The 115343-nt window shown below is 39.6% G+C and carries 100 protein-coding genes and 2 tRNA genes (2 of these 102 cut by a window edge); 46 read left to right on the plus strand and 56 right to left on the minus strand.

The window, feature by feature from the left end:
• The 3 genes from MWU56_RS09805 to MWU56_RS09815 form a co-directional block, all read left to right on the plus strand.
• A protein-coding gene (locus MWU56_RS09805) for a M28 family peptidase (RefSeq protein ID WP_247044073.1) crosses the window boundary here: on the plus strand, positions 1–2267 show its 3' portion. It extends 4 nt beyond the left edge of the window; 2267 of the gene's 2271 nt are visible here — the last part of the coding sequence; its start codon lies off the left edge, out of view; it ends in the stop codon at positions 2265–2267.
• Complete coding sequence (locus tag MWU56_RS09810; RefSeq protein WP_247044077.1) at positions 2260–3069, plus strand: SDR family NAD(P)-dependent oxidoreductase; 810 nt, start codon at positions 2260–2262, stop codon at positions 3067–3069. The genes MWU56_RS09805 and MWU56_RS09810 overlap by 8 nt, the downstream gene beginning before the upstream one ends.
• A gap of 81 nt (positions 3070–3150) precedes the next feature.
• Positions 3151–3852: a hypothetical protein gene (locus MWU56_RS09815; protein WP_247044079.1), complete on the plus strand. Its 702-nt coding sequence runs from the start codon at positions 3151–3153 to the stop codon at positions 3850–3852.
• 1 nt (position 3853) lies between these two features.
• Here MWU56_RS09815 and MWU56_RS09820 read toward each other — a convergent pair whose 3' ends face one another.
• Together MWU56_RS09820 and MWU56_RS09825 are read right to left on the minus strand one after the other, a co-directional pair.
• Positions 3854–4354 (minus strand): nuclear transport factor 2 family protein, encoded by a 501-nt coding sequence (locus tag MWU56_RS09820; RefSeq protein WP_247044081.1) that lies wholly within the window; start codon positions 4352–4354, stop codon positions 3854–3856.
• Positions 4344–4841, minus strand: a complete 498-nt coding sequence (locus MWU56_RS09825; protein ID WP_247044082.1) for a hypothetical protein — start codon at positions 4839–4841, stop codon at positions 4344–4346. Before MWU56_RS09825 ends, MWU56_RS09820 begins: the two co-directional genes overlap by 11 nt.
• Positions 4842–4905: 64 nt before the next feature.
• Here MWU56_RS09825 and MWU56_RS09830 point away from each other — a divergent pair, with 64 nt between their 5' ends.
• On the plus strand, positions 4906–5856 hold the full coding sequence (locus tag MWU56_RS09830; protein WP_247044083.1) for an NAD-dependent epimerase/dehydratase family protein: 951 nt from the start codon (positions 4906–4908) through the stop codon (positions 5854–5856).
• A gap of 4 nt (positions 5857–5860) precedes the next feature.
• On the opposite strand, the gene MWU56_RS09835 is transcribed toward MWU56_RS09830, so the two are convergent.
• The 6 genes from MWU56_RS09835 to MWU56_RS09860 form a co-directional block, all read right to left on the minus strand.
• Positions 5861–6178: a hypothetical protein gene (locus tag MWU56_RS09835; RefSeq protein ID WP_247044085.1), complete on the minus strand. Its 318-nt coding sequence runs from the start codon at positions 6176–6178 to the stop codon at positions 5861–5863.
• A 180-nt stretch (positions 6179–6358) separates the two neighbouring features.
• On the minus strand, positions 6359–7609 hold the full coding sequence (locus MWU56_RS09840) for a hypothetical protein (protein ID WP_247044087.1): 1251 nt from the start codon (positions 7607–7609) through the stop codon (positions 6359–6361).
• A gap of 3 nt (positions 7610–7612) precedes the next feature.
• The gene (locus MWU56_RS09845) at positions 7613–8776 is read right to left on the minus strand and encodes a hypothetical protein (RefSeq protein ID WP_247044089.1); all 1164 of its coding nucleotides are present in this window, start codon (positions 8774–8776) and stop codon (positions 7613–7615) included.
• Positions 8777–8782: 6 nt separating this feature from the next.
• Positions 8783–9814 (minus strand): hypothetical protein, encoded by a 1032-nt coding sequence (locus MWU56_RS09850; protein ID WP_247044091.1) that lies wholly within the window; start codon positions 9812–9814, stop codon positions 8783–8785.
• A 3-nt stretch (positions 9815–9817) separates the two neighbouring features.
• The gene (locus MWU56_RS09855) at positions 9818–10825 is read right to left on the minus strand and encodes a hypothetical protein (protein ID WP_247044092.1); all 1008 of its coding nucleotides are present in this window, start codon (positions 10823–10825) and stop codon (positions 9818–9820) included.
• Between the two features lie 20 nt (positions 10826–10845).
• Positions 10846–11382 (minus strand): hypothetical protein, encoded by a 537-nt coding sequence (locus MWU56_RS09860; RefSeq protein ID WP_247044094.1) that lies wholly within the window; start codon positions 11380–11382, stop codon positions 10846–10848.
• A 235-nt stretch (positions 11383–11617) separates the two neighbouring features.
• Here MWU56_RS09860 and MWU56_RS09865 point away from each other — a divergent pair, with 235 nt between their 5' ends.
• A complete protein-coding gene (locus MWU56_RS09865) occupies positions 11618–13372 on the plus strand; it encodes a tetratricopeptide repeat protein (RefSeq protein ID WP_247044096.1) in 1755 nt (584 codons plus the stop codon).
• A gap of 8 nt (positions 13373–13380) precedes the next feature.
• On the plus strand, positions 13381–14127 hold the full coding sequence (locus tag MWU56_RS09870) for a LytR/AlgR family response regulator transcription factor (RefSeq protein WP_247044098.1): 747 nt from the start codon (positions 13381–13383) through the stop codon (positions 14125–14127).
• 39 nt (positions 14128–14166) lie between these two features.
• Here MWU56_RS09870 and MWU56_RS09875 read toward each other — a convergent pair whose 3' ends face one another.
• Entirely contained in the window at positions 14167–15153 is a 987-nt protein-coding gene (locus tag MWU56_RS09875) for a helix-turn-helix domain-containing protein (protein ID WP_247044105.1), read from the minus strand.
• Positions 15154–15274: 121 nt separating this feature from the next.
• On the opposite strand from MWU56_RS09875, the gene MWU56_RS09880 reads away from it, so the two are divergent.
• The 15 genes from MWU56_RS09880 (at position 15275) to MWU56_RS09950 (ending at position 36360) form a co-directional block, all read left to right on the plus strand.
• Complete coding sequence (locus tag MWU56_RS09880) at positions 15275–17689, plus strand: TonB-dependent receptor (RefSeq protein WP_247044107.1); 2415 nt, start codon at positions 15275–15277, stop codon at positions 17687–17689.
• Positions 17690–17709: 20 nt separating this feature from the next.
• Positions 17710–19053, plus strand: a complete 1344-nt coding sequence (locus tag MWU56_RS09885) for a hypothetical protein (RefSeq protein WP_247044109.1) — start codon at positions 17710–17712, stop codon at positions 19051–19053.
• A gap of 182 nt (positions 19054–19235) precedes the next feature.
• Positions 19236–20747, plus strand: a complete 1512-nt coding sequence (locus MWU56_RS09890) for an ankyrin repeat domain-containing protein (RefSeq protein ID WP_247044111.1) — start codon at positions 19236–19238, stop codon at positions 20745–20747.
• An 8-nt stretch (positions 20748–20755) separates the two neighbouring features.
• Positions 20756–21253: a DUF2271 domain-containing protein gene (locus MWU56_RS09895; protein ID WP_247044113.1), complete on the plus strand. Its 498-nt coding sequence runs from the start codon at positions 20756–20758 to the stop codon at positions 21251–21253.
• Between the two features lie 6 nt (positions 21254–21259).
• A complete protein-coding gene (locus tag MWU56_RS09900) occupies positions 21260–23455 on the plus strand; it encodes a PepSY domain-containing protein (protein ID WP_247044116.1) in 2196 nt (731 codons plus the stop codon).
• A 110-nt stretch (positions 23456–23565) separates the two neighbouring features.
• Positions 23566–23967 (plus strand): hypothetical protein, encoded by a 402-nt coding sequence (locus tag MWU56_RS09905; protein WP_247044117.1) that lies wholly within the window; start codon positions 23566–23568, stop codon positions 23965–23967.
• 153 nt (positions 23968–24120) lie between these two features.
• On the plus strand, positions 24121–25203 hold the full coding sequence (locus MWU56_RS09910; RefSeq protein WP_247044122.1) for an efflux RND transporter periplasmic adaptor subunit: 1083 nt from the start codon (positions 24121–24123) through the stop codon (positions 25201–25203).
• Between the two features lie 26 nt (positions 25204–25229).
• Positions 25230–28496 carry an efflux RND transporter permease subunit gene (locus MWU56_RS09915; RefSeq protein ID WP_247044123.1) on the plus strand — a complete coding sequence of 1089 codons (3267 nt, stop codon included), beginning with the start codon at positions 25230–25232 and terminating at the stop codon, positions 28494–28496.
• Complete coding sequence (locus MWU56_RS09920; protein WP_247044124.1) at positions 28486–29913, plus strand: TolC family protein; 1428 nt, start codon at positions 28486–28488, stop codon at positions 29911–29913. The genes MWU56_RS09915 and MWU56_RS09920 overlap by 11 nt, the downstream gene beginning before the upstream one ends.
• 464 nt (positions 29914–30377) lie before the next feature.
• Positions 30378–30707, plus strand: coding sequence for a hypothetical protein (locus tag MWU56_RS09925; protein ID WP_247044126.1), 330 nt, complete (start codon positions 30378–30380; stop codon positions 30705–30707).
• A gap of 248 nt (positions 30708–30955) precedes the next feature.
• On the plus strand, positions 30956–31330 hold the full coding sequence (locus MWU56_RS09930; RefSeq protein WP_247044127.1) for a hypothetical protein: 375 nt from the start codon (positions 30956–30958) through the stop codon (positions 31328–31330).
• A gap of 141 nt (positions 31331–31471) precedes the next feature.
• Positions 31472–32398, plus strand: a complete 927-nt coding sequence (locus MWU56_RS09935; RefSeq protein WP_247044128.1) for a FixH family protein — start codon at positions 31472–31474, stop codon at positions 32396–32398.
• Position 32399: 1 nt separating this feature from the next.
• The gene (locus MWU56_RS09940; protein ID WP_247044130.1) at positions 32400–34385 is read left to right on the plus strand and encodes a TonB-dependent receptor plug domain-containing protein; all 1986 of its coding nucleotides are present in this window, start codon (positions 32400–32402) and stop codon (positions 34383–34385) included.
• Between the two features lie 31 nt (positions 34386–34416).
• A complete protein-coding gene (locus MWU56_RS09945) occupies positions 34417–35277 on the plus strand; it encodes an MbnP family protein (protein WP_247044132.1) in 861 nt (286 codons plus the stop codon).
• 57 nt (positions 35278–35334) lie between these two features.
• On the plus strand, positions 35335–36360 hold the full coding sequence (locus tag MWU56_RS09950; RefSeq protein WP_247045227.1) for a cytochrome-c peroxidase: 1026 nt from the start codon (positions 35335–35337) through the stop codon (positions 36358–36360).
• A 422-nt stretch (positions 36361–36782) separates the two neighbouring features.
• Here MWU56_RS09950 and MWU56_RS09955 read toward each other — a convergent pair whose 3' ends face one another.
• From MWU56_RS09955 to MWU56_RS10025, 17 genes are all read right to left on the minus strand, one after another.
• Entirely contained in the window at positions 36783–37076 is a 294-nt protein-coding gene (locus MWU56_RS09955; RefSeq protein WP_247044134.1) for a type II toxin-antitoxin system RelE/ParE family toxin, read from the minus strand.
• Entirely contained in the window at positions 37063–37305 is a 243-nt protein-coding gene (locus tag MWU56_RS09960; protein ID WP_247044135.1) for a type II toxin-antitoxin system ParD family antitoxin, read from the minus strand. The genes MWU56_RS09955 and MWU56_RS09960 overlap by 14 nt, the downstream gene beginning before the upstream one ends.
• A gap of 326 nt (positions 37306–37631) precedes the next feature.
• On the minus strand, positions 37632–40262 hold the full coding sequence (locus MWU56_RS09965; protein ID WP_247044136.1) for a carboxypeptidase-like regulatory domain-containing protein: 2631 nt from the start codon (positions 40260–40262) through the stop codon (positions 37632–37634).
• 438 nt (positions 40263–40700) lie between these two features.
• Positions 40701–40772: transfer RNA gene (locus tag MWU56_RS09970), tRNA-Arg, on the minus strand.
• A 96-nt stretch (positions 40773–40868) separates the two neighbouring features.
• Positions 40869–41279 (minus strand): response regulator, encoded by a 411-nt coding sequence (locus MWU56_RS09975; RefSeq protein ID WP_247044143.1) that lies wholly within the window; start codon positions 41277–41279, stop codon positions 40869–40871.
• Positions 41280–41382: 103 nt separating this feature from the next.
• Positions 41383–41796, minus strand: coding sequence for a YeeE/YedE family protein (locus MWU56_RS09980; RefSeq protein ID WP_247044144.1), 414 nt, complete (start codon positions 41794–41796; stop codon positions 41383–41385).
• Positions 41793–42350: a YeeE/YedE family protein gene (locus MWU56_RS09985; protein ID WP_247044145.1), complete on the minus strand. Its 558-nt coding sequence runs from the start codon at positions 42348–42350 to the stop codon at positions 41793–41795. Before MWU56_RS09985 ends, MWU56_RS09980 begins: the two co-directional genes overlap by 4 nt.
• A gap of 60 nt (positions 42351–42410) precedes the next feature.
• Positions 42411–42614, minus strand: coding sequence for a DUF2892 domain-containing protein (locus MWU56_RS09990; protein ID WP_247044147.1), 204 nt, complete (start codon positions 42612–42614; stop codon positions 42411–42413).
• A 10-nt stretch (positions 42615–42624) separates the two neighbouring features.
• Positions 42625–42930 carry a hypothetical protein gene (locus tag MWU56_RS09995; RefSeq protein WP_247044148.1) on the minus strand — a complete coding sequence of 102 codons (306 nt, stop codon included), beginning with the start codon at positions 42928–42930 and terminating at the stop codon, positions 42625–42627.
• A gap of 1 nt (position 42931) precedes the next feature.
• Positions 42932–46126 carry an efflux RND transporter permease subunit gene (locus tag MWU56_RS10000; protein ID WP_247044152.1) on the minus strand — a complete coding sequence of 1065 codons (3195 nt, stop codon included), beginning with the start codon at positions 46124–46126 and terminating at the stop codon, positions 42932–42934.
• A 15-nt stretch (positions 46127–46141) separates the two neighbouring features.
• Positions 46142–47230 carry an efflux RND transporter periplasmic adaptor subunit gene (locus MWU56_RS10005; RefSeq protein WP_247044157.1) on the minus strand — a complete coding sequence of 363 codons (1089 nt, stop codon included), beginning with the start codon at positions 47228–47230 and terminating at the stop codon, positions 46142–46144.
• 7 nt (positions 47231–47237) lie between these two features.
• The gene (locus tag MWU56_RS10010; protein WP_247044161.1) at positions 47238–48542 is read right to left on the minus strand and encodes a TolC family protein; all 1305 of its coding nucleotides are present in this window, start codon (positions 48540–48542) and stop codon (positions 47238–47240) included.
• A gap of 155 nt (positions 48543–48697) precedes the next feature.
• Complete coding sequence (locus tag MWU56_RS16560; RefSeq protein ID WP_262917815.1) at positions 48698–48832, minus strand: hypothetical protein; 135 nt, start codon at positions 48830–48832, stop codon at positions 48698–48700.
• A 6-nt stretch (positions 48833–48838) separates the two neighbouring features.
• Complete coding sequence (locus MWU56_RS10015; protein ID WP_247044162.1) at positions 48839–50296, minus strand: NAD(P)/FAD-dependent oxidoreductase; 1458 nt, start codon at positions 50294–50296, stop codon at positions 48839–48841.
• Positions 50297–50421: 125 nt separating this feature from the next.
• Positions 50422–51042, minus strand: a complete 621-nt coding sequence (locus MWU56_RS10020; RefSeq protein WP_410548936.1) for a cytochrome d ubiquinol oxidase subunit II — start codon at positions 51040–51042, stop codon at positions 50422–50424.
• Positions 51043–51231: 189 nt separating this feature from the next.
• Entirely contained in the window at positions 51232–51360 is a 129-nt protein-coding gene (locus tag MWU56_RS16565; RefSeq protein ID WP_262917816.1) for a hypothetical protein, read from the minus strand.
• 154 nt (positions 51361–51514) lie between these two features.
• Positions 51515–51721 carry a DUF2892 domain-containing protein gene (locus MWU56_RS10025; protein WP_247044164.1) on the minus strand — a complete coding sequence of 69 codons (207 nt, stop codon included), beginning with the start codon at positions 51719–51721 and terminating at the stop codon, positions 51515–51517.
• 211 nt (positions 51722–51932) lie between these two features.
• On the opposite strand from MWU56_RS10025, the gene MWU56_RS10030 reads away from it, so the two are divergent.
• On the plus strand, positions 51933–52808 hold the full coding sequence (locus tag MWU56_RS10030; RefSeq protein WP_247044166.1) for a sterol desaturase family protein: 876 nt from the start codon (positions 51933–51935) through the stop codon (positions 52806–52808).
• 4 nt (positions 52809–52812) lie between these two features.
• Here MWU56_RS10030 and MWU56_RS10035 read toward each other — a convergent pair whose 3' ends face one another.
• The 14 genes from MWU56_RS10035 to MWU56_RS10100 all read right to left on the minus strand — a co-directional run bounded on the left by MWU56_RS10035 (position 52813) and on the right by MWU56_RS10100 (position 70277).
• The gene (locus MWU56_RS10035; protein ID WP_247044168.1) at positions 52813–53409 is read right to left on the minus strand and encodes a DUF3365 domain-containing protein; all 597 of its coding nucleotides are present in this window, start codon (positions 53407–53409) and stop codon (positions 52813–52815) included.
• Complete coding sequence (locus MWU56_RS10040) at positions 53409–53678, minus strand: heavy-metal-associated domain-containing protein (RefSeq protein WP_247044169.1); 270 nt, start codon at positions 53676–53678, stop codon at positions 53409–53411. The genes MWU56_RS10035 and MWU56_RS10040 overlap by 1 nt, the downstream gene beginning before the upstream one ends.
• A gap of 16 nt (positions 53679–53694) precedes the next feature.
• Positions 53695–54039 (minus strand): rhodanese-like domain-containing protein, encoded by a 345-nt coding sequence (locus MWU56_RS10045; protein ID WP_247044174.1) that lies wholly within the window; start codon positions 54037–54039, stop codon positions 53695–53697.
• Between the two features lie 91 nt (positions 54040–54130).
• Positions 54131–54508, minus strand: coding sequence for a rhodanese-like domain-containing protein (locus MWU56_RS10050; protein WP_247044176.1), 378 nt, complete (start codon positions 54506–54508; stop codon positions 54131–54133).
• Between the two features lie 15 nt (positions 54509–54523).
• Entirely contained in the window at positions 54524–55933 is a 1410-nt protein-coding gene (locus tag MWU56_RS10055) for an MBL fold metallo-hydrolase (protein ID WP_247044180.1), read from the minus strand.
• Positions 55934–55990: 57 nt separating this feature from the next.
• The gene (locus MWU56_RS10060) at positions 55991–57724 is read right to left on the minus strand and encodes a SulP family inorganic anion transporter (RefSeq protein ID WP_247044181.1); all 1734 of its coding nucleotides are present in this window, start codon (positions 57722–57724) and stop codon (positions 55991–55993) included.
• Positions 57725–57787: 63 nt separating this feature from the next.
• Positions 57788–58420: a Crp/Fnr family transcriptional regulator gene (locus MWU56_RS10065; protein WP_247044183.1), complete on the minus strand. Its 633-nt coding sequence runs from the start codon at positions 58418–58420 to the stop codon at positions 57788–57790.
• 146 nt (positions 58421–58566) lie between these two features.
• On the minus strand, positions 58567–59643 hold the full coding sequence (locus tag MWU56_RS10070) for a sulfatase-like hydrolase/transferase (RefSeq protein WP_247044185.1): 1077 nt from the start codon (positions 59641–59643) through the stop codon (positions 58567–58569).
• A complete protein-coding gene (locus tag MWU56_RS10075) occupies positions 59633–61237 on the minus strand; it encodes a fibronectin type III domain-containing protein (RefSeq protein ID WP_247044187.1) in 1605 nt (534 codons plus the stop codon). Before MWU56_RS10075 ends, MWU56_RS10070 begins: the two co-directional genes overlap by 11 nt.
• Entirely contained in the window at positions 61237–62607 is a 1371-nt protein-coding gene (locus MWU56_RS10080; protein WP_247044189.1) for an aspartate aminotransferase family protein, read from the minus strand. The genes MWU56_RS10075 and MWU56_RS10080 overlap by 1 nt, the downstream gene beginning before the upstream one ends.
• Positions 62585–63808, minus strand: a complete 1224-nt coding sequence (locus MWU56_RS10085) for a ComEC/Rec2 family competence protein (protein ID WP_247044190.1) — start codon at positions 63806–63808, stop codon at positions 62585–62587. Before MWU56_RS10085 ends, MWU56_RS10080 begins: the two co-directional genes overlap by 23 nt.
• Positions 63809–63861: 53 nt before the next feature.
• Entirely contained in the window at positions 63862–65517 is a 1656-nt protein-coding gene (locus MWU56_RS10090; RefSeq protein ID WP_247044192.1) for an alkaline phosphatase family protein, read from the minus strand.
• A 75-nt stretch (positions 65518–65592) separates the two neighbouring features.
• A complete protein-coding gene (locus tag MWU56_RS10095) occupies positions 65593–67044 on the minus strand; it encodes a SusD/RagB family nutrient-binding outer membrane lipoprotein (protein WP_247044193.1) in 1452 nt (483 codons plus the stop codon).
• 23 nt (positions 67045–67067) lie between these two features.
• On the minus strand, positions 67068–70277 hold the full coding sequence (locus tag MWU56_RS10100; RefSeq protein WP_247044194.1) for a SusC/RagA family TonB-linked outer membrane protein: 3210 nt from the start codon (positions 70275–70277) through the stop codon (positions 67068–67070).
• A gap of 281 nt (positions 70278–70558) precedes the next feature.
• Here MWU56_RS10100 and MWU56_RS10105 point away from each other — a divergent pair, with 281 nt between their 5' ends.
• The gene (locus tag MWU56_RS10105; RefSeq protein ID WP_247044195.1) at positions 70559–71125 is read left to right on the plus strand and encodes a helix-turn-helix domain-containing protein; all 567 of its coding nucleotides are present in this window, start codon (positions 70559–70561) and stop codon (positions 71123–71125) included.
• Here the strand turns inward: MWU56_RS10105 and MWU56_RS10110 are convergent, their stop codons facing one another.
• Genes MWU56_RS10110 through MWU56_RS10120 form a run of 3 tightly spaced genes read right to left on the minus strand, consistent with a single transcriptional unit; the run spans position 71126 to position 74240 of the window.
• Positions 71126–71800 carry a phosphonatase-like hydrolase gene (locus MWU56_RS10110; protein ID WP_247044198.1) on the minus strand — a complete coding sequence of 225 codons (675 nt, stop codon included), beginning with the start codon at positions 71798–71800 and terminating at the stop codon, positions 71126–71128.
• 18 nt (positions 71801–71818) lie between these two features.
• A complete protein-coding gene (locus MWU56_RS10115) occupies positions 71819–72970 on the minus strand; it encodes a TIGR03364 family FAD-dependent oxidoreductase (RefSeq protein WP_247044200.1) in 1152 nt (383 codons plus the stop codon).
• Complete coding sequence (locus MWU56_RS10120) at positions 72954–74240, minus strand: DUF5690 family protein (protein ID WP_247044202.1); 1287 nt, start codon at positions 74238–74240, stop codon at positions 72954–72956. Before MWU56_RS10120 ends, MWU56_RS10115 begins: the two co-directional genes overlap by 17 nt.
• A gap of 422 nt (positions 74241–74662) precedes the next feature.
• On the opposite strand from MWU56_RS10120, the gene MWU56_RS10125 reads away from it, so the two are divergent.
• Positions 74663–76312 (plus strand): solute:sodium symporter family transporter, encoded by a 1650-nt coding sequence (locus MWU56_RS10125; RefSeq protein ID WP_247044209.1) that lies wholly within the window; start codon positions 74663–74665, stop codon positions 76310–76312.
• 142 nt (positions 76313–76454) lie between these two features.
• On the opposite strand, the gene MWU56_RS10130 is transcribed toward MWU56_RS10125, so the two are convergent.
• The 6 genes from MWU56_RS10130 to rseP form a co-directional block, all read right to left on the minus strand.
• Entirely contained in the window at positions 76455–77147 is a 693-nt protein-coding gene (locus tag MWU56_RS10130; protein ID WP_247044211.1) for a LytR/AlgR family response regulator transcription factor, read from the minus strand.
• Positions 77148–77151: 4 nt separating this feature from the next.
• Positions 77152–78060: a sensor histidine kinase gene (locus MWU56_RS10135; RefSeq protein ID WP_247044213.1), complete on the minus strand. Its 909-nt coding sequence runs from the start codon at positions 78058–78060 to the stop codon at positions 77152–77154.
• A 378-nt stretch (positions 78061–78438) separates the two neighbouring features.
• The gene (locus MWU56_RS10140; RefSeq protein WP_247044214.1) at positions 78439–79035 is read right to left on the minus strand and encodes a collagen-like protein; all 597 of its coding nucleotides are present in this window, start codon (positions 79033–79035) and stop codon (positions 78439–78441) included.
• Positions 79036–79145: 110 nt separating this feature from the next.
• Complete coding sequence (locus MWU56_RS10145; protein ID WP_247044216.1) at positions 79146–79355, minus strand: hypothetical protein; 210 nt, start codon at positions 79353–79355, stop codon at positions 79146–79148.
• Between the two features lie 450 nt (positions 79356–79805).
• Positions 79806–79879 (minus strand) — tRNA-Asn (locus MWU56_RS10150).
• A gap of 69 nt (positions 79880–79948) precedes the next feature.
• Positions 79949–81304: an RIP metalloprotease RseP gene (rseP, locus tag MWU56_RS10155; protein ID WP_247044218.1), complete on the minus strand. Its 1356-nt coding sequence runs from the start codon at positions 81302–81304 to the stop codon at positions 79949–79951.
• Positions 81305–81454: 150 nt separating this feature from the next.
• On the opposite strand from rseP, the gene MWU56_RS10160 reads away from it, so the two are divergent.
• The 3 genes from MWU56_RS10160 to feoB all read left to right on the plus strand — a co-directional run bounded on the left by MWU56_RS10160 (position 81455) and on the right by feoB (position 84675).
• Positions 81455–82129 (plus strand): SCO family protein, encoded by a 675-nt coding sequence (locus tag MWU56_RS10160; RefSeq protein ID WP_247044220.1) that lies wholly within the window; start codon positions 81455–81457, stop codon positions 82127–82129.
• A 90-nt stretch (positions 82130–82219) separates the two neighbouring features.
• The gene (locus MWU56_RS10165; RefSeq protein WP_247044222.1) at positions 82220–82462 is read left to right on the plus strand and encodes a ferrous iron transport protein A; all 243 of its coding nucleotides are present in this window, start codon (positions 82220–82222) and stop codon (positions 82460–82462) included.
• Positions 82459–84675, plus strand: a complete 2217-nt coding sequence (gene feoB / locus MWU56_RS10170) for a ferrous iron transport protein B (RefSeq protein WP_247044225.1) — start codon at positions 82459–82461, stop codon at positions 84673–84675. The genes MWU56_RS10165 and feoB overlap by 4 nt, the downstream gene beginning before the upstream one ends.
• A gap of 153 nt (positions 84676–84828) precedes the next feature.
• On the opposite strand, the gene MWU56_RS10175 is transcribed toward feoB, so the two are convergent.
• From MWU56_RS10175 to MWU56_RS10190, 4 genes are read right to left on the minus strand one after another with little or no spacing between them, the layout of a single operon-like run.
• The gene (locus tag MWU56_RS10175; protein ID WP_247044226.1) at positions 84829–85221 is read right to left on the minus strand and encodes a DUF423 domain-containing protein; all 393 of its coding nucleotides are present in this window, start codon (positions 85219–85221) and stop codon (positions 84829–84831) included.
• 9 nt (positions 85222–85230) lie between these two features.
• Positions 85231–85596 (minus strand): DUF2141 domain-containing protein, encoded by a 366-nt coding sequence (locus MWU56_RS10180; protein ID WP_247044228.1) that lies wholly within the window; start codon positions 85594–85596, stop codon positions 85231–85233.
• 54 nt (positions 85597–85650) lie between these two features.
• The gene (locus tag MWU56_RS10185; protein ID WP_247044229.1) at positions 85651–86097 is read right to left on the minus strand and encodes a hypothetical protein; all 447 of its coding nucleotides are present in this window, start codon (positions 86095–86097) and stop codon (positions 85651–85653) included.
• A 1-nt stretch (position 86098) separates the two neighbouring features.
• Positions 86099–88129 carry a S9 family peptidase gene (locus tag MWU56_RS10190; protein WP_247044231.1) on the minus strand — a complete coding sequence of 677 codons (2031 nt, stop codon included), beginning with the start codon at positions 88127–88129 and terminating at the stop codon, positions 86099–86101.
• 98 nt (positions 88130–88227) lie between these two features.
• Between MWU56_RS10190 and MWU56_RS10195 the strand changes: the two genes are divergently transcribed.
• The 8 genes from MWU56_RS10195 (at position 88228) to MWU56_RS10230 (ending at position 100770) form a co-directional block, all read left to right on the plus strand.
• Positions 88228–88983 (plus strand): SDR family NAD(P)-dependent oxidoreductase, encoded by a 756-nt coding sequence (locus MWU56_RS10195; protein WP_247044232.1) that lies wholly within the window; start codon positions 88228–88230, stop codon positions 88981–88983.
• Positions 88984–88989: 6 nt separating this feature from the next.
• Complete coding sequence (locus MWU56_RS10200; protein WP_247044233.1) at positions 88990–89466, plus strand: hypothetical protein; 477 nt, start codon at positions 88990–88992, stop codon at positions 89464–89466.
• A 137-nt stretch (positions 89467–89603) separates the two neighbouring features.
• Entirely contained in the window at positions 89604–92720 is a 3117-nt protein-coding gene (locus MWU56_RS10205; protein WP_247044234.1) for a VPS10 domain-containing protein, read from the plus strand.
• Between the two features lie 95 nt (positions 92721–92815).
• Complete coding sequence (locus MWU56_RS10210) at positions 92816–93217, plus strand: hypothetical protein (protein WP_247044235.1); 402 nt, start codon at positions 92816–92818, stop codon at positions 93215–93217.
• Positions 93218–93294: 77 nt separating this feature from the next.
• Positions 93295–97632, plus strand: a complete 4338-nt coding sequence (locus MWU56_RS10215) for a CusA/CzcA family heavy metal efflux RND transporter (RefSeq protein WP_247044236.1) — start codon at positions 93295–93297, stop codon at positions 97630–97632.
• A gap of 2 nt (positions 97633–97634) precedes the next feature.
• Entirely contained in the window at positions 97635–98762 is a 1128-nt protein-coding gene (locus tag MWU56_RS10220) for an efflux RND transporter periplasmic adaptor subunit (RefSeq protein WP_247044237.1), read from the plus strand.
• Positions 98763–99066: 304 nt separating this feature from the next.
• Positions 99067–99543 carry a hemerythrin domain-containing protein gene (locus MWU56_RS10225; protein ID WP_247044239.1) on the plus strand — a complete coding sequence of 159 codons (477 nt, stop codon included), beginning with the start codon at positions 99067–99069 and terminating at the stop codon, positions 99541–99543.
• Between the two features lie 84 nt (positions 99544–99627).
• The gene (locus tag MWU56_RS10230) at positions 99628–100770 is read left to right on the plus strand and encodes a lycopene cyclase family protein (RefSeq protein ID WP_247044241.1); all 1143 of its coding nucleotides are present in this window, start codon (positions 99628–99630) and stop codon (positions 100768–100770) included.
• Here the strand turns inward: MWU56_RS10230 and MWU56_RS10235 are convergent.
• On the minus strand, positions 100767–101750 hold the full coding sequence (locus MWU56_RS10235) for a polyprenyl synthetase family protein (RefSeq protein ID WP_247044243.1): 984 nt from the start codon (positions 101748–101750) through the stop codon (positions 100767–100769). The two genes, MWU56_RS10230 and MWU56_RS10235, sit on opposite strands and share 4 nt — an antisense overlap.
• A 174-nt stretch (positions 101751–101924) precedes the next feature.
• Between MWU56_RS10235 and MWU56_RS10240 the strand changes: the two genes are divergently transcribed.
• From MWU56_RS10240 to MWU56_RS10265, 6 genes are all read left to right on the plus strand, one after another.
• The gene (locus tag MWU56_RS10240) at positions 101925–102473 is read left to right on the plus strand and encodes an RNA polymerase sigma factor (protein WP_247044245.1); all 549 of its coding nucleotides are present in this window, start codon (positions 101925–101927) and stop codon (positions 102471–102473) included.
• Positions 102463–102897, plus strand: a complete 435-nt coding sequence (locus tag MWU56_RS10245) for a hypothetical protein (protein ID WP_247044246.1) — start codon at positions 102463–102465, stop codon at positions 102895–102897. The genes MWU56_RS10240 and MWU56_RS10245 overlap by 11 nt, the downstream gene beginning before the upstream one ends.
• Positions 102898–103114: 217 nt before the next feature.
• Complete coding sequence (locus tag MWU56_RS10250; RefSeq protein WP_247044247.1) at positions 103115–103720, plus strand: TetR/AcrR family transcriptional regulator; 606 nt, start codon at positions 103115–103117, stop codon at positions 103718–103720.
• The gene (locus MWU56_RS10255; RefSeq protein ID WP_247044248.1) at positions 103721–105052 is read left to right on the plus strand and encodes a TolC family protein; all 1332 of its coding nucleotides are present in this window, start codon (positions 103721–103723) and stop codon (positions 105050–105052) included.
• Positions 105053–105070: 18 nt separating this feature from the next.
• The gene (locus tag MWU56_RS10260; RefSeq protein ID WP_247044249.1) at positions 105071–106243 is read left to right on the plus strand and encodes an efflux RND transporter periplasmic adaptor subunit; all 1173 of its coding nucleotides are present in this window, start codon (positions 105071–105073) and stop codon (positions 106241–106243) included.
• A gap of 22 nt (positions 106244–106265) precedes the next feature.
• A complete protein-coding gene (locus tag MWU56_RS10265) occupies positions 106266–109778 on the plus strand; it encodes an efflux RND transporter permease subunit (RefSeq protein WP_247044250.1) in 3513 nt (1170 codons plus the stop codon).
• A gap of 79 nt (positions 109779–109857) precedes the next feature.
• Here MWU56_RS10265 and MWU56_RS10270 read toward each other — a convergent pair whose 3' ends face one another.
• Complete coding sequence (locus tag MWU56_RS10270; protein ID WP_247044252.1) at positions 109858–110205, minus strand: toxin-antitoxin system YwqK family antitoxin; 348 nt, start codon at positions 110203–110205, stop codon at positions 109858–109860.
• A gap of 356 nt (positions 110206–110561) precedes the next feature.
• On the opposite strand from MWU56_RS10270, the gene aspS reads away from it, so the two are divergent.
• From aspS to MWU56_RS10290, 4 genes are all read left to right on the plus strand, one after another.
• Positions 110562–112310, plus strand: a complete 1749-nt coding sequence (aspS, locus tag MWU56_RS10275; RefSeq protein WP_247044253.1) for an aspartate--tRNA ligase — start codon at positions 110562–110564, stop codon at positions 112308–112310.
• Between the two features lie 62 nt (positions 112311–112372).
• Positions 112373–114157, plus strand: coding sequence for a chloride channel protein (locus MWU56_RS10280; RefSeq protein ID WP_247044255.1), 1785 nt, complete (start codon positions 112373–112375; stop codon positions 114155–114157).
• A complete protein-coding gene (locus MWU56_RS10285; protein ID WP_247044257.1) occupies positions 114154–114414 on the plus strand; it encodes a hypothetical protein in 261 nt (86 codons plus the stop codon). The genes MWU56_RS10280 and MWU56_RS10285 overlap by 4 nt, the downstream gene beginning before the upstream one ends.
• An 85-nt stretch (positions 114415–114499) precedes the next feature.
• Positions 114500–114694: a cold-shock protein gene (locus tag MWU56_RS10290; protein ID WP_247044259.1), complete on the plus strand. Its 195-nt coding sequence runs from the start codon at positions 114500–114502 to the stop codon at positions 114692–114694.
• Positions 114695–114743: 49 nt separating this feature from the next.
• Here the strand turns inward: MWU56_RS10290 and MWU56_RS10295 are convergent, their stop codons facing one another.
• Entirely contained in the window at positions 114744–115193 is a 450-nt protein-coding gene (locus MWU56_RS10295) for a nucleoside deaminase (RefSeq protein WP_247044260.1), read from the minus strand.
• Positions 115194–115276: 83 nt separating this feature from the next.
• Between MWU56_RS10295 and dxs the strand changes: the two genes are divergently transcribed.
• Positions 115277–115343 carry the 5' end (the start) of a 1-deoxy-D-xylulose-5-phosphate synthase gene (dxs, locus tag MWU56_RS10300; RefSeq protein ID WP_247044262.1) on the plus strand. Its footprint extends 1712 nt past the window's final position, so only the first 67 of its 1779 coding nucleotides appear in the window; it begins with the start codon at positions 115277–115279; its stop codon lies off the right edge, out of view.

Below are 115343 nucleotides of genomic sequence, written 5' to 3' on the forward strand. Positions count from 1 at the left end.
AATTTTCTCGGACGCTTGCTTTACTACTTCTTTCTTTAGCTGTGTATTGGAGTTTTAAATCGCTTATGCCGTCCTACAAACCCAATGAAGAGGTTTCCATGGAATCCTTTTCTACCGACAGGGCTTTATCCCATGTAAAACAATTATCCATAGAACCCCATGGTGTTGGTTTTCCGGGGCATCAACGCGCTAGACGCTATATTATTTCCGAACTTAAAAAAATGGGTTTGGAAACCATTACACAAGAAGGATACACTGCGGGAGACTGGGGCAACCTGAGCAAAGCCACAAATATTTTAGCAAGAATCAAAGGCAGTGATAGTAGAAAATCACTTCTTTTGATTTCTCATTACGACAGCAGCCCACATTCTTCATTCGGTGCAAGTGATGCGGCCAGTGGTGTGGCCACGATATTAGAGGGCATTCGAGCATTTTTATGTAAGAACAAGATCCCAAAAAATGATATTATTATTCTAATTACAGATGCGGAAGAGCTTGGGCTAAATGGAGCTGACCTTTTTGTGAACAAACATCCTTGGGCCAAAGAGGTGGGACTTGCATTAAATTTTGAAGCTCGTGGTAGCGGAGGACCTAGCTATATGCTCATAGAGACAAATAGAGGCAACGCAAAATTAATCGAAGCTTTTAAAGAAGCTAATCCAAAATATCCCGTGGCCAACTCATTGGCCTATAGTATTTATAAAATGCTGCCCAACGACACCGATCTTACTGTTTTTAGAGAAGATGGCGACATAGAGGGATTCAATTTTGCTTTTATAGACGACCATTTTGATTATCATACCGCTTTGGATACCTACGAGCGACTTGACCGAAATACCCTTGAACACCAAGGCAGTTATTTAATGCCTTTACTTAGCTATTTCAGCAATACTGATTTGGACAACCTTAAAAGTTTGAACGACGAAGTATATTTTAACCTTCCGATTTATAAACTGGTGTCCTACCCTTTTGAATGGATCTGGCCCATGTTTACCATTGCCACTCTATGCTTTATTCTGTTGTTGTTTTACGGCTTTAAAAAGAAAAAACTCAATGTACAGGACACATTAAAAAGTTTTTTACCCATGCTCATTACTTTGGTCATAAATGGAATTGCCGGATATTTTTGTTGGAACATTCTTACTTGGTGGTATCCTAGCTTTAAAGATATACTGCACGGTTTCACCTATAATGGCCACATCTATATCACGGTATATGTTATGTTTTCCCTATTTGTGTGTTTTTATACTTACAATAAGTTCAAAAAAACCAGCACACCAAATCTATTGGTGGCTCCAATTCTTATTTGGCTAGTTATTTGCGGATTGGTTGCGGCCTATTTAAAAGGAGCTGCATTTTTTATTGTTCCATTATTTGGTTTGTTGGCTGCTTTTATGGTCACCACAAACCAAGAAAAACCCAACCCTTTCCTGTTGGTGTTTTTAGCTTTACCAGCGGTTTTGATCTATGCTCCATTCATAAAAATGTTTCCCGTTGGCCTCGGATTAAAAATGATGGTGGCCGCTACACTTTTTACCACATTGTTATTTTTATTGGTCCTACCATTTTTTGCTCAGCTCAAAAGTAAAGGTAGATTGGCTTATCTCTTTTTGTTTCTTTTCTTGGTTTTTGGTATTACCGCACATATACAATCCGATTTTAACGAAACCCGCCCAAAACCAAGTAGTCTTTTGTATGTTTATAATGCAGATACGGATTCCACGCTTTGGGCCTCTTATGATAATGTATTGATAGGTTGGAACAGTCAGTTCTTGGGAGATAATAAAAGAGTACCCAATGCAGAGACCATTTCCAGTAAATACCGTACAAACCTCAGCTATGTGGCAGATGCCCCAAAGAAGAACATTGAAATTCCCTATATTGATACAGTACTGGATACCATTATCGGAAACAACAGACGTATTGAACTATGTATTACCCCCAAAAGAAATGTAAATCGACTGGAGGTATTCACCAACCCAATTGCCTTGAACAAAGCCACAGTAAATCAAATTGAACTATCCTCCTACTTTTTGGAAAATCGATCAAGTAGGTTGGTAACACACTATATCACAAATAATGATTTTACCGAATTACAATTGGAGTTCCCTAAAGATTCGGTTCTTGAACTGACCTTGTACGAAGCCTCCAACGATCTTCTGACGCATTCTGATTTTAGTGTTCCCAAACGGCCAAAAAACAGCATTCCCATGCCTTTTGTCCTAAATGATGCTATTCTGACCATTAAAACTTTGCGATTTGAATAAAAACATCGGTATTATGGGTTGTGGATGGTTAGGGTTGCCCTTGGCCAAAACGATGATTGAAAAAAGCTACATCGTAAAAGGCACTACCACATCTGCCCGTAAAATGGAACTATTGCAAGATGCAGAAATAGACCCTTTTCAAATTAACTTGTCGGAGACCGGGATTTCTGGTGATATTGTTGGGTTTCTTTCCAATATTGGAACATTGATTATAAATGTTCCACCAAAACTTCGGGGTACACACACCGAAAGTTACATGGAAAAGATGAAATACCTAAGTGCCGAAATCCAAAAAAGTGATGTTTCCTATGTTTTATTTGTGAGCAGTACGGCAGTTTATGGAAACGCGGAGGGAGAAGTGACCGAAGCCACATTGCCCCAACCTGTGACCGAATCGGGCAAACAGCTTCTGGAGAGCGAAAAACTATTCCAAAATCAAGAAGGGTACAAAACCACCATTATTAGGTTTGGAGGTTTAATTGGTACTGACAGGCATCCGGTGAACATGCTATCGGGCAGGCATAACCTAAACAACGGAGATTACCCTATTAATTTAATACACCTTAATGATTGCATCCATATGATTGTTACTATTTTGGAGCATGCTTATTGGGGCGAACTGTTCAATGGAGTATACCCATATCATCCTAAAAAGCAGATTTATTATTTTGAAGAAGCACAAAAAAGAGGACTGCCCACCCCATCCTATAAAACAGAAACTTTTAAAAAGGAAGGCAAATGTATTTTGAGCACTACTTTTTTAGAAAAAGGACACACTTTCAATACTTCTATAATTTCTTAAAACCCCAATCATCACTTATCGAATTCTTAACAGCTTGGTTAGGATTATTTTGTTAGATTTGGCGCACTAAATTGAAGATCAATGAAAAAGACCTTACTCTTGTTGCTCCTACTCGTAGGCTATACTGGTATATCGCAAACCAACAACGACCTTTTAAAGCATTACGAAGATTACTACCAAGAAATGCGCTTACAAGGTGATGTAAATGGAATTATCGGTGCTTTAACGCATTTGAATGTTCTATCACCCTCCAAACAAAGAAGAGATACATTGGCTTTTATTTATATGAACAATGGCCAACACATGCAGGCTTTGAACACTATTGGTATCGAAAATGACTCCAATGATTCTGACCTTGCTATGCAAATCAAGGCTTTTTCATTAAAAGCACTGAACCAGCCCAAAAGAGCTTTGGAACATTTTGAGGCGCTATATTCCAGGAATTCTTCTCCGTACTTGGCTTATGAAATGGCCGATTTAAAAATCCAAACAGGAGATACCGATAGTGCCCTTCCCAATATTGAGTACGGTATTGCAAATGCAACCGACGAAATGAAATATGCATTTTATGAGCGCCAACAACCATATGAAGTTCCTCTCAAAGCTGCTTTTTATCATTTAAAAGGGTTGGCTGATTTTAATATGGACAAAGAAAATATTGATGCTGCTATCGCTTCCATTGATGAGGCACTTAAAATTGCTCCAAATTTCAACTTGGCAAGTTTAAGCAAACAGGCGTTGGAATCCAGAAAAAAAGAGGCAGCTGAAGAAGAAGAAAACTAAATTATTGCTTCTTTTTTAATTCAAGGAGCAGTTGATTGTCCTTTTTCTCCTTAATCTGAACAAGTTCGTCCACATTTTCGTTCGGTACGGCAATTGAAAGTACATAATGGGCAATTTTCCATTGCCCGTTTACTTTTTTCAATACCCCGGAACCACGACAAATCTTCATTTGGGTATCGAGCAGTTCATCAAACCAGGCAAATGTACCCGATTCATCCAAATAGATGTTGCGCTGCACCGCAGTAAAACTCCAGGCCTTTCCCTTATCAAAATAAGGTTTCGAAAAAGTTCTAAATTCATCGTTCTGCCAGTTTTCCATTGCATCTGTACCCAAAAACACCCCATCTTTTGTCATATTTCCAAAATAGGCTTCGAAATCTGCATTGGAAGCAGCTACATGCCAAGCATCCAACACCTCATTTACCTTCTGTTTTTCCGTGTTCTGGGCAACGATGGTGATGGACACCAACAAAAATGTAAGTATTAATAATTTACGTTTCATCTAATATCAATTCTTTATCCAATTGGCTGTTCACGATTACATTGAGTTGTTTTCGAATATCGTTGTATGCCTTTAACACCTCCATGATCGATTCGGTAGTAGGTTGGTTTTCCAAAATGCTCGCTTTTGCTTTGTACAAGAATGTACGCAGTACCCGTTGCCTACTTTTTATCTGAAAACTATCGAACAGTTCCGGGTATTTTCCGGCGCTCATTTTCTTCTCTTTTTCAATAAGGTCGTCAATGGCCAATGCCAAATCTTCGTTATTGGTTGCTTTGTACAGTACATCTATACTTGCATTCAAATCTTTGAATTGGCCCCAATCCTCAACAATATCTGTCGCTTCCGTATTGATTTCTATTTTATCGGGCATCTTCTGATAATCAAACTCCAACTGTTGCGATTCGATTTGAGCAGTGGGTTCTTCAACCTGTTTGCAAGCCACCAAAACGGAAAATAAAATAAGTATGCCTAACAATTTTTGCATAAGCGAATGTACAAATTTTAATAAAGGGTATCTTTGTCTTTAAACCGAATTAATTCTGATTGTAATGCACAAACCAATTTTAATAATCGGCGCATGCGGTCAAATAGGGACCGAATTGACCATTGAACTTCGGAGCAAATACGGAGCCGAAAATGTAATTGCCAGTGATATTCGTGAAGGTGGAGAAGCCTTAATGCAGTCCGGCCCATTTGAACTTTTGGACGCTACCGACTATGAAGCTGTAGAAGATGTGGTGATGCACTACGAAATTGATGAGGTTTATTTAATGGCGGCTATGCTAAGTGCAACAGCAGAGAAATTTCCAATGCGTGCATGGAACCTCAACATGAACTCACTCTTTAATGTGCTCAATTTGGCCAAGGAAAAGAAAATAACCAAAGTATTTTGGCCTTCCAGCATTGCAGTTTTTGGACCAAATACCCCAAAAGAAAATACACCACAGAGCACCATTATGGAACCAAGTACTGTTTACGGTATAAGTAAACAGTCCGGCGAAAGATGGTGCGAATACTATCATAAAAAATACGGGGTTGATGTTAGAAGTGTTCGTTACCCCGGATTGATAAGCTGGAAAACCATGCCTGGTGGAGGCACTACGGATTATGCTGTGGAAATTTATCATGAAGCATTAAAAAAAGGAGGTTACGAATGTTTTTTAGACGGTAACACCCAACTTCCCATGATGTACATGGATGACGCCATTAGAGCCACCATCAACCTTATGGATTGTCCGACCGAGAATATAAAGGTTCGGTCTTCCTATAACTTGGGGGGGATGAGTTTTACACCAAAACAAATGGCCGATAGCATCACGCAACATATTCCCGATTTTGAAATAACCTATGCACCAGATTTTAGACAAGAAATTGCCGATTCCTGGCCAAGCAGCATAGATGATTCAGCTGCCAGAGAAGAATGGGACTGGGAACCAAGGTTTAATTTGGAGCAAACGACCATTGAAATGCTCGACAATCTAAAGACAATACAGAAATAAAGGGTTAGTCTTCGTCGTCTTCCGAATCTGAAAAACTCTTGTTATCATCTTCTGGAAGTTTTTCATAATCTTCCGGGTTAAAATCCTCGTTGTCATCTTCATCAAAATCTGCCATGGTACGTTCGAGTTTGGAACTGATCTTAACAAGGTATTTGGTATTTTCGGTGGATACCTCAACGGCTTCTATGGACTCTCCTTTTAGGTTCTTAAAATTGATTACATCATCGTCTCCATACCCATCCGGGTATTTTTCCACCAACAGCTTAAGTACCTCCGAAGTCAGTTTTTTATAGTCAACTATTACGCGTTTGAGGTTATTCAAAATCTTAAGATTAACTCCTTATTCAAATTTGGAACAAATGGGATTGCATGGAAAAATTATAAAAAAATCTTCCAGTGGCAAAATTGAAGTGATTTAATCGACAAAAAATGATGTAACCGTGAAGATAATATTAAACAAGTGCAAAAAATGAAGGTATACTCATTAATGAAACCCAGCTTATCAGTTAGGTTCCTTATATGTCAGGTTTTCTAGATTTATTTCCCCAATTTTTGAAGTTAACCCAGCATCCGAGTACAGTTCCATCATAGGATCCAGTAAATGATAGGTATATTTTGGAGCATATATCGTGGGATTCTCGGGTCGGAACCCTTCATAGAGTACTCTTACTTTTACCACCATCTGCGGGTTCTTTGTTTTATCGTTTATCAAAGCCTCGGCCGCGGTCGGATCTACTTTAAAAAGCACCTCGGCATTAATATGTTCCACTTGTTGTGTTTTATTCAAGATTTGCTGCCCATATGGAGTCTTGGGGAAAAACTCAAAAAAATAATTATCTCTCGTACTGCCATAATCCATACTATAACTAGACCTCCTTTTGGTGGGAAGTTGCACCCAAAATCCGTTGTTGTCGAAATCATAGGACCCTTTGAACTCCAGCGGAACAACAAATTGAAAATCTTCCGTATCGTCCTCAAAAAATGTTTGGTTCCATTGCAGTATTTTATCTAAATACTTTTCTACAAATGCCACATATTTTTCATTCTCGGTAAAATCATCGGAATATTGCCCTCCCCATTTGGATACAATGGGGTTATTACCGGTACCGTTCGGATCATTCATAAAATATTCCTTTTTCAAGGCGTCAGTGCCCATTAAAAGTGCAAAATTCATTAGATATCCTTGGGCCATATTCGATTTCACCTCTTCCTCTACCAAAGGTTTACTAATCGGGGTAAGTGCTGTTCTGTCCATTACCTTAAAATGACCCTTTAGCGTATGCATTCGTGCCAATAGTAAAAAAGCATTATAACCTATTTTCATTTTACTTCTTATCTCATTGACCTCGGGAGTCATCACGGGCATTTTAGGATTGTCGGGCCTGGTATAAAAATCACAGGAACCGAATCTTGGGAGCCCCTTAAATTTTTGAATGTAAATATCATGAAACGCCGGATCTGGCGATTTATACACCAAATAATCTGATTCGTTAAAAGTGGTTGTAGTTTGTTGTACAGAAGTATGTTGTTCGGATTTATTTTGGTCTTTACTTATTTCTGAATCTTGTGTTCCACCCTCTATCTGCGGATTTTTGTTTGCTTTGAATATATCATCTACTTCTCTATTGGCTTTGTTCAGTATTTTTTCTTCAGCTTGTTGTTTTAGCTTTTTAAAAAACTGGGCATTGGCCCGGGGTGCCATTGTAAAGAACAACACTCCCATTACCACCATAATTGTACGACTACTTCCCATCGGTCAGTTTTTAAGATTTGTACTATTAATATCTACCTCTCCCATTTTGTCCGTAAGTGTCACATCCTTATAAATTTCAAGGATCGGACTCTCCAGTTCATATTCCCATTTTACAGAGGTTGTATTGTTGGGCTTGGGGTTTACAAGCACCTTGAACACTACATATACCGGTGACCTAGCAATTAACTTGTAGGTCTTTGCCTTATCATCATCCATGGGCAGGAATATTTTTTTGCCCTGGTGCCTTATTGCTTTTTCGTTCTCGGTGTAGGGTAAAAAATTGGACTGATGTAGTATGAAGTCCCCTCCAATGGAAAATAGATTACCTATCCAATACCCCTTTTCTTTAAAATCATATTTTTCGGCCACCATTCCCTTTGCCACATAATAGGCGACCTCGCTACCATTGGTATAAAACGTTTGGCTCCATTTTTTAAGGGTATCGAAGTATTCCTTTACAAAGGTGGTATAGCTACGGTTCTGGGCAAATTCATTTTTAGAGGTACCTCCCCAATACGAAACAAACATCCTCTCCCCTGCCCGATTGTGAAAATCACAAGATGATGATGCTTCGGATTCACAAAAATATTCTTTCAATTTGTCTTCAGATAGGGTTTCACCTGCAAGAATCCTTAAGTGATTCTGGGCAAATTCTGAATTCTTTTTGCCTAGGTCTTCTGATGTGTTTTTATGTTTGGTCAGTTTAGAACGGTCCATATCCTTAAAAGTATCTTCTAAAAATTTCAACTCTAAAAGGGCTTTATAGGCCTTATTGGTGATCAAGGCATTTGTACCATTTTGAAAATTGAGTTCACCATATCTTGGCAGGCCGTTATAGGTCTGAATTACAATATCCCTAAAATCTTTGGAAGGTGCCTTAAACCTTAAAACCTCTTGGTCTTGAATACTTGGAACTACCTTTTTGTCCAGTGTTTCCGTTGGTGTTGTTTTGGTATCGGTCCCTGTTTTTACATTATCGTTTACGGTAGTTTCCGTTTCCCCGTTTAAAAATTGGTCCGATTTTTCACCGGCAACCTCCACCACCCTATCCTCTACATTCTTTTTTAATTTTTTAAAAAACTGGGCATGCACGGCGCTTGGTGCCAAGAAACCAATTATGGCAAAAAGTAGTACAAAACGTGCTTTTATATTTTTAATTTTCATCATTGTCTATTATCTGGTTTTGGATACCATGGTGTTTATATCAATTTCCCCCACCCTATTGGTAAGCGCATCATCGGTATAAATTTCAATTACAGGACTGTTGAGGGTAAATGTGGTCTTTAGCTGGTCGGCCCTATAGTTTTCTAGTCCGTTCAGCTGCCCCGTGACGTCAAAAACTAAAAACAGGTACTGATTGTTTTCCGAAAAGGTCTCCGCTTTTTCAGGGGACATTTTTAAGAGGATGGACGAACCGTTGGGATGCACCAATTTTCTTTCTGACGAATTACTGGGCTGAAGGCCGAACCACCTCAACAAAAAGCCGTTGTTACTAAACTCACCGGTACGTAACCAGTAGCCGCCCTCTTTAAAATCGTAGATTCCCAAATTCGTTTTGGCCACGTAATAACCGTTAATTTTATTTTCTGGATATAAGGTTTTTGCCCATTCTTGCACCAACGGAAACTTTTCTTTTACAAACGAGGTGTATGCCCTCAACCTTTGAAACTCCGAAGCTCCTCTTCCGCCCCAATACCTTATATTTCTAGGCTCATTGTAATAACCATCTTCTGGAAATACCCTGGTACAATCCTCTTCTTTTGTATTGCAGAAAAATTGGATCGCCTGTTCGGTGGTGCAAAGGGCATTCGCCAGGGCAAGTATATGTTGCTGTGCGGTATAGGATTTCTGTTCCTTATCGTACATGTTTGGTGTACGCTCGGTGAAATAATCTTTATCCATTGCAGCGAACATATCTTCTTTAAACCGCATCTTTAAAAGTTCGGTAAAGGCATGTCTGCTGGCATTATTATGGCTGGATCTTTTATCCATTTCAAAATAGGACGCTTCGTTGTTCTTTACATAGCTACCGTCCGATTTTATGTAATACCCATCTTGGAGGCCAAACCTCAGTTTGCCATTATGTGTCTGCAGCGACAGGTCTATAAAACTTGAGGCAGGAGCATCAAAAATTTTTTCTTCCCCTTGCCCCCAAACCGAAAAATGTACGACTAGCGGTATTAGAATAATGAGGAAATGTTTCATAATTTAATTGGTTAGGTCGGCCAGGGACACGGTCTTAAAGTGTTGTGTTAGCGCCTCGTCGGTATACATTTCCAAATCGGCACTTTCGTGCGAATAAGTAAACTCTATGGCATCAGAGGGTGACTTCATGGGTTTGTTAGACCGTTTTACCTTTATTTTTTTCACGGCATACAAACGTCTTATCCCCTCTTTTTGAAATCGTTCTGCCGTTTGTTCATCTATGTGAAGTAAAAATTTTATGTTCTTGTTCCTATCTATCGAGTTTTGAAGTGCCTCCTCGAACGGTTTTACAGGATTGAACACCACTTGATTTAAGATACCCTGCTTTCTAGTAAAAATATTGTTGAGTATTATAGAATGGTATACTGTATATCCTTTTTTATCAAAATCATAATTATTGCCTATGTTCAGCATAGAAACGTGGTAGCCGACCAGTTCATCGCCCTCCATTATATTTTTGCTCCAATCTAAAAGTGGATCTAAACAGTTATCTACAAAGGATGTATAATTACGAAGTCTTTCAAATTCATTTTTTCCCTGGCCGGCATTTTTACATTCATCTGTCAAGCACAGATTAGGTGCCACCTGGCTCCGTAAAAATCGCTGTAAAAAAGCGGAATTAGATTCCTTTTCGGACATATTGGAGGTTATTGTAGTTAACCCCTTCCTATCCAGATCCTCCATAAACGGCCGTAAATATTTTAAGCCGACCAAAAGGGAGAAATTGTTTTTGCCCATGGTAACAATCTTGTTCTTATCATTACTCACAGGATTTTTGCCCCCACGAACTGGTCTAACGGTCCGCATTCCCTGTCTTTGCCCACCAGTTTGCTCCCGATACATATTCAGAACCCCAAAACGTGGCAAGCCCTTATGTGCCTGTAATGACATGGAAACAAACTTATCGGAAGGTGATTGGTAGACCACCATTTCTTTATCATCTATAGACTGTGCATTACCAGAAAGCAGTCCCAAAAAACACAAAACAATCAACAAACATGACCTTACCATAACTTTTCCCTTTATAATTTTTAATCCCAAGTGATGGTTCCGTCCATGGTCAAAATAGTATCATCTTCGGTGTTGATTACCGTAGTACCATCAAAAGTGACGCTCTTGGCATCAAAATCAATTCCGAATCCATCGCCACAGGCTGTAAAAAAGTTTAGATAGGGAGAGGAACAAGCATGCCTGTACTCTATACCATCTTTTACGATGGTCATAGAAATACTTTTATCGATATCAGCCGAACCTCCGGTAGAAAAATCAGCCGCTACGATAACGAATCCGTTCTGGTCATCGTTATAAACAAATTCATTATCGGCCACAGAAATATTCTCCGACAAGAGTATCACGGACTTATCCGTACCGGTAAGAGAGGCATTAGCAACCTCAATATTTACAACGGTTAACGAGGTTCCCAATTCCGATGTCTCAGATCCCGACAATGTAATATTGCCCTGTACCTCGTTGGAAACAACTTCCCCTTCGGTATTATCGTCCGACCCACAACCAAAAACAAGAAAGAAGGCTGAGCAGTACAGTAAATTTTTAATATTGTTTTTCATTCAATTAGATAAATCAGGTGGTTTGGTTACACCTAAACTATCCATTACAACCGGACTGCACCATACAGAATTATTCTACGTATCCATTTGCCATTTTACCGTTGCAATTATTCAAATATTCGTAAACACTTGTGCAACCGTTGATTAATTGAACAAAAAGTTTAAATTTGAATATAACCAACCATATAGCATGCCCCGACCAACTAAAAGCAAGTATTGTATAATACTTATCTGTTTGGTACATTTTTTTGGTACTTCTCAGCAAAATAAATTAGACTCCTTAAAGAACGAGTTACAAACCCACACCTTAAAAGATACCATAAGAGCAGGCCTGCTTATTGAGCTAGCGAGTGAAATGACCTATTCTGAACCAAATGAGGGATTTTCATTCATAGAAGAGGCCCTAACTATTTCTAAAAAAGAAGGGTGGATCAAAGGTGAGGCCTTGGCCCAACGGCAAAAAGGAAATTTTTATTATGTTTTAGCGGATAATCTAAATGCCTTGGACGCCTACCAACAAGCTTTGGTGCTCAGTAAAAAAATAACGGACAAACAACTAGAATCCAGCATTTTAAGCAACTTAGGGAATATTCATGCGGATTTAAAGGAATACGACCGTGCCCTAGAAAATTACCGCGCCTATTTAGAAACGTCACAGGCAATGGGCAACCGGGCGGAAGAAATCAAGGCGCTTTCCAATATCGCCATTATCTACAATGACACTGAAAATTTTAAAGAGGGTGTATCTTACTTGAACAAAGCTCTAACATTGGCCAAGGAAGAGGGAAACGATTTGTTCATCGCGGCCATTACCAACAATTTAGCCTTGGCGTATAAAAATTTGGGGGAGCACCAAAAGGCACTTGACCACTATAAAGAAGCTGTGGCAATAGCACAAAAAATAGGTAATAAATACATTGAGGCCTCTGCGCTGAACAGTATCGGAAAAATAAACGTATTGTTAAAAAACTATACCGTTGCCGAAACAAATGCAAACAAAGCGCTTGCCCTTTCCAAAGCAATCGGGGCCGTGGAGTGGGAAGCTGATTCTTGGGAGGTATTGAGTGAGGTTTATGAGCAAAATGAAAAAATGTCAGAGGCACTGAATGCCTACAAAATGCATATTCAATTAAGGGACAGTGTTATAAATGAAGAAAAGAAATCGGAATTGACACGTAAGGAAATGCAGTTTGAGATGGAACGGCAGCAAGCAGTGGCCAATGAAGAAATCAAACGACAGCAACTGGTTAAAAATATTTATCTGTTCGGATCTATAGTTTTGGTACTGATTGCATTGATCAGTTATTATATATACAAAAGGAGACGGGATGAGCTGGAAAAAAAGAAGATTGCCGAATTCAACGCCAAGGTCGCCGAAACCGAACTTAGGGCCCTACGCTCTCAAATGAACCCCCATTTTATTTTTAACTCGCTCAACTCCATCAGTGATTTTATTTCAAAAAATGATATTCAGCAGGCAGATGACTACTTGGTTAAATTTTCCAAACTTACACGGGCTATTTTGGAAAATTCTGAAAAGAAATGGATTACCTTGGAAGAAGACCTTGAGCTGATGGAACTCTATATGCAATTAGAGTCCCTTCGCCTAGAAAATAAACTGCACCATCGAATCATAATTGATCAAAACATTGAACCGGATAACACTTTGGTGCCTCCGTTGATTTTACAACCATTTATCGAAAATAGTATTTGGCACGGTATCTCCCCAAAAAAAGGGGATGGACAAATAGACATCACAATAGAAAAAAATGATGACATGCTAAAATTTATAGTGGATGACAATGGCGTTGGACAATCCAAAATGAATAACCCCGATAAAAAATCCAACGAATCATATGGTATTAAAATCACCAAAAACCGAATTGATATCGTAAGCCATATAAAAAACAAACAAGGATCTGTTAATTTGATAGATAAAACGGAAGGAGTCCGAGTTGAAATCGCACTCCCTTTGGAACTTCAATTTTAAAAAAGAGCATGTTAAAAGCATTAATTGTCGATGATGAGCAACACTGCATCAATCGTTTGGAAGGATTGCTACTATCCGAGGCACAGGATATAGAAATCAAGGCCTGTTGCAAAACCATTGATGCAGCAAAAAAGGAAATCGATAGAATTAATCCAGATATTTTGTTTTTGGATGTACAACTTGGAAACGAGACCGGTTTTGAGCTTCTTTCCCAATTGAAATCCATAGATTTCGAAGTTATTTTCACCACATCGTATGACAATTATGCATTAAAGGCCTTTAAATTCTCTGCGCTGGATTATCTTTTAAAACCCATAGACAAAGATGATCTTGCCGATGCCCTACAAAAACTAAGGCAACAAAAAAGCCTGAAAGAGACCTCACAAAAACTGGATGTATTATTTCATAATTTCAAGGAAAACAAACAGACATCGAAAAGAATCGCTGTGCCAACCGTTGATGGGTTTACAATGTTGGACACAAAGGAAATCATGAGGTTTCAATCCGACGTAAACTATACCCATATCCATACCATTGCGAATAAAAAGCTAACTGCATCAAAAACCATAAAGTATTTTGAGGATGTTTTGGATGAATGCTCTTTTTTTAGAGTCCATAAATCGCATCTGGTGAACTTAGACTATATAGAAACCTACACTAAAGGTAAAGGAGGTTACATTACTTTATCTGATGGCACCAAGATTGAAGTTGCGATAAGAAGAAAAGAAGAGCTATTACAAAAGTTAAGAGCTTAAAGTTCATATTTCGGTAGATTCATAAAAATCCATCAGAAATTACTTTTTAAGAGTACTCGGCAAATACCCTAAAGTGCGTTTAAATGCTTTAGTAAAATGTTGGGGATTTAAATAGCCTACCTCATATGCCGCCTGTGCAATCGTAAATCCATCATTACTAATAAGGGAATGGGCCTTTTCCATGCGCAATTGTGTGATATATTTGAAAACAGTAGTGCCATGTAACCGTTTAAAATCCCTTTTTAATTTTGAGGTATTAAAACTTGCTTTTGTAGCCAGTTCCTCTATAGTCAATGTTCTGTTTAAATTGGATTTTATATATTTTTCCACTAAATGCAAGCTGGTCAGATCGGATTTAGACAAGACGGATTTGTGGGAGCTTACAGATTTTTTATTGGCCTCTATTAGTAGTTCTACCAACAGGCCTGTAATTTTGGACTGCAAATAATTCTGCCTTAACACACCATCATAGGAACAGTCTGTTATTTCTTCTAAAATGTGAAATATATCCTGTGAAATTGGGCACGGCTGATTCCAGAAAACATATGGTTTCTTAGAATTAATTGCACTATTTACCCTCTCTAGAACCGAATCGTAATTGTCGCCTGCGATTTTTTTAACAAATTCCAGAGTGAAGAACAGTTCGAGTGTGCGTGTTGGGGCTCCCATATAATCGCAACGACACTTGGCCCTAGGCAGGTAAAACATGTTGTAGTGATATTCGGGAATCACTACTATTGGGTCCGGTTCCTTTTCATAAAAGCAACTATAATTCCCGGAAATTTCGAAATGTAGTTTAAAGGTTTCAAAATCATTTTCAATCTTATATGAATAACCTTTAGCCGCATTTATATCCTTGTACACAACAAACAGACCGTTAAGCTGTAGCTCTTTAATGGTCCCTTTTACATGTGGAGTTTTAATGTTGATGCTATTTTCTACCAACTCTTTGCTTAAAAAGTCTTTGGTGAATCTTTTACGATAAACCCTATCCTGAAAAATATCACTTTCCAATATTGACTCCATTATTTCTTTTTGCGTACTTAAAACTTCCTTTTGCGGTATTCCACAATCAACCTTTGATTTAGATTTGCAAATCTAATTATTTAGATTAAATCTTAATAAGAATAGCGAAGTTTTATTTTCAATGTACAAACGACTATTATTAGCGATATTAATTCCCTTGGCCACATTTGGGCAATCAGACCAAGGCAGTTTACATGGAATTGTAAATAATCAAGATGGAGACCCTTTGCCTTGGACCACCGTACTTATTGAAAATACACGACTTGGCGTACAAACGGATGAAAATGGCAAGTACCATATTTCAAATATTCCAAATGGAGACTATGTAGTTACCATTTCTTATATAGGTTTTAAGACGTTATCCAAAAGAATCACCATCTCTGAAAAGCGAAAGGATATACGAATGAACTTTACGCTTATTGAAAATGCTGAAAATTTGGATGAGGTAACTGTCAATGGAAAATCAAAAGAAACCATACTGGAAACTAAAGGGTTTGCAGTCAGCGCTTTAAGCACAAAGGAGATTAGCCTAAGAAATGTTCAGGCCAACGAACTATTGAACACAACGGTAGGTGTAAAAATAAGACAGAACGGTGGGTTGGGATCCAATGTAGAATATTCGCTTAATGGATTATCCGGAAGTGCTGTTCGTATTTTTATTAATGGTATTCCAATCTCCACTTATGGCTCTTCATTTAACCTGAACAGTATTCCTCCATCAATGATCGAACAAATTGAGGTATATAAAGGTGTGGTTCCAGGGCATTTGGCAGATGATGCACTTGGTGGCGCAATCAATATTGTTTTGAACCAAGCTGCAAAAACTAATTTAAACGCCTCTATTTCTTACGGATCTTTTAATACCCTACAGACCAACGTTAATGGAACTTATCGTTTTGACAAGTCGGGCTTTACCGTAAAAGGGTCGCTATTCCATAATTATTCGGACAACGATTATAAAGTCTCAGGCAGAAGCGTTGTGGTGACTGGATTGGGTGGCGTACAGACCCCCATTACTGCCAGAAGATTCAACGATGCCTATAAATCGACTGGAGGAATGGCTCAAATTGGCTATACCGATGTAAAATGGGCTGATCAGTTTTTAGTTGGTATTACTGGTTCTGATTCCTATAAGGAAGTACAACATGGAGCTTTTATGACCATCACACCCTATAAGGACCGATTTCTTGAATCAGATGCACTTTTGGCCAACTTAACCTATCAAAAGAAAAATCTTTTCACTAAAGGTTTAGACGTGAGTGTGAACGGTTTATACGGCAAACGCAACAGAATAGTAAACGATACCGTTCCATGGGCTTACAGTTGGGCAGGTGAACGGGCGATTGATTATAAAGGGGACGAATACCAATATTCTTGGGGGTCTCAGCAAGAAGGAGGCCCTACGCTAGCAAAAATCCAAAGAAACGTTGCCTCTATTAGAACAGGAGTCTCTTATTCCATCAACAACAACCATAAAGTGATGCTTAACCATGTATATAGTGGAGTGGATAGAGAAGATAGTGATGCTTTGAGATCTATACTGGAAAACACCTTTACCGGAACCAGAGATCTTGATAAAAACATTTATTCTTTAACTTATGAGTTATCGGCATTCCAAAACAAACTAAAGGCCAGTTTGTTCGGTAAACATTACCAACAAAAATCAACAAGTGTGGATGCTGCCATTGAGACCGATATCAACGGAAATGAACAAATCGTAGATGAAGTTGTCAGCAGCAATAAAGAATATGATGGATACGGATTTGCTTTCTCCTATGCAATTATTCCCAATATCACCCTTTTAACATCAGCTGAAAAAGCGATACGCTTACCCAACGAAACCGAAATATTTGGGGATGACGGGGACAATGTTGTAGCAAACTCCAGTATTGATCCAGAACAAAGCAATAATTACAACCTAGGGTTTAGGTTGGGGACCTTTTCTTTAAAAAAGCACGATTTTACTGTTTCGACCAATCTATTCATGCGAAACATTAAGGATCGAATTGGTTTGCCCATTGAAACATCGCTCAATGTGGATGATGAATTGATTCTATATGTGAACCAAGGAAGTGGAACATCAAAAGGAATAGACGCTCAATTTAATTATATGTACAACAATAATTTTGGGTTCAACTTTAATGTTTCAAAATTTGATTTAAAAATTGAAAATAATGGTGTGGAAATAGATGTTCCCAACACACCATTTTTTACCATGAACGGGAGCCTACGGTATTCCTTTAAAGATTTAATTCAAAAAAACTCCAGATTAAATCTTTTCTACACCATGTACTTTACCGATGATTTTTCATACTTGGTTTCCCAAGGGTCAAATACTATTGGAGACGATTTTTTTAAAGTTCCTGAGCAGTTGTCACAAGATTTTGGCCTCAGTTATGCTTTTCCAGGCAACAAGTTTGTAATGAGTTTGGATGTGAAAAATATATTCGACAAACCAGTTTACGATAACCTATCGGTACAGAAACCGGGAAGAGCTTTTTATGTAAAACTTAATTATACAATCAATAAATTCTAACTACCTAAATTTCATTTACAATGAAACATAAATATTTAAATTTTAGAAACTTATCTATCGCAACATTGCTAATGGGCCTATTGGTTTCATGTAGTAGCGATGACACGGAAACCGTACCAAATCCAGGTCCAGATCCAAGCGAAGGGTCAAGATGGATAACTGTAGCTGCTGCAAGAATGGGAGACGAACCAGGAGATGGTAATGGAGGAACATTAATCTATTCCATTAGCAGCGAAGAAGCCAAAGATCCAACGGTATCTATTGAACCTTTTGAGAATGGATTTATAGCACCTTCCAATAGGACTGCCAGATTGCAATCATCAGAAGATGGCAATACGATATTCAATATCAGCTATGCTGGAGATACTGGTGGCAACTATACCAAATATACTGTAGAAGGTGGTCAAACTTTTACCCCAACAGGCACGGAGATCAGTATTGCACCCTATGTAGGTTCTGCCCCTAGATGGATTAAATTGTTTGATGGAGATCAAACTGGAGCCGCTGTCTATGTTTCAACGGAACATCAGTTTGACGAAGAAGACAATTATACACGTACAGAAGCTACGATGGGCATTGTTACTTTAGATCTAGTAAATTCACAAATAATAAATTATGAAGAACACATTGTGGCCTTAAGCGAAGAGGAAGAGTCAAATGGGTACTATATTTCCAGAATTGACATGCCCACGCTAAATGCCGCAGGAGATAAACTATATATTGGTGCACGTTTGAGCAAGGTTGACCCTGCAACTGCCGAAAGTGATAGTGATTTCGAAATTTTAGGTTCTAAAACCATCGTTTTGGATTACCCTTCATTGTTGAACCCAACCGTAATCACTTCCACCGTTGGACACGGAAACACCAACGGTTACCGTAGTATTAATGCTTTCCTTTATGAAGGAAGTGTTTACCAAGCCAATCAAAGTGATCCAGAAGGTTCCCATATCCTAAAAATTGACGCAGACAACCAATACGACGAGTCGTATGTGTTCAATTTGGATGACGCCCTTGGTGTGGAGGGAGCTTACATACTTGCATGGAGACCCGCAGCTAACGGAAAAGCTGTAATTGCATACCGTCACAATGGCTCTGCCGAGGGTGTAGCAGGTCTACAAGGGTTTTTTGCTCTTGCTGATTTAAATGCTAAAACTGCGGAAAAAATAGAGGCAATTCCTTACGATCCAGATTTCTATTTGTTCCAATACCAAGGTTTTGTGGTAGATGGATCAGAAATATATGTAACCGAAGCCCCAGTGGGTCAAAACGGAAACATATATGTTATTGATACCGAAACCGGTGTAGTCACCAAAGGTGCTGAATTGGTAAATGTAGAAGGAAGTCACTTTATAGGTGCGTTCTAAAACCTATTAAGATAATTATATCAAAAAAATCCGTGGGGAGTCTACTCCCCACGGATTACCTTATATAAAATCATTGTATTGAAAAGGAGCAAAATAAATACGTTCGCCAAACATTGGGTAAATTTGTCCTTTGGCAGCAAATTTATAAAACAATACGTTTCACAAGTTAAAACCTTAACATAATGAGAACACAAACAATAAAATCCTTCATGCTTGGTTTAGTCGTTGCACTTACAACGTATACTACACTGGCCCAACAAAGTGGTTCCAAAAACCCGTTTATGGACAGGGAATATTGGGCCTCTCAACCCAGCCTTGCCGATATTGATGCCAAAATTGCAGAAGGACACGCAATCACCCAGGCAAATAGAGGCGGATTTGATCCTACAACGTTCGCCATCTTTAGCGAGAACCCTGTTTCCACCATCGCCCACCTAATTGAAAATGGCAATGATGTCAATAAACGTACGCATGACTCAAGAACCTATATTTTTTGGGCAGCCTCCCGAGGTAACGTAGAGGTAATGGAATATTTAGTTGAAAAAGGCGCTAAATTGGATTTAAAAGACTCCCATGGCTATTCCTTAACCCAGTTTACCGCAGCTGGAGGTCAAAGTGATACAAAAATCTATGATTTTCTCATTGAAAATGGAGCCGATATACAGAACGAAAAAGACCATGACGGTCGAAATGTACTATTGGTCGCGGCCCCTAGGTCAAAAAACCTGGACCTAATCGATTACTTTATTGAAAAAGGTCTTAGTATAAACGCTACGGACAACAATGGAAACGGAATATTTAATTATACTGCACAAGGTGGCAACATAGATGTACTAAAAGCTTTGGTGGCACGCGGTGTATCAACAGAAAAAAATCCAAAAACCAACGAAAACGCAATTCTTTTTGCCAGTCGTGGTGGAAGAGGAACCAGTAATGGCATAGCGGTTTTTAAATATTTAGAAGGTCTAGGACTGGAAGTAGACATTACATCAAAAGATGGCATTACACCATTGCACAACATTTCCCGATCTTCAGAGGTACTTGCACTTTACGATTATTTTATCGAAAAAGGTGTTGATCCAAACGCTGTTGATAATGAAGGAAATACAGCTCTTCTAAATGCATCGGGGCGCAATAAATTAGCCGTGGTCCAATATCTGGCAGAAAAAACATATGATCTAGACCATACCAACAAAGAAGGACAATCGGCATTAACGCTTGCTGTTCAAGACAATAGCGCACAAATTGTGGATTATTTAATATCACAAGGAGCCAAAACAGATGTTTTGGATAAAGATGGGAACAATCTCGCTTATTATCTGTTTTCTTCACGTGGTAACCCCCGAGATTTTGATGCCAAGGTTAAGGCTTTGAGCAAAGCAGGCCTAGATCTCAAAACTCCGCAATCGGACCAAAGAACTGTTTGGCACATGGCTATGGATAAAAACGATTTGGCACTACTTAAAAAAATACAACCATTGGGAGCCGATATCAATGCCAAGGATAAGCAAGGAAATACTGTGTTGCACTATGCTGCAATGAAATCCAATAACACAGATATACTTAAATTCCTTGTTGCCAATGGAGCCAATCCGGCATCAACTACAGAGTTCGGCGAAACCGCGCACGACTTGGCTCAAGAAAACGAGCTTTTAGCCAAAAACAATGTGAGTTTAGATTTCCTTAATCAATAAAATTACGCATGAAAAAAATAATATACCGTTCAGCGGCAACCATTTCCCTTATCATGGTCTTGGTAACACTTTCTTCCTATGTTGAAGCACCTGCTCAAGTATCTTACAAATGTATGATCCAAATGGCAAACTATACTGGAGAGAGAGCCTACGTGGTTGTTTCTCTTATAAATCCAGATGGCAAATACGTCAAAACCATTTACGTTCAGGGAGATGACCCAGAATGGTTCCCGGACCTTAAAGATTGGTGGGCATTTAGCCACGGATCTAATGAGAATATTGATGGTGTTACCGGCGCTACCATAGGTAATGGTGAAAGAAACATTATATCCTTGACCTTTGATTCCACTCAAATTGACAGTGGCCACAAGGTCCGATTTGAGTCAGCAGTTGAAAATCAAGAGTACTATACCGTCGATGCGGAAATAGAACTTAATTCTGCCACTATTCGAGAAAAAATTGACGGAAAAGGATACATCCGTTATATCCGCATGGTGCCAAATTAATATAAGATGACCCATTCGATATGGCGTTATAGCCATTTAATCCTGGCATTAGTATCATCCCTGTTTTTGTTGATTGCATCGATTACGGGGGTGATTCTTGCTGTGGAACCCATATCCAACAAGGTTCAGCCCTTCAGCGTGGCCAATGCGGACGAGCTAACGCTGGCCGAAACCTTGGAAAACTTGAATGCCAAATACGATGAAGTCCTTTCCATTTCTCGTGACCGCAATGGGTTTATTAGTATCTCCGCAATTAAAGATGGGCAAAGCAACCTATTTTATGTAGATCCGTTCACTGGAGAAGAGTTGGGCTCACTTATTGAAAAAGCACCTATTTTTCAGTTCAGTACCAGTTTACACCGTTCACTTTTCTTAAAATCAACTGGCCGGTTTTTGATAGGTCTGGTATCATTCCTGCTTTTTTTAATTGCCATATCAGGCATTGTTCTCATCGTCAAGCGCCAAGGAGGTTTCAAATATTTTTTTGCTCCTGTAGTGCGAGAAAATTTTTCACAATTCAACCATGTAGTATACTCCCGCCTTACACTCTTACCCATTCTGATCCTGGCACTGTCAGGGGTGTACCTATCATTATTACGATTCAACCTGATTCCTGAAGAACAGCTTGTTCACGAAGTAGATTATGATTCGCTACAAGAAACACCTGCAAAACCCTTTCAAGAATTCGAAATTTTTAAGAGTACTCCTTTGGGACAACTCCGAGAACTGGAATACCCCTTTTCCGAATTTGTTGAGGATTATTATACAATTACCCTTAAGGACAGAGAAGTATTGCTTAATCAGTATACCGGTGAGGTCATTTCCGAAAAGAAAAACCCTTCTATCTCCGTAATATCTTCTTGGGCCACCGTACTGCATACCGGCGAGGGAAGCATTATTTGGAGTATCATTTTAGGTCTTGGTAGTCTTTCCATTCCCTTTCTGATGATTACAGGTTTTATCATCTATTTTAAACGACCCAAGATCCGTATCAAAAATAAGTTTTCCAAAAGTGAAAGCGACCATATTATATTGGTCGGAACCGAAGGGGGCACTACACTATTGTTCGCCAAGGTGCTGCACGAGCAACTTTTAAAAACGGGGCAAAAAAGTTATTTGGGGATGATGAATGATTATGGTTCGTTCGCAAAGATGAAGCAACTTATCATAATCACGGCCACTTATGGGCAAGGCGAAGCACCTGCCAGTGCTTCTAAGTTTAAACAATTGGCCACAAAATATCAGCAAAAACAACCCTTTAGCTTTTCAGTTATCGGTTTCGGGTCTACCTCCTATCCAAATTTTTGTCAATTCGCTTATGAGACATACGAGTTGCTGAATGCACAGGAGTACGCTCAAACCTTGGATAAGGTATTCACTGTAAACAATCAATCCTTTGAGGCATTTTCCAATTGGACCAATAGCTGGGCAAAATCTCAAGAAATGACCTTACATCTTGAAAAGCCCAAAACTACATTGGCCAAGAACCATGTGTCCGATTTTGTTGTTGTTGATAGGACTGATCTTGAAAAAGAAGACACTTTTCTACTCATTTTAAAAAATATGAATGGCGCAAGGGTTGCCTCGGGCGATCTATTATCAGTAACTCCGGAAGAAGACGGACATGAGCGTCTCTATTCCGTGGGAAGCCTTGGAAAAAAGACATTGGCCATAAGTGTAAAAAAACACCCCAATGGTATTTGCTCGAACAGATTGGGACAATTGGATAAAGGAGAAATTCTAACCGCAGGGGTCGTCAACAATAGACATTTCCACCTTCCTAAAAGTTCCAAGGAAACGATAATGATCGCTACAGGAACTGGCATAGGTCCCTTTTTGGGGATGATAGCCTCGAACTCTACGAAACGGAAACTACATTTATACTGGGGCGGTAGAGCTCCGGAGTCTCTAGACCTATACAAACCCTATATAGATGAGGCACTAGCACAAAAAAAGCTGTACCGCTTCATTCCTGCCTATTCACGATTGGAAAACGAGAAGATTTACGTTCAACATCTGGTAAAAAAAGACGGCGAACATATTGCAAGAATATTAAAAAAAGGCGGGTGCATAATGATCTGTGGTTCCATCGCCATGCAACGTGAGGTTATGAGCGAGCTAAAAACCATTTGCAACACTTTTCTGAACAAAGACTTGAGCAATTATCAAAACCGTGGACAAATTAAAATGGACTGTTATTAAGTAAGCCATGATAAAAATATCAGAAAATCAATTTTTTTAAACTTGTTCCAGTTTTATTTAAAGTAAAATATTTGTGTGTATTAACTAGGTAACATAGCTTTGTCTCCCAAATGAAAAAGGCATTTGTAAAATATTTGTTTCCTCTGTGCGTCCTTTTATTGGGAGGATTCATCAATTTATACGCAGATTCACAACACACTTCGGTTGATGTAAATGCCTGTTATCATCAAAATTTAGAAAATCAACATTCCTCGGCGACATTCAACTCACTCCAATTGGGGCTGGAGAAAAGGCACTGTACAGAAATCGATGTCGAAGAACAAGAAGAACAAGAGGAAGAGTCAGTATCACATAATTTTTCTTTAGAACCCGGTAGTGCTTTTACCGTCACTTTATTTACCGCCTCATGGGGGCAATTGTTTTTGGAATCCAACACCAACTTTGGGCTATCACATCCCAAAATTGCTTCTTCAACAAAGCAACATGTTAGGTTTCAGATTTTTAGAATATAAGGAAACACTCCAAAAGTAGCTCCACAATTCCTGTGGATACTTACCATCAAATCCATTGATTACTTTCAATAATCTGGGCAGGCCCATGCGATTATTAATTTGGGCCTTTCCATCAATTTTCTCAAACATCAATTATTCTAAATGCATAAAATTATGAGGAGAATTCCCATGTTCATTGGTTTGCTTGTTCTGCTTTGTCATACAAGCTGCGAGTCCAAAAAACACGAAAAAAACGACGAAACCAAATATTTAATAAGTAGCCCAATTAAAAAAGACACTTCCATCACCAAAGATTATGTGTGCCAAATCCATTCTATAAGGCATATTGAACTAAGAGTTTTGGAAAAAGGGTATTTACAGCACATATCTGTGGATGAAGGGCAACATGTAAAAAAAGGACAGCAAATGTTCCACATTATGCCCAACGTTTACGAAGCCGACCTCCAAAAGGCAAAAGCTGAAGCAGAAGTCGCCAAAATTGAATATAAAAACACCAAGTTGCTGGCAGATAGCAATGTGGTCTCTGAAAATGAACTAGCTATGGCAAAAGCGGAATACGATAAAGCCAAAGCAGAAGTTTATTTAGCTGAAACGCATTTGGGATTCACAGACATTAGGGCGCCTTTTGATGGTATAATGGATCATCTGCACGTACGCGAAGGAAGCCTATTGGATGAAGGGGAATTGCTAACTACACTTTCAGACAATACCAAAATGTGGATTTATTTTAATGTTCCCGAAGCTGAGTATTTGGACTATATCACCGGTGGAAATAGGGACAGTAAACCATCAGTGGACCTTCTAATGGCCAATAACAAAAAATTCGATCAATCTGGAATTGTAGAAACTATCGAAGGGGAGTTCAACAATGAGACAGGTAATATTGCTTTCCGGGCTACTTTTGATAACCCTGATGGTATTCTCCGACATGGTGAAACAGGAAGTATTTTAATGAGGGTCCCTCTCGAAAATGCGATACTTATCCCCCAAAAAGCCACTTTTGAGGTTTTAGACAAAAAATATGTCTTTGTGCTGGATAAAGATGATAAGGTTCAACAACGTGAAATTACAATAGGAGCTGAACTACCCCATCTATTTGTGGTGGAAGAGGGACTATCGGAAGATGATAAAGTCTTGTTGGAAGGTATTCGAATGGTGCGAAATGGTGAGAAGATTCATTACGATTTCGAAAAGCCGGAAGAGATTTTGGCCCACTTAGATTTATACACAGAATAATACAAATCCCATAATCTTCTAATAAGATGTTTAAAAAATTTATTCATAGGCCCGTATTGGCAATTGTGATTTCAGTGATCATTGTCTTTACCGGTCTACTCGCTATAAAACAACTGCCCATATCACAGTTTCCACAGATAGCGCCAACCACGGTCAATATATTTATCGCGTACCCTGGTTCAAGCGCAGATGTATTGGTGAAATCGACCCTTATTCCATTGGAAACTTCTATAAACGGTGTTCAGGGAATGCGATATATTGCCTCGGATGCGACCAGTGCAGGAGAAGGTACCCTACGTGTAATCTTTGAACCGGGAACGGATCCCAACCAAGCTGTGGTTCGGGTGAAGACCCGAGTGGACCAGGTAATGCCCTTGCTGCCAGAACTAGTGCAACGTGAAGGGGTCATCATTACCCCCGTACAACCCAGTATGTTGATGTATGTGAACCTGTACAGCGATTCAAAAAACAATGATGAAAAGTTTCTCTACAACTACGCTTACACCAAAATGATTCCCGAAATACAGCGCATAAACGGTATTGCCAGTGCACAAATACTAGGTAGTCGAAAATATGCGATGCGGGTGTGGTTGAAACCAGACCGAATGCGGGCATACAATATTTCAGCTGAAGAAATTTTGGAGGCCATGGAAGACCAAAGTATTTTGGCACGACCCGGACGATTGGGAAGAAGTTCAGGTAAAACGGCGCAATCCTTGGAGTACGTCTTGGTATATCAAGATCGATACGGTGAACCGGAACAATACAAGGATATCATCATAAAAGCCAATGAGAAAGGAGAAATCTTAAAATTGGGCGATTTGGCGGATGTGGAACTGGGGAGCGAGTTCTTTGATATTTACTCCAATTTGGACGGAAAACCTTCCGCATCCATAGTTTTGAAACAGACCTTTGGCAGTAATGGTAGTGACGTTATAGCGGAGGTAAAAGATAAGCTCGATGAACTGGAAGCAGAAATGCCCCCAGGTATCGATTACAAGATCAGTTATGATGTTTCCAATTTTTTGGATGCTTCCATAGAGCAAGTGATTCATACGCTTAGGGATGCCTTTATACTTGTGGCCATTGTGGTCTTTCTATTTTTGGGGGATTGGCGATCTACTTTAATTCCAATTATTGCAGTTCCCGTTTCTTTGATAGGTGCCTTCTTTGTAATGCAGCTCTTTGGATTATCCATCAACCTGATAACCTTGTTCGCTTTGGTTTTGGCCATTGGTATCGTGGTGGACAATGCCATTGTAGTGGTAGAAGCCGTACACGTGAAGATGCATGAAGAAAATCTCACTCCTTACAAAGCCTCGTATGAAGTCTTGGGAGAAATTGGTGGAGCCATTATAGCTATCACTTTGGTAATGACCTCCGTGTTTATTCCCATCTCATTCATGACCGGTCCTATTGGTGTATTTTACCGACAGTTCTCCATCACCATGGCAGGATCCATTATTATATCCGCCATAGTGGCCTTGACCTTAACTCCTGTACTCTGTGCCATGATGTTGAAAAACACCCATGGTAAAGCACGAAGAAAATCACCTATAAATCGATTTATAGATTGGTTCAACAACAAATTTGAAAAGCTCACAGGCAGATATGTAGGTATACTGAACAAGATTGTAAATCGTAGAGCCATCACTTTTGGTATTTTGTTGGCGTTTTGTGCTGGGATTTTCTTTACCAATAAAGTATTGCCCGCCGGATTTATCCCCAATGAGGATCAAGGGATGATTTACGCAATAATCCAAACACCACCCGGTGCTACTTTGGAGCGAACCAATGAGGTCGCCAGAAAACTTCAAAAAATATGTGAAGAAACCGAAGGGGTCGAATCCGTTTCTTCATTGGCGGGATATGAAATTATGACCGAAGGTCGTGGTTCCAATGCAGGTACCTGTCTTATCAATTTAAAACCATGGTCGGAGCGGGAACATTCCGTACACGAGATCATGGAAGAGTTAGAAGAAGAAACCAAGGACCTCGGTGCAGTAATTGAATACTTTGAGCCTCCAGCGGTACCAGGATTTGGTTCTTCCGGTGGTTTCTCCATGCGCTTGTTGGACAAGACCAACGGTACCGATTATCATGAGTTTGAGCGCATCAACAATGAATTCATGGATGCTCTCCGTGAGCGCAAGGAGTTAGCAGGTCTGTTCACCTTTTTCTCCGCGAATTATCCCCAATACGAGTTAAAAATCAACAATAAGGCTGCCATGCAAAAAGGTGTGACCATTGGTAAAGCTATGGAAAACCTGAATATTCTTATCGGTAGCACCTATGAACAAGGTTTTATTCGTTTTGGACGCTTCTTCAAAGTGTATACGCAAGCGGCACCAGAATACAGAGGTATGCCTTCGGACCTTGAGAAGCTGTTTGTTAAGAATGAAGAAGGTGAAATGGTCCCATATTCTGCCTTTATGACGATGGAGAAAAAACTGGGACCTAATGAGATTACCCGGTATAATCTTTATAATTCCGCAGCTATTCGCGGGCTTCCTGCTGCAGGTTTTACCAGTGGAGATGCAATAAAGGCAATTCAAGAAGTGGCCGAACAAAACTTGCCAAGAGGATATGACATTGCATGGGAAGGACTCTCCTATGATGAGGCGCAACGCGGAAATGAATCCATCTACATCTTTATCGTGGTGTTGATTTTCGTTTATTTGGTGCTGGCCGCTCAATATGAAAGTTTCTTATTGCCCCTTGCCGTAATCCTATCCCTCCCAGTTGGAGTATTTGGTTCATTCTTCTTGCTAAAAGTTATGGGGCTGTCCAATGACGTTTACGCCCAAATTGGTATGATCATGTTGGTGGGACTGCTGGGTAAAAACGCAGTATTGATTGTTGAATTTGCAGTGCAGAAACACCGCCAAGGAGCTACTATTTTAGCCGCAGCCATAGAAGGGTCAAAACAACGGTTTAGGCCTATTTTGATGACTTCATTTGCCTTTATTGCTGGGTTGATTCCATTGGTGGTTGCCTCTGGAGCCGGAGCCATCGGGAACAGAACCATTGGTGGTTCTGCTCTTGGCGGGATGCTTATTGGCACCCTGTTCGGGGTATTGGTGATTCCTGGACTCTATTACATTTTTGCCAAAATGGCCGATGGCAAAAGTCTTATTAAGGATGAGCACGATGAACCGATTTCCGAAGAGTTGTTTAAACCTAATGACTCGAGTAAGCTTCGGATGCGTTTGCGTGAAGTAAATCGGCTTTTGAAAAAAATGACCAGTAGAAATGGAAACAATAAGAAAAAAGAGAACAAAGATGAGGAATAGCAAAATATATATTATAGGCGTTCTCGCTGTAGTAGCACTATATTCTTGCGTGCCCTCGCGTGAAATTCGCAGCGAAAACATAAGTGTTCCACAACAATATCAAAATCAGTCCGCTGATACGTCCAATACCGGTATGGTGCAATGGAAGGAGTTTTTTAAGGACCCCAACCTTATTGCTTTAATAGATACCGCCTTGGTGAACAACCAAGAGTTGAACATTATGCTACAACAAGTGGATATGGCAAAAAACATTATCCAAGCTAAAAAAGGGGAATATTTGCCCTTTGTAAATTTTCTGGCAGGTGCCGAAGTAGAAAAAGTGGGAGAATATACTCGCAACGGTGCCGTGGAAAGCAATCTTGAGGTAAAAGAAGGAGAAGAGTTCCCCGAACCCCTGACCAATTATACGGTCGGGGTTTTTGCTACATGGGAAGTAGATGTTTGGAAAAAATTGCGAAATGAGAAAAAAGCAGCTGTTTTTAATTACCTATCCAGTGTTGAGGGCAAGAACTTCATGGTCACGAATTTAGTGGCGGAAATTGCTGATTCTTATTATGAACTATTGGCATTGGACAATCAATTATCCATCATAGATCAGAATTTGAAGATTCAACAAAATGCGCTAAAAATGGTAAAGCTACAGAAACAAGCAGCGCGAGCTACAGAATTGGCCGTTAAACGATTCCAGGCTGAGGTGATGAAAAACCAAAGTCATAAGTACGAGATTCATCAAGAAATCGTGGAAACTGAGAATCGACTTAATTTCTTGATCGGTAGATCACCCAAGCATATTGAGCGGGAGTCTGATAATTTTATTGACACATCCATTGATATCATATACGCAGGGATACCATCGCAGCTGTTGCAAAACCGTCCAGATATTCGCCAAGCAGAATTCGAATTGGCTGCGGCTAAATTGGATACCAAGGCGGCCAAAGCCAGTTTTTATCCACAATTTACCATCAAAGCTGGAGTAGGCTTGGAGGCATTTGACACAAAGTACTTGACCACCACCCCAGAATCCGTGTTGTATTCGGTCATAGGGGATATGGTAGCGCCTTTGATTAACCGGAATGCCATCAAAGCGCAATACAAAAATGCTACGGACCAACAATTACAGGCAGTGTACGAATATGAAAAGGCCATTTTGAACGCCTACATCGAAGTTGTCAATCAGTTGTCCAACATCGACAATCTAAAAAAGAGCTACGATTTAAAAGATGGACAAGTAAAGGCGCTAACGGAATCCATAGACCTGTCAACACGCCTTTTCCAATCCGCAAGGGTTGAATACATAGAGGTGTTATTGGCACAGCGCGAAGCTTTGGAATCCAAGATGGAACTTGTGGAGACCAAAAAAGACCAAATGTTGGCCCAAGTCACCATGTACCGAACCCTGGGAGGTGGCTGGAACTAAAACCTCCTATTTAATTACAATTGGAAACGTATTTAATTTTTGGTTTCCAATAAAGTGAAAGCCATTCTGGAATTTAAAAGAATGGCTTTCTACTTTAAAAATTTAGTATGTTAATAATGTAGGGGAAATTCGTTTTCCATAACAATTATAGCTAACACACTGTCTATACATATGGCAAAGACACCTGGCCGCTAGGAAAAAAGATAATATCTAAGGTATGTGAAGATTATTTACATATAGCTATGTGGAAATCCCAATGATGGATTACTATTATCCTTTTTACGTGATGTATGCCCAATACAGTGAAAAAAATAGAAAGGTTAAACTAGGTTTTATCACAATCAATTTTTAGGTCTCAATTGATTTATGTAGTATTTTTGCATAGAACTTTTAGGCAAGCTTTGAAGCACACGATATTAGCCATATTATTTATAATCCATTCTTTTAAACCAATTGTTCCTTATATGGAATATGCGTTTAACTTTGATTATATATCAACGGTTTTATGTGTTAACAAGGAAAAACCGAAACTGAATTGCAATGGCCAATGTTATCTGGCAAAAATGCTTGCTGAGAACGAAGACAATAATCCGGATAAAGGTATTCCCATAGCTCAATTGGATGTGATGTTTACGCCGCTTTATTTTCAAGAAAGTTTACATGTTGTATTTGCCAATATTCAAAGAAATTGGGAGAAAACCAATATTGCTTTTCTAAAAAGTGAGTATTCCTTTACTTTCACTGAACATCCTTTTAAACCACCTATTTCTAAGCTTTCTACATCTTTTGTATAGCTGATCTTTACGCTTTTAATTACATGACGTGTTCTCGACTCATTGATTAATGGGAAATTCACGAACACGAAATTGTACCGCTTACAGTTCTTCTATACACTAAAACGAACGGCACCATATGTAATGTGATGACATTACACAGCCGTAATACTCACTATTTATCCCAAACCGTTCAAGAAAAGAATGGCCAATAAGCTTGGTATATGCACCATAGACCAAAATCAAATGCTTAAGCCTAAGAAACTTGTATGAAAAATTGTATAATCATATTTGCATTGTTTATGCTCCTTAAACCAATGGTTCCGATCATGGAGTACATTGTGTTTTATGATTATATCAAAAATGAACTATGTGAAAACAAGGATAAAATAGAATTAAAATGTAATGGTAAATGTTATTTGGCTAAACAGTTGGCCAAAGCTTCCGAAAAGGAAAAAAACAATAAAGACAAAAAAACCTTAACCATAGAGACCACAATCGTGTTCTTTCAAGAAATTATAAAGAGTTTGGAGTTAAGCATTGACCATTTAAATCGAAATTCAAAAATAACCGAATACTACAACGCTTTATACGACCTCTTAAGCGTTGCAAATTTATTACGCCCGCCTATCCGAGTAATTTAAAACAAACTGTGAATAGCGCTGCTCCTACTGCTATTCACTTTCACACACCATTTTGCTGATACGACCTCACTTTCAAATCAAAAACAAGTGAATTCCGATCGGTATAGGTGGTGATTTCTAACAGTTTTAAATTAATCAATAATGAAGGTTTTCAATCTTGTCATAACTGTAATTTTTATTACTGGTATGATGTCTTGTACTCTGGATAAAACGGATTATGAAGCGGAATTAAGTGCCGTCGTCACCGATGAACATGAGTTTGAAGAAGCTGCTTCATTCAATAGCAATGGTTATCAAATTAACCTAGAAGCTTTGAACGGCACACTTTTCAAAGGTTACAATGAATTGCGTTTCAACATCACCGAAACCGCATCAAATCAAGCTGTACAAAATGCTGAAATAACATTTTTACCTATTCGACGAGATGCCGATGAAGAGGCCTATTCTTGTCCACATGGGTATGAGGTAACGTATGATTCAACCAACGACTATTATTCCAGCTACGCCGTTTTTGACTATGAAACAGCTACTGATGCCAGTTGGGAATATTATTTCTCCATAACAATTGATGACGAAACCTTTACAGTTCTACAAGAAATTACGGTGGAGCCTCAGCCCAATATGAATTTGAACATGACTGCTTTTACGGGCAATGATGGCGAGCAATACTACATTGCCTTGATTGCTCCAAAAAGCCCCAGTGTTGCTGAAAATGAGCTGATAGCAGGCATTTACAAGTACGACAGACCTGAAGCCGAGATTGGGAGTTTCCCAGATCCGTCCCAGTTTTCGTACAGCGAAGTTCAAAATGCGACCTTGTTCTTGGATCCAAGAATGCCAGAACCTTCCATGGGAAACCATTCCTCACCAAACAATCAAGATTTAACACAAGGTGATGATGGATTGTACTACGGAGTGGTCAATTATACCATGACAGGAAATTGGACTTTGAATTTTATTCTACAAAGTTCCAATGGAGATGTAATCAAAGGTACGGAGGTGCCAACGGATTTTACTCCTGGAGTAGAAGGCGAGAGAGGTGAACTTCATATTGATATACTGTTTTAAGATGATGCGATTTTTAACAATAACATTACTTCTGCTTACCATTAAAATGATGGGACAGGAAGAAGATGTACCCTTGGATAGCATTCAGGAATTGGAGGAAGTTGAGGTTACGGCCACAATAAAAAAGAAAATTGAAACAGCCATGAAAATGAATGTTTCGGTGGATGAATTTTTGGCCTCTTCCGATGATATTAGCTTTATCAAAAGAGGTGCCTATGCATGGGAGCCTTTATTGAACAACATGGGAATGGAGCGCTCTACAATCACGATCGATGGCATGCACATCTTTGGCGCATGTACCGATAAAATGGACCCTGTGACTTCGTATGTGGAAAGTAACAATCTGGCTTCGGTAAACATTACTTCGGGACAAGAAGGAAGTTCCCATGGAGCCACCATTGCGGGCAATGTGGATTTAAAGAGTAAGAGCACTCCCTTTAGCATGCAATCCAATTGGACGGGATCTTATCAAACTGGTTTCGAACTGAACAATAAACAGTTCTATAATCAGGGAGATATAGCCTATTCCAGCCGAAATTTTGTGGCCGAGGGAAGTATATCTTACCGTAGCGCGGAAAATTATTCCGATGGAAACGACCAAGAAGTGGACCATTCCCAATATAAAAAGTTCAATACCTCTATTGGGTTGGCCTATAAAACAAGTGATTTATCATCCTTGAGGGTCGATGCGATATTCGATGTTGCAAAAGATGTCGGGTATCCAGCGTTACCAATGGATTTATGGCTTTCACGAGCTATCATAACATCGGCAACCTATAAGCAATTCTTTCAGGAAGGAATGGTGAAAGCATGGGATACCAAGGTGTATTACAATGCTATCGAACATTATATGGACGATACCACGCGACCAGAGAATTTGGTTCATATGGACATGCCGGGTTGGAGCACAACTTACGGGTTGTTAACCAAGTTGCACCTTAGCAAGAATAGATTTAATTCGGAAATTCAATTGAATGCTTATGATAATCTATCTATTGCTGAAATGCGCATGTATCCACAGGACCGAAGTGAACGAACCATGTTTGCATATAGTTGGCCATGGGTCACCACACAGTATGCCGGATTTTCCATGAACAATTCTCTAGAGGTTTCGGAAGAGGGAGAGCTTAACTTTGGCGGCTCACTAGGGGTGAATTACAACCATTCTAAATATGTGGATTTCAATTGGATTTTTTATCCAGGGGCACCACAGGAAAAAACGCGTTGGTTACCAAGTTTATACACGGGTTATAAACAACAAGTAAACCAATTTGATTTTTCCATTGGTATTGGATATGGTCACAGAGCGCCCTCTGTTTCGGAAGGATATGGGTATTATATCTACAATAGTTTTGATAGGTATGATTATATTGGAAATCCCGATTTAAAGAATGAGGTCTCTTACGAGTTAAATGCTAGTGCAGGCTACTCAAATGAAAAATTTAGCTTGGGTGTCAACGTTAATTATTTTTATATCCAAGACTATATTATAGGTAGGATTTTGAGTTTGGGGAGCCCAATGAACTACCAATCGGTAGGTGTTAAGGGATACACATCACTGGACTACGCCACCCTGTTCAATTTTTCTTTGAACTCTTCCTATGCGATCACTCACGATCTGCACTGGAACGGCACTTTGGCCTACGCCAGAGGACTGGATGATGACAAAGGAAATTTACCGTTTATAAGACCTTTGAGCTATCAAACCTCGCTTCATTATCAAAGTGGGGCTTTTGGATTTCAAACCACCCTGAACGGAGACCTTGAACAAGAACATTACAGTCCGGAATATGGAGAGGACTTAACACCGGCATACACCATCTTAAACCTATCCGCAGATTATACTTTTAAGTTAAACAATTATAAAACTGTACTTCAAGTAGGAGCAGAAAATGTATTGAACCAATATTACAGCACCTATGCAGATTGGGGAAATATACCGAGAATGGGGAGAAATTTTTTCGCCTCTTTACAAATCAATTTTTAAAATAAACCTTTAATAAATCAATAATCATAACATGAAAAATTTTAAAAACATCCTTTTAGTCTTTACGCTTTCAATAGCAATTCTATCGTGTAGCAACGATGATGAAGATCCTGTTGCCAACGACGTTACTTTGACCTTCAACAACACCTTTGGAGATGAGACCATTGTTTTGGGTGGTGCTGCATCGGCATCGGCAACTGAAAATACATCAACAGAAGGGCAAGCACATCATTTTTCAGAGGTCAAGTATGTAATTAGTAATATTCGTTTAGTTCAAATTGATGGTACGGAAATACCTTATAACATTAACGATTTGGACAATGGAGCCACGGTAATCAATTTATCAAACCCATCTTCGTTGGACTATGTTTTGAGTGAAATCCCTACCGGTGAGTACAACCAGATAAAATTTGGTCTGGGTGTAAAAAGCAGCTTAAACACATTGGATCAAGTTAGTTTTCCAGACTTTTATGCTTTGGCCGGAGCAAATGACACCGAAATGCACTGGGAATGGGGAACTGGTTATCGTTTCACTAAAATCGAAGGTTTCTATGACACCGACGACAAAACACTTTCAGTACATACGGGAAGTACTGTAGAGGGTACTATTGACGACGAATCCACGTACACACAAGGTGTGGATGCATATAGAGAAATTACGCTTGATTTACCTACCAATGCCATGGTTGGCAATAGCGCACCAATAATTTCCATTAAGGCTGATTTTGATATGCTTTTAAGTGGAGCTACCAACACCATTATCTTGGGTGAAGGCAATGCCACACCTAGCATACATACGGCAGCAAATATGGTATTGTTTGTGGACAACCTGGGAGGCAACGGATCTACCGATACCACCGGAATGTTTTCTATTGAAAGTGTAACTAACTAAAATAGTTAAAAGGGCTGCTTGAAAAACAAGCAGCCCTTTATAACCATTGAACAGAGTATGAAAGCCATAAAATTTTTAATAGGGTACATCGGGTTAACAATGATAGTGTCGTGCAGTACGGATGATCTAGAAACGGTCCCTTTCGAAAATCCTGAGGTTGAATTGTCAATACCTGCGAACTTTCCAGCTCTGAATGATGCTTTTTTTTCAAATGTACCAACACAGTATGGCGTGGCGCTTGGGGAACAAATATTTTTTGACAAACGTCTCAGCACGGATAATACCATTTCGTGTGCGAGCTGCCATATTCAGGAAAATGCTTTTGCCGATAATAACATTCAGGCTATTGGTGTGGAAGGCAGGGTGGGAATACGTAATGTTCCACCTATACAAAATCTCGCATTTATGCAATTCTATAACTGGGATGGAAGTAAGTTGAAATTGGAGAATCAACCCTTAGTGCCTATTATTACCCACGAAGAAATGGATTCATCAATCCTGGAAGTTATGGGAAAACTGGAGGCTGATTCCGAGTATCCAGAAATGTTCAGAAAAGCATTTGGTGATAGTGAGATTACCCCTGACAGAATTTATAATAGTATTGCACAATACGAATACACCTTAATTTCTTCAAATAGCATTTATGATCAAGTAATGAAGAATGAAGGGGTCGATTTTACCGAAAGTGAAGCGCATGGCTATCAAATATTTCAACAAAAATGTGCCAGTTGTCATAGCACCGAATTGTTTACCGACCAAAGTTTTAGAAATATAGGTTTTCCGATCAATACAGATTCCAATGAAGCAGGTAGAGCTAGGGTAACAGGTGACCTTGAAGATTCTATGAGCTTTAGAGTACCTTCATTGCGCAACGTTGAATATACTGCACCATATGGTAGTTTTGGCCAGTTTGCCACATTAAAAGACGTACTGGATTATTTTGACAATGGTGTGCTGTATTCCGACAACTTGGATGAAATTTTTAAAAACAACGGCAATCGTATTCCATTGACCGAATTGGAAAAGGAAAATTTAATTCTCTTTATGAAAACCTTGAGCGACCTAACATTTATTTCAAAATAATAAGTATCTCAAACCCAATACTTCATATATACTACTGAGCGAAGTAATTTTAGCAATCAAAGTAAACATTTCCAATCCTACCAAGTAGTTTTCACATTGCTTATGTTGGTTTAATTGTCCTAATAAAACTTTAAGTTACTTATAGATTTTTAAAAAATGTTATTGGCAACCTAGACACATTTTAGGTGCAGTTTTAAATGTAAAGCAGGAGATTTTTGATTTTTCAAGAGTTAAAAAGTAGCCCTGGCAAGAATCGAACTTTTCTCTCGGACCCCTAGTTTTATTGGGGATTCCACTTTTTGATTTCAAAATGTTGACGATTTGTGAACTTTTATGACCGATTTGTCCTTCGTCATATCAAAGATAAACAAACAGCTGTAAATGATTGAATTATAAATTAAAGTCCATAGCTTTTATAAACTTTAAAGATGCTCAACAAAATTCATGCGTTTGCCCAACACCCTGACAATAAAAATTTCGTCATCACTATCAAATTGGTAGAAAATGACCTGAGCTTTATAGCTGTAGTATTTTAAAGAGCCGGAAATGGCCGATGCGTCTTTGGCCAATTCTGGGCGTTCGGCGAGTTCCTCTAAAAAACTTTCCAAATCCAATAAATACTTAGAGGCCTGATCAGGACCAAAAAACTTTATACCGTATTTATAAATCCCAACTAAGTCATATTGGGCCCTGGTAGATAAATTATAATTGCCCATTATCAACCTTTGTGATAATGTCACTTATTTTGAGATTACTTCTGCCACTTTGCAATCCATCATCAATTGCGGCCTTAAGCTCCGCGAGTTTCATGTTCTCTTCCTGGTCCTTTCTTACCAAATCCCTTATATATTCACTATCATTGGTAAAGTCACCTGATTGAACCCTAAGCTTTATCCAACCATCTTGTTGATTTGTAAAAGTAATTGACTTTCTAACTGTTTCCATAAACCTATGTTTGTGATGCAATATAATACTTTTTTGCACCACTTATGATGTGTACGGTACTTTTCAAAATTTATAGTGAGAATTTACTCCTCGCTAATAGGTTAGTCAGCTATTGTTTATTTGAACTTTAAGATTCTATCATTTGTTAAATACTGCCTTACTTTCTCAAAAGTGTCTTTTTCTTGAACTTTGAAAATTATCCACAACCAAATATTCCCAACCGCAAAATCCAAAAGAATTGCTTTGTGAAGTACGTTTACATAAACATTCCGAAGGTCAATACAAAAGATCGGGGTGTCTATATCTGACCAAATGAACAAACATCTCTATATATTTATATTTAACAAATTTTGATTCACATTCTTAAGACTTAATCTAAACAATTTCACATCTTTTGTTTCAGAAGGCGAGCCGTAATTCTTATAAATAGATATTTTTAGATAGCTTGGTGTTAAATGAGTATTCCCCCCATAGTTATTATTAATCAACCACTTTCCTGCCAAAGATGCGTTGTCAATAATGTATTCCTTACATGTACATCTCAAATTTTCTCCCAACTCATAATTTGACAAATTTTTCCATTTGAAATATCGGTTTTTAGGATCCACGAATTGTAATTCTAAACTAGCATTTTCATCGTTCCACTCAAAAATCACCCTGGTACCCTCTTCAATTGGAAGTTTGTCATGATCATTAAATTCCTCAATATTTTCCGTTAATATATTCTCACCGCTATTGGAGATTAAAACATTAAAATTTCGGACTATTATAGGGTGGGAACCATCAACATCAGCAACCAGGAATTCTTGATTCAACAAATAATTATATCTGCCATAAATATTTGCTGACTTTATATAATACCCATTTTCTGAATATGACCGAGCAAGGTTTAGAAATGACTGAGGTGAGTTGGGTTTTAGTTTGTAAATCCTTTCATAGATTTCCATGGATTTTTCGTACAATCCATGCGCATCATAAATATATGCTAAAGCCTTAAGATATTTGGTTTCCTTTGAGAAAAGAGAGCCTTTTTTCTCAATTATCTTCTCATGAAGGTTCTCTTCTTCCCAATAATCTAGAAAATAATTAATCATGTCCAAAAAGAAATAAGGAGATGTACTATAGGAGTTCTTATACTTAACATAAACTTTGGACGCCGATTCAAAAGAAGGCGAGGACTTAATGTCCTTAAGGTATTCGGGCAGATTAGCCAGATACTCCCGTTCACTAAGAGCATCACCTTTATATAGATTGGTTTCTTTTCTATTATTGGGGATAGCAGTGATTAACTCCGAATTAGGCGAGAAATTGGCTCCATTTGTATTGATAATAAAAAGTCCTCCCGATGCAATACTTCCATACTTTCTTGTAGCATTGACCCCTGCTAATTTTGAGATTCTTTTGATGTTGTCCGTATTAAGAAAATTAGGGATTTCACTGTATAATATCCCATCTACTTCATAAACGGCAGGTCTTGGGTTTAAGATCGATGTCCTGCCTCTTAAAAAAATAGCTACATTATCCCCGCCATTTGAAAGCTCAACGGTACCTAACTTAACTCCTGAAAAATTTTGCTCAATTAAACGTATTAGATCCGTAGGCCGTGAAGTTAAGCTACCAACATCAACAACTTCCATTGCAATAGAAGCCGTCTTTTTTTCAATAATACCAAAACCTGTCTTAATTATATGTTCATCATTATTGTATTCTTCAAACAATTCTTTTTGAGACCTCTTTTTCTTTTCTCTTCCAGTTACCGTAACGTTGGATAATTCATTAACTTCTCGTTTTAAGTTAATGTTAAGGTTGTACGTGTTTTCCGTAACTTTTCTATGCGCATTTTCCATCCCCAAATATGAGAAAAACAATTCATCATCAACTTTTGCCATAATATTATAACGTCCATAGGAGTCTGTAAGTGTTCCTGTTGCAGAAAACTCTCCCAATTTTACTGTGACATTTGGTAACGGATCCCCATCATTAAAGACCATTCCAGAAATATTTCGATACACTGTATTTTTTACATTGAATTTTTCAATTAATGGATTGTCCTCAAATTGCTCATGTAATACCAATTTGGCACGCTCTTTTTTAATATTTTCAACTTTTGTGTCGTCAACTAAGGCTAATGTATTTAAAGAGAAACTCATCGCATCACCTCTAAATTTCGTCCATTTGTCCTGACTTGCATACCTTCTATATGAATAACCAGGTTCATCGCTTGCAGATAGGACTAGGTCGATATTATTTCCATATACTTTTAACAGTTCCAAACCTATCATAAAATCATCATCGATAAAGATTCCAAATTTTCTTAAATCGACCTCTTCAGGCCCATAGTTTTTTGTAATTGTGTGTAGTATATTTACTTTATTAATTTTTTCTTTAGGCTCAATTGTATTTCCTTTATATATATTCACCCTCATTAACAAACTGTCAGATACATTTTCTAAGACCCTAAAAATAAACGAGTTTAGTTTCCTCGTTTTTTTATCAACATATATTTTCGTAACCAATTCGGCACCTAAGGACCCATCACCTCTCCAATAGCCTAACTTCTTTTTGCTCTGAAAACTAAATCCGATTGTTTCATCTCTATATTTTTCCTTTCTTTTAACAGAGACTACGACTTCATTTAATTGATAAATATCTTCCTCTAGCGAAATTTTATTATTTGGAATTTCTTTTAACTCTTTAACCTTAATTCTTTTGGTAACGAAGCCAATCGATGATATTTGAACTATTGACTCATTTGAAATTTCAGAGTTTAGCATTAATATAAATTGACCATACTCATCACTAACAGTTCCAATCCCTTTGTTAACAATGCCAATATTTACATAAGGTAATCCTAGACCGGTTTTTGAATCAACAATAATACCTTTGATATCATTGTTTTGTGAGAACAGGGTAAAGGGTAAAAAAACAATTAAGTATATAAGTTGTTGCATCTTCATAAAACGAATCTTGATAACTACAATTTAAAGAAACTACACAAAATCTGAAGATTTTATTAGGTTTAATATAAAAACAATATTAATCTATCTGTAAATCGTGTTTCTGTGATTTTGTACTCACCCTTGTATAATCGAACTTCAACCTAGGGGTAATTAAGGGTATAAAAGGTAACCTAAGAGTACGGAAAAAGTGGAATTTGACCTCATAATTGCCTTCTTTTTGTTAAACGTTGACGAAGACGAAAGTCAAATCAAATCGAGTGTTCCAACTAAATTACTGAATTTTAATTACTTAGTTTAAAACAGTAACCTAAAAAATGTTGACGATTTGTGAACTTTTAAAGCACATATCAAAGAAATTCAATTGAAATCAAAAAATATTAAATATCTGGTTTTCAATTATTTAATGATTTGTCGAATCATTCGGAAGTCAAAAAGTGACCCCGGCAAGAATCGAACTTGCATCTAAAGTTTAGGAAACTTCTATTCTATCCATTGAACTACGGGGCCATTTATAAAATGGAATGCAAAAATATGGTTTTTCAAAAAACTTTACGAAGGTCAAGAATCAATTTAAGATGATTTTTTCAATGTAAATGCAGCAAGCTATCCCATATTTCGTTTTTTTCCTTCCTCACTCAGGATTTTCTCCAAATATGCGCGGGATAAGGGCTTATCCACATAGCCAGCAATGAGTTCATGTCTTTTGGCGATTGTCCTATCCGAAGCATTTGTAAAGGCTGAAAGTACATACACGCTTGGAAGCTTATGATCCTTGAACAAATTTCGTAGGTTTTCTAGGAAGTCCCATCCATTCATCCCATCCATTACAAGGTCCAGGAAGATTATATCCGGTAATCTGTTATGTTGATCAAGTGAAGTAAAACAGGCTTGCACCCCTTCTTCGCCACTGGAACAGGTTACAATCTCAAAATCGCCTTGGGATTGTTGTATGCAGTACCTTGTTGCAAATTGCGACACTAAATCATCGTCAATGATAAATGTGGTTAGCTTCATTATCTGGGATAATTAAGTAGGTTTGGAACCGTCAAAGCTATAGGCTAGTTGCCAACGAACCATCCATTATCGTTGTTTAACCCTTTTATCCCGTCAAATCTACTTAATGAGGCAATCTACCCCTCAAAACACCATAAACAAAGGCTCCGAGCAGTGCACCAATCAACACAATTAGAATGGACCAATAACCTGCTCCAACCAAAATATATATGGGTCCCGGACAAGCTCCTGCCAGTGCCCAACCCAACCCAAACAGTGTTCCGCCAATAATATATCGAGCAAAAGATTTTTCTTTATCAGGGATACTTATGGATTCTCCAGAGAAAGACTTCTTTTTAGATTTTTTTATCCACTGAACCAAAACAATTCCCAACCCTAAAGCAGAACCAATTATGCCATACATGTGAAAGGAATCGAACTGGAACATTTCATAGATCCGAAACCATGATGCTGCTTCCGATTTGTACAAAACTATTCCTAAAAAGGAACCAATAAGGATATATGCCAAATTCTTCATGATGCAAAAATTAAGGGAAACAATAGGTGTACCATAACAAGTCCACCAATAAAAAATCCAATGACGGCAATCAAAGAGGGTCGCTGTAAATTACTCAGACCAGAAATTGCATGCCCAGACGTACATCCTCCGGCATATCTAGTTCCAAAGCCCACCAAAAAACCGGCCACCAAAAGGATGATCCAAACTTTGGGGTCCGAAAGGGATTCCATGCCAAAAAGTTCTGTGGGCAAATAGGAGGTCCCGGCACTATCAAAACCAAGCTCCTGCAGTTTTGAAACGGTTTTATCTGAAATATCCACAGCTTGATTCGGTGAAAGCAGGTTTGCCCCGATAAATCCGCCAATAGCAGAGCCAAGGACTACCAAAAGGTTCCATCGTTTGGATTTTACATCAATCTTGAAGTAATCCGTGAATTTTCCCGCTCCACCGATGGAACAAAAGGTTTCAAGGTTGGAGGACATTCCAAATCTTTTGCCCATTAGGATCAATAGAGCCATGATCAGGGCGATAAGTGGCCCGGCTACGTACCAAGGCCAAGGTTGATAAAGCATTTTCGTGAGGTTTAGTGCAAAGGTCATTAAAATGCCTTAAATAACAAACAAGCTAAAATACTAGCAGCAATTTTTATCTGAATCGGATATTCCGAACTTTTTAAGGATGTCTTCAAGCAAGCACCATTTGGTCAATGATGATTGCAACAAATTTGCCCCAACAAAAGCCGTAAACCAAAGCCATTTCATGTTCACATAAATAGCCAATATTAAACTTATCAGTATAAATGTTCCTGCTATTCCTCTTACGATTCTATTTTTCATAATTCTCTTATTAAACGGTTCTTTCAATAGGAACTTCCACTGCCCTGATTGGGTTCGTTGTTTCACTTTCTGTATTGAATTGTTTTATCAATTTGAACAATTCGGTCACCTTTTCTTCTTCGGTAAAAGAGAAGTACATGTTAGAGGCGGCCCCTCCCCTTTCACTCGGAAACCAACTGCTGGTGTACATCAAGGGTGCCGCTTTTTTGTAGCCATCAATATCTGACCCACTAAAGCTTTCCACTCCGGCCTTTTTAAACAATTTAAACACTTCATCCTTATATTCTTCGACCGTGGTAACAATGATCATTTTCATCTTAGTTGTAATTTTTACGTTCAATCATATAATAAACCAATGGGACCACCAACAGTGTCAAAACAGTGGACACTATAGTTCCTCCCATAAGTGATATCGCCAATCCCTGGAAAATAGGGTCGAACAAAATCACAAAAGCTCCAATAACAACGGTTCCCGCAGTCAATAAAATAGGGGTGGTACGCACAGCACCTGCTTCTAATACCGCTTGTTTTAGGGGAACACCTTCTTTTAACCTTAAGTTGACAAAGTCAATCAACAGGACGGAGTTCCGCACCATAATACCTGCTAAGGCAATCATACCAATAAAGGATGTTGCGGTAAAGAATGCCCCAAGCAACCAGTGCCCCAACACGATGCCGATCAATGAAAGAGGAATAGCGACCATCATCACCATAGGCGCCCTAAAGTTTTGGAACCATCCTACAATCAACATATAAATGATTACGATTACGCCCATAAAAGCAATTCCCAAATCACGGAATACCTCTAGGGTAATTTGCCATTCTCCGTCCCATTTTACGGTATAATCATCTTCAAATTGGGGTTGTTCCATGTAAAGCTCATTTATGGAATATCCTTTGGGGAGTTCCAACTGGTTCAGTTTGTCCGTCATGCCTAAAATGGCATAGACCGGACTTTCCAATTCCCCTGCCATATCGGACATTACATAAACCACACGCTTTTGGTTTTTTCGGTAGATACTCTTGGCCTTCACATCTTCTTTTATGGATACCAAATCTCCCACAGACACCATATTGCCCTGCTGGGATGCTATTTTCAATTGTTTGATATCATCCAAGCTGGATTTATCCTTTTCACTAATGGAAAGCACAATCCCGATTTGATCAATGGCTTCTTCTCGATAAATATGGGATACGGGCTGTTCTCTAAAGGCCATCGCCATCACCTGAACAATTTGTTGTGGGGTAACGCCGTAGAGCATGGCTTTTTCTTTATCGATCACAAAATCATATTCCACTTGGTCATCCTCGACCATCCAATCCACATCCACCACATCTGCGGTATTGTTCAAAATGCCTTTTACCTTATCAGCCAACGCGATCTGCTTGTCATAATCAGGCCCATAAACCTCGGCAACAATGGTTGACATAACAGGAGGTCCTGGTGGCACCTCAACTATTTTGATATTAGCATTGTATTTTTTGCCCAACTCTTGGATCTTGGGTCGAAGCAATCTTGCAATATCGTGGCTCTGTTCGCTACGATCGTGTTTGTCCACAAGGTTTACCTGAATGTCAGCCATATTGCTTCCTCCACGGAGATCGTAATGCCTAACCAAGCCATTAAATGTAATCGGGGCAGATGTACCCACGTAGGTCTGATAGTTGACCACCTCAGGTCGGGTGGATAGGTATGCGCCAATTTCCTTGGTCACCGCTGATGTTCGTTCTAATGTTGTTCCTTCGGGAAGGTCAAGTACTACTTGAAACTCATTCTTATTATCAAAAGGCAACATTTTTACTGCCACCGATTTGGTAAAGAACATGGCCACGGAGGCAATCAACAGGAAGAATGTAATCCCCAAGAACATCCATCTTTTTTTCTTGCTCTCAATCAAAGGGCTTTCGAACCGTGCATAAGCCTTATAAATAAAGGTGTCTTGAATTTCGACCGGTTTTTTCTCTTCTTTCTTCTTTTTGTCCTTCTCTCGTAGGAAGATGTATCCCAAGTAAGGTGTGATGGTCAATGCCACAAACAACGATAACAACATTGCGATGGATGCGCCGATGGGCATTGGGGACATATAGGGCCCCATTAATCCGGACACGAATGCCATGGGCAATACGGATGCAATTACCGTGAAGGTGGCCAAAATGGTAGGGTTACCCACCTCATTGATGGCATACAATGCAGCATCTTTGAACGGCAAGCGTTTCATTTTAAAATGACGGTGCATGTTCTCTGCAATAATGATGGAATCATCCACCACAATTCCCGTTACAAACACCAAAGCGAACAAGGTGATTCGGTTTAGAGTATAATCCAGCATGTAGTAACTCAGCAAAGTCAGTGCAAAAGTGATGGGTACGGAAAGGAATACTACCAATCCACCTCGCCATCCCATGGCCAACATTACCACAAAAGTCACTGCAATGATTGCACCCATCAAGTGCATCAACAATTCCGATACTTTTTGAGATGCGGTCTGCCCGTAGTTTCGGGTTACTTCTACATGGACATCGTCTGGAATTAGATTGGATTTAAGGTGTTCTACTTTTTCCAAAACCACATCTGCTATTTTCATGGCATCGGCCCCTTTTCTTTTGGCAATGGAGATAGTTACAGCTGGATATTCTGAATTATATGCTTCAGATTTTTCACTAGCAGCACCAAACCCAAGGGACACGTAATTCTTTGGTAACTCAGGGCCATCAACCACCGTTGAAATTTGTTTCAAATAGATAGGTTGTCCTTGTTTGGTCCCTACTATCAAGTTTTCCAAATCTTCTTTGGTCTGTAAGAACTTTCCAGTGGTTATATGAAACTCGGTATCATTGGCATAAAAATTACCAGCATCCATTTGTTGGTTGTTAGCCTTTATCATTTGGGCCACAGCCAGCATATCAATACCCGATGCTGCCATTTTATCCTTATCCACCACAACACGAAGCTGACGGTCTCGCCCTCCTATTTTTTTGGTGATAGAGACATCATTCACTTTCTCAATCTCGTTAATGAGCTCTCCTGAAATTTCCCTTAATTGAAAATCGTTATATTCTTCACTCCAAAGTGTAAGTGCAAGCATGGGTACATCATCAATGGCCCGTGTTTTTACTAAGGGCATGGTAACTCCCTCGGGCATTTGATCCATATGCTTGTTGATCTCATCGTACAGGCGCACTAAGGATCTTTCAATGTCCTCCCCTACGTAAAATTGTACAATGGCCATCCCTTGCTCTTGCATGGAAGTAGTGTACACATACTCTACGCCTTTTATATTTGATATGATTTTTTCCAGTGGTTTTGTGATCCTGGATTCCACCTCTTTTGGGCTGGCCCCTGGATACCCTACAAAAATATCTGCCATGGGCACATCTATCTGCGGCTCCTCTTCTCTTGGAATAAGAAAAGAACTATATACCCCAATGACCATAAATACAATCATTAGGAGCACCGTTAGTTTGGAGCTTATAAACCCTTTGGCTATTCTACCTGCAAGTCCGTCTTTCATTAGTCCTTATTTAGGTTATTGAATGGTTACATTAGCTCCGTTGTACAACTTTCCTTCAGCGGAGACAATATATTGATCTCCTTTGGACAAGCCGGACAACACTTCTACTTCATCACCATAGTTTTCGCCCAATCGCAACCAGCGCAAAAGGGCTACGTTGTCTTGTCCCAAGGTATAAACCCCGGTTAATTGGCCTTTATGCACCAAGGCTGTGGACGGAACCGTAACAATTTGTTTTCCATTGCCGTTTTGATCCGTCTCCAGCCTAACGGTTGCATACATACCTGACAAAATCTTGGCTTCCGTTTCGTCCAATAAAACCTTCATCAAATATTGGCCTCCTGTATTTTGAGCTGAGGCACTCAATTCGGACACTTTACCAGTCAATATGGTATCTATAGCTTTTACCTGTATCTGGGCTTTGGTTCCTTCTTTGATACTGGAAATGTTATTCTCCGCAACTTTGGCCACTACCTCAAATTTCCCTGGTGCTTCCACAGAAACCAAAGGAACACCGGGATTAGCCATATCACCTTCGTCAATATAGGTGTTGGTAACCACTCCATTAAATGGGGCCCTGATGTTGGCATAAGCAAACTGGGAGTTCACTTCGTTCTTCATTTGATTTGCAGCTTCCAATCTGGCTTTTGCCATTTCATAGCGAGAGGTCATATCATCCAGTTCCTTTTGGGATGCACTGGTTTCATTAAAAAGATTCTGGAACCTTTCGTAATCTTTCTTTGCATTGTTGAAAGCAGCGGTAGCTTCCATAATGGACGCTTCTACTTGGGCTTTTTTTGCACGTAGATCCACATTGTTTATCGAAATAAGAAGATCTCCCTTCCTTACTTTTTGACCGATCTTGACCGGCAAGGATTCTACATAGCCCATCATACGAGTGCTCAATGAGGTACTGTTCACGGCAGTTATTTGCCCACTACCAGCCAAAATGGTGGAACTGTCCCCAGTATCCACATCGGCAACGGTCACTGGCACGGCCTCGGCAGTGCTCACTGCTTGTTTTTCATTGCCCCCACATCCCATCAGAACAAATCCCAAGGATACGGCTAGCATAAAACTTTTATATATCGTAGTGTTTTTCATGTTACAATTATTCTTTGGTTAAAAATGTTAATAAGGATTGTGCTTGATTGTATTCAAAAATGGTTTGATAGTAGGCCAATTGTTTTTCGGCATATGTGGCTTCCGCCATCAATAAATCGGTTGTTTTTTCCAAGCCTTCCTTAAACCGATTGGTACGAATCCTTAACGATTCTTCATATTGTTCCATAGCCAATTTTGAGGTCTGGAGCCTGCTTTCTACATCCTCGACCATCCTTTTGGTGCGTTGTAGCTCCATAGTACTTTTGGAGACGTACTGTTCGTATTCTTGTTTAGCTTTTTCATAACTCGTTTTACTCTTTCCTGCTTTCGCAAATCGTTGCGATCCTTTAAAAACATCCCAGCTCAAACTTGCCCCGATGATATATCCTTTGGCATCGGCCTGGAAAATTTGATCATCGTACATTTCATAACTGGCAAAAGCGTTCAGCCTTGGCAAAAAAGTCATGTTATCTGCCCTCATATTGGCCTTATAGGCTTCTGACACCAAATCCATTGCTTTTACATCTGATCTGTTTTCCAAAGAAACTTCTGCAGTTTCAACTAGATTATCCGGGATCAATTCTTCGGATGGCTCATAGACTACATTTCCCTGCTCGTTCATTAGAAAAGCTAAATAGTCCGATGCGTTTTGCACATTGCTCTTGGTTGTTTTCAACTGATCGGAAACCTCGGTAACCCTTACTTTAACTTCAAGCAAGTCGGCTTTTTGAAGCAATCCTTGATTATAACTGTTCTGTGCCATGTTCAAGTTTGCATCGGCTGCTTCGTAGGCTTTTTGCAATACAGCTACGGCCTGGTGTGCCAATTGCAATTGACCATAAGCTTTTTGGGCTTCAAAATCCAAGTAATCCCTTGTTCTCATAGCCTGAAGTTCTTTGGCTTTCATAGTAGTTTTAGCGGCTTTTCGCTGATAGAACCCATCCAAGTTGATCAAGGGTTGTTCCACAGAAACTTTTGTGGCATAATTCTCAATCTGATCGGGGTCGTTCAACAAATCCGGATTGAAATCTGCCTGGGTCAAAATCTCTTGGTTGAGCTTGGAACCAAAGGCCATCAATGGGTTTGTGGTTGCCATTCCTGTATGGGAAACAGAAATCTGTGGCAAGAACACAGAATTGGAAAATCGATAATCGTATTTTGCCATCTTAGCTTCCTGCTCAGATACCTTAATACTGGCATTAGATTCTTGTACCCGCATCAAGACATCCTCCAAGGAAATCTTTACACGATCTTGGGCAAATAATTGTCCCTGCGCATAAAAGAATATTATTAAAACAAATAATCGTTTCATATACATACTTAGTTTGTGCCAAAATTATATTTGTTAATGTTCCTGCACAGTAACTTGTGTTACTGAGAAAATCGCTCAAAAGAAAACCTCAATACAGAGAAATCATTACAAAGCATTCCTGTATTGAGGCATTTAACAATGATGAAAATCAGGGTCTAGGCATTCCGGGTTCCCCCATGCCCTCCTGCCACAACAATCAAAACTTTAATGCTCAAATAGATGAACTTAAAAAATTGGATAATGGGGTTCATCATTATAAATCGTTTGTATTTGGATATTCTACGTGTCATAACTATCTATTCTGGGATTAACCACCAAAAAGGTTTCATTTTTGCTTTATATATAAAGGCATAATGCAGGGCCAACTTTAACCAGTGCCCCGCAAGACCAATGGTTCCAAATGTTTTACCCAATTTTCTGCCTTGCGTATCCGGATATTTGTTGTAATCGGGAACTATCGGGAAGGTAGTGATGCTCACGCCGCTCCCCTTGGTCATGCCAAAACCGGCAGATGCAATACAAGCTGCTCCCATATTACCCATCGAACCTTTGTGGTGGAGCTGAGTATTTGAGTGTTTGATCATGTTGATAATGTTGTCCGCCACAATTTTTGCTGTAATCCCGGAAGGCATCCCCGTCCTCGGAGGTGCCGGAGAAATGTCCGTGCCGTTTTTGCTCTTTCTTGGTTTGGAAATAGCGTGCGGTGGTGCAAAAGCAATTCCTGGGGCAAAAATATTCGGGTATGACGGGTTTTGATAGGTTTCTGGCCAATCCTGGACGCTCCATTCTTCATAAGGTTTGGGTGTGTAATCGGCATCCACAATCATAAACCCCCTAAAGAGTTTATCTGTGATATCACCACCGGATTTATCATAGGCCTTAAAGCCATGACCGGAAAAAGAAGGAATCAGCATGGCAAAATCATAGCTTTCCTTTTTGTATTCCCCATCCAAAGTCTCGTAATGGGCCACGCCATCTTCCACTTTGTTGACAGCCGCACCTAAAATCCAAGAAATTCCTCTGTCCTCAAAAATCATTTCCACCATTTCATTGGACTTCATGATATTGCTGCCATAACTCATGAGCATACCGTCCATACCAAAATCCCCGAGTTTATATTCGTTGGCAATCCAAGTGATTTCAGCCATATCCCTTACGTTGTGCCTCCTTAGTTCCTGCTCCACATTCAAAATGTATTCAAAGGCGGCACCTTGACAAGTAGATTTGGCATGACCCGTGCCAATCAATATTTTGGCTTTTCTGCCTTCTTTCATCTCTTTTATAAGCCCTTCCAATCCACCCCATGCTTCTTGGGCATGGGTATAAGTGCATACCGAATATGCTTTGTTTTTACCGGGGGATAATCCTTCTGTAGCCTCAAAATTCAATTTTGGCCCAGTAGCATTGATGAGGTAATCGTATGTTACTTTCTCCGTAGTTCCTCTTTCTTCGCCCACAACATACTCTGCCAAGACATAGGGTTTGGTCACTTCTGCATCGCCTTCGGGATGGAAACTAACCGCTTTTGCCTGCTTGTAATCAATATCTTTTTTGGCGTATAAAGGTGCCAATGGGAATAAGATGTCTTTCGGTTTCATTCTTCCGATTCCCACCCAAATATTGGAAGGAATCCATTGGTAGTTACTGTTTGGTGATACCACCACTACCTCGTGCTCTTTAGAGAGCTTTCTTCTGAGATGGGATGCAGCAACGTGGCCTGCAATACCAGCTCCAAGGATAACTATTTTGGACATTTTAGTATTATTTATCCAAATTTACTAGTAACCAGGCTGATATAAAGTGACCTAGGTCACATATGAAAATGAAAAAAGTAGCCTTATGGGGTGTCCTTAATGAGGATAAAACAAAAGAACCGCAATCAATAACTGGTCTCGTCTAATTTTACTTTTCCCCAGAATGTTTTATAAACAAATATGGTATAGAACAGTACCAAAGGAGTACCTATGGCGACAATAACCATCATAATCTGCAAGGATTTTGTTGATGATGCGGCATTATATATATCAATATTGTACTGGGGATCTATAGTGGAACGCAATAACACGGGATAGAGTTCTATGGCTACCAAGACCAACAAAAACGCTATGGTTAAAGATGAAAACAGAAAGGCCCATTTATACTTTCTTTTTTTAGCCAATCTGGGCACGTTGGCTATGCTAAGAAAAGTGAGTAAAGGAATTATAAAAAGTGATGGATTGCTCTTAAAATCGTCTGACAGATGCGGAATATAAATTAAGGTATAGAGTGTGGTCACCGCGAAGCTGACCATAAAAAAGATCATACCCCTTTTTAATAACCTGGTCAACTTGGCAAACAGCCAGCCTTCAGTTTTCAACAGTAGAAAAATAGCTCCGTGGGCCATAAAAAGTGATAAGGTGGTAAAACCGGTCATCAATGCATAAGGATTCAAAAAGTCAAAGATCACGCTTCCCTGATATAGATAGTTTTCGCCTATGACCAAAAGTAAGCCTATGCTCAAAGGTGGGTAGATGTAATGAAAAGCAACCGTAAAGGTAAATTAAATCCGAGCTGGAATTTCGGTTTACATGGACATTGTTTTTATCAATCAAAAGTATCCTTGAAAGCTAGAACTTTAGGTTACATAAAATGGATTTAACATAAAAACAAACCATCCTTACATTAAATCCATTTTTTGCATCTATGTGGTTTATTTTTTACCACTATTGATCATGGCCAAAACTGCAACAATCAAAACAATGACAACTAGGGCAAACACACCTATCATCCAGATACCGTTTTCCCATACTACTAAAGGAATATTATTCAGTATTTTCACAATGTATTGGTTTTAATTTTGAAACAAATGTAATGGGTTTATCCAATTAAAAAAATGACAAAGCTCATATAAATTGAACCTAACTCTCTAATTTAAAGCAATAAAAAAACCGCCCTATATAGAGCGGCCTTCTTTATCAACCAACCAAAAAAACCTAATTTTTGACCTTGCATGTTTTAATCCCGAAAAGGGTATACAAAGGACAAAAACCAATAAAACTTGTCAATACAAATATTGCTGCCAAAGCCAGCAGTACATAAGCCAGTCCTCCTGTAATCACATTAAAATAGTATAATGCTCCAACACCAAGTGCAAGGATAATTCGAATTGTGCGGTCTGCGCCGCCCATGTTCTTTTTCATAATCGTGGATTTATCGTTCTTACTTTATAAAATGTCAAAAAACGAATCTGTATTCTTCTATATGCACAGTTTTTGATACTCAGAGTATTACGACAAAAGTATGACTTGAACAGATGTATTATGGTAACATTGGTTACATTGCCGAGTTTATTTTTAGAGTATTTTTAAATTTCTATACAGTTTTTAGCTTTACAAACGACCTAGTACGGATATGTTGGATTATTTTGATGCTTTTATTAACGGTTTTTTTGGAACTGTCAGGTGGACTTGGAGATCTATCCTTTTCGATGTTCCCTGGTACAGCAATTATTTTTGGGGACTGATCCTGATTTCCCTACTAGTTTGGGGGTTGGAAATTCTGTTTCCATGGCGGAAAGAACAATCTATATTTAGGAAGGATTTTTGGCTGGATGCATTTTACATGTTCTTCAACTTTTTCATTTTTGCCATTGTTATAAGCGGGGTCTACAAAGTACTTGGAGTCTTTTTTAATGATGTGGGTATCACGATTAAAACGCTGACCATTGTTGATATTGCCGATTGGCCACAGTGGGTTCAATTACTCGTCTTTTTTGTAATATTGGATTTTGTACAATGGTTTACCCATGTATTACTTCACAAATATCCTGTGCTTTGGCAGTTCCATAAAGTACATCACAGTGTAAAGGAAATGGGTTTCGCCGCACACTTGCGGTTCCATTGGATGGAAAATATATTTTACAAGCCCTTAAAAACCATTGGCGTGATGGTTCTAGGTGGTTTTGAACCTGAGCAGGCCTATATTGTGCATTTTGCTGCGATTGCCATTGGGCATTTCAACCATTCCAATATTAAAATCACTTATGGTCCATTAAAGTATTTATTGAACAACCCTGTGATGCACCTGTACCATCATGCTTACACCATTCCTGAGGGTTCTTACGGTGTGAATTTTGGTATAAGTCTTAGTATCTGGGATTATATATTCAAGACCAATTATATTCCCGAAAGCGGAGGCAAAATTGAATTGGGGTTCCCAGGTGATGAAGAACTACCCAAAAGTTTTTGGGGACAATTGGTGTACGGCTTTAAAAGGCCCAAGAAATAGCATTTTAGTTGGAGTTATCTGAAAGGTCAAAGACAATACTCCAAATACCCCTTACCTCATCAGGACCATAACCCGTTGCCTGATCATCTGGATATAGTTCGGTCAAATGGGTCAAAACTTCCGGGGCAATATTTTTTTCCGGAATTCCATGGCAATTTAAACACATTGCATTAGTGACAATGGGATAATAAAAGTGAACTTCACCGCTTGTTTCGCTTACAACAGGCTTAATGGAATCTCCTTCTGAAATTATTTTTTTAAACGATTCTATATGAATAAGCTCTTCGGCATTTGCCAAATTGTTAGGATTTCTTGGTTTGTCGGAAACCCTTTTTATTCTAGCCTTGAAATTTGTGGCCATGCTATCGGTAAGCGGATAGGCTCTTTCATTACAAAAAACCACAGCCTCTTCAACCCCTTTGTTCTGAATGGTGCCCATTAAAGTTTTTCCCAAAACTTTCTGTGTTTCTTGGGCATAGGTCATGCCCATACTTACATAATCAGGTTTCTCTAAACTCGATTTTTCCTCCGACGTCTTTGATCCTTGTTTACAGGACAAAGCAATCGATACAACCATTATTAAAAAGAAAGTTTTTCTCATTATCGTGATATTTTGCCACTAGCACAACTTACAAAAGATTTCGCTTTTTCCACAAAGCCATTTTGTTCATCGATGATGGGATATCCCATTTGTCTGAGCGCTTCTTTAGCTAAGGAAGCGTCATCGGCGCTTTGATGACCAAAGCTGACCGATGAGCTATCCTTATCCACAATCACATCTTTAATATCTTTTATTTCCGAGAGTTTATTGGAAATGGTCTTGACACATCCCCCACATCTAAGATTTTGTACTTGCAGTGTTGTTTTCATGTTTATTGACGTGTTATTAATAGCTCCATGCTCTATATCCGCCCCTAAGATCGTACACTTTGGAAAAACCCATTATCACCAGTTTTCTAGCAGCTTTTTGACTTCTGTTACCTGACTGGCAGTACAGATATATGGGTTGATCTTTGTTTAATTTTGAGAAAGCCGTTTCAAATGAAGCCCCTTGAAAAAAATCTATATTCTTGGCCCCTTTAATATGGCCGGACATAAATTCGCCCCTGGTTCTCACGTCAACCAGCTGAACCTTTCCTTTGGAAATTGCGTTTTTATAGTCCTCTCTATCCAAAATATCAATTTCATCTGGAAGGTTCTGTTCTTTGAACAAAAAACTAAATATTGACATACTATCGTTGTTTTGAGAAGCCAAAGTACTTCATCAAACCTATCCCGGTCAGTAACGATAGTTACATAAACAAAAAAAGGCCAAATACTGTTTAGTCGCGAATCCAATCGTCATACCCTCCGGAATAATCGTAAATTTTGGTAAAGCCCTTGCTTTTCAAAATTTTTGCAGCATGGATACTCCTTGCCCCAACGGCGCAATACAAGTAAACCGGATCTTCCTTATCCAAAGTGTTGATTTGCTCTATAAAGTTTTGGTACTTGCTTATATCAAAATTTATGGCATCGTCGATATGTCCGGCATTGTATTCCCCTGGTGTTCGAACATCGATCAACTGCACTGCTTTTCCAATAACATTGGAATTCATCTCAGCCTTGTCAATCCTTGTGATAACTTTATCTTTTTGGGAATGACAGGAAAGTGTTCCCGCAAAAACAAGGAACAGGACAAACTTGATTATATGTCTCATATGGATATTATTAATCTATTTTAATGTAGAAGGGCACACATAATCGGTTACTGGAACCCCTGCATCTTTGATTTCTGCAAAACCACCTGAAACATCCACCAAATTATGGATACCCCTGCTTTTAAGAATGGATGAAGCAATCATACTCCTATAGCCTCCGGCACAGTGAATATAAAAAGTTTCCTTCTCGGGTAATTCCGCTAAATGATCATTCAAATAATCTAATGGTGCCAACTGGGCATCCATTACATGCTCTCCTATATACTCGGATTCCTTTCTAACATCAACAACGGGGACTCCTTTATCCATCATTTTCTTAAATTCCTTAGCGTTAACATTGTCTACGGCATCTACTTCCTTTCCTTCTTCTATCCATGCTTTGATACCTCCTTTAAGATAACCTAATGTATTATCGAACCCTACTCTGGACAAACGGGTAACAGTCTCCTCTTCCCTTCCTTCTGGAGTTATAAGCAATATCGGTTGTTCTACATCGGCTATCAACGCTCCCACCCAAGGGGCAAAGCTTCCGTCCAAACCGATAAAGATGGAACGCGGAACGTGTCCTTTGGCAAAATCATCTTGATGACGAACATCTAGGACAATGGCTCCAGTTTCATTTGCTGCTACTTCGAACGCATCAGGGTTCAATGCCTGTGTACCCCTTGCCAAAACCCTATCTATATCCTCATATCCTTCTTTGTTCATTTTTACGTTTAAGGGGAAATATTGTGGTGGTGGTAAAAGACCTTCTGTAACTTCTTGGACAAACTCTTCTCTTGTCATATCAGCCCTTAGGGCATAGTTCATCTTTTTCTGATTGCCTAAGGTATCCACGGTTTCCTTCATCATGTTTTTTCCGCAAGCGGAGCCAGCTCCGTGTGCCGGATAAACAATTACATCATCGGCCAAAGGCATAATTTTGTTGCGAAGACTATCGAACAAGGTTCCCGCCAATTCTTCCTGTGTCAAATGAGCTGCTTTTTGGGCCAAATCTGGACGACCAACGTCGCCAAGGAATAAAGTATCTCCACTGAAAATTGCATGGTCTTTCCCGTTTTCATCCCTCAACAAAAAGGTTGAACTTTCCATGGTGTGGCCAGGTGTATGCAACACTTTTATGGTGATTTTGCCCAATTTGAATTCTTGCCCATCTTCGGCTATGATTGCATCAAATGAAGGACTTGCTGTGGGACCGAATACAATCGGAGCCCCAGTTTCCTTGGATAGGGTAAGGTGCCCACTTACAAAATCGGCATGGAAATGTGTTTCAAAAATGTACTTGATCTTTGCCTCATCTTCCGCCGCCTTTTTTATATAGGGCTTTACTTCCCTTAATGGATCTATTATAGCGGCTTCTCCTTCACTTTCTATATAATATGCCCCTTGGGCCAAACATCCTGTATAAATCTGTTCAATCTTCATGTGATCTTGGTTTTTATCAAAAATAAACTTGTGTTCCCTAAAGTTCTGTGACCAAAGTTACAAAGTCTTTGCCTTGGACTGGAGGGATACTTTTTTTTGTATTGTGCTCAAGGTTTTGGGGTTGTTGCAACAATCCACGGCATCATGCGTCTGCACAAAAAGATTTTCCTCTCCCAGCACATCTATAATTCCACTGGAATATAAAATATCCCTTGTGGGGCCAATTGCCCCGGCAATTAAAAATTGTATGCCCTTTTCCCGCAGTTCCAAAATAATTCGCTCAAGCATTATAGCAGCACTGCTGTCAATATAATTAATGGCTTCGGCATTGAGTACAATATATTTTAATTTATCACCTTTCTTTACAATTTGCTGATATAGTTGTTTTTTGAAGAAATCCTTGTTCCCAAAATAGAGTTGGGCGTCAAATCTTAAAATTAATTTATCATCGTTTATCTCAACATCCTCAGCGAACCGGTCTATGTTTTTAAAATATGTGGTCCCTTTGATTCTGCCCAAAACAGCAATATGCGGTTTTGAGATTCTGTAAACCAGTAATAATAGGGAAAGTAATACGCCTAAAAGTATTCCTTCTATTAAACCAATAAATAGTGTCATAAAAAAGGTGGCCACCAATAGAAAAAATTCATCTTTTCTATTTTTCCATAATACAATAGGGTATTTTACATCAATCAAACCAAAAACCGAAACCATAATAATTCCACCCAAAGCAACTGAAGGTAAATTGTAAAATAGAGGTGTAAGAAATAGTAAAACTCCGCCAATAAACAGGGTGCTGATTATAAGCGACATATTGGTCTTGGCGCCTGCCTCATCATTTACCGAGCTTCTTGAAAAGCTCCCTGAAACAGGGAATGATTGAAAAAATGAACCTAATATATTGGACAATCCCAAGGCTCTCAACTCCTGGTTGGCTTCAATTTCATATTCCGGGTGCCTTTCTTCTATGGTTTTAGCAATAGAGATAGATTCCATAAAACCAAATAGGGCAACGGTAAGGGCTATGGGCAAAAACTCCCCTATTCTATTCCACGGGCCACTTGGTATCTGAAAATTAGGTAATCCTTCAGGAATAGCACCAACTATTTTAATTCCTTTGGAATCCAAATTCAGCAATACTACTGCCAATATGCCCAATACCACTATCAGCAATGGAGCGGGTAGTTTTTTATTGATTTTTTTTAATCCAATAATCAATAGGATTACCAAAACACCAAAGACCAATGTTAACAAATGGACATCACCGAAACTTTGAAAAATGTTGCCCAACAACTGATAAATTTTACTCGATTGCGGTAAAGCTACCCCTAAAATATGTTTTAATTGTCCCAGACCTATCATAATGGCTGCTGCAGAGGTAAATCCACTAATAACGGGTTTGGATAAAAAATTAACAAAGGAACCCATCTTCAAAAACCCAAAGAGCAACTGCACTACACCTATAAGTAGTGTTAAAAATATAACTGCCGAAATATAATCTTCAGTTGTGGCAAATTGCATGGCCCCAATCCCAGCTGCTACCAACAAAGAATCCATTGCTACGGGTCCCACGGCCAATTGCCTGGATGTTCCGGTAATGGCATAAACAAATTGGGGTACTAGCGCCGCATACAGCCCATAAATGGGAGGCATGCCAGCAATCATGGCGTATGCCATTCCTTGGGGAACCAACATAATACCAACAGTAATACCTGCAATTAAATCGCTATAAAGCAAAGAGCGATTATACGTCTTCATCCACGATAAAAAGGGAAAAATCCTCTTGAGCATGCAAATGGTTTTATACAAAAATAGTTTAGCTAAAGACAAACCCCAGTAACAAAGGGCACAAACTTAAAGATCTATTACATGAATATAATTTCTATGTAGCACCAATTTTTTCATTTTTTCCAGCTTTTTCAATAATCTAGAAATCACTACCCGTGATGTATGTAAATCATAAGCTATTTCTTGGTGTGTATTTTTTATGCGGTTATCGTTGGTTACTTCAACCTTCTTCTTTAAGTAATCTACCAATCTTTGGTCTAAATTTTTAAAAGCAATGTTATCCACAGTTTGCAACAGCTCATTAAGGCGGTTTTGGTAGCTTTCAAAGACATAGTTTCGCCAACCTTTGTACTTGCCCATCCATTCTTCCATTTTTTGTACGGGAACCATCACCAAGGTAGTATCGGTCTCGGTTACTGCCCTGATTTCACTTTTGGTTTGTCCCATGCAGCATGCCATGGTTACCGAACAGGTTTCTCCTTGTTCCAAATAATATAAAAGCAGTTCGTCGCCTTCCTCATCTTCCCTGAGCACTTTTATGGCTCCGGACAACAACAAGGGTATGCTTCTAATATATTGTCCAATATCCATTATGGTCTCGCCCGCAGGCACTTCAATCAATTTGCCCACTTCAAGAATTTCATCGATAAGGGGTTGTTCAAAATAGTTGCTAAATGTTCCTAATAGTTCTTCTTTCATATTATATAAATGCACTCCCCTAAGGTAACTATTTTGGGAAAAACAATCAGATGTTCCAATAGCTTAAAAAGAAAGACCCGTACTATTCCGTACGGGTCTATTGCAAATTAACGCAAACTAATAAACTGAATCAAACTTACTTAAACTTATAATTTTATGGGTTCTCCAGTAATATCCTCTACAACAGGCATTCCCAACAACTTTAAAATAGTGGGTGCAAACTGATTGGAATACAATTGTTCTTCTTGACCAACCTCTCCCATTGGCTGCACATCGTTCCCAAAGGCTACCATCCAAACAGCACCAGCTCCTTTAATATCGCCACCATGGCTTCTCCAAGTATCAAGTGGTTGTGTTCCCCTGCCATGATCCGTGGTAATAATAAATACGGTTTGGTCCTTATAAAAATCATCCTGCTGGGTGAATTCCCATACCTCTTTAATCAAGGCATCGGTATTGTTCGCCGATTTCAAATAGGCTTGATAATCCCCATCGTGGGCAAAATCATCTGTTTCACCGTAGGAGATATAAACCAATTTAGGATGTTCTTTTTTCATGTGCTCCAATGCATAATGATGGGTAAATGCATCCAACCGAACCGCACCCCAAGGGCTTGGTATTTGTTCTTGAAGCTCGTTCAAAAACTTTTCCCTTTCGTTCAAATTTTCGGTAGCGGCCTCAAAACCTGCATTGACAGGAACACCGGAACGTTCTTCGTTGATAATGAAAGGAAATACATCCCAACTGCCAAAAGCGGCAACTTTGCCCTTTCCTTCGGGGGTATTGTTGTAACGCTCCAAAATGGTGGTGTTGGGGTTTGGTTTCTTATCGTTGCTTCGGATACGGGCATCGTCTGCGGCTCCCGTCAAAATTTCGTTGTAGCCTGGGTAGGAAAACCACATGGAATTGGTCAAGTTAACTTTACTGCCCAACTTTCGATTTCCATGTATTTGTCCCATTTTCTTGACTTGTCCCCAGAAAAACGGAAGTAGAGCTTCTCTTCTTTCTTCGGGGGTTTCCCTCCAAAAAGCTCTTTTCAACATATCGGCATCGTCAACATAATCATTGTTCCCGATCAACAGGGAATCCGCTCCAGTGAACAGTTCCTGCCAACGGAAACCATCCAAAGTGATTAAGACTATTTTGGTATCCCCTGAATTTTGTGCATGGATATTAAAAATCGCTGCCATGGCAGCCATCAAAAACAAAATTTTATTTTTCATTTTCTTGTAGTGTTTTAAATGTTGCTATTTCGGACCAATCGCTCCAATTCAAATTTTGGTCACGGTACCGAACTCTCCAATAATAGGTAGTGTTAGATTTTAAACGTTTGGTTATTTCATCCCTAAGGTCATCTTCTTTTTGGCGATTTTCTTTGTAATACCAATTTTCAAATTGTTTCCAACTGTCCAAAGCCAATTTTTCAAAATCTTTGTTCTCGGAAACCTGCCAGTGCGATGCTGCATGGAATGCTCCGCTAAGTGGACTGGAAAACTCACTAGCTTTCAAAATAGTGAATTCTTCCATTACCATTTCATTGTTCGCTGGGGAAACCGCCTTGGGTGCTTCTGGCTTTTTTTCCAATCGCCAAATGGTGATGCTATCCCGAAGCTCATTTTCTCTTGACTTTATATTGTTCCCTTGGCTAATCCTTTTAATGGTAAATTTTGGGTCGTTTCGGTTTCCGTCCACTTCCACCATTACAAAACCATACTCATCTTGGGTAACGGTGAACTCATCATAATCCCTGCCTTCAAACTCACCCCAATTGTCAATAGCTCCACCAGCGGATGCCACATTGATCCATAAGTGCTTGTGATCTCTGGACTGTCCTCTGGAATATCCGTGGGTATGTCCAAAAAAGTGTATACTGGGCTTTCCGGTTTTAGTGGAAAACGCCTCAAGCATTTTCACCACTTTTCCTGTTGATTCTTCTTCACCGGGAATCCAAAGTTCGGATTTATGTGGGTGATGCAATTGTGCAAAAACAAAATCAATGTCATCATTTTTTTCGGTATCCTCCAATACCTTTTCCAACCATTGATACTGTTCTGGAAGGTCACGGTAACCTTCGTTGGAATTCAGCCCAATAATTCGCGTGTTACCATAATCCTTAAACCACCAATGTTCGGCATAGGCAGGGGTTCCATTCTCAGGAAGACTGAAATATTTGAAATAGAAAACAGAATTCCGCTCATGATTCCCCAAAACGGGATACACTGGAACTTTGGCAAATAGTTTTTGGGCTGGATCAAAGAAATGTTCCTTCCATTGGTAATATTTGCTGCCGGTGGAAACCAAATCACCGGGTATCATCACCATGGCCAGATTATCGGGCAATTTGCCACCGTATTCTTTTTCGAGATATTGGAGCACTCCTTGATTCACGATTTCCGAAAACTTGTTCGGATGTTGGCTATCATATTGCATATCGCTCATCGCAACTATATTGAAAGATTCCTCGTCACTTGAAAACGGGGGAGTTTTAAACTGGAAAATATCGGATTTGGTCTTGCCTGTTTTTACACGGTAATAATAAGTTGTGAAGCGTTTTAATCCTACCAGTTTTACGGTGTGCACCCTTGCATCCGAAAAATTGATGTCCTCGGCCTTTCCAGAGGTCTTTTTGCCCAATTTTTCCGTAGTTCCCCATTCCACAATACTTTCCTCTCCGCTCGTTGTTTCCCACATAATCACAATGGAATTGGGTTCGGCATCCTGTAGATAGGGTTGCACCAAAATTTGGGGTTTTGTTTGGGCCGTGATTTGAATCACGCCCACAAAAAATACAATCAACAGTTGGTTTATTTTTCTCATTAGGCTATGGTGTTTATTTTTAGAAAAGCACAGTTTAATATTTCGAAAGCTTTTTCCAGTTCTTCCCTGGTTATGGTCAATGGTGGTGATAGTTGGAGTACATTTCCTTTGGAAACCTTGAAACTCAGGCCTTGTTTTAGACATTCATACATAATTTCTTCGGCTTCGGCCGTTGCTTTTTCCTTGGTGGTTCTATTGGTTACCAGTTCTATGCCCCATAACAATCCTACACCTCTTACATCTCCAATCATAGAATATTTTCGGTGCATTTTGTAAAGTGCTTTCTTCATAAACTCTTGATCTTCCTTTACCTTTTGCAATAACTTTTCTTCTTCAAGAACTTCCAAAAGCGTCAAACCGGCCATGGAACCCATCGGGCTTTTCTCGTGGGTGTAATGCCCAAGAGAGATGTGGCCGAATTTATTGTACTCTTCACGGGTAATGATTGCGGCTTGCGGAAATATGCCCCCACCCAATCCTTTGCCCAAACAAAGAATATCCGGCTCTATGCCGAAGAGTTCGTAGGCGAACATTTTGCCTGTCCGTCCAAAGGCTATCGGAATTTCATCCAAAATCAACAAAACACCATGTTTGGTGCACAATTCCCGAGCACCTTTCCAAAACCTTTGTGAGGGAATTTGTACATCGGTATTGCGAATGGTCTCTGCCAAAAACGCACCGATTTGATGGTCTTTTTCCAACACATATTCCAAATATTCAAGGGCTTTGTCCTCATTTCCTTCAAAAATACCGCGATAGGTAATCGGGGGCGGTATACGCTCCACACCAGGCATCAACGGCCCCATATGTTCTTGAAAAACCGATTCGCCACCAACACTTATGGCATCCAACGAAGCCCCATGAAACGAATCCCAAAAAGAGACTACTTTGTGTTTTCCTGTGACGGCACGTGCCAGTTTTAAGGCAATTCCAATGGCGGAACTACCATTGGGCGTGAGCAAAATTCGATTAAGCCCCTTTGGGGTGTATGACGTTAGCTTTTCCACAAACTGAACGGCCGTTTCATTCGCATACCTACGGGTCGAAAAGGTCAATTTTTGAAGTTGCTCCGTTAATCTCGAAACCAATTTTGGGTGCGAAAATCCAATTTGGTGCACATTGTTTCCATGAAAATCCAGGTATTTTTTTCCAGAAACACTTTCAATATAGGAGCCCTCACAATTTTGCAACACGTCCAAACAAGGGGTGGACATGGATTGATGCATAAAGTATTTTGCATCTTTTTCCAGTAGTTTTTTTGTCTCTTCGCTTATTTCTTGCCGCAACCAATCACCCCGTGCCGAGGTTAGGTTGATGTCGCCTTCCACAACAGATTCTGCGTTGTGCCTATCGCGCTTTGTATGGTCCATGCTTACTTATTATTTCGCGCTCTTCGGATGTATCGTCCAACACATAAATATCGTATGTATCGCCATTGTCATACACCCGAACAACAATATGTCCTTTTTGACTTTTATATTGATCCAACCTGTCACCGATCACTTCTTTTGCGCCTTGCAACATTATGGTTGAAAAAATATCCCGGTCACCGGGGTATAGTTTTTTTGATGTTATTCTTCGCAACACCTCTTCGCCAGGATGGTCGGCTGTCCAGTTTTGTTGAATCCACACCCGTGGACGCACGGTGCGCACATAAAACGGGTTTTGGGAGTCTCGGTTACCATGATGATTCAAGGTAGCTACATCAACCGGCCCAACAACGGGAGCCACATGGGACTCCACATCATTTATATTCATTTGACCAAAACTATTGATTCCTGAAATATCACCTCCCGTATAGTAATTGAACTTCCCATAATCTATTCGAATGGCGTTGCTCAACGGGTTTTCTCCAGGATATTCATCTTCTTTAAAAAGTGGATAAAATGAATTATCAAAGCCTGTCCAAATATTTCCATTGGAAGCGATGTTCTGTACCCAAAATTTTGGATAATCCTTTGGATGATATTGCAATATAATTTGATTGCTGCTTCCTACCTGCAAAGCCTCATTTTCCAATCCCACCTTTTCTGATTGATACTCGATGAACTTCCAATACTCCTTCAAACTGGGGATCATTTCGTACTTGTCCCTGACAAACTCTTCTTGGGATTGTACTTTTTCATCTTTCAGGTCAATGGGATAATCAAATCCTCTATCAATCAATTTTTTGATGGGAATCAAATCGCCTACCTCCATAATTCCCGTAAGTTGATATCCTCCTTCAGAAATCTTGCGCAAAGAATCTATCTCTCCAAAATGGTCATCATGGTAATGGGTAATCAAGGCATAATCCAACTTTCGTTCTTGTTTTTTTGGCGAGTATTGATCTATATAATCCACTATCCATTCAGGTGCGGTCCTGGACTTGTTTGGAACCAAAGCTGCATTTCTGCTCGACGTTGTTCGTGGGTGGGTCTCGGACATATCGCCTGCATCCACTAGCATGGTGGTACCATCCGGAAATACCATAAAAGTTGCATCTCCCCTACCTGTATTTATATGGTGGATATCCAAAAAACCAGGCTTCCAGGTCGGCAATTGTTGTTTTTGCCCGTGTGAAATTTGCATCACCAAAAAGGTGATGAAAACTATTTGAGTTTTTTTGAGGTTAAAATGCATGCCTACTTTTCTCTATACAAATGGTTTGCTGGCACAATCTGTTTTGGAATGTTGGGCCCTGTGTACTTTACATCCAAATGATAGCCCCCTCCACCATTAAAAAACTCAACACGCACCAAATGCCTTCCTTTTGCCAGTTCCAATGAGCCGCTGCGCTCCATTACCCCATGATCACCATCGTTATCCACAATTTCGGTTCCGTTCACATAAAGCTTACTGCCATCATCACTATTGGTGTAAAAGGTATAATTTCCAGCTTCCAATACGTCCAAATAGCTTTCGTAGGCCAACGCTACTTGTTCTTGGGGAACATCTTCTGAAATGGCCTGCTTATGCGAAAATTCAGTTACAAAGCCTTCATAAATTGGATCCAAAGCAGAAAAATCGGGTAATTTTTCTATTCCACTCACCTGATACAGTTGAAATTTAACTGGATCCTGCTTTGTTTTTGAAACAATTCTAAAGTTTCCTTCGGCAACCGTGCTTACCAATTGGCCATCTTGAAAAATCCCCGCTTTAATGATCTCCGTGTTTTTTAAATAGAAAGTATCTCGATAAAACTCACTGTTTTCAAAAGATGGAACCGTGTTTCCAATGGTATACCTTATTTCACCTACATTGTTGGGGTTTTGAATGATCACGGCAACGGAATCCGCTTTAAAAACACCTCCCGATGGTTCAAAATAGCCAGCATCTGGAAAAATCTTTGGTTGGATTATTTGTTCCTTGCGCTTATAGATGAGTTTTGGCGCTTCATTTCCCACAAAAGCACCTTTGATAGGCCTCCCTATCCATGCTTGAGGTGTTTGCAAGTCCATAGCGTAGGCAACCGTCGGTGCATTGTCGTACTGATAAACGGTTTCTTCTATCTGATATCCTTTTTTGATGCCTGCTCCGTACATAATGAATGGTATTTCCATTTCTGCCAAGCTTTCTCCTCCGTGTCCAAATCCCAATCCACCGTGATCGGCAGATATTATGAACATTGTTTTTTTGAATATGCCCGCATCTTTCGTTGCGTTCACGATTTCGACAATCAGGGAATCTGCTTTTTCCACCGATTGGTAATAATCAGGGGTGCCGTGACCTTGAGCATGGCCCGCATGGTCCACATGATCTAGGTGCACAAAAGTAAATTTTGGCGTGTGCGCTTTAATGTAGTTGACCGCTTCCTCGGTTGTTTTATCTTCATGGTCCCCATCAATATCAAAATCCACATCAGATTTTTCGAATAAGCGACCGAATCCGTCCCAATCGTAAATGGCTCCAACGTGCGCTTCGGGTTGTTGGTCTTTAAAAAGTGTAAAAATTGTGGGAAACGTTCCATTTTCGGTAACCACTACGGGAGGTAATTGATGGTCGAACTTTTCCCAGCCATTCGAGGTTACACCGTGTTGCTCGGTATCGGCTCCCATTATCATACTGGCCCAATTAGGACTGGAACTTGATGGAAGTACTGACCTTGCATGCATTGTGGCCGCTCCATTCTGAATCATGGAGTCCAAAGTGGGGGTGTTTGCTTTTTGAATACCGTTAGGGCTCATTCCATCTATCCCGATGACAACTATATGCTCAACATCTAGTGATTCACGTTCTTTTGTAGAGCAGGATACTGCCAAAACGGCAAGTAATATGGGTAATAGTAGTTTTTTAGGCATGCTATCTGTTTTTAACTACAAAGGCTGCCCTGCAAAACAGGGCAACCAATGGTTTGTTATATGAACAATTTTATTCTAATATCTTGTTCCTGTTTCCCACCAACTTGGTGTGTTGATGTTATCGCCTTCACCTCCCATGGCCTTTACAGCGGCTTCATAATTGGCTGTATTTAGGGTTTGCTCGGATGATGGGTATAGGAAACGAACTGGGTAGCGTCCTCCGTTCAAATCATCCTGACCTGTCTCCAACGCGGGCATTCCAGTTCTTCTGTAATCCATCCACCCTTGATAATCCACATTCCAAAGAGCAATGGTCTTTTGAGTCAAAAGCAATTCCAAAGAACCATCGTACTGTACTGTTGGTTCCGCCAAATAGGTTTCAATGTCCTCGTCGGCTATACCCCAATAAGACAAGCTTGCTCTGACTCCGGCATTGTAGTAATCTTCGGCGCTTCCGGCAATAAAACCTCTTTCGGCCGCTTCTGCCAAAATAAATTGCACCTCAGAATTTTTCATTATGAAAGCTTCAGCTGCTGTTGAAGCGAAATAGAACAATTCTACATCCAATCGGCTGGGGCTAAATTCATCATCATAGGCACGTGCATTATCTTGGTTAAGACCAATGGGGATACCTACCCATTCTCCGTCACTGTTCTGATCGAACCAAACATCCAATCTAGGGTCGTTGAAATCTTCAAAATAACCCAACAAAGTGGTGCAGAGACTTTTCTCATCAAAACCACCGATACGTCCGGTACTTTCTGGCCAAGAATCATTATTTGAGGTTCCACTGTATACAAGTACAGCGTTATCATCATTGGAAGTAATATAATTTCCCGCACTTACTATGGCCTGCATTTCCGCAGAAACATCTCTTTGCTTGGAGATTCTCATTAAGTAACGAAGACGTAGGGAATTTGCCAATTTTCTCCATTTTGATGCGTCTCCATCGTAAATAACGTCGCCTGTGGAACCAGTTATTGCATCTCCTTGGGCCAATGCAGCATCGGCATCGGCCAAATCTTGAAGCACTCCATTGTAAACAGTTTCTTGATCATCGTAAACTGGAGTAAAGATACCGTCGGAACTTCCAGACATTGCTTCTGAATATGGAACATTGCCATATAAATCAGTTAGATTAGCAAAGCTAAGTGCCCTCATGGTCAAGGCAATACCTTCATAAGTGGCATTTTGGGTTCCTTCCGTTCTGGAAATCTCCAATATATCATTGATTTCTGGTAAATAGTTATAAAAGAAATTCCACATACCTTGATCTCCCCAATCGAATTGGCTAAAACCGGGAAAATTGTTCTTTGCCATTAATTGAGTGATAGTATTCCCGTCGTTATAACCTTCCTGTGTTAACGTACGAGTTATCTCGGAAGTCACTGTGGAGGTAAGCAAGTTGGCACTTACTTGTTCTGGAGCATTAGGGTTTGAATTGATACTCTCAAAATTGTCCGTACACGAAACCAATACGGTTCCTGCAAACAAGATGGATGTTATGAAGTTTGATGTTTTCATCATTCTTTATCTTAAATTCTTTTTTTTTAAAATTCTACGTTAAGGTTAAGTCCAAAACTTCTTGTACTTGGCAATGCCATATCTTCCACACCTGGGACTATATTCCCTCCTGAGAAAGAAATGGTTTCGGGATCTACGTGGTCGTTTTCGGTCCAAAGAGCCAGATTACGACCTACTAGCGAAATTGTTGCGGATCTTAACGGTGTGTTTGCCAACAATTTGCTAGGAAGTGAGTAGCCTATTTTTACCTCTCTTAGTTTTACATAAGAAGCATCGAACATAGAGTTTTGCTCATTATCCCTGTTGTAAACATGAGAGTAGTAGTTTGATGCTGCAACGTTCACCGAGTTCGGGGTGTAGTTTCCGTTTCCGTCGTCTACTACACCTTGGGCTACGATACCTGTTTCACGACCTGGAACGGTAAAATCCAACATACCGGTCGTTCCTCCAATGGCAACAGTTCTTGAGTGATAGACCCCACCTTGTCTCCAATCGAACAGGAATCCGAACCGAAGATTTTTATAACTGAAGCTGTTTTGGAAGCCGACCATAAAGTCTGGATTGTAGTTACCCAAATTTCTAAGTTCATTGCTCCTGATCGGAAGTCCGGAATCTCCATCAATGATCCATTGTCCAAAATATGGGCTGTTCTGATCGGTTACTTGTTCAAAACCTGTTCCGTATAAGTCTCCCATACGTTCGCCAACCTCTGCAACAACTTGTAAGTAATTCTGCTTTACCAAGTATTGCGTCATACCGTCAGTAAGCTCTTTTACCTCGCCACGGTTGGTGGTAAAGTTGATATTGGTGTTCCAGCTAAAGCTATCGGTTTGAACAGGGGTTGCAGTCAAGGTAATTTCCAGACCTTTGTTCTCTACTTCACCAGCATTAATAATTCTAGAACTATATCCTGATGTATTTGAAACAGGAAGAGAAAGAATCTGGTTATTGGTAACAGATTTGTAAGCAGCTACATCCAGACCTAAACGGTTGCCAAAGAACCGTACATCGGCACCTACTTCAAAAGAATTGGTACGCTCTGGTTTTAAATCCGCCAATTTTAATTCTGACGGAGAATAAGCTCTTGAATACCCATTAAAGGTGTTGCCAAATCCGTATGTTGCGGCCAAGTTATATGGAGTTGTATCGTTCCCAACACTGGCCCAGCCTCCTCTTATTTTTGCAAAACTGATAGCTTCTGGCATTTGGAACATATCGGAAAGGATAAAACTTACACCAACTGATGGATAGAAATAACTGTTGTTTCCATCAGGAAGTGTAGAAGACCAATCGTTACGGGCTGTAACATCCAAGAAAGCGTAGTCTTTATATGCCAAGTTTGAGAAGGCATACAAACTGTTTACCGTAAACTTGCCGTCATAATCGCTTTGGGTCAATGGCTCTGCAGCATTACCAAAGTTGTAAATACCAGGAATGGATAATGAGTTGGCACTTATACGCTGGTATCTGTTTTTTGCTGAACGGTTGTTTCCTCCGAAGGACACTCCAAAATCAAAGTCTTGGTTCAGCTCCGTATTGTACGCCAAAAGAAAATCCGTGTTCTGCTCGTAGGCATATATGAAATCTTCCCTGTACTGACCATTCGGGAAACGCTGTGTGGAATAGGCTCTTTTTCGCATATCCGTCTCGTTGGAATAATCAAAACCGGAACGCAACATCAAACTCAACCCTTTGGCCAATGTCATATCCGCCCTTAAGTTCGTTATCACCCTATCTTTATTAAAGGCATTGGTGTTCTCGAATACTGTAAAGAAAGGATTGTCGTGGTAATTATAATTGTAATTGAACTGCTGAACACCTTCCAACCCTGGTTGCCAGTAATCCCTTAAATTGTTCATATTGATGTGGCGACCGAACCAAATCCACAAGTACATTATGTTCTCTGTTCCGTAAGAGTTGTTAGGACGGTTACGGGAATTGGAGTTGATATAGTTCATGGAACCTGTAACTTTTAACCAATCTGTTAGATTATAAGATCCATTTACTTGATATGATCTTCTTTTAAAGTTGGAGTTTGGGATAACACTTTCATTCTGCAAATCGGTAAAAGAAACCCTAAAATTTCCATCTTCGTTGGAACCTGTTAAAGCAATGTTATTACTCATCGTAAAACCTGTTCTAAAGAAATCATCAATGTTATTTGGTTGTGGCGAAAAAGGTGTTGCTATGATGTCATCGGCAAAAGTTCCGTCAGGATTTCTTGGCCTTACGTGAACGTCACCGGCGCGCAATCCGCTTGATGTTGGGCTATCGTGCTGTGGAATCAATTGTCCGTTCAACGCTGGCCCCCAGCTTTCATCAACATGATCGTTTACACCGCCTGTTAGCGAGCGATTCTGACCTCCATCGTTAAAAGCAAACTGATTACCAGAACCTTGTCCGTATTGATTCTGATATTTTGGAAGCGTCAATAAATCCTCAAAGGTGGTGTTGTGGGTAATAGAAACTCCAATACCTTTTGCTCCCTGGCCTGATTTTGTGGTAATGAGCACAACTCCATTGGCACCTCGGGAACCATATAATGCGGTTGCGTTTGGACCTTTTAAAACCGTCATAGTTTCCACATCATCCGGATTAATATCCATGGCACCGTTACCATAATCAACCCCCATGTTCCCCTCGCTACCAGTATTGTTTACATTATTGTTAATCGGAATACCATCTACCACAAAGAGTGGAGAGTTGGCATTTGGGCTTGGGTTTAATGAGTTTTCTCCTCGAATGATAATTTGAGAAGATGAACCTACACCAGAGTTACCTCCCGTAACTTGTACCCCGGCCATTTTTCCGGCAAGGGAGTTAACAACATTGGTTTCTTTAGCTTCGGAAATTTCTTCTCCGGAAACCTTTTGCACTGCGTAAGCCAGTTTTTTGGTTTCTCTTTTAATACCTAATGCGGTAACAACCACTTCATCCAATTGCTGTGAATCTGGCTGTAATACAATAGTTGCAGTGGTTTTTCCTGCTGTTTCCAAATCTTGTGGTATATATCCTATATAGGATACTACCAAGATTTCTCCTCCTTGTGGAAGTTCAATTTCAAAATTTCCATCAAAGTCAGTGGCCACCCCTGTGGACCCTCCCTTTACAACTACCGATGCCCCTGGCAACGGTACGCTGTTTTCATCCAATACCTTTCCTGAAAAGGTGACTTGTGAATAGCTAAATATACTTACAGTAAATGCAAGCAAAAATGCTACAATCGATTTTTTCATTTTTTGAATATTTGTAAAATATGGTTAATTATTTATCAACAAATATCCCACACTAGAGTTAAGCCACGCCTTCAATAAGATTAAAAAAATGATACGGAAAGGTTAAAATAAACAGCTTAATGTTATGTAATTATTATTTACAAATATTCAATTTATCATATGGTTCTGTAAACTATGATTTTAACAAAAAAGCTTAATTAATCAACCTATAACTAGATTTTTTTATGATCTTGAACCATCAAAAATTATTATTAATACTAAAATTTCTCAATCTTAATAAAATGGAGGATTATCTCATAGGTATTGGAAAAAGAATTAAGCAAATCCGAAAGAACAATAAAAAGACCATTAACGATATAGCCATTGGGGCAGGAGTTACGGCTGGACTTATTTCCCGCATTGAAAATGGGCGAACAATACCCTCTCTACCTGTTTTTTTGAAGATTGTGGAAGCCTTGGAAATGGAGATGACCGATTTTTTTGACGGTATTCCCAAAGCACACGGACAAGTTTTTCTAGTTACTCGTAAAGATGAGCAATCCATCATCGAGAAAGAAGCCGAGGCGATCGGCTTTACCTATAACTACATTTTTGGAAAACAATTGAACTCCGTTGGTTTTGAAAGTGTGCTTTTGGAAGTGCAGCCCAACTCGGAACGTGACAAGGTGGTTACCGATGCTTTTGAGTTCAAATATATTTTGACGGGAGAGTGCTACTACGAGATTGGTGACCGAGAAGTACTTTTAAAAGAAGGGGATTCCATTTTTTTTGATGGTAGAATCCCCCATGTGCCTATGAACCGAGGAAAAAATCCCTCTAAAATGTTGGTGGTCTATTTCTTTATTTGATCAAGGAAACAATACTTCTTCCAGATCAGCCAATGAATCCAAAATCGTAGATGGTTCAGCAGTTGTGAGTTGTTCGCGAGTCTGTGCACCGGTCAATACACCCACGGTCCATCCACAATTAGCGTTTTTGCCTTCTTCAATATCGATTACAGAGTCCCCAGCTTTCAAAACATTTTCGGATTCGGTGACACCGAACATCTCCATGGCTTTATCAATCATCTCAGAAGATGGCCTTCCTTTGACCACATCATCTGCTGTAATTACAGCATCAATTTGATCACCTGAAGCCCAACCCAATTTATCCAAAAGTGATTGCGCCGTTTTTTTGTCGTAACCTGTATTCAAAACCACTTTCACCTCTTTGGATTTCAATTTCTTGAAAAGCTCCTCAACACCTTCATAAGTTGTAACATTGAGATTGGTATAGGCATCCTCCAACATTTTTTTAAAATCCTCAAAAACTGCTTTAGGGTCCACACTATTGGTTTTGTTCTCCTGCAAAATATCAGAGATGGCCTTGAATTTCTCTTTTCCAGCACCAAATTCGAGTACTGTGTCCAAAGGAATCTCCACTCCATGCTGGGCCAACGCGGCCCTAACTGTTTTGTACACTACATTGTCCTCGTTTACTGTGGTTCCTGCCATATCAAAAACGGCTAGTTGTATTGTTTTCATAAATTGATTTTCCATGTATTAAAAAATTGTGGCAATATTCTTTTTGGAGAACCCAGCACTACCCGTCATTCCCTTTCCTCCGATACCTGTTACAATATGGATATTATCGTCAATGGTTTTTTGGAATATATCATTGTTCTTACATTGTGAGTACATCCCATACCATCTTTTTTGGATTTGATAGTTTGGCAAATCAATGATTTTTTTGGCTTCATTTATCATAAAATTATCAATGTCCATATCCAAATCATACCCTAAACCCTCAACTTTGTCGGCATCTGCATACTGATGGGAATCCCCCAAGATAATGGAACCATCCACTGCTTGCTTAAACAGGATATGTACGCCCCATTTTTTTTGAAGGCTTTCTAACGGCTCATTTGTCTTAATCTTTGCAAACGATGAACATTCATGAAAAGCTTCATACCGCCTGATGGACCACCCCGTTAAGATTGATCCTTTTAATTTGTAATTCTCCTGTGGTTTGGTTTGCATCATCTGCAGTTTTGAAACTTCGAGGTCACTGGATGCAAACATCTCTGGATATAGGTTTTTAAAATCGCTCCCGTTGCATATAATTGCTTTGCTACCAAAAACTGTTTCATTTTTGGTGTTTTGAACTGAAACCCATTCCCCGTTTCTTTCGCAAGAAACTACTGGAAAATCGTACTTAATTTCCAATCCTTTGTGAGCAACTAAATATTCCTGAAGCTTATGGATCATAATCCTAGGTTCCACGGTAACTTCTTCTGGGAAAAAAAGTCCGGAAACTACATAATCCTTTCGCAACCCTGGATATTGTGCCAAGCATTCCTTCTTGGTGAGCATTTTAGATGCATAGTCATTCCCGCTGTTTATGGCCCTAAGCTCTATCAGCAATTGTTCTTCTTCCTCGTTGGAAGCCAAATACACACTCCCATTTTGTCGGATACTGATATCAAACTGGGTTTGGATCTCTTTATAGATGCTAAGACTCTCACGTCCAAATTTTTGCCATTTGGTGTTCATTCCAGAAGGAACCACTTGTCCAAAATTTTGGGTAGTAGCCCCTTTCGGATAGGCATCTTTTTCCACCAAACAAACTTTTAGGCCCAATTCCAGTGCGTGGTAGGCATGAAAAGTCCCTAAAATACCAGCGCCTATAATGACAGCATCATATTTGTTGTCCATATTCCAATTGATTGTTAAGTTTTTCTGTTTTATGACGCGTTCCAAAGTGAAGAAACAATATCATAGTAACACAAGTACCGATAAAGGCCACTGCGTAGGTTCCGTAAACAAAAAAGTTAAGCCAGGACAAATTGGCCTGTCCAAAATTCTTATAGAGCAAAACCAATATGCTGCCCAGATATCCAAAGGCATCAGCTATATAAATAAGGAAGCCTGAATTTCCTCTTACCTTAAAAGTGGCGATAAACCTATCAAAAAAGAGACAATTGAAAGGTACGTAGCATATGTAAAGTCCAAAACCTGTGCACACCATCCATATAAATGGATCTAGAACCCCAATTTGGAACATAATGGTGCTTGCTGCCAGCACAACGGTTCCCAACATGAGCAGGGCATGGTATGTGAGCAAAGCCTTATAATTGTCCTTAATATAGAAAATAGATCCTATGATAAGTAGTACCACTATGGCAATAATAATTTCCGAAGTGGAAAACACAGAAGCATCCCCTTGATATCCAATACTGTCCCATAGTTCCCGGGCAAAATTGTCCCTGAAGTCCCTAAAAGCGGTCAAAAATGTATAAAACACCACAATAAGCAATAATGGAAAAAAGAACTTTTTGACCAAGCCACGCCTATCATCGGCCGTCATGGGAATACGCTCCGTCCTGCTCTCAATATCTTCTGCTGTTGGTGGTGGCACCCTTTGCAGTAAGTAGGAGCAAATCAAAAGTGGCAAAAAGAACAAGGCTCCTGTTACGGATGGCATCCAAAACTCACTTACACCCCAAGTGTTCATTACATAGAGTCCAACAGATTTAACCACACCGCTGGAAACAATAAAACTGGCAGAAAGAACAACGCCCAATATGTCAGTGAACCGTCTTCCTTCAATATAGGAAAAAACAATACCCCATATCATGCCCAAGGGAAATCCGTTGAGCAACATAAAAACAATATTATAGGGTGCCGGGACCGTGGCGAACAATAAAAGTGATATTTCGGCCAGTACAATCAACAAGATCAAATAAAGCAACCTACGGTCGGGCTTTAGTTCGGATATTACCTTTATACCCACAAATTTGGAAAGTGCATAGCCCAAAACCTGAGTTATAACCAAAAGGATTTTGTAATCAACCCCCATAAAAGCCAACCCTTCAAAGGTTGCAACCGAGAAAGGTTTTCTAAAGGCGTACATGCAAAAATAGGTGCCAAAAGCAGCTAACGAAGCGTGTAAAACAAAGATTAAATCAGTTTTTTTTTGTCTCATACTTTCAAAAGGAAAGTTTACAAATAATAAATATTTGTTTCAAATAACTCAAATTCATGGGAAAGCACCGTCTTTTTAAGATTAAAAAATTGTTAGAAAAAAATTATCATTGAATTTTTGATTTGGGTCACTTTCTATATAAATTGGTTTATAGGCTTTTTCGTTTGTTTCCACTATTTTTAGAAATTCAAACTATATTAGCATCTATGGATGCTACCTATCCACTTTTGATTTTGTCTTTTTAAGTATTTTATTGTCATGTACTTTAATTTGGGGAAAACGAAAAACGACCCCTGGCACTTCAACTTAAAAACACAACGGTATAAGAAATAGGTTAAACCCAATATTTGAGTATTACTAAAAAAAAAATAAACCAACATATTAGACCAGACCTTAAGGTCTGCAAGATCAAATCTTAATTTATGGCACTTATTTCCTTTTTGGGATTCACACTTTTAGTAGGAATAATATCCTGGTGGTCCGTTAGAAAAACAGATGAAACCTCATCAGATGGTTATTTTTTGGGCGGAAGAAGCCTTACGGCAGGGGTAATTGCCGGATCGTTGTTACTGACAAACCTTTCCACGGAACAAATAGTTGGACTTAATGGAAGCGCCTACAAGGACGGGCTTTCGGTAATGGCCTGGGAGACCTTAGCTGCGCTTGCCATTGTAGTTACCGCTCTATTCTTGCTCCCACGCTACTTGAAAGGCGGTTTAACCACCGTTCCCCAATTTTTAGCCAAGCGGTTCGATGTGGCCACAAAAACCATAACCTCCGGATTGTTCCTTACCGGTTATGTAGTTGTACTGCTCCCGGTAATTTTATACTCTGGCTCTGTAGCCATTAGTGGTATGTTCGATGTTCCGACCCTACTTGGCGTATCGGATTCAACTGCCTTGGTCATTTGTATTTGGGGCATTGGTATTATAGGTTCTATTTATGCCGTTTTTGGAGGATTGAAGGCCGTTGCTGTTTCGGACAGTATCAACGCGGTTGGACTCATTATCGGTGGAATACTAATTCCTGTTTTTGGTTTGATGGCCATTGGTGACGGCAGTGTAATGGGCGGACTTGAAACCCTAATGGCTGCGAACCCGGAACGTTTTGATTCTACAGGGAATCCTGGGCAAGAAGTTCCTTTTTCTACCATTTTTACCGGTATGATGCTTGTTCAACTCTTTTATTGGGGAACCAACCAACAAATTATACAAAGAGGTCTTGGAGCAAAAAACCTTGCAGAAGGTCAAAAAGGCCTTTTATTAGCGGCTTTTCTAAAAATTTTGGGACCAATAATTTTGGTATTGCCCGGGATGATCGCTTATTATTATTTTGAAGGGGGTCTTGCTAGTAGCGATTTGGCGTATCCGGAACTGGTTAGGGCCGTACTTCCAAAACCTTTGATGGGCTTTTTTGCAGCAGTATTGTTCGGTGCGATTTTGAGCTCCTTTAACAGTGTACTCAATAGTTCTGTTACCTTGTTCGGTATAGATATTTACAAACAGCACATCAACAAAAATGCATCGGAAATGACTGTCGTAAAATACGGTAAGATATTCGGTGTATGTTTAGCACTTGCTGCGATGTTCATTGCTCCCATGATTGCCAATGCGGGCAGTTTGTTCAACTACCTCCAAGAAATCAACGGTATTTACAGTATACCTATTTTCACCATTATTGTAATCGGATATCTCACCAAAAGGGTTCCTGCCATTGCAGCAAAAATTGGAATACTTTCCGGATCTATCCTATATATTATCAGCCAGTTTATTATTGGGCCCAAAATGGTGGCCAATGCATTGGCCGAAGCCAAAGCAAACGGGATTACCGACCCTGCCGAACTAAATCTGGTAGAATCTGGTGCTTACCCACATTACCTCCATGTAATGGCCATATTATTCATTTCCAACATCATCATTATGCTGATCATTGGAAAATTCTATCCAAGAAAAGAGCCGTTCCAATTGGAATATACTAAACAAGTTTCCATAGAGCCTTGGAAGCACGCTAAATTAGCCAGTGTCCTGATTTGTTTTATCGTTATTTCGATTTACATCTATTTTGCCAAATAGATCAAAAAACAAAGGGGCTATCTAAAATGTCGGTTTTCGTCAACCTGAACTTGTTTCAGGTTCTCATATTGGCTTGTTTATCTAGATAATGGGATTCTGAAACAAGTTCAGAATGACGTATTTCAATACCTTTTAGACATCCTTATTGCAATATACTTTTAAGGAAATTGTCCTTGTATGCCCTGCCCATAGGTATTTTACTTCCGTTGGTCAAGTGTACCATATTACCGGAAATCCTATCGATCTTTTTAGTGTTGATAATATGGGATTTGTGTATTTGATAAAATTGATTGCCCCCTAAAACCTCCACCCAATGGCGTAGTGGTTCGTTAGATAATATCATTTTATCCTCAAGATGGATTTCGGTATAGTCAGAGTCCGATGTTATTGTATAAATATCGTCTACCATCACCTTGATATGTTCATGGCTGGATTTTACATAGATTTCCGTGAGCGAGTTACCATTGTTTTTGGCAGTGACCCCCTCATGTTTAACATTTACCTTGTTAACCGCTTGTAAAAATCGTTGAAAAGAAAAGGGTTTTAGTAGGTAATCTACAACATTGAGGTCGTATCCCTCCAATGCATATTCGGAAAATGCGGTGGTCAAAATAACATGTGGAGGGTCTGGAATACTTTTTAAGAAATCCAATCCATTTATCTTTGGCAAATGGATATCCAAAAACATTAAATCTACGGCTTCTTTGTTCAAGAAATCCATTGCACTCAATCCATCTGAAAATGTATCTACCAACTCCAAAGCAGGAACGTCCTGAATGAATTTTTTTAAAATTCGCTGTGCTGGCGGTTGGTCTTCAACAATAATACACCTCATTATTTTATACTTTCTCCAATTCCAACTTCAAATAAACCGTATAACTTTTATCGGCTTCATCAATCTGCAAAATATACTTTTTGGGATAAAGTATCTCCAATCTTTTCTTTACATTTTTTAGTCCTATTCCCTTAGCTACGCTATCCAGGCTAAACCCTGGCTCGTAATTGTTTTTGCACAAAAATTCCAAGGTGTCGTTTTTCAGTTTTACGGATATATCAATCTTGATGTCCGTAGATTGACCCGATTGGCTGTGCTTGAAGGCATTCTCTATAAATACGATCAAGATCAATGGGGCAATTTTATATTCGTCTTCTATCTTGTCCACATCAAAATGAACCTCACCTCGATCTTCAATCTGTAGTTTGTACAACAAGATAAAATTGTTCAATTGCTCCAGTTCCTTTTTTAAAGGTACAAACTGTTCTTTGGACTCGTACAGCATATAACGGAGAACCCCACTCATTTCCAAAATGATTTCTGGTGTTTTTGGAGATTCTTGCAATGCGTAAGAATAGAGATTGTTCAGGTTATTGAATAAAAAATGGGGATTTATCTGACTACGTAAAAATTGTAGTTCACTCTCTTGTATCGTGGTCTGCAGCTCATCAATCTGAGCTTGTTTTTTTAAGGCATCCCATCCAAATTTAAATCCTGATAAGATGCACATGACCGGTAGCACACCTAAAAGTGATACATAGATACCGGGAAATTCGTTCCCTCTTCTAGTTCCTGGGTATAAAATGGGTTCTAAAACCATTTCTTCCACAATGATAACCGCAATTACAACCAAAGTAGCCCCCGCGAAAAACTGCCAATACTTCTTTTTGTACAAAAAGCGCGGCATTAGGTAGTAGGTTATACTTACCGTGGCAACACCATAGAACAATAGAAATATAACTTTATGCGTCATTAGGGCTCCCGTATTCCTATTAAATGAGAAAAACAAGAGCACCAAAATGTGCAGTACTATTTGAAAAAGAAGTTCTTTTTTAGAAATCAATATTTTCTAATTAATTCATTCAAAACTAGATATAAATGTTTTCTAAAAGAAAAGTAGCGTTATCAACAACCAAAATTAGCCCGTCAACGACATGTTATCCCACGTAATCATTTGGCTGATTGGATGTTAATACCAAATCTGTCGGGCATATTTTCACAAGTTCTAAATATGGGATGAACGGGTTGGAAATTCCATTTATTTTTCACCACCTTATTCAATTGTGTGATTAAGAATGTAAAGGGAGGATGTTTTTTGGTAAAAACATCCTCCCTTTACATTAGGAAGCAATTACTCTACAATACCAAGCTTTTCTGCAACTTGTTCATAAGTCATTTTATCCCAATCTGTCTGCATTTCTCCCTTACCGCTAAGGTCCACACCTCCTGGGATAAGGACATATTTGACCCATACGTTATCTTCGTAGTAATCGTATAGTAGGTCTGAATCTACCTCGTGGAAATAGCGAATGGCAACTCCCTCTATATTATCATCCGGTACATTTATATACAACGCATCTAAATAAGTGTTACTATTAATAAAATATGGAAATTGAAAAACTCCTGTAGCACCAATATCAGTTACTTTTAAAAACACTAATAATAACCCTCCTTCATCTATAAATTCTTCTGTAACCCGTTCATCTTCGATAAGCATGGCTTTTAAGGTTGAATAATTCTGCAAATTCCAATCTATGGGTATCCAATCCGAGTACATAACATTGGCCGTGCCGGGTTCACCTTGGGGTCCTTGGGGTCCTTGCTCCCCTTGTATACCCTGTTCCCCCTGTGGTCCGGGCAATCCGTCTTCCCCATCTTCTCCCTTGGAGCAGGAGGAAATACTAAGTGCCGCCATAAACATCAGGCCATAAAAAAACGTGGTCTTCATAATACTAAATTTTAAATGATTACAAAATATTTTAGTTTAGTCCTAGCTACTGTGGGGGGGGGACAACCTATAGGTTCAGTAGTAGCTTGCAGTTATTTCAAAAGTTTTCATTAATTGGGCATAGCAAGTAATGCTGCTAGTTGTTCATATATTATCTTATCCTTATTGTCTGAACAACTCTCGCGGATATAGCGAATCGCAACTCCATTTCTATCATCACTCGATGTTTTAACATACAACGCTTCCAAAAGAATGTTATTATCCATAAAATATGGAAGTTGAATAATTTTTGTAGCCCTAAAAGAATCTGTTACTTTCAAGAGAACTATATATTAGTCCTACGTTTTTGATATAATTCAAATAATCGGCATCCAATTCGAGTACACAACACTGGTCATACCTGATTCCCTTTGGCCTGTTCTTTCTAGCTCTCTTTTACTATTGACCTTTAGGTTTTCAACGCACTGTTAGCCTTCACATTATTTCTAAGATACTAGTAACGTATAGGTTTTTCGTTTATCCTTATTAAGTTGCAGGCTTTATTATCACAATATTCGTTTGTCAATTTTTCTGTCAAAATAGTAAGAAGTTTAAGTGCTTTGACTCTTTCATATAGTTAAGAGTCTATGGTATACTCCGAATTTTGATACTATATGAATAGTGGCAATGATACTAATAATCAGAGCGTTTATATACTTGTAGGAGTATCAACAATTATTAAATAAAAAAACGGTTATACTTTTTAAAGTATAACCGTTTTGGTTTATCTGCTCCCCCTCTTGGACTCGAACCAAGGACCCTCTGATTAACAGTCAGATGCTCTAACCAACTGAGCTAAGGAGGAATATTTCACCTTAAGCGGGTGCAAATATAATAGATTCTTTTTTACGCTACAAACAAAAAAAATGCTTTTCTATTTAAAAAGCCATTTATACAAATCATTACCGTTGGCGAACAGCAATAAAGCAATTAAAATAAAGAAGCCTATCATTTGGGCGTACTCCAAAAATTTATCGCTCGGTTTACGTCCGGTCACCATTTCATATAATAAAAAGGCCACGTGCCCACCGTCCAATGCCGGAATGGGCAAAATATTCATAAAAGCCAAAATGATGGATATAAATGCCGTAGTGGCCCAAAAGGCAGGCCAGTTCCATGTATCGGGAAACATGCCACCGATAGCAGCAAAACCACCTACACCTTTATACGCACCAGTTTCTGGATTAAAGATTTTCTTCATCTGTTTGATATAGCTGGAGAGCGTACTAACTCCTTTATTTATTCCTGCCGGAATGGCTTCCAAAAAGGTATATTTTTCTGTTTCAACCTTTAAAATTCCTTCTTCTTGCAAATCATCCATGGTGTACCCACCAATCTCTAAACCTAATTTACCCTCATCATTTACCTGGGCCACAACATTGGATTGTGTTCCATCCGCACGTTCAAGCAAAATAGTAATATCCTTTCCTTTGTTGATCTCCAACAAATCCATCACTTGATCCCTGTAAACTGCTTCCGAACCATTTATGGTCAAAAATTTATCCTTTGGTTGAAAGCCTGCAGTTTTATTATGTGATGTTTTAGGAACTTTATTCACCCAGAACGGGACTCTGAAATTCAGAAAACGCACCTTATCTTCATCCTCTATCAAAGTGGAGATAAAATCAATCGGAATTTCTTTTTCTATTCGTTGGCCATTTCTTTCAATGGTGATGTTGTTCCCATTGACCAATTCCATAAAAACACTGCTGAACGTTTTTAAGTTTTCACCATCAACCGCGATTATCTTGTCTCCTGTCTGTATTCCAACTTCATCCCCGATTTCTTTTTCGAGTACCCATACCCCATCTTTTAAACTTTCCATGGGAATGTATTGCTCGCCATAGGAATAGGCCATTCCAATGTAAATTACAACTGCTAAAATAAAGTTCACGGTCACTCCACCGAGCATTATGATCAAACGTTGCCAAGCTGGTTTGCTTCGGAATTCCCATGGCTTTGGTTCTTGTTTCATCTGCTCCTTGTCCATGCTCTCATCGATCATCCCGGATATTTTTACATATCCTCCCAAGGGCAACCAACCGATACCGTAAACGGTTTCGCCTATTTTCTTTTTGAACAATGAAAATTTGACGTCAAAAAAGAGATAGAATTTCTCAACCCTTGTTTTAAAGAGCTTTGCAGGAATAAAATGTCCCAGCTCGTGCAGCACAATCAGAAGGGAAAGGCTAAGAAAAAATTGAATGGTTTTTATAACTATTGGAGTCATCCGTTGTCTTTTGTTAAAACGCACAAAAGTAACCTTTTAGGGTTTCATAAAAAAACCTCGAATTTAATCCCTTTACGATTTAAGAAAGATTTAGCAACAAAAAATAGCCTTCTCCTTGAAGAATAGCCATTTGGGCCGTAATTTTGTTCCATGGGATCATTTTTTGCAAAATATAGGATGTTCGGAATTGTAATGCTGGCACTTTCGGCAGTAATCGTTTATCTATTTTACAACGCATTGCATCCCAAGAAAATGCTCCCGGTGTATCAACCATCAATGGTAGACAAATCTTTAGTTGACAGCACCTTGCACTACACCAAAAAATACCATAAAGTAGCCGATTTTTCTTTGGTGAATCAAAATGGGGATACCATTACACAAGAAAATTATAAGAACAAAATTTATGTGGCCGATTTCTTTTTTACAACTTGCCTCACCATCTGCCCAATTATGACAAAGAACATGGGTGAAATTCAAGAGGCCATTAAAGACGATCCAAACATTATGCTTCTCTCCCATTCCGTTACCCCTGCAATTGATACAGTTGCGCAATTAAAAAAATATGCTATCGAAAAAGGTGTGATTGATAGTAAATGGAACTTGGTGACCGGAGATAAAAAACAAATCTATGAATTGGCCCGAAAATCGTACCTCGCCGTAAAGAATGATGGAGATGGTGGTCCCTTTGATATGATACATACTGAAAATTTTATCCTAGTGGACAAGGAAAAAAGAATCCGAGGCTTCTACGATGGCACAAATCGAGAAGATATTGACAAACTTATTGAAGATATTAAGACCCTTGAGGCCAGCTACCTAGAGTAGTGGATGATGCCTTTATACCCAAACACGAGGTATAGTTTCTCTTTTTTTATTTATTTTTGGCCTTAATTAAATTTATTCTAAATAAACACAGTGGCTACCGTTGCAGATTTAAGATTAGGGCAAAAGGGTATTATCAAGGACTTTACCGAACATAAACTCCCTGTAAAATTAATGGAATTAGGGTGTCTCCCCGGCAACAGTGTTGAACTGTTGCAAGTAGCTCCATTAAACGACCCCATTTACATTAACCTAAGTGGAAGTCATTTGGCAATTAGAAGGTCTTTGGCGAAATGCATTGAGCTGGATATTATTGAAGAAAACCAGGTTCCATGAGCAAAAACATCAATGTAGCCCTAATCGGCAATCCAAATACGGGCAAAACCTCAGTTTTTAATCAACTTACCGGACTCAAACAAAAAGTAGGGAACTATCCTGGCATTACTGTAGAAAAAAAAGAGGGCATCTGTAAACTTCCCAGAGGAGTTAAAGCGCACATATTGGATCTTCCCGGTACGTATAGCCTGAATACCACATCTTTGGATGAAAGTCTCGTAGTAGAACTTTTACTGAACAAAAACGACAAAGATTATCCTGATGTCGCTGTAGTTATAAGCGACGTAGAAAACCTAAAAAGGAATCTTCTCCTTTTTACGCAAATAAAGGATCTTAAGATTCCAACCATTTTGGTGATAAACATGGCAGACCGAATGTCGCGTAAAGGGATTTCCCTAGACATAGAGGCTCTGGAAAAAAAGCTGGACACCAAAATTGCTTTGGTAAGTACACGAAAAAACACAGGAATTGGCCATGTCAAAGAACTTATAGCGGACTATAAAACCATCTCATCAAAACCCATTCTGGATCCCAACAGAATTTCACCAAAATATTTTGACCGTTTAAAGGAAACTTTTCCCAAGGAGGATCTTTATAAACTGTGGTTGGTGATTACGCAGGACGTAAACTTTATGCCCATTGAGAAAAAACGCATACAAGATGCTACAGATTTCTCCACCAAATCCAATGATGAGTTAAAAAAACTACAGCATAAGGAAACTGTACTTCGATATCAGTTGATCAACAATATTTTAAAGGAAACTTATAAGGTAGATTTTATGGCCGCCAAAGGGCTACGCGCGTCCTTCGATAAAATTCTAACGCATAAGATTTTTGGCTACCTCATTTTCTTTGCCCTTTTACTACTGATTTTTCAAGCAATATTCGAATGGAGCTCATACCCAATGGATTTCATTGACGAACAATTTGCAATGGCGGCAGAATGGATCAAAAACACTTTGCCTCCAGGACTTTTTACTGATTTGCTTGCCGAGGGAATTATAGTTGGAATTGGAGGTATCGTTATTTTTATTCCACAAATAGCATTTTTGTTCCTTTTTATCTCTCTTCTGGAAGAATCTGGATATATGAGCCGTGTAGTTTTTCTTATGGATCGGCTAATGCGTCCATTCGGATTGAGCGGAAAAAGTGTGGTGCCTTTAATATCTGGAAATGCATGTGCCATACCAGCAATAATGGCAACGCGTACCATAGAAAATTGGAAAGAACGTCTTATCACTATTTTGGTAACGCCTTTTACCACTTGTTCCGCCAGATTGCCCGTCTACTTAATATTGATTGCCCTAGTTATCCCAGAAGGTGGTTTTCTTGGTCTAAGTTATCAAGCACTGACCTTGATGCTATTGTACCTAATAGGCTTTGGAATGGCGCTATTATCGGCCATGGTTTTGAACAAGATCCTAAAAATAAAAAGCAGGTCTGTTTTTATGGTGGAGATGCCTACCTATCGCTTACCGCTGTTAAAAAACGTATTTTACACAGTAATCGAAAAAACCAAGAGTTTTGTATTGGGAGCAGGTAAAATAATCTTGGCAATATCCATAATTCTATGGTTTTTAGGCTCAAATGGATATTCGGACAATTTTAAAAATGCCGAGACCATCGTAACTGAAAGAATCGCAGAAGAAGGGCTGAGCACCTACAGTAAAAATTATATACAGAACCATATAACATCGTATCGTGAATCTGTAGAAACAGTAGACATGGCACCTAATGTACTTAGGGATTCGGTTCAGGTTTTGACCTCCGAACTCTCGGAAAGAGCCGTGGCACAAGAAATAGCCAGTTATAAATTGGAGCATTCCTACATTGGTCAAGCAGGAAAGGCTTTTGAGCCTATTGTAAAACCTTTAGGTTACGATTGGAAGATAGGGATTGCGGTTTTAACTTCTTTTGCCGCCCGTGAAGTATTTGTAGGCACACTGGCAACTATTTATAGTGTTGGTAGTGATGAAGAAGAAACCATTCAAAACCGAATGGCAGCCGAACTGGATGATTCCGGAAAACCATTGTTCAACTTGGCATCCGGTATATCTTTAATGTTGTTTTATGCTTTTGCCATGCAATGTATGAGTACCCTAGCTATTGTAAAAAGAGAAACCAACTCTTGGAAATGGCCCATGCTTCAATTGGGCTTTATGAGTGTATTTGCCTATATAATTGCTTTATTGGCCTATCAAATCTTAATTTAATTCAAAGATGATTCAACAAATATTAGCATACACAACCCTAATTTTAGCAGTAGGCTATTTGGTATGGAAATTTTTGATTCCCAAATCCCTCTTCAATAAAAGGAACGACCACTCCAGTTCCTGTGGGCAGGATGGCTGCGGTTGCAGTTAAAATCAAATTAAATTGGAAATAAAAGAGTAAAGCAATAGGGCCCAACCCACAACCAAAAGCAGTCCCCCAATTGGAGTTATAGGACCCAAAAAGCGTGGTTTATCTCCTTTAGCGGCACCTAAGCATAGTGCGTATATGCTGAATGAAAACAGTAGGGTTCCAAAAATAAAACAATTTATTATCCAAGAATCCAAAGGTTTATCAAAATTGAGATTAAACCCAAGAACCAATAGTACAATAGCATGGTACATTTGATATTTGACCCCTGTCTCAAAACTTTGAAGCAGTTCTGGAGTCAATTTCTTTTTGAGGGCATGAGCGCCGAAAGCACCAAAAATCACTGCCAAAACTCCGTATAGCGCACCCATTAATTGGGCCATAAAAAGTGTTCCCATTTTTATCTTTTAAAGACTTATGTCTATTTCGTAATCCGAGGTGACCCGGAATTTACATTCTTTATATTTGGGCGGCCCAAAAGTTTTCATTTTTCCCTTGGAAAAAGCAACTTTTTCCTTGGGGATGCCCAACCAATTGGTATCCAGTTTACCATTTCCATTCTCATCATGGAACACGGCCAAAGCATATTCACCGGAAGGCAAATCCTCAATTTGTAACTCTACGAGCCCTTTATTTGCGTCTTCCGTCCCTGTTGTATAAACGTCTTCGAAAGATAAAAATGTCTCATCAGAATTATACACTGCAACATTCACATGCCCATAGTCCGATTGCACATTGTGCACATGAACCAATATGGTATTTTGTGAAAACATAGTTAGAGGGGCAACTAATAGAATTAAAAGAAATACTCTCATTATAATGCTGTGCTATTTATGGATTTCACTCTGCTTTTCATTGTTTTCCATCATATTGCCCTGCAAAATAGTATATAATTTTTGTGTTTCCACACTATCCTTAAGATTCAAATACATTATTAGGGAATCATGGTGCACCACTTTTATTTTATGTTGATATAGATCATCCACAAAAACATACACTTTTGATCGCGATATGGAATCCAAGAACACGCCTTTTTCTTTTTCCATCCAAGAAAATCCACTGGAACGTTCCATCTCGGGCAATTTATCCACCAAACGTACACTGTCCAGTTCGGTCAAAGGTATTTTTTGATAGTAGATTCCTGAAAATATCCTAAAGTTCCCCTCCTCAATCTTATGCCAATTTTTATAGTGCTCCACAAAGGCAAGAATACAGAGTATTACGGTCACCATTATCAGTACGTTCCAGAACCAATGTCTTTTTTTTTCACTCATGTCACTTATCTGTTCTGTACTCTTCAAACCAAGCTAACACATGGGCCACCTTCGTCATTAAGTTACTCGGTTTATTGGCAATGCCATGACTTGCTCCCGGTATTTCCACTAGAACAGTCTCAATCTTTCTGAGTTTTAACGCATGGTACAATTGTTTTGCTTCACTGGGCGGGGTACGCAAATCATCCATACCTACCATTACCATGGTTGGAGTCTCTATATTACCAACTAGGGAAAGGGGAGAAAATTTCCAAAATCCTTCAAAATTTTCCCAGGGTTGTCCTGGAAATCTATAATTCGCATAATTGAAATAATTATCTGCTGTAAGGGTTTTACTGATCCAGTTTATGACGGGCTTAACTACTACGGCGGCTTCAAAACGATTATTTTTACCAATCATCCACGCAGACATAATACCTCCTGCACTGCCCCCGGTAACAAAAAGTTGGTCTTCGTGTGCAATTCCTTTCTGGATGCAATGATCTACCCCGTCCATTACGTCATTATAATCCTCACCTGGGTAATTGTTATAGAGCAAATTTCCAAATTCCTCTCCATAACTCGTACTGCCTCTTGGATTTGGGTAAAAAACGATATAACCCGCCGCTGCGAACAGTTGCATTTCTATGGAAAAACGGTCCCCGTAATTGGCAATAGGTCCACCGTGGTTTTCTACCATAAAAGGATATTTTTTGTTGGCATCATAATTTGGGGGATAAACCACCCATCCTTGAATGTCCCTGCCATCCACAGAGGATTTATACCAAACTTCTTCCACTTCTCCCAAGGTGCGATAATTGAGTAAGGCATCGTTCAGACCGGTAACCTTAACCGCCGATTTCGATTTTGCTTCAAGAATCGCAAGCTCTGAAGGGTATTTTGGTGTTGATTGCGTAAAAGCTAAATCACCTTTTTCTGAAACGCTGAAAGATCCGCCAGAGTACGGCCTTCCCAAAGATGTTCCTCCAACATTATCCACCATTTTTGAAACTTCCCCAGAAAGAGTTATCAAACCTACTTTACCATTGCCCTTGTCATCATAAGAAAAATATAGTCCGTTTCCTTTTGTGTTCCAGTGAATATTGGAAACCGCGCGGTCAAAACCTTCCGATACAACGCGTTTATCGCTGCCATCGATATTCATAATGTGCAATTTCCTTACTTGATAGGTCTGCACTTTATCTTCATAGCCCAAATAGGCAATATACTTTCCGTCAGGGGACACCTGAGGGTCACTATCCGGGCCATTGCGATCCGTTAATGCAACAATTTTACCATTTTCGACATCAACCGCATAAATTTCACTGTTTCGGAATTGATATTCCCAGTCATCCGAACGATTGGCAGAAAAATAAATCGTAGATCCATCTTTTGCCCAAGAAAGTGTTCCCCTATGGTGCCAGTCTCCAGATGTAATTTGTCGTACTGCACCTCCATTCGCGGGAATTACAAAAATATGGTTGAAACCCGGCTCTATATATCCCCTTCCATTCGCCTCGTGATACAAGCGATCTGTAACCCTAGGTGTATCTTGCCATTTAGCTCCTTTGGGTTTTTTAGGGATTTTGGCAACAACAGGTGGAGCTTTTGGCACATGCATGGAAAAAGCTAGATGTTCCCCATTCGGCGACCATGTCAACGAACTTGGACTGTACGGCAATTGGGTCAACTTGGCCACTTTACCAGTTTTTGCCCAATACATAAATATTTCCGATCCTTCTTCGGTACTGCTGGCAAAAGCAATTCGATCACCGTTTGGGGACCATTTTGCACTGCTTTCGTCCACCTCTCTGGTGGTAAGTTTTTGGTTTTGACTTCCATCGGACTTGATCAACCAAAGATTACCAGCAGAACGATCTTTCATAATATCAAGACCCATCCTACGGTATACCACCCATTCGCTATCTGGAGAAATTTGTGGGTCTGAAACATATTGAAGATCAAAAATATCGAGATACGAGAAGTTAGGCTTTTGCCCGGTTGCCACAATTGAAATGAACGCTACAACGAAGAAAAGATAATATTTACGCATGATTAAGGTGAATTTTATAAAATTTAAAGGTACTGCAATTCATTTAAAGCTTCAAGAACCTACTATCCTAGTATATTTGAAACATAAATCACTTTTATATGGATTTCACAAATAAAAATGTACTGATCACAGGTGCCTCTCGGGGCATTGGAAAAGCAACCGCAATGGCATTTGCTAAAAAAGGGGCCAAAGTGGGCATCAATTATAGGAGCAATGATGAAGATGCCCAGAAAGCCCTGACAGAATTATCTGGTGACGGACATCAGCTTTTCAAAAGAGATATTTCTCAAAAATCAGAGACCGAAGCACTGATAGAGGACTTTATAAAAGAATATGGTCAGTTGGATGTTCTGGTGAACAATGCCGGGATTTCCATTTTCCATGAAATTGACCAAGTAGATTTTGACCACTGGACCCAGGCTTGGGAAAAAACCTTTGAAACCAACCTTTTCGCTGTGGCCAATCTGTGTTACTGGGGAGCAAAGGCCATGATGAAAACCGGAGGCGGGCATATAGTAAGCGTTTCATCACGTGGTGCCTTTCGGGGAGAACCTACCAAACCAGCCTATGGTGCCAGCAAAGCTGCATTAAATTCCATGAGTCAATCCCTCGCCAAAAAATTGGCGCCGCACAATATTTATGTGGGCGTTGTTGCCCCTGGATTCACCGAAACCGAAATGGCCAAAGAAACCTTGACCCCAGCAGAACGCGAAAACTTGCTACGGGAATCACCTTTTAAACGAATGGCCCAACCAGAGGAAGTGGCTCATGCTATTTTATTCTTGGCCTCATCCGAGGCTGCTTATTCATCCGGGACCATAATTGATGTGAACGGGGCATCTTATTTAAGATAATTATATATGAAAGCCTCAACCGTTGCACAACTAAAAAAGGAACTCCAGTTTAAGTCTCAAGAAGAATTGATGCAACTTTGCCTACGACTGGCACGATTCAAAAAAGAGAACAAGGAATTGCTCACCTATCTTCTTTTTGAATCAGAAAGTGAAGAAGGATATATTGAGACTGTAAAAGAGGAAGTGGACGAGATGTTCGCCGACATCAATATCAACAGTTATTTCTATATTAAAAAAAGTGTCCGCAAAATACTTCGGACCATCAAAAAATATATCCGCTATTCGGGAAACAAGGCCACCGAGGTAGAGTTATTACTGTATTTCTGCGAAAAACTAAAATCTTTTCAACCATCCATCAACAGAAATACTACCCTAAAAAACCTCTACAACCGCCAGCTGGAATACATCAACAAAAAAATTCCCTTACTTCATGAAGATTTACAATACGATTACGGGGTTATTTTGCGGGAATTATATTTTTAAACAGTATCCAATTAAGCATAATAATCCCTTAAGCACATCTTCTAACAATCAAAATTTTCATCACATCCACTTAATTTTCCCAGTATATTGAGTAAATTGTAACCTCAATATAAGAACTTACAACCAACCTCTTTATCATGAGAACACCAACAACCTCAATGAAGACATGGACACTGCTTACCATGCTTTTTTCAACACTGTTCATTTACGCACAAAATGCCACTCCAATTGCCGTTGACACCAGTTTTTACAGCGGCTTTGAATGGCGGAACATTGGTCCTGACCGTGGTGGTAGGACATTGGGATGCGCAGGAAGCCCTTCCAGGCCAAATGAATATTATTTCGGTGCTACCGGAGGCGGTTTATGGAAAACCATCGACGGGGGAAATACATGGAAACCCGTTACCGATGGTCAAATTACCAGCTCTTCTGTTGGTGCAGTAGCCGTAGCCGAAACCAACCCGGATGTTGTCTATATTGGAATGGGGGAAACGCAACTACGTGGTAGTATTACCCAAGGAGACGGTGTATACAAAACTACTGATGGCGGAAAAACATGGACACATCTAGGTTTGGAAGAAACCCAGGCCATTTCAAGGGTTCGAATAGACCCTACCAATGAAAACATAGTTTATGTTGCTGCATTGGGGCACCCCTACGGAGAAAATGAGGAACGTGGGGTTTTTAAAAGTATTGATGGTGGTAAAACATGGAAAAAAACACTTTACATAAGTGACAAAGCAGGTGCTGCCGATTTGATCATTGACAGAAACAATCCAAATGTGCTATACGCCAGTACTTGGCAGGTATATCGTAAAGCTTGGAAAATGTGGGGAGGTGGCCCAGACAGCAAGCTATGGAAATCGACAGATGGAGGTGAAACGTGGACAGATCTTACGGAAAACCCCGGAATGCCGGAAGGACCCATTGGCAAAATCGGTGTGACAGTATCCCCAGTGGATTCGAACAGGGTATGGGCCATTGTGGAAGCCAACGAAGGGGGTGTTTTTCGTTCAGATGATGCTGGCAAGACTTGGCAATTAACGAATAACGAACGTAAACTGAGACAACGTGCATTTTACTATTCCCGATTGGTGGCGGACCCAAAGGACAGAGATGTTGTGTATGGCCTTAACGTTAGGTTTTACAAATCCACGGATGGGGGGGAAACCTTTGATCAAGAAATAACCACTCCACATGTTGACAATCACGACCTGTGGATAGACCCCAATAATCCAGATAGAATGATAAATTCGAACGACGGCGGTGGTGTAGTGAGTATCAATGGAGGAGAAACTTGGACGGCGCAGGACTATCCAACATCACAATTCTATCATGTTATGGCCACCAGCGATGTTCCCTATCACGTAGTTGGGGCACAGCAGGACAATTCCACTTTGGCGATGCCCAGCGATGGCTGGGATTTTATGCAGGCCAGAGGACCGAGCCCCGATTGGTATTATGCCGTCGGCGGTGGTGAAAGTGGCTGGATAACCCAAAGTCCGACCAATCCCGATATTTTTTATGCAGGGAGCCAAGGTGCCCTTTTGACACGCTATGACCGTAGCAATGGACAAACCAGGGATATCCAGGTATATCCAAGGTTCTTTTCTGGAGAGCCGGCCAGTGCATTGCCTGAACGTTGGCAATGGACATTTCCAATAATGTTTGCTCCAAAGGACCCCAATGTAATGTACACATGTTCACAGCATGTTTGGAAGACCACCAACGATGGGCAAACATGGGAAAAGATTAGTCCAGATCTTACCTATGCAGATCCCGAGACCTTGGGCAAAACAGGCGGGATCATCACTATGGATATGAACGGACCGGAAATCTATGCCACAGTTTTTGCTCTGGCACCATCCAACCACGATGTCAACACCATTTGGGCGGGTTCCGATGACGGAAAAATCCATATCACAAGAGATGGTGGTGCTAACTGGACAGATATCACTCCAGAAGAGCTTCCCAAATATTCAAGGGTAAGTATCATCGATGAATCCGTGCACAATCCCGGAACGCTTTACGTAGCGGCAAACCGCTATCAAGTGGATGATCGTGAACCATACGTGTTCAAAACGCATGATTATGGAAAAACATGGACTAAAATAATCACAGGTATTGAAAAAGGACATTTTGCGCGAGCCATTCGCGAAGACCATCAAAGAGAAGGACTTTTGTTCTTGGCTACAGAGCATGGTGTATATTTTTCAATCAATGATGGTGAAGAGTGGCAATCATTACAATTGAACTTGCCCGATACACCTATAAGAGATTTGGTGATAAAAGATAATGATGTGGTCTTGGGTTCTCATGGAAGAGGGTTTTGGATATTGGATGACATTCAACCACTACGGGAATATTCAGATGAATTAAAAACCAAAGAGCAGGTTCTTTTCAAACCAACAGATGCCATTCGCGGTATTACCATGGCCAATTTCCAATATTATTTGGCGGAACAGGTGGATACCATAACCTTTGAGATTTTTGATGCCAACAATACTTTGGTAGATGTATTTGGTGGCAATCAACCTGAATATGAGAAGGAGGACAATGCCTCATGGTGGAGTCGCGGAAACAGTACCAAACCCACAACTGCAAAAGGCATCAATACTTTTACTTGGAATTTGAGATATCCTGGACCAACCACTTTTGACGGCATCATTATTTGGGGCGGATCTGCCAAAAATGGACCCAAAGCTCCTTTAGGTGATTATTCCATTAAAATGAAGGTAGGCGGAGAAGTAGTGCAGAGCTATCCATTTAAAATTGAAATAAATCCAAATCTTAAAGGCATAACTTCCCAAGATCTTGACAAACAGTTTGAATTAGCTTCCAAAATCACTGATAAGGCCACAATTGCGAATGAAGCCGTAATCAAAATAAGAAGTATCCGTAAACAAATTGATAGTCTGGGCAAAAGTGTTTCCAGTAAAAAGTTTAAAAAACTATCTGAAGATTTTATGGAAACCCTCACAGAAATTGAGGAAGACCTTTACCAGACAAAGAACCAATCTGGACAAGACCCCTTAAATTTCCCCATAAAATTGAACAACAGATTTAATTCTCTACAAAGAAGTATCGAAAACGGGGATGCCAGACCAACAGATGCCTCCTATGTGGTGTACGACGAGTTGACACAGGAATTGGACAGCCACATGTCCAAACTGAACAGTACTTTGGAAAAAGAACTACCCAAAATAAATGCCATTTTGAAAGACAATAACATATCCACCATAGAGACCCAATAGGGTCTCTATGGTTTGTTGTAAGAATGAGACTCATTCTAAATTAGTGGCAAACATCTATCTTACAGCGTATTCTTCGTAACTTTATGGCTGTTAGGATGAATAAAATTGCTATCATAGGGCTTTCCTTGCTTATTTTGCTCCAAGGAACCAATATCCATTTGAAGGATTTGGTCGAATTGGGTCAATTAATCGAGCATTACCAATTCCATAATGAGGAATATGGTGACAATTTTATGGTTTTTGTCTCCAAACACTACGGGGAACTTAAAGCCTCCCACAACGAAAAACACCAAGAAGAACAAAAAGATCACGAAAAACTTCCTTTCCAACATCAACAAGCACCATGTGCCCAACAGTTGGTATTTGTTTTGGGAACAGATAGTTTCATGTACTCAAGCGCTATTATTCCCAGACCATCAAAAGGGAACTTCCACTACCAAATGTCTTACTCCCTAGTTTGGGGAGACAATCCCTTCCAGCCTCCAAGAAACGCATAATTCATAGTCTTTCAGCTTTGCTGAACACTTTACGTAAGCCTTATTCCATTTTAATAATGCTATTATTTCTATGATTTATGTTTTCAAAAATTATCAACTTTAGTATACGGAACAAGTTTATTGTTCTTCTTTTCACAGCTTTTATTGCCTTAGTGGGGCTATACTCGCTATCGCAGATACCCATTGGCGCTGTTCCCGATGTAACCAACAATCAGGTTCAGGTGATTACCACCTCGACGAGTTTGTCAACCCAGGATATGGAACAATTTGTCACCTATCCTGTAGAGCTGGAAATGGCAAATTTACCAGGGGTACAAGAAATCCGGTCGGTTTCCAAGTTCGGACTATCGGTGGTCACTATCGTTTTCGAAGACGATATGGGCACCTATTTGCCCAGGCAGCTTATTGCCGAAAAAATAAAATCGGCCTCCAGCCGTATTCCCGAAGGTTTTGGAAGCCCGGAAATGGGACCCATAACCACTGGTCTGGGAGAAATCTACCAATATATTTTGGATGTGGAACCAAAATACAAAGACCAGTATACCTCATCAGACCTCAGAACCATTCAAGATTGGATCGTAAAACGTCAGCTTTCCGGTATTCCAGGTGTTGTGGAGGTAAATACTTGGGGTGGCCACTTAAAACAGTACGAAGTTGCCATACGAACCCAAAAACTGAATGCTTTCAACGTTACTGCAATAGAAGTGTTCACTGCTTTGGAAAAGAACAACAGTGTTACAGGTGGTGGTTACATCGAAAAAGCAAACCAAGCTTACTTTATTCGCGGTGAAGGTCTGGTAAATAGTCTATCTGATATCGAAAATATCGTTGTGAAAACCCGAAATGGCATTCCTATTTATATTAAGGACATTGCCAAGGTTGGTTTTGGCAGTGCTCCTAGATTTGGTGCCATAACCGGCAATGGAGAAGGTGAAAAAGTCCTTGGCCAGATCATGATGCTCAAGGATGCTGATTCCAAACGGGTAATCGAGGCTGTAAAGGAAAGAGTTGCCGCTATTTCAGAATCCTTGCCAGAAGGGGTGTACATCAACCCTTTCTTGGACCGAAGCGAACTTATTGGCAGAACTACCTTCACCGTAACAGAAAACCTGGTCTTGGGTTGCTTGATCGTGATTTTTGTAGTCGTCCTGCTTTTGGGCAACTGGCGATCAGGTCTTGTTGTGGCATCCGTTATCCCACTCTGTTTGTTGTTCGCCCTTACCCTGATGAACATTTTTGGGGTAGATGCCAACCTATTGAGCCTTGGGGCCATCGATTTTGGCATCATCATCGACGGTGCGGTAATTATTGTGGAATACATTGCTTTTCAAATAACCCAGAAACAATCGGATGTTGCCGGTCTAAGCAAAGGAGAAATTCAAGATGTCAAAGATAAAATAACAGTGGAAGGAGCTTCCAAAATGATGAACTCGGCTGTTTTTGGGCAGCTCATTATTTTAATTGTTTTTATTCCCATTCTCTCATTGAGCGGTGTTGAAGGCAAAATGTTCAAACCTATGGCATTGACATTCAGTTTTGCCCTTATTGGTGCAATATTACTATGCTTTACATATGTACCGGTTGCCTCAGCATTATTTTTAAAACCATCCAAAACTACATCTAAAAACATATCTGTCCGTTTGATCAACTGGATACACAAACAATACGAACCCATTATTAGTTGGGCCATGAAGAGCAAAAAGTTAGTGCTTTCCACAGCAGCTGCACTTTTGGTGGGAGCCATCTTATTGTTCTCTACCATGGGAGGCGAATTTGTACCAACCTTGGATGAAGGAGATTTTGTAATCCAACCCGTGTTGAAAACAGGCACATCCCTGGCCAAAACTGTGGAAACCACTACCCATATTGAACAGATATTAATAGATCAATTTCCCGAAGTAAAACAAATTGTCAGCCGTATTGGTGCGGCAGAGGTACCCACAGACCCTATGTCCATGGAAGAAAGTGATGTAATCATTACCCTAAAACCTAAAGATGAATGGGTTTCGGCCAAATCCAAGGATGAATTGGCCGATAAGTTCAAAGAGGCCCTTGCGGTTATTCCCGGCATGGAGGTTGAGTTTACCCAGCCCATTGAGATGCGTTTCAACGAGTTGATTACCGGGGTACGAGCCGATATTGCCATTAAGATTTTTGGAGAAAACCTAGCAACCTTGAACAAAAAGGCCAACGAGATCAAAGACCTTATCCAAGATGTGGAAGGTGCGTCTGATATCATTGTGGAAAAAGTAGAAGGGCTGCCACAGATGAACGTTTCTTTCGATCGGGCCAAAATTGCCCGTCATGGTCTCAACATAGCTGATCTCAACGAAATGATTGCCATGGGTTTTGCAGGAAAAGTAGTTGGCAGCGTATTTGAGGGGGAACGCCAATTTGATATGGCCGTTCGATTGGATGCTGACAACCGGCAGGATATTTCAAATTTGAAAAACCTCTACGTTGATATCCCAAACGGTGGTAAAATACCTTTGAACGAACTAGCACAAATCACCTATCAAAAAGGTGCAGCCAAAATCTCTAGGGATGACACCCGTAGACGGATTGTGGTAGGAATCAATGTAAGGAACCGAGACCTTCAATCCGTTGTGGATGATGTACAACTATTGATCAATGAACATATAAAACTACCCCCTGGATACCTTATTACCTATGGAGGCCAGTTTGAGAACCTCCAAAATGCAAAAGCCAGATTGACGGTTGCCGTACCCATCGCATTGTTACTCATTTTTATCATGCTCTACTTTGCTTTTGGCTCTGTAAAGGAGGCATTGCTCATTTTTTCCGCAATTCCGCTTTCTGCTGTAGGAGGTGTGCTTTTGCTTTGGTTAAGAGGCATGCCTTTTAGTATTTCAGCGGGCGTGGGCTTTATTGCACTTTTCGGTATTGCGGTTCTGAACGGAATCGTATTGATAGAACACTTCAAAGAACTGAAAAGCAAAGAATTTGATTCTATAGAAGACCTCATCAAACAGGGAACCAATGATAGGCTCCGTGCCGTATTGTTGACGGCCTCTGCAGCGGCTCTGGGTTTTTTGCCCATGGCCATATCCACTAACGCCGGTGCGGAGGTTCAACGTCCTCTGGCCACCGTAGTAATTGGGGGATTGGTAACAGCTACGCTACTCACCTTAGTGGTTTTACCTGTTTTATATGCCTATGCAAACAATATTTCATCCAGAAGGATAAAAAAGAAAATCAAAATGGACAAAAAGACACTAACACTTCTTTTACTTGCATTTTCGTTTTCGGGGTTCGCCCAAACCAAATTGAATTTAGAAGACCTGAAGGCAAAAGCCCTTGAAAGCAACAAGGGGATACAGGCAAGCTTGTTGATGGTAGACCAAGCGGAAGCACTTAAGGGAACCGCTTTTGAGTTCGACAAAACGGATGTTTACTACCAATTCGATGAAAACAATCTGGCCTTGAACGGAGAACCGCTAAAAGTTTTTGGTGCACAACAACAGATTGAGTTCCCAACCGTGTACGGAGCAAAAAGCAAACTTCAGAATTCGAATTTTGAGCTTCAGAAATCATCGTTTGAAATCAAAAAGAAACAATTGTTTCAGTCGTTGAGCCTTGCGTATTATCAATACCAGTCGTTGAGCCAAAAAGCAAATTTATATGCCACCTTGGATAGTATTTACAGCACTTTTGCCCATGCGGCCAACAGACGCTTCGAGCTTGGAGCGACCAATTACTTGGAAAAGGTAACGGCACAGGCCAAACAAAGGCAGATCACAAATGCTTACTTGAAGATAGAACAGCAATTGTTGACCACCTACGGCCAAATAATAAGTTTGGTGCAAAGTGAGGATAGCTTGCATATTGTTCTGGAAGAGCCAAAAAAACTATCGGTAACCAATACCAAAGGTTTGCTGGAAACGGAATCGGCTTTTTTGGATAATCGACAATCCGTGAGCAATGCGCAAAAAAGTTTGGAAGAAAACAGATTGCTACCAGACCTAAACATTGAATATTTCCAAGGCACCAACAAAGGACTTGGAACATCACTGTATGGCATCCAATTGGGTGTTCGGGTTCCTATTTTCTTCTTTGGACACAGTAGTAAACTGAAGTCATCAAAAATCCAATCCAAGATCACGGCTATGGAAAACAATGAAATCTCCGTTTCTTTGAATCAACGCTACACGACCTTATTGGGACAATTGGAGCAACAAGCCAAGGAACTGTCCTATTATGAAAATGAGGGCAGTCAACTTTCTGATCAAATCCTGAAAGCTGCTTCCGGCAATTTTATGAATGGGGAAATTGATTTTTTCCAATACATTCAAAGCCTTGAGAATGCTTACGACATCCAACTCAATTATCTGGATGTTCTCAACCAATACAATCAAACCGTAATCGCCATTAATTACTTGACTCTAACATTATAACAATGAAAAATATATTCTATTTCGCCACAGCACTTCTTTTAGCAACCGGTTGTGGCAATAAAAACAGTACGGATTCCACTTCTGAAGAACAAGTGGAAACATCAGGAATCGTGGTAACACAAGATCAATTTGATGCCAACGGCCTTAGGTTGGGAACTATGGAAAAAAGAACATTTCCCAAAATAGTAGAGGCATCTGGAATGATTGACGTTCCTCCAGAGAATAGGGCGAGTGTTAACGCTTTTATGGGAGGTTTTGTAAAAAGCACCTCATTATTGGTTGGTGATCGAGTGAAAAAAGGGCAACTTTTAGTGATCTTGGAAAATCAGGAGTTTGTCCAGATGCAGCAAGATTATTTGGAAGTTTTCAACCAATTGGATTTTTTAAAAGCAGAATTTGAAAGGAATCAGACACTATTTGAGGAAAAAATAGCCTCCCAAAAAAATTACCTTCAAGCCAAGAGCAATTACGAAATGGCGATAGCCCACTATCGAGGTTTGAAAGAACAGTTACAAATGCTGAACATTTCACCCAATAAAGTGGAGCAGGGCAACATTACTCCGCAAGCTGCCATATATGCTCCAATTTCGGGCAGTATCACCAAAATGAACGTGGCCATAGGCAGTTATGTTTCCCCTGCCACTGAAATTTTGGAAATTATAGATAACGACCATATCCATCTGGAACTTACCGTTTTTGAAAAGGACATTCTTAAAGTGAAAAAAGACCAAAAAATAGAATTTAGAACCCCTGAAGCCTCCGAAGAAACTTTTGAGGCCGAGGTGCATTTAGTGGGCGCATCGATTGATGATGCCAACAAATCCATCAAAGTACACGGTCATCTGGCTCAGGAAGATGAAACAGGTTTTCTTCCTGGCATGTTCGTTGACGCCTTAATCATGACGGATACCATACAGGATTGGGCTTTGCCTGAAGAAGCGGTTATCGAATCCGAAGGTGGTTACTATGTGTTAAAATTAAACAGTAAAGAAAATGGCAACTATACATTTGAACAGGTTTCCGTTAAACAAGGGGAATCCTATGATGGGCATACCCGAATTATTGCTGAGGGCTTGAATGAAACCGATGAGTTTTTAACTAAAGGAGCCTTTAATTTGATTGGTGGATGACCTAAATGCGCTTTGCAAAAAACAACCATAAAGTCGAGTTTAACACAAATCCAGAGCCTTTTCTCACCACTATTATATGGGTCACAAGAACCCTAAAGGTCAATAGGAGTCGGTAACGGCAGGATGGCAATGATATAGATAACCAAATCATGACAATTTGGATATATAAACGTTGAAACGGAGAAACAGTTTCATTAGGTGATTCTGCTAAAAATTGATTCAATTGAGTTAAGGATTCATCGGTCTATGTGATACTTTCAAAAAATGAATTATCACTTGAAAGTAACAATAAAACTAGACCAAAATGAAAATTTATAAGGCCATAAAAAAGGACCACGACATCCAAAGAGATTTATGCAATAAACTTGTGAACACTTCTGGAGAATCTGAAGAACGAAAAGAACTCTGGACAAAGCTTAAAAAAGAACTGGAAGTACATGCGGTAGCTGAAGAACGCTATTTTTATTCTCCGTTGATCGATACAGATGAAATGCAAGAAGATGCACGCCATGGTATGGCCGAACATCATGAAATGGATGAATTAATAGCTGAGCTTACAGATACAGATATGAGTTCGCCCCATTGGTTGGCCACTTTTAAAAAATTAATGGAAAAAGTGGAACATCATTTAAAAGATGAGGAAGATGACTTTTTTGGAAAAGCTGAAGGAATTTATTCTGAAAAGGAAGCCGATACCCTTGCAAAAAACTACGAAAACACTATGGAGGAATATAGGTACACATGGCCAGAATCCATACCTGGAAACGAAACTACTGAATAAAGAAACAATTCAGGTTCCCTATTACAAAGGAAAGATAGATGCATTAAAACCTTAATCTATCTTTCCTTTGTTTATTTTTATCAAATGGGTCACTACGATTACATTATTATAGGCGCTGGAGCAGCTGGACTTTTACTTGCCGATGCCTTAGGAAATGATGAGTTCTTTGCCTCCAAATCCATTTTGGTACTGGACAAGGATGACAAATCCAAAAACGATCGTACTTGGTGTTTTTGGGAAGTAGGCGATGGACAATTTGATGATTTAATCCACAATACTTGGGATGCCATTTATGTGGGAGGTGAACAACTTAAAAAATCTGCTTCTATTGCTCCCTATACTTATAAAATGCTTCGTGGCATTGATTTTTACAATCACTTTTTACCAAAGGTAAAAGCACAGTCCAACATAACATGGGTTCAAGATGAGGTAACTGATGTATATGAACAAGAAAAGGAGGTTTTAGTGACAACTCCTACCAAAACATTTACCGGACAAACGGTATTTTCCAGTCTATATGATGCTTCTATCCCTTTACATAAAAAGGAATACCCGGTTTTACAACAACACTTTGTAGGTTGGCTAATAAAAACCGAACAGTCGGTATTTAAATCAAATGAGGCCACTTTCATGGATTTTTCGGTGCCACAAAAAGGCAATACACGTTTTATGTACGTGCTCCCTTATTCGGATAATGAGGCTTTGGTGGAATACACCTTATTCTCCGAACACCTTTTGGAAAAAGCTGAGTACGAAGAGGCCCTAAAAGTGTACATCAAAGAAAAATATAATGACACCAAATACACCATTCAAGAAACTGAGTATGGGAGTATTCCAATGACCTGTTATCCATTTCATCAGCACAATACAGATCGTGTTTTCCAAATAGGCATTGCAGGCGGATGGACCAAACCCAGCACTGGTTACACATTTTATAATACGAGCCAACAAGTACCAAAACTGGTGGAGCACCTAAAAACTGACAGGCCATTATCAGCGTTTTATAGGAAGAGTAGATTTATGTTCTACGATATGCTTTTGTTGGATATATTATACGAAAACAATCACTTGGGACATGAGATTTTTGAGTCCATGTTCAAAAGAAGAAAAGCTTCTCTGATTTTAAAGTTCCTTGAAAACGAAACCAATTTATGGGAAGAACTCCAAATTGTGACCGCACCCAAACCGATGCCGTTTATAAAGGCACTTTTTAAACGAATTTTTTAAACGGTTCGTTCCATTAAACTTTCTCCAAATTGTCTTAGCAATGCCTTGTTATCATCGGGAAGATTTATATCTGACAGCGCATCAAACGCTTTTTGGGTATAGTCTTGAATAGCTTTTTTGGTTTCTTCCACTGCCCCACTTTCTTTAAAAATGGTTTTTACCGCAGCCACTTTTGCAGTGGAATCTTCGGGCTTAATGGAGTATAAATGCAATAGACCCTCCCGATCATCTTCAGAGGCTTTTTCTAGTGACTTTATGTACAAATACGTTTTTTTGTTCTCCATAATATCACCACCTACTTGCTTCCCAAATGTTTTCGGGTCACCAAAAGCATCCAAATAATCATCCTGCAATTGAAATGCAATACCGAGATTTCGGCCAAACTCGTAAATAGCATCCGCATCTCGCTTGGAAGCATTGGCCACGATAGCTCCCATCTTCATAGCGGCTGCCACCAGAACAGAGGTCTTATACTCTATCATTTTTAAATATTCGGGAATGGTCACATCATCTCGAGATTCAAAATCCACATCGTATTGTTGTCCTTCACATACCTCAAGAGCTGTTCTACTAAAAAGTTTGGTAAGTTCCACGTAAGTTTCAGCAGGATAACTTTCTAAAAATTGATAGGAAAGAATCAACATGGCGTCTCCGGAAAGTATTCCCGTGTTTACATCCCATTTTTCATGCACCGTTGTTCTTCCTCGTCTAAGCGGTGCATCATCCATAATATCATCGTGTACCAAGGAAAAATTATGAAACATTTCAACTGCCAGAGCAGCATCCATAGCTTCTTCCACTTTACCTCCAAAAACTTCCGCGGTCATCAATGTGAGAATCGGACGTAACCGTTTTCCACCCAATCCTAAAATATATTGTACAGGTTCATACAAATTCTTAGGCTCTGTAAACACAGTTCTTTTTTTAAGTTGCGTAACAAACTGCTCTCGGTACTGACTAATGATATCGATATCTGACATGGAGCCAAAAATACGTGCAAATAATTAATTTGGAGGAACACCTTGGTTTAAAACATGGATACTTTGTATCCAAGACATAAAAAACAGTGAACCTTCAAAAAAATTAAGCTTAAACCGCAATAGAAAAAAATTTCATCGTCTTTATAAGTGAAACCAGCAATCTGTTCCAACTGAATGGCAGCCAAAACTGACAACCACAATAACCTAACCGACTTCTTTAACGAGGAATATGGTTCGTTGCGTTCGTATGTGCAGTCCAAAATCAGGGATACATCGGAACGAGATGCCGAAGACATTGTACAGGATGTTGCCCTGAGGGTGTTCTCACGGCCCGATGACGCCATTCCCGTGACCAATGTTGGTGGATTTGTGTACAACGCCATCAGGAACAGGATCATTGATATTATGAGAGGTAGAAAAGAAAGAAAGCTTCCAAGCGAAGATATTGACAGACAGTGGCGAGAATTTGCGGAATTCTTTTATGGTGATGCGGACAATAAATATTCGCCAAAGATGGAAATCGCACTAAAAAAGGCTATCCAAGATTTGAAGCCAGCGTACCGGGACATCATAATCGCAATAGATTTTGAAGGATATAATTATAAAGAAATAGCAGAAAAAACAGGAATTCCTGCAGGCACCCTAATGTCCAGAAGACACCGTGCCATGTCGGAACTATCCAAAACCTTAGAGAATGTAAAAGTGTTGAGTTATGAAACATAAAATGGAATACGAAAAAACAGTAAAAAGAAATGTGGAAAGTATGGTGAAAAAGGTGGTTAAAGTCATCGCCATGATCATATTGGGAGGCCTGCTCTTACTATTGGCAAATTATGTATTGATGCGCTTATGGAACTGGCTAATGCCCGATCTTTTTGGAGTGAGCACAATTACCTACTGGCAAGCACTTGGTATTTTCATCTTAGCTAAGCTATTGTTCGGCTTTGGTGGAGGTGGCGGAAAAAATAAGAGCGGTTCCAGTCACAAAAAGAAGATTAAATCGTCCAATAAGTGTACGCAGTGGAGAAGAGGTTTTGACGAATGGCAGCATTACGACCAATTTTGGAAAGAAGAAGGTGAAGCGGCATTTAAATCATATGTAGAAAACATCAAAAACGAAAATCATGATACATCGAAAAAAGAATAGTCCAAGAAAAAAGTATTTACTTCAGTTCAGTCCCTTTTTTTGGCGGTTGGGACATAATAGGACGGATATGAACAACAAAAATTCAGAGATTCGAGCCTTATTCATTGATGGAAGAGAATCCAGTTAAACCGAAAAATCTATTCCAGGTTAAATAATTGTAAAACGTTAGAAACTTTTTTTGTTTTTAAAGTTTCCATGCCTACATTTGTCGCCAATTATGAGAGAAAAGATAATAGAGAAGGCAACAGAAATGTTCTTAAATCTTGGTTTTAAGAGCGTTACCATGGACGATTTGGCCAGTGAGATGGGTATATCCAAAAAAACGATTTACTCCCATTTTAAGAACAAATCGGATTTAGTGGAGCAAACGGCAATGACGATGTCCAATTTTATCACCTGCGGAATAGACAACATTGTTGCTTCACAAAAAAACCCCATCGAGGAACTTTATGAGATCAAAAAATTTATAATGATCCATTTAAAAGATGAAAGATCATCCCCATTGTACCAATTACAGAAATACTACCCCAAAATTTACACCTCCCTTAAAGAAGTACAATTTGAGTGCACTCACCGGTGTGTAACCAAAAATGTAATAAGAGGAATGGATACGGGTATCTATAGGGACAACTTGAACGTGGAATTTGTTTCCAGAATATACTTTTCGGGAATCACCAGCATTAAGGACAACACGATGTTTCCAACACAAATCTTTAGTAAAACAGAATTACTGGATCATTATCTAGAATACCATCTAAGAGGCATAATAACTCCAGAAGGAAGAAAAATACTCAACTCAATCATCAATTCAAATCAAGAATAAATGCGACGATTATCACTTATTTTTATACTATTTCTACCATGGATCGTCTCTTCCCAAGACACCATTCCCAGTTTTAGCTTGGATAAAGCCATTGCCTATGCACTGGAACATAATTACAGTTCAATAAATGCATCACGGGATATTGAAGATGCCGAAAAACAAAAATGGGAGACCATTGCAACAGGCTTACCCCAAATTTCTGGAGCTGTCAGTTATCAAAATCAATTAAAACAACCTGTATCGCAAATTCCCGCTGAATTTTTTGGTGGAGCACCAGGGACTTACGAAGAGGTTATTTTTAGTCAGTCCCAATCCATGTCCGCATCCGCAACACTAACTCAGAAAATCTTTGACGGCTCATATATTGTAGGAGTCCAGGCCACAAAAACATTTTTGGAGTACAGTCGAAACAACAAAGAAAAAACCGGGTTGGTCGTTCGTAAATCCGTTGTGGAAGCCTATGGCAATGTTCTTTTGGCCCGGGAAAGTGTATTGATATCAGAAAGAAACAAGGCCACTTTGGAAGAGAACTTGTATGAAGCAAAACATATCTATGAAAATGGATTGGGTGACGAAGAAAGTGTAGATCAACTCCAGATAACACTTTCAACGGTGGATAACCAGCTTAAGAATGCGCGCCGAATGGAAAAAATCACGTTACAGATGTTAAATTTGGTGTTAGGCCTTCCCATCGAAACTCCAACTATATTATCCGAGAATTTAGATGACCTTACCCAAGCAAAAATAGATATTGGTCTATTGGATCAAGACTTTAACATTGATAACAATGTAGACTATAAAATGGCAATCAACCTGAATGAACAACGATTTTTGGAGTTGAAATTGGCTAAAAGTCGAGCGTTGCCAACTTTGAATGCATTTATTAATTACGGAGGTAATTCATTTAGTAACAACTTTAATTTTTTGAACAGCGGACAACAATGGTTTGGCTCCTCTATTTTAGGCGTTGACCTGAACATTCCCATTTTTAGTTCTTTGGGAAGAAGTGCAAGTACCCAACGAGCCAAAATTGCCCTGGAAAAAGCCAAAACCCAGTTTACGGAGGTACAAGCACAAATTCGATTACAATTGGAAAGTGCTAAGAGCGATTACATACTGGCTATTGAACAATACGGCACCTCCAAAGACAATCTAGCGCTGGCAGAGCGCATTGAAAAAAAGAATCAAATTAAATATTCCGAAGGTTTGGCCACAAGTTTTGAATTGAGACAGGCACAGACCCAATTATATACCAGTCAACAAGAGTATTTGCAGTCCATGGTCGCCGTAATCAACAAGAAAACGGAACTGGAAAATATTTTAAATCAATAAAAAGAAAACCATTTCATCATGAAAAAAACAATATATATAACACTAACAGCAGCAATATTGGCTTCATGTGGCGGCAGTGACAACAATTCTTTGGATAAAGTAATTGCCAGCAAAGATGTTGAAACCATTCGAGCAAAGCATACTGAAATTTCCCATGAGCACAAAGCATTGGAAAAGCAACTGAAATCTTTGGATTCCGTTATTGCCCTATTGGACGGTTCGGCCAATCTGCCTTTGGTGACAACAATACAGGTACAACCACAAAAGTTTGATCATTATCTGGAACTTCAAGGAGATGTAATGACGAAACAGAACGTATTGATATATCCAGAAATGTCGGGAACCTTGAACAAAGTATACGTTGAAAAAGGACAAAAAGTATCCAAAGGCCAATTATTGGCCACAATAGATGATGGTGGTCTCTCTAGTCAGCTCGCACAACTCAAGACACAAACAGAATTGAGCAAGACAACCTTTGAACGCCAAAAAAGGCTATGGGAACAGAACATTGGCTCCGAAATACAATACCTACAGGCAAAAACCAATTTTGAAGCACAAGAAAATGCAGTAAAACAATTGGAAAGTCAAGTAGCCAAATCAAGTATTCGTGCACCATTTACAGGAATTATAGACAATGTCATCAAAGACGAAGGAACCGTTGTTGGTCCTGGGGCAGGTTCTGAAGTTTTCCGGATTGTAAACCTTTCAAATATGTACATTGAAGTGGATGTCCCCGAAAGCCACCTGCCCAATGTTACCTCTGGTAAAGATGTAAAGGTCTACTTCCCTGTTCTGGGTGATAGCGTTTCTACCAAAATAAGACAGACAGGCAATTTTATAAACCCCAGCAACAGATCATTCACCGCAGAAATTCCGGTTCCGAGCCACGATGGTAAAATAAAACCGAATCTTACTGCCCGTGTATTGATCAACGACTACACCAGTGACAACGCCATTTTAATTCCACAGAGTATTTTATCGGAAAATGCAGACGGAGAGCAGTACGTGTTTTTGGTTGAGGCGGATTCCATACAAAACGACCCAGTGGCCAAAAAAGTGGTTATAAAAACTGGAAAAACGCAAGGTGATTATGTCGAGGTGCTTTCCGGTATCAATGATGGTGATGCCATTATAGATGAGGGTGCGAGAAGCGTAAAAGAAAATCAAAAAGTCAAGATAAAAAATAATTAGACAGCCAAAGCAACTACAAGTTATGAACAAGCAAAAGAAAAGTGTAGACAAGGAGTTTCGGCTGTCCTCATGGGCCATTGACAACCAAACCACAATGTATGTGTTAATTTTGGTTATTCTGATCCTCGGTGGCATGGCCTATTTTAGCATGCCAAGGGAAAGCTTCCCCGAGGTAAAGGAAACCAAAATCTACATTAGTTCCATTTATCCTGGAAATACGGCAGAGGATATAGAAAAGTTGATTACCGACCCCTTGGAGGATGAACTTAAGACAGTGAGCAACCTCGTGGAGATCACTTCAACATCGCAGGAAGATTATTCCATGATCATTGCTGAGTTTGATGAGAATATTTCCGTTGCATCGGCCTTGCAGAAAGTAAAGGACGAAGTAGATTCCAAAACTGCAGGCGAAGACTGGCCCACCTTTAACGGTGCCAAAGTGGAACCGAACGTTTTCGATTTGAGCCTCTCGGAAGAAATGCCCATTCTGAACATCAATATTTCCGGAGATTATCCAATTGAAAAACTAAAAGAATATGGAGAATATCTGGAAGATGAAATAGAGGGTCTTTCAGAAATCAAACAAGTAGATATCCGAGGTGCCCAAGAGAAAGAAGTAGAAGTAGCGGTTGATATTTACAAGATGATGGCCGCCAAAGTCAGTTTTAACGACATAATCGGTAGTATAAACAATGAAAACCTCACCACATCTGCTGGAAACCTAGTCGCCAGTGGGCAGCGTAGGACCATAAGGATAGTCGGGGAAATAGGTAAGCCAAAAGAACTTGAAAACTTTGTGGTAAAATCAGAAAATGGCAGTCCCATTTACCTTAAGGATATCGCTCAGGTATCTTTTAAAGAAGAGGACAGAACCACATATGCTCGAGAATTTGGTAATCCTGTGGTGATGCTGGATGTTAAAAAACGTTCAGGAAAAAACATGGTGGCCGCCGTAGACCAGATAAAAGTAATCGTGGAAGATGCTATCGAAAATGAGTTCCCACAAGATCTTAAAATCACGATTGCCAACGACCAATCATCCAAAACCATTGGTCAAGTGGACGATTTGGTGAACAATATCATCTTCGGTATCATACTGGTAGTAACTGTATTAATGTTCTTTTTAGGCTTTAAAAACGCACTGTTCGTTGGTTTTGCCATTCCCATGTCCATGTTTATGTCGCTCATGATTCTGAACGCGATAGGATACACCATGAACACCATGATACTCTTTGGATTGATTATGGGTCTAGGAATGTTGGTGGACAACGGTATTGTGGTTGTAGAGAACATTTATCGCCTAATGGATGAGGAAAAAATGTCAAGAATCGAAGCCGCCAAAAAAGGTATTGGTGAAATCGCATTTCCTATTATTATCTCTACCCTTACCACGGTAGCAGCGTTTGTACCATTGGGCCTATGGCCGGGCATCATGGGGCAGTTTATGAAATATTTCCCTATTACACTTTCGGTGGTATTGGGATCCTCCCTATTTGTGGCCATCTTTTTCAACTCGGTTTTGGTCTCACGATACATGACCACCGAAGACAAGGAAATGCCTATAAAACAGATTATTCGTATCACTTCCATTATCTCGGGAATTGGAATTCTCATAGTTATTTTTGGGGGCGATTATAGGGCTTTGGGAACTTTAATGGTGGTAACAGCGATCCTATTGTGGATATATCGCTTGTTCCTTAGGGACTGGGCCGGTATTTTTCAAAACAGAATTTTGCCGACTTGGGAAAGGATGTACGAAAAGACATTACGGTATGCTTTGGCCGGACGAAAACCGATTTTTATCGCCATCACCACATTTGTACTTCTTTTAGTAGCATTTATAGGATTTGGTATTTCCGTGGGAAGCCAAAGAACCAAAGTGGAGTTTTTCCCGGACAATAAACCCAATCAGATTATTGTATATATCGAATATCCGGAGGGAACCGATATTGAAAAAACCAACAAAATTACAAAGGACATTGAGAAAAGGGTCTACGATATCATCAATTCCGAAGCATATATACGTGGTGATTACAATTTTATGACAGAAAGTGCTGTATCCCAAGTAGGTGAAGGCGCTGGAAATCCTCAAACGGATGGTGGCTCTAGTGCCGAAATGCCAAACAGGGGCAAAATTACCGCTACACTTCGTGAATTTAAATATCGAGAGGGCGCGGATAGTGAAGAACTTCTGAAAAAAGTGCAAGAAGCTCTTAAAGATATCTACCCTGGTGTTGCTATTTCAGTAGAAAAAGATGCGATTGGCCCCCCTGTTGGATACCCGATCAACATAGAATTGGAAGGGGAAGATTACACCGAATTGATCGCTACTGCTGAAAGGATGCGGAACTTTATCAATTCGCGTAACATTCCGGGGATTGATGAGCTTAAAATAGACGTGAACAAATCGAAGCCTTCTCTCTTAGTTCAGGTAGACCGTAAAAAGGCTGGAGAATTGGGAGTGGCCACGGGTCAAGTTGGCCAACAACTACGTAGTTCAATATTTGGATCTAAAGCAGGTATTTATAAAGAAGGTGGAGAAGATTATGATATTTATGTGAGGTTCAATGAAAAGGACAGGTACAATACAAGTGCATTGTTCAACCAACGTATTACGTTTAGAGACCCTTCGAGCGGGCAAATCAAGGAAGTTCCCATTTCTGCCGTTGCCAAGCAAACAAATAGCACAGGCTTTAGTGCCATTAAGCACCGAGATGTAAAACGCGTGGTTACAGCATACTCAGCTTTGGCATCGGGCTATACAGATGCCGGGGCCATTGTAGGAAAGATTCAAGAAGAAATGAATGATTTTGAAGGTCTTCCAGAAAATATCAAAATAGATTATACCGGTCAGATTGAAGAGCAAAACAAGCAAATGGCATTTTTAATGGGCGCTTTTTTTACTGGACTTGGCCTTATCTTTTTTATTCTGATTTTCCAATTTAATTCCATCAGCAAACCTGGAATTATAATGCTTGCCATATTCTTGAGTTTGATTGGGGTTTTTGGGGGAATTGTTGCCACAGGTAGCGCCTTTGTGATCATGATGACGATGATGGGGATTATATCCTTGGCAGGAATCGTGGTCAACAACGGTGTGGTGCTCTTGGACTATACCCAACTTTTGATAGATAGAAAGAAAGTAAACCTCAACTTGGACGAAGATGCGTTGTTGGAACCAGATGACTTTTTGGAAGCCGTGGTAAAAGGTGGTAAGGCCAGATTACGACCAGTACTGCTCACCGCAATCACCACAATTTTAGGTTTGATTCCTTTGGCAACAGGTTTCAATATTAACTTTTTCACTTTGATGAGCGAGTTTAACCCGAACATCTATTTTGGCGGTGACAACGTTGTATTCTGGGGACCGTTGGCATGGACTGTAATTTATGGATTATTGGTAGCTACTTTTTTAACCTTGGTGGTTGTTCCGATATTATTCTCCTTAGTTTATAAACTCAAACTAAAAATTAGAAAAAGAAAATTAAAACGAGAAGAGCAAAAACAAGAACAAATCAAATCCGCCACGGCATAGCTCGAACAAAAAAACTCTAACAAAAAAAGCCCCGATCAAAATGATCGGGGCTTTTTTTAATAACATTAATTTTAATTTATCAGTTTACCGTGACTGCATCGCCCTGGTTCCATTTTTTTACATGTACAATACGATTATCCGTAAAGTCCACTTCGCTCAATACTTCATTTTCCCAAAAAAACCATTTACCGGTCTTTTCACCATTCAAATATTGACCCGTGGCAATTTTTTTTCCTTCTATATCGAACATCACCCAATCACCGTGTAATTTACCGTTCAGCATATAACCTGTTTGGGCAACTTCACCATTATCGTAAAAATAGGTTGCTTTCACTGTTTTACCGATTCTCTCAAAAGTCGGTTTTGTATCTTGAGCAGATATACCTACCGTAAACATCACCGCCAAAACTAATACTGCTTTTTTCATACTATCTGGAATTTCTATCTTGTTAATATCTAAGTGATAACAAATCAAAGTTACTTAAATTTTACGTTAACTATATATTTAACTAACGTTTTGTTTACATTAAATTTACATTCAAATCATATGTTCCTAATTTACAGTTTGTTAAATATATCTCAGGTGCTATTTTTACGGTGTTTATTTACCCTTTATCGAATAAAAATCAACAAAACACCTACTCCAATGTAAATTTAATGTTAACTGACAAGTGTTTCATTGTTCAATAAATCGCTATCAACAAGCACATCTGGCAGAAAATGCACATAACCACTATAAAATACCTACATTCCTATTAAATTTGCGCTCTCATAACAAACATCATGTACAGAAGCAATACTTGTGGTGCATTAAGGGCATCGGATATAGGTTCAGAAGTTATTTTAAGCGGTTGGGTTCACAAGGTCCGAGACAAAGGTTTTGTGGCATGGATAGATTTACGCGACCGCTACGGCATTACCCAATTGGTGTTTGATCAAGAACGCACTTCGAGTGACCTATTGGAACAAGCCAGCAATTTGGGACGTGAAACCGTTATCCAAGCAAAGGGCGAGGTAATCGAGCGGGCCTCAAAAAACCCAAACATCCCCACAGGAGAGATTGAGGTACTCGTAACTGAACTCACCATTTTGAACAATTCATTGCTTCCTCCTTTTACTATAGAAGATGAAACCGATGGCGGAGAAGACATCCGAATGAAATACCGCTATTTGGATATCCGAAGGAATCCTGTAAAGAACAAGCTTGTGTTTAGACATAAGGTGACCATGGAGGTAAGAAAATATCTATCCGACCAAGGATTTATTGATATAGAAACTCCGTATTTGATAAAATCCACCCCGGAAGGAGCAAGAGACTTTTTGGTGCCAAGTAGAATGAACGAGGGACAGTTCTATGCCCTGCCCCAATCACCACAAACCTTTAAGCAATTGTTGATGGTAGGTGGCATGGACAAGTACTTCCAAATTGTAAAGTGTTTTAGGGATGAAGACCTTAGGGCCGATAGACAACCAGAATTCACTCAGATTGACTGTGAAATGGCCTTTGTAGAACAGGAAGACATTTTGAACACTTTCGAAGGTTTGACCAAACATTTATTGAAAGAAATCAAAGGTGTAGAAGTAGCAGAATTTCCTAGAATCACTTATGATGATGCCATGAGGTTGTATGGCAATGACAAACCCGATATCCGTTTTGGAATGCAGTTCGGTGAACTAAACCCAGTGGCACAGCACAAAGATTTCAATGTCTTCAATTCTGCAGAACTGGTCGTTGGAATTGCAGTTCCGGGAGCAGCTTCATATACACGAAAAGGGATTGATAAATTGGTGGATTGGGTAAAACGCCCACAAGTCGGTGCCAAAGGCATGGTCTATGTAAAGTGCAATGAGGATGGTACCTATAAGTCTTCGGTAGATAAATTCTATGACCAAGAAGATTTGGCCAAATGGGCTCAAGTAACCGGGGCCAAATCGGGAGACCTTATTTGTGTGCTTTCCGGTAACACCAACGAAACCAGAGGACAGTTAAGCGCTTTACGCATGGAACTTGCGGAACGTTTAGGCCTTAGAAAACCGGAAGAATTCGCTCCTCTTTGGGTGGTGGATTTCCCACTATTGGAACTGGACGAAGAAACTGGGGATTACCATGCCATGCACCATCCGTTTACCTCACCAAAACCAGGTCAGTTGGAATTATTGGATTCTAAACCCGGCGAGGTAAAGGCAAATGCCTATGATTTAGTATTGAACGGAAACGAAATCGGTGGTGGTTCCATTAGAATCCATGACAAAGAGACCCAGGCAACCATGTTCAAACATTTAGGCTTTACTCTAGAAGAGGCAAAAGCACAGTTTGGATTTTTGATGGATGCCTTCCAATATGGGGCACCTCCACATGGTGGAATCGCATTTGGTTTAGATAGGTTGGTAGCCATTTTAGGTGGTCAAGAAACCATTCGCGACTATATCGCATTCCCAAAAAACAATAGTGGCAGGGATATTATGATCGATGCACCCGCCAATATTGATGAAGAACAATTGAAAGAGCTCCATTTAAAACTGGATCTATGATATATTAAAATCCAGCTAAAAAAGTTGGATTCTTAAGGCTTTTAATAGTATTGTAACCCGCGATGTCCTACAGGAACAAAAAACTGTTTACCCGTTTTCTTAAATGGCGATATAGAAACATCTCCAACAGGACCTTTATTCAAATAATGAGCCTAATCGTGGGGTTTTTAGCTGGTTTAGTGGCCGTTACAATAAAAAACTCCACATATTTTATAGAATCTCTTTTAAAAAGAGGAATCGTATTTTCAGAGAACCAATTATACTTCATATTACCTACCATTGGGCTTACATTAGTATATCTATATGTGAAGTTTATACATAAGGAACCTTTGCAGCATGCAGTATCCTCCATAATATTCTCGCTTTCCAAAAAAAGGGGGCTGCTCAAACTTAAATCCATTTATACCCCTTTGATAACAGCACCACTAACCGTTGGTTTTGGTGGTTCCGTTGGTTTGCTGGGCCCAGCAGTAAAATCAGGAGCAGCAGTCAGCTCCAATTTAAGCCGGCTTTTCCATATAGATGCCAAGACCCGAACACTTTTGGTGGCCTGTGCATCGGCCGGTGCCATTGCTTCCATTTTTCAGTCGCCCATTGCCGCCATTATCTTTGCTGTGGAAGTGTTCACTTTGGATCTGACCATGATGTCCATGCTCCCATTACTTTTAGCATCTATATCAGGGGTATTGACCTCGTATTTCTTTTTGGGCAACGAAGTATTGTTCAGTTTCTCGCTTTCTGAAGGTTTTGAGCTTAAAGACACACCTTTCTACATCCTATTGGGTGTAGGAACGGCTTTTGCGTCCATTTACTTCACTAAAATGTATTTTTCGATTTTATCACTTTTCAAAAAACTTAAAAGTCCAAAGTATAAACTTTTGGTTGGTGGTACTGCTATTGGAATTATGTTATATGCAATCCCACCTTTGTATGGTGAAGGTTTCACGTTTATAAATAGTTTATTGGACGGCAATCATTTAAAAGCGCTCGGCTCCACCCCTTTTGATAACTATACCCATAATATTTGGGTAGTGATTGCCCTTTTGTTCGGAATAACCATTTTTAAGGCCATCGCCATGACAACCACAATTGCAGCCGGTGGAGCGGGCGGAGTTTTTATTCCTACCATGGTTATGGGAAGTGCTTTGGGCAATGTTGTAGCCAAAGTGATCAACAATTTAGGTTTGGGCTTTTCTGTTTCGGAAAGCAACTTTACCCTTATTGGGATGTCCGGTTTAATTGCAGGGGTAATACACGCACCCTTGACTGCAATATTTCTAATTGCGGAAATAACAGGGGGATACGAACTTTTTGTCCCCTTGATGATAACAGCTGCTATTTCTTACTTGATTACCAAAAATGCCCTGGATTACACTATTTACACAAAGGAGCTGGCTAAAATTGGAGCACTTTTATCGCATAATAAGGACCAAATGGTACTTGGACTCATGGAATTGGATGATGTTATTGAAAAAAATTTCATGCCCGTCCACCCAAAAATGTCTTTGGGAGAAATGTTGCATCAATCTGTATCCAAATCCAAACGAAACTTGTTCCCCGTATTGGACGATGATTCGAAATTAATAGGAATAATTGTCTTGGACGATATAAGACCGATGATGTTCGATACTGAGATTTACGATACTGTTTTTGTGAAAAACTTGATGCATGCCCCTCCAGAAGTAATATTTTATGAGACGGATAACATGAAACAGGTTATGAAAAAATTTCAAGACAGCGGAGCTTGGAATTTACCTGTCATCAAAGATGGCAAGTATGAAGGATTCATCTCCAAATCTAAACTATTGACCGCCTATCGCAGAAAATTGATTAATTATTCGCAATGAAAATTAAATTAAAACATATCATTTTTATTATTATGCTGGCTTCTTTTGGTTCCATTGGCTATGGACTTACCTTAGAAGAAGAACATCCAAATGCCAATAAATATATTGGGGGAGGTACCGTGGGCCTTTTTTTGGTGGCCATGCCTCTTTTTCTTTGGAAAGAAAGTCAAGGAAAAAACATGAAAGATTATATGCTTACCAAGGAAAATATTGAAAAAATGCAAAAAAAAGAGCGCGATTTGACTGATAATCAATAGACTTCTGCAAGAATTAAGCTTCTTTTCATCTAATCGGTCACAAAAAAAAGTTACTTTCGTACTTTAACATTTTATTTATTTTTCTATGACTGGTACAGTAAAATTTTTCAATGAATCCAAAGGTTTTGGGTTTATTACAAACGACGACACAGGTAAAGACATCTTTGTTCATGCTACGGCATTGAATGGTGTGGAACTGAACGAAGGCGACAAAGTAGAATACGTTGAAGAAGAAGGCAGAAAAGGAGTGGTTGCTGCACAAGTGCAGGTAATTGGATAATAATATTTTATTTTGATTAAAAATCTCGGCAGTGCCGAGATTTTTTTGTTTAATTCAGATTCCTTCTTTGAATAAAAAAGTGCTTTAACAATTCTGAAGATTCTTTTTCCATAACACCACCAACAACCTCCGTTTTTGGGTGCAAATGTCCGCCCATTACCTTAAAGCCCCTTTCCTTATCCGCTGCTCCATAAACCACTCTAGAAATTTGGCTCCAGTACAAGCCACCCGCACACATTTGACAAGGTTCCAAGGTAACGTACAATGTACAACCATGGAGGTATTTACCACCCAAAAAATTGGAAGCGGCGGTAATGGCCTGCATCTCGGCATGTGCGGTAACATCGTTTAAGCGTTCCGTAAGGTTATGAGCCCTTCCAATAATTCTATTGTTTGCCACAATGACAGCCCCCACGGGTACTTCGTTATTTTCAAATGCAATTTCAGCCTCTTGAATGGCCTTCTTCATAAAATAATTGTCATCAAAAGGGTTCTCCACAGTTTTTTGTTACATTTTTATAGATTGCTAAGCTACATATAAAATAATTTTACCTAGAATCGATACTTTTGTTTTTTTATTCTTTGGAAAAGCTACTGACCCATATCAATTTCCCAGAAGATCTCAAAAAACTACACTTGGATGAGCTGC

Origin of the sequence: Allomuricauda sp. F6463D (assembly GCF_023015965.1) — a bacterium.
Taxonomy (GTDB): Bacteria; Bacteroidota; Bacteroidia; order Flavobacteriales; family Flavobacteriaceae; genus Flagellimonas.

Excerpts from the sequence above, each read along its gene's own strand:
- MWU56_RS10040 (WP_247044169.1), bottom strand. The coding sequence starts at position 53,678 with ATGAAAACAACACTGCAAGTACAAAATCTTAGATGTGGGGGATGTGTC.
- MWU56_RS09890 (WP_247044111.1), top strand. The coding sequence starts at position 19,236 with ATGAGAACACAAACAATAAAATCCTTCATGCTTGGTTTAGTCGTTGCA.
- MWU56_RS10245 (WP_247044246.1), top strand. The coding sequence starts at position 102,463 with ATGAAACATAAAATGGAATACGAAAAAACAGTAAAAAGAAATGTGGAA.
- MWU56_RS10250 (WP_247044247.1), top strand. The coding sequence starts at position 103,115 with ATGAGAGAAAAGATAATAGAGAAGGCAACAGAAATGTTCTTAAATCTT.
- MWU56_RS10070 (WP_247044185.1), bottom strand. The coding sequence starts at position 59,643 with ATGAAAAATAAAATTTTGTTTTTGATGGCTGCCATGGCAGCGATTTTT.
- MWU56_RS09920 (WP_247044124.1), top strand. The coding sequence starts at position 28,486 with ATGAGGAATAGCAAAATATATATTATAGGCGTTCTCGCTGTAGTAGCA.
- MWU56_RS09980 (WP_247044144.1), bottom strand. The coding sequence starts at position 41,796 with ATGAAGAATTTGGCATATATCCTTATTGGTTCCTTTTTAGGAATAGTT.
- MWU56_RS10055 (WP_247044180.1), bottom strand. The coding sequence starts at position 55,933 with ATGAAGATTGAACAGATTTATACAGGATGTTTGGCCCAAGGGGCATAT.
- MWU56_RS10180 (WP_247044228.1), bottom strand. The coding sequence starts at position 85,596 with ATGTTTTCACAAAATACCATATTGGTTCATGTGCACAATGTGCAATCG.
- MWU56_RS10235 (WP_247044243.1), bottom strand. The coding sequence starts at position 101,750 with ATGTCAGATATCGATATCATTAGTCAGTACCGAGAGCAGTTTGTTACG.
- MWU56_RS10030 (WP_247044166.1), top strand. The coding sequence starts at position 51,933 with ATGTTGGATTATTTTGATGCTTTTATTAACGGTTTTTTTGGAACTGTC.
- MWU56_RS10120 (WP_247044202.1), bottom strand. The coding sequence starts at position 74,240 with ATGAGACAAAAAAAAACTGATTTAATCTTTGTTTTACACGCTTCGTTA.
- MWU56_RS09820 (WP_247044081.1), bottom strand. The coding sequence starts at position 4,354 with ATGAAACGTAAATTATTAATACTTACATTTTTGTTGGTGTCCATCACC.
- MWU56_RS10270 (WP_247044252.1), bottom strand. The coding sequence starts at position 110,205 with ATGAAAAAAGCAGTATTAGTTTTGGCGGTGATGTTTACGGTAGGTATA.
- MWU56_RS10285 (WP_247044257.1), top strand. The coding sequence starts at position 114,154 with ATGAAAATTAAATTAAAACATATCATTTTTATTATTATGCTGGCTTCT.
- MWU56_RS10185 (WP_247044229.1), bottom strand. The coding sequence starts at position 86,097 with ATGAGTGAAAAAAAAAGACATTGGTTCTGGAACGTACTGATAATGGTG.
- MWU56_RS10260 (WP_247044249.1), top strand. The coding sequence starts at position 105,071 with ATGAAAAAAACAATATATATAACACTAACAGCAGCAATATTGGCTTCA.
- MWU56_RS10065 (WP_247044183.1), bottom strand. The coding sequence starts at position 58,420 with ATGAAAGAAGAACTATTAGGAACATTTAGCAACTATTTTGAACAACCC.
- MWU56_RS09840 (WP_247044087.1), bottom strand. The coding sequence starts at position 7,609 with ATGGGAAGTAGTCGTACAATTATGGTGGTAATGGGAGTGTTGTTCTTT.
- MWU56_RS10105 (WP_247044195.1), top strand. The coding sequence starts at position 70,559 with ATGGAGGATTATCTCATAGGTATTGGAAAAAGAATTAAGCAAATCCGA.
- MWU56_RS09995 (WP_247044148.1), bottom strand. The coding sequence starts at position 42,930 with ATGAAAATGATCATTGTTACCACGGTCGAAGAATATAAGGATGAAGTG.
- MWU56_RS10210 (WP_247044235.1), top strand. The coding sequence starts at position 92,816 with ATGAATAAAATTGCTATCATAGGGCTTTCCTTGCTTATTTTGCTCCAA.
- MWU56_RS09985 (WP_247044145.1), bottom strand. The coding sequence starts at position 42,350 with ATGCTTTATCAACCTTGGCCTTGGTACGTAGCCGGGCCACTTATCGCC.
- MWU56_RS09960 (WP_247044135.1), bottom strand. The coding sequence starts at position 37,305 with ATGGAAACAGTTAGAAAGTCAATTACTTTTACAAATCAACAAGATGGT.
- aspS (WP_247044253.1), top strand. The coding sequence starts at position 110,562 with ATGTACAGAAGCAATACTTGTGGTGCATTAAGGGCATCGGATATAGGT.
- MWU56_RS10160 (WP_247044220.1), top strand. The coding sequence starts at position 81,455 with ATGGGATCATTTTTTGCAAAATATAGGATGTTCGGAATTGTAATGCTG.
- MWU56_RS10060 (WP_247044181.1), bottom strand. The coding sequence starts at position 57,724 with ATGCTCAAGAGGATTTTTCCCTTTTTATCGTGGATGAAGACGTATAAT.
- MWU56_RS09905 (WP_247044117.1), top strand. The coding sequence starts at position 23,566 with ATGAAAAAGGCATTTGTAAAATATTTGTTTCCTCTGTGCGTCCTTTTA.
- MWU56_RS09855 (WP_247044092.1), bottom strand. The coding sequence starts at position 10,825 with ATGGTAAGGTCATGTTTGTTGATTGTTTTGTGTTTTTTGGGACTGCTT.
- MWU56_RS09900 (WP_247044116.1), top strand. The coding sequence starts at position 21,260 with ATGACCCATTCGATATGGCGTTATAGCCATTTAATCCTGGCATTAGTA.
- MWU56_RS10215 (WP_247044236.1), top strand. The coding sequence starts at position 93,295 with ATGTTTTCAAAAATTATCAACTTTAGTATACGGAACAAGTTTATTGTT.
- MWU56_RS10175 (WP_247044226.1), bottom strand. The coding sequence starts at position 85,221 with ATGGGAACACTTTTTATGGCCCAATTAATGGGTGCGCTATACGGAGTT.
- MWU56_RS10225 (WP_247044239.1), top strand. The coding sequence starts at position 99,067 with ATGAAAATTTATAAGGCCATAAAAAAGGACCACGACATCCAAAGAGAT.
- MWU56_RS10205 (WP_247044234.1), top strand. The coding sequence starts at position 89,604 with ATGAGAACACCAACAACCTCAATGAAGACATGGACACTGCTTACCATG.
- MWU56_RS09930 (WP_247044127.1), top strand. The coding sequence starts at position 30,956 with ATGAAAAATTGTATAATCATATTTGCATTGTTTATGCTCCTTAAACCA.
- MWU56_RS10100 (WP_247044194.1), bottom strand. The coding sequence starts at position 70,277 with ATGAAAAAATCGATTGTAGCATTTTTGCTTGCATTTACTGTAAGTATA.
- MWU56_RS09925 (WP_247044126.1), top strand. The coding sequence starts at position 30,378 with ATGGAATATGCGTTTAACTTTGATTATATATCAACGGTTTTATGTGTT.
- MWU56_RS10280 (WP_247044255.1), top strand. The coding sequence starts at position 112,373 with ATGTCCTACAGGAACAAAAAACTGTTTACCCGTTTTCTTAAATGGCGA.
- MWU56_RS10200 (WP_247044233.1), top strand. The coding sequence starts at position 88,990 with ATGAAAGCCTCAACCGTTGCACAACTAAAAAAGGAACTCCAGTTTAAG.
- MWU56_RS10035 (WP_247044168.1), bottom strand. The coding sequence starts at position 53,409 with ATGAGAAAAACTTTCTTTTTAATAATGGTTGTATCGATTGCTTTGTCC.
- MWU56_RS10240 (WP_247044245.1), top strand. The coding sequence starts at position 101,925 with ATGGCAGCCAAAACTGACAACCACAATAACCTAACCGACTTCTTTAAC.
- MWU56_RS09940 (WP_247044130.1), top strand. The coding sequence starts at position 32,400 with ATGATGCGATTTTTAACAATAACATTACTTCTGCTTACCATTAAAATG.
- MWU56_RS10220 (WP_247044237.1), top strand. The coding sequence starts at position 97,635 with ATGAAAAATATATTCTATTTCGCCACAGCACTTCTTTTAGCAACCGGT.
- MWU56_RS09950 (WP_247045227.1), top strand. The coding sequence starts at position 35,335 with ATGAAAGCCATAAAATTTTTAATAGGGTACATCGGGTTAACAATGATA.
- MWU56_RS09875 (WP_247044105.1), bottom strand. The coding sequence starts at position 15,153 with ATGGAGTCAATATTGGAAAGTGATATTTTTCAGGATAGGGTTTATCGT.
- MWU56_RS09880 (WP_247044107.1), top strand. The coding sequence starts at position 15,275 with ATGTACAAACGACTATTATTAGCGATATTAATTCCCTTGGCCACATTT.
- MWU56_RS10290 (WP_247044259.1), top strand. The coding sequence starts at position 114,500 with ATGACTGGTACAGTAAAATTTTTCAATGAATCCAAAGGTTTTGGGTTT.
- MWU56_RS09990 (WP_247044147.1), bottom strand. The coding sequence starts at position 42,614 with ATGAAAAATAGAATCGTAAGAGGAATAGCAGGAACATTTATACTGATA.
- MWU56_RS10190 (WP_247044231.1), bottom strand. The coding sequence starts at position 88,129 with ATGCGTAAATATTATCTTTTCTTCGTTGTAGCGTTCATTTCAATTGTG.
- MWU56_RS09910 (WP_247044122.1), top strand. The coding sequence starts at position 24,121 with ATGAGGAGAATTCCCATGTTCATTGGTTTGCTTGTTCTGCTTTGTCAT.
- MWU56_RS09935 (WP_247044128.1), top strand. The coding sequence starts at position 31,472 with ATGAAGGTTTTCAATCTTGTCATAACTGTAATTTTTATTACTGGTATG.
- MWU56_RS09825 (WP_247044082.1), bottom strand. The coding sequence starts at position 4,841 with ATGCAAAAATTGTTAGGCATACTTATTTTATTTTCCGTTTTGGTGGCT.
- MWU56_RS09860 (WP_247044094.1), bottom strand. The coding sequence starts at position 11,382 with ATGAAAAACAATATTAAAAATTTACTGTACTGCTCAGCCTTCTTTCTT.
- MWU56_RS10010 (WP_247044161.1), bottom strand. The coding sequence starts at position 48,542 with ATGAAACGATTATTTGTTTTAATAATATTCTTTTATGCGCAGGGACAA.
- MWU56_RS10000 (WP_247044152.1), bottom strand. The coding sequence starts at position 46,126 with ATGAAAGACGGACTTGCAGGTAGAATAGCCAAAGGGTTTATAAGCTCC.
- MWU56_RS10045 (WP_247044174.1), bottom strand. The coding sequence starts at position 54,039 with ATGTCAATATTTAGTTTTTTGTTCAAAGAACAGAACCTTCCAGATGAA.
- rseP (WP_247044218.1), bottom strand. The coding sequence starts at position 81,304 with ATGACTCCAATAGTTATAAAAACCATTCAATTTTTTCTTAGCCTTTCC.
- MWU56_RS09965 (WP_247044136.1), bottom strand. The coding sequence starts at position 40,262 with ATGAAGATGCAACAACTTATATACTTAATTGTTTTTTTACCCTTTACC.
- MWU56_RS10115 (WP_247044200.1), bottom strand. The coding sequence starts at position 72,970 with ATGGACAACAAATATGATGCTGTCATTATAGGCGCTGGTATTTTAGGG.
- MWU56_RS10255 (WP_247044248.1), top strand. The coding sequence starts at position 103,721 with ATGCGACGATTATCACTTATTTTTATACTATTTCTACCATGGATCGTC.
- feoB (WP_247044225.1), top strand. The coding sequence starts at position 82,459 with ATGAGCAAAAACATCAATGTAGCCCTAATCGGCAATCCAAATACGGGC.
- MWU56_RS10090 (WP_247044192.1), bottom strand. The coding sequence starts at position 65,517 with ATGCCTAAAAAACTACTATTACCCATATTACTTGCCGTTTTGGCAGTA.
- MWU56_RS09955 (WP_247044134.1), bottom strand. The coding sequence starts at position 37,076 with ATGGGCAATTATAATTTATCTACCAGGGCCCAATATGACTTAGTTGGG.
- MWU56_RS10110 (WP_247044198.1), bottom strand. The coding sequence starts at position 71,800 with ATGAAAACAATACAACTAGCCGTTTTTGATATGGCAGGAACCACAGTA.
- MWU56_RS10125 (WP_247044209.1), top strand. The coding sequence starts at position 74,663 with ATGGCACTTATTTCCTTTTTGGGATTCACACTTTTAGTAGGAATAATA.
- MWU56_RS10080 (WP_247044189.1), bottom strand. The coding sequence starts at position 62,607 with ATGGACCATACAAAGCGCGATAGGCACAACGCAGAATCTGTTGTGGAA.
- MWU56_RS09915 (WP_247044123.1), top strand. The coding sequence starts at position 25,230 with ATGTTTAAAAAATTTATTCATAGGCCCGTATTGGCAATTGTGATTTCA.
- MWU56_RS09885 (WP_247044109.1), top strand. The coding sequence starts at position 17,710 with ATGAAACATAAATATTTAAATTTTAGAAACTTATCTATCGCAACATTG.
- MWU56_RS10130 (WP_247044211.1), bottom strand. The coding sequence starts at position 77,147 with ATGAGGTGTATTATTGTTGAAGACCAACCGCCAGCACAGCGAATTTTA.
- MWU56_RS09850 (WP_247044091.1), bottom strand. The coding sequence starts at position 9,814 with ATGAAACATTTCCTCATTATTCTAATACCGCTAGTCGTACATTTTTCG.
- MWU56_RS09945 (WP_247044132.1), top strand. The coding sequence starts at position 34,417 with ATGAAAAATTTTAAAAACATCCTTTTAGTCTTTACGCTTTCAATAGCA.
- MWU56_RS10085 (WP_247044190.1), bottom strand. The coding sequence starts at position 63,808 with ATGCAAATTTCACACGGGCAAAAACAACAATTGCCGACCTGGAAGCCT.
- MWU56_RS10195 (WP_247044232.1), top strand. The coding sequence starts at position 88,228 with ATGGATTTCACAAATAAAAATGTACTGATCACAGGTGCCTCTCGGGGC.
- MWU56_RS16560 (WP_262917815.1), bottom strand. The coding sequence starts at position 48,832 with ATGACACGTAGAATATCCAAATACAAACGATTTATAATGATGAACCCC.
- MWU56_RS09830 (WP_247044083.1), top strand. The coding sequence starts at position 4,906 with ATGCACAAACCAATTTTAATAATCGGCGCATGCGGTCAAATAGGGACC.
- MWU56_RS10230 (WP_247044241.1), top strand. The coding sequence starts at position 99,628 with ATGGGTCACTACGATTACATTATTATAGGCGCTGGAGCAGCTGGACTT.
- MWU56_RS09975 (WP_247044143.1), bottom strand. The coding sequence starts at position 41,279 with ATGAAGCTAACCACATTTATCATTGACGATGATTTAGTGTCGCAATTT.
- MWU56_RS09845 (WP_247044089.1), bottom strand. The coding sequence starts at position 8,776 with ATGATGAAAATTAAAAATATAAAAGCACGTTTTGTACTACTTTTTGCC.
- MWU56_RS09870 (WP_247044098.1), top strand. The coding sequence starts at position 13,381 with ATGTTAAAAGCATTAATTGTCGATGATGAGCAACACTGCATCAATCGT.
- MWU56_RS09815 (WP_247044079.1), top strand. The coding sequence starts at position 3,151 with ATGAAAAAGACCTTACTCTTGTTGCTCCTACTCGTAGGCTATACTGGT.
- MWU56_RS10075 (WP_247044187.1), bottom strand. The coding sequence starts at position 61,237 with ATGAGAAAAATAAACCAACTGTTGATTGTATTTTTTGTGGGCGTGATT.
- MWU56_RS10025 (WP_247044164.1), bottom strand. The coding sequence starts at position 51,721 with ATGAAAAAGAACATGGGCGGCGCAGACCGCACAATTCGAATTATCCTT.
- MWU56_RS10140 (WP_247044214.1), bottom strand. The coding sequence starts at position 79,035 with ATGAAGACCACGTTTTTTTATGGCCTGATGTTTATGGCGGCACTTAGT.
- MWU56_RS10015 (WP_247044162.1), bottom strand. The coding sequence starts at position 50,296 with ATGTCCAAAATAGTTATCCTTGGAGCTGGTATTGCAGGCCACGTTGCT.
- MWU56_RS10135 (WP_247044213.1), bottom strand. The coding sequence starts at position 78,060 with ATGACGCATAAAGTTATATTTCTATTGTTCTATGGTGTTGCCACGGTA.
- MWU56_RS10050 (WP_247044176.1), bottom strand. The coding sequence starts at position 54,508 with ATGAGACATATAATCAAGTTTGTCCTGTTCCTTGTTTTTGCGGGAACA.
- MWU56_RS09895 (WP_247044113.1), top strand. The coding sequence starts at position 20,756 with ATGAAAAAAATAATATACCGTTCAGCGGCAACCATTTCCCTTATCATG.
- MWU56_RS10005 (WP_247044157.1), bottom strand. The coding sequence starts at position 47,230 with ATGAAAAACACTACGATATATAAAAGTTTTATGCTAGCCGTATCCTTG.
- MWU56_RS10265 (WP_247044250.1), top strand. The coding sequence starts at position 106,266 with ATGAACAAGCAAAAGAAAAGTGTAGACAAGGAGTTTCGGCTGTCCTCA.
- MWU56_RS10095 (WP_247044193.1), bottom strand. The coding sequence starts at position 67,044 with ATGATGAAAACATCAAACTTCATAACATCCATCTTGTTTGCAGGAACC.